Below are 113074 nucleotides of genomic sequence, written 5' to 3'. Positions count from 1 at the left end.
AGAAGGCCAATGGCGTGACCCTCGAACCCGTCAGCGAGGAGGGTTCCGTCAGCGACGTGCTCGGTAAAGTGACCTCCGGTCAGGCGGACGCCGGGATCGTCTACGTGACCGACGCCAAGTCCGCCGGGGACAAGATCCAGACCGTAGACCTGCCCAAGGCTGACCAGGCCGTCAATGAATACCCGATCGTCAGTCTCAAGGATTCGAAGAACGCGGAGTTGGCCGCCGAGTTCGAGAAGTTCGTCACCGGGCCCCAGGGCGAGGAGGCCCTGCAGAAGGCCGGTTTCGGCGCGCCGTGATCGGCCGAGGTTTCCACAGCGCGCCCCGGTGGGCGGTCGTCCCGGCCGCTCTCGGGGCGCTACTGGTGCTTTTGCCGCTGCTGGGCATGCTCCTGCGGGTGGACTGGGCCCGGCTGCCCGAGCTGCTGACCTCCCAGGCATCGGTCACCGCGTTGCTGCTCACCCTGCGCACGGCGTTCGTTTCCACCCTCCTGTGCCTCGCGCTGGGGTGCCCCTTGGCGCTGGTGCTTGCCCGTTGGCAGGGCCGGTGTCTGGGGCTCCTCCGGTCCCTGGTGCTGTTGCCGCTGGTGTTACCGCCGGTGGTGGGCGGTATCGCCCTGCTGTACACGTTCGGCCGCATGGGGCTGCTGGGTCCGTCACTACGGGTGCTCGGCGTCGATATCGCCTTCACGACCACGGCGGTGGTCCTGGCCCAGACCTTCGTGGCGCTGCCCTTCCTGGTGGTGTCCCTCGAAGGGGCGCTGCGTACCGTGGGCACCCGCTATGAGGAGATCGCCGCGGGCCTCGGGTCGTCCCCCACCCGCACGCTGTGGCGCATCACGCTTCCGCTGGCTGCGCCGGCGCTGTTGTCCGGCGCGGCGCTGTCCTTTGCGCGTTGCCTGGGGGAGTTCGGGGCCACGCTCACGTTCGCCGGCAGTCTGGAGGGGGTCACGCGCACCCTCCCGTTGGAAATTTACCTGCAGCGCGAGGTGGACCCGGACACGGCCGTGGCGCTCTCGTTGTTGCTCGTGGTCGTCGCGCTGCTCGTGGTGAGCCTCAGCGCGCCCTCCCGACGACGCCGCGGCGCCGGGTTCCGCGCCGGGCTCTTCCGGTGGGCGCGTGAGGCGGTTCCGGCCCGGGCCGCCACCCGGTCGGAGGTGCCCGCCGAAGTAGCGGGAGAAGCCACCGACCGGGAGGCCCCGCGCCATCCGGATCTCAGCTCAACAGGACGTGCCTCCTCGAGGGCCGCGGGAGAAGCTGGGCTGGATGCCCACGTGGTTGTTGCGGAGCGAGGAACCGCCGCCGAATTGAGCGTGGAATCCGGACGGACCGTTGCCCTGATCGGGCCCAACGGGGTGGGCAAGTCCACGGTGTTCGCTGTGGTCGCTGGCCTGTTGACCCCGAGCGCGGGACGTGTGCGGGTCGGCGGCCGCAGTGTCGTTGTTGTGGCGGCCGACGAGCGGACGCTGTGGGTTCCGGCCCACAAGCGGGGGGTTGCACTCATGGCGCAGGAGGCGCGGCTGTTCCCGCATCTGAGTGTGCTGGACAACGTGGCATTCGGGATGCGGTGCAAGGGGCTGTCCCGAACGGCGGCGCGGAAGGGGGCCATGGCGTGGCTGCGAGAGGTCGGCGCAGAGCGGTTCTCCCAGCGTAGGCCGGACGAACTGTCCGGCGGGCAGGCGCAGCGGGTCGCGATTGCCAGGGTGCTGGCCGCGGAGCCGGACGTGGTGCTGTTGGACGAGCCTCTCAGCGCCCTGGATGTTACCGCCCGCCCGGAAATCAGGAGCGTACTCAAGCGGGTGCTCACCGACCGGACCGCGGTAATCATCACTCATGACGCGGATGACGTGGCGGAGCTGGCTGATCACGTGGTGCGGTTGGAATCAGTACGGAGTGAGCAGGACGAGGGGATGAGTGGGAGCGGCACCGTTTCGCCCGAACCGCACGGGTTGCGGAACCAGCGGCCATGAAAATCGGCTGTACGGGTCAGTCCTCCTCCCATTCGAGGAGATCCCCGGGCTGACAGTCGAGCACGCGGCACATGGCGTCCAGCGTGGTGAAACGTACCGCTTTGGCGCGACCGTTCTTGAGCACGGCCACGTTGGCGGGGGTCAGGCCCACGCGATCCGCGAATTCGCCAACGCTCATTTTCCGCTTGGCCAGTTCCACGTCGATGCGCACGACGATGGGCATCAGATCACCGCTTCCATGTCGGTGCGCAGAGAGGTGGCCTGGCGGAGGAGCGCCCGCATCACCACCATGAGCAACCCCAGCACGGTGACGCTCGTCAGAACGAGGAACAGCAGGAGGGGCAGCCCGGGATCGTCGGCGTTGAATCCCACCACGAGGAACACGCCAAGCAGCACGGCCCACCCCGCGGTAATGGCCCACGTGATGACGTCCACCCATTTCACGGAGGATGGCGTGAAGATGCGGTCACTGCTCACCAGCGTCAGCAACTTCCAAGTGCATACAACCACCACTTGAGCGCACAACACCCAGAACACCGTGATGGCGGTCAGTGGCCACCGCAGGTGCGCCATCTCCGGTGACTCCTGGGCCATGTGGGCGAACTGGCCGGGAAGGGACATGACCTGCAGTAGAAGCAGGACTCCGAAAAGCGCCGCCAAAAAAATTCTGAGGGGCGTGACCGCCCAGCGCTGCGAGAACATGAATTGATTATCATTTGAAAGTTATCGAAAGTTAATAGATCTGGCGGGTTCCCGTTCCTCGTGGGTTCCGTGACGATCGCATCTGTGGGCCTTCTCAACGCCCCGGAACATCGCGGCGTCGGAAGGCCGCGAATGCCAGGGCGACCGCCAGAAGGGCGGCCGTCGTGACCCAGGTGAGGGCAGCGGCGTCGGCGACGGAATCGGTGGCCAGGCGTGCCACGTGATGGAACGGCGAGAGATCGGCAAGCCATGACGGAACGTTCAGGAGCGGCCCCAGGATGGCGATGACCACCACGAAAAGCACCGGCACCCACCCGAGCACGGTGAGGCGGGGTGAGAGCGCGTAGACCAGCGCGGCAATGGACGTGAGCAGGGCCAGGGACGGAAGGTACGTGGCCCAGGTCAGCAGGAGATCCGAGTACACGGAGTCGAGCGTGAGCACAGCGTCCGTGGTGGCGGCCAGGACCAGGGTGCTCAGAAACAAGACCGTGGCGGACACGATAAGAGCCAGTGCCCACCAGCCCAGCAGCCACCGCATCCGGGCGATGGGAAGTGACAACACCAGTTCGGTGCGAGTTTCCGTCTCCTCGCCGTGGAGCCGGGACACCAGGGCCACGGCGAGGGCCGCGGCACCGCATGCCAAGGTGGTCATGGCGAGATCCAGATAGCCCTGAACGGCGCGGTCCGAGCCACCCATGAGCGCCTGGTAGGACGGCGGGAGGTCCCCGAACGAATCGCGCATGGACGGCGCCAAGGTTCCGTAGGTCACGGCCAGGAGCACCAGGGCAATCAACCATGTGAGGCTGGAGGTTCGGGTGAGCCGGAGCCCGAGGCCCAGCGGCCCGCGCAGGTATCCGACGGCGTGGGCTCGCCCGGAGCGTTGCGGCAGCAGCCCGGCATCCAGGTCGCGGCGCGACTGCAGGGTCATTGCGGCCAGGGTGAGCACCAGGGAGAGCCCCACGGCCGGCAGGAGCGGCCACCAGCGTAGCTCCACAAAGGCGCGCGTCTGCATCGCCCAGGCAATGGGCGAGAACCACGAGATCCAACTGCCGTGCATCTCCATGATGTCGCCGACCCCGCGTACGACCACCGCCGCCCCCAGCACCGCGAGTCCGAGCCCCATGGCCCCGCGGGGAGTGGAGGACAACTGCGCGCACAGCAATCCCACCGCGCCGAAGACCAATACCTGCAGGCCGATCCCCGCGCCGTAGGCCACGCTGTCCCGAACGGGCAGCTCCAGGGTGAGCATCGATCCGGCGCACACCACCATGATCAAGGCGGCGGTGATGATCAGCATGAGTGTTGCCGCCGCCGGCGCTGCGTGACGCCCCACCCGGGTGGATCGCAATAACTCGATGCGCCCTGCGGACTCCTCGCCCCGCGTGTGCCGCACGGCCATCTGCAGGGCCATGATCGCGACGGCCACCACAATGAACAACGTGTATTCATTGGCCATCATGGCACCCACGGTGTAGTCGTCCAGGCCGTACCCGGGTCCGCCCAGGAAGATGCCACTCGGTTGGCCCATGAGGGTGGCGCGCACCTGGCGTTCGGCGGGGCTCGAAAAGACTTGCGCGAGCTCTTGCCCGCCCCCGGCCAGCAGCAGCCCCACGGCAATGAGCCACACGGGCAGGCGGATGCGGTCACGTTTCAGGGCCAACCGCAGCAGGGCGGCCGTGCCGTGCAGTTCGCGTGTCATGGCGCGCCCGGTTCCGCACGGTAGTGGCGCATGAACAACTCTTCGAGTGAAGCGGGGGCAACGTTGAGTTGTCGCACGTGCAGAGTGTGCAAGCCCGGGAGGAGATCCTGCAGGGCGGTGGGTTCCACCTGGCCGGTGATGTGGAAGCCCTCCGCCATCTCGTGCACCTGCAGATGGTGCAGGCCGATAGCGTTATCGAGCAGCGCGGGATCGTGGGCCGTGATCACATCAATGGTCACCCGGGTGAGGTGACGCATTTCCTCCAGGCGCCCCTGCTCGACCACGGTGCCCTCGCGGATGATGGCCACGGTGTCGCAGAGCTGTTCCACCTCGGAGAGGATGTGGCTGGACAACAGCACAGACACCCCGTCTGCACGGCGCCGCCGAACAACCTCCTGGAACTCACGTTCCATGAGCGGATCCAACCCGGAGGTGGGCTCGTCCAGGACCAACAACTGCGCATCCGAGGCGAGCGCGGCGATCAGGGCCACCTTCTGCCGGTTGCCCTTGGAATACGCCCGCGACTTCTTGCGGGGGTCCAGTTGAAACCGCTCGGTCAGTTCCGCCACCGCCCCCTGTCGCGTACCACCGCGCATCCGGCACAGCAGGTCGATGCATTCCCCACCGGTCAGCCCGGGCCACAGGTTCACATCACCGGGCACATAGGCCAGGTGTCGATGGGCCTCCACCGCGTCACCCCAGGCCTGTCGACCGAGCACGGTCGCGGTCCCGGAGTCCGCGCGCAGCAACCCCAACAGGATCCGAATGGTCGTCGACTTTCCCGAGCCGTTGGGACCCAGGAACCCCGCGATCACACCGCGTGGAATCTGCAGATCCACGCCGTTGAGCACGTGCGCCTTCCCGAAGGACTTGTGCACGCCCCGCAGGTCAACGGCCAGCTCGGCGGGGTCCGCCGGTTCGACGGTTCGCGACTTTTCGCTGCCGCCGACGCCGCCGACGCCGCGCTCGCCGTGCCCCGCGCGCTCACCCGGCGGGGCGGCGTCGTCAATCGAAGTAGTGGGTGCTCGGTGACGGGGATGGGAAGGCATGATGCACGGCCTCTGCGGAACGGTTCACGAAACGTGATACCTCTATGTTGCACCCGTCACGGGGGTTTGGGAGGGTTGGGGCGATTTTATCTTTCGTCTTCTACAGGAGTGCTCATGACCCGCCGCCAGAGAATCATGCCCGCAGTGCTGCCCTCCCACGTTGCGGACAACAAAGCCTACTCGTACGGCGTGCTGGACGGGGACACGCTGCACGTATCCGGCATGGTCGCGTTCGCCCCGGACGGTTCCTACGTGGGCGAGGGCGACATCACCGCCCAGGCCACGCAGGTCTTCGACAACCTGCGTGCCGTGGTCGTTGAGGCCGGCGGCACCCTGGAGGACGTGGTCTCCACGACCACCTATCTCGCCTCCGCGGACTACGCGGTCGCGGTGGGCGAGGTGCGCAAGACGTACTTCACCGGCGACGTCCCGCCCACTTCCACGGTGGTGGTCGCCCCCATGGCGCGCGAGCAGTTCATGGTCGAGGTCTCCGCGATCGCGCGGATCCCCGAGTAGGGACGACGCCGCCGCCCGGACGCCGCTACTTGCCCCGCAGCGACGGGAAGTCGGTGTCCGCGTATTCCACGTGCTCACCCGCTGGTGCGGCACCGGCCGCCGGATGCAACCGGGACTCACGGTCACGCAGTTCCACGCGACGAATCTTGCCCGAAATGGTCTTGGGTAATTCGAAGAACTCCAGTCGCCGAACGCGTTTGTACGCGGCCAGGTTCACGCGGCAGTGGTGCAGGATGCTCTCGGCGGTTTCCGCATCCGGTGCGTGGCCGTTGCCGAGGACCACGTACGCCTTGGGCACGGCCAGCCGGATGGGGTCCGGTGACGGCACCACGGCCACCTCGACCACGGCCGGGTGTTCAATGACCACGGACTCCAGCTCGAACGGGGAGAGCCGGTAGTCGGAGGCCTTGAACACGTCGTCGGCGCGGCCCACGTAGGTGAAGATCCCGTCCGCATCCTGGGACACCACGTCACCGGTGTGGTAGACGCCGTTGCGGAAGGCCTCGGCGGTCTTCTCCGGATCCCCGTGATACCCCGGGGTCAAGCTGATGGGTCGGGGATCCAGGCGCAAACACAACTCGCCCTCGTCGGTGCGTTCCTCACCCGTGGCGGTGTCGATGAGCACGGTCTCGTAACCGGGTAGCGCGCGACCCATGGCGCCGGGTTTGACCTGCATGCCCGGGGTGTTGGCGATCTGCAGCGAGGATTCGGTCTGGCCGTAGCCGTCGCGGATGTCCGTGCCCCAGGCGCTCTTGACCCGGGAGATGATTTCCGGATTCAGCGGCTCACCGGCGGAAACCGTTTTCTGCGGCGGGTTCTTCAGGTGGCTCAGGTCGGACTGGATGAGCATGCGCCACACGGTGGGCGGCGCGCAGAAGGAAGTCACGCCCTCGCGGTCCATCTGGTCCATCAGGGCAACCGCGCCGAAGCGCGAGTAGTTGTAGAGGAACACCGTGGCACCCGCAATGAATGGGGCGAAGAAGTTCGACCACGCGTGCTTGCCCCACCCCGGGGAAGCCACATTCAGGTGCACGTCCCCGGGTTCCAGGCCGATCCAGTACATGGTGGACAGATGACCCACGGGGTAGGTGACGTTGGTGTGCTCCACGAGTTTCGGCAGGGACGTGGTCCCAGAGGTGAAGTACAACAGCAGCGGGTCATCCGCGGGAGAGGGCTCGGTCACCTCGAACTCCTCGGGACCCGCGAAGGAGTCCCGGTAGTCGATCACGGGGTGCTCCCCGATCTTCCGCGGGCTCGGTTCTTCACCCTCGCCCGACGACGCCGCAGTCCCTGCTTCCGGCGCTCCCGCAGCGTCGTCGCTGGCAGCAGCGGGCGACGGCGTGGCGTCGTCGTGCCCAGCGGAGGACGCGAAGACCGACGGTGCGGAACGGGGACGGTGATCGGGCTGATCGGGAACCTCGATGATCGTGAAGTCCCCGGGGACGTCCTCGAACTTCAGGGCGTTCGTGTGGGACGTGACCACCCAGGCCGCCCGGCCGCGCTCCACGCGGTCCTGCAGATCGGCGGGCCCGAGCATCACGGCCGTGGGGATCATGGGTGCGCCCAGTTTGGTGCACGCAAGCATGGTTTCCCACAACTCCACCTGGTTGCCGAGCATGAGGATGACCCGGTCACCGCGGCGCACGCCCCGCGAGCGCAACCATCTGGCCAGCTGCGACGAGCGCCGGGACAGCTGCGCGTACGTGCGGCGGGTTTCGGTGCCGTCCTCCTCCACGATCACGAGGGCCTCGCGGTCCGCGTCCTCGCCGTTGCCCAGGACGTCGAACCAGTCCAGGGCGAAGTTGAAATACTCGAACCGGGGCCACTCGAACTCGCGGTGTGCGGCGTCCAGGTCGGTGCGTAGGCGCAGCAGCTGGTCCCGTGCGGCGCGGAACCGCTGCGTGACGGAGTGTTCTGAGGCGGTGGTCTCGCTCATGGGATCCTCGCTGCGACGTGTGCGGATCCCCGGCCCGTCCACGGGAGGGCGGCCCGGCGCGCCGGTGGTGCTCGCGCCTCGAACCGGGGGTGGCTAGTTCCTCAAATTTACTGCACCGCACCGGGGCGTCGTCGCTGGTCGCGCGCTGACCGGGGCCTGCCGGCTCATGGGGCCCGTCGACCTGCGCGCACCGGAGCCGTACAATCGGGCGGAGAAAGCGACGAACGGCGTGCAATACGTGTCCGCGGACGTCACCGACGAGGACCAGGTGCGGGCCGCCGTGGCCACCGCCGCGGACGTGGCGCCGTTGCGCACCGTGGTCAATTGCGCGGGCATCGGGACCTCCGCGCGCGTGGTGGGCAAGAACGGCGTACACGACCTCGCGTTGTTCGAGCGCGTGGTGCGGATCAACCTGGTGGGCACGTTCACGGTCCTCGCGCTCGCCGCGGAGGTCATGACCGCGCAGGAGCCCGTGGATGAGGCTGGTCAACGCGGCGTCATCATCAACACCGCCTCCGTGGCTGCCTTCGAGGGACAGATCGGCCAGGCCGCGTACGCCGCGTCCAAGGGCGGTGTGCATTCGATGACGATCGCCGCGGCGCGTGACCTCTCCTCCCGCGGGGTGCGCGTGATGACGATCGCCCCCGGGATCGTGGACACCCCCATGCTCGGTCGGGTGAGCGAGGAGTTCCGCAGCGCCCTAGCGGAGTCCGTCCCCTTCCCGCACCGCCTTGCCCGCCCGGACGAGTACGCCCAGCTCGCGGGGATGATCGTGGAGCACGACTACCTCAACGGGGAGACCATCCGCATGGACGGCGCCCTGCGCATGGCGCCGCGTTGATCCTCGCTGCCGCGCGCCTGTCCTGTCCCGGCCACGCAGCCACGGGCGACGACACCGCACGGCCCCGCACATGACGATGCCTCGTCACGGTCCACCCGTGACGAGGCATCGTCGTGATGGGGTCAGAGCTCCGTGGCCCCGGCCTGCGCGAAAGGCCCCGGGAGTCGCCCCGCTGAGGTCGAGACGTCCCCGGGGCGTTCCGCGGATCAGTCGACCGTGAGCACGATCTTGCCCACGGCGTGGCCCTCCTGGCTGGCGGTGAATGCGTCCGGCAGCTGCGCGAGCGGGAAGGTGCGGTCCACGCGGACGGTGAGCTTGCCGTCGTCGGCCAGGCGAGCGAGCTCGGTGAGCTGCTCTGCGTCCGGAGAGACCCACATGTAGCTCCCGCCGTGCTCCTCCACCTCGGGGTCCGCGATGGAGGCGTGCTGGCCGCCGTCCGCGAGCACGGCGACGGAGTCCTCCACCACGCCGCCCACGAAGTCCACGACGATGTCCACACCGTTCGGGGCAAGCTCCTTGACGCGCTCCACGAGACCGTCCCCGTACTCCACGGGCTCCGCGCCGAGCTCACGCACGTAGTCGTGGTTCTTGGTCGATGCGGTGCCGATCACCCGCGCGCCGAACGCCTTGGCGATCTGCACGCCCATGCTCCCCACACCACCGGAGGCCGCGTGGATCAGCACGGTCTTGCCCTCCGCGAGACCCAGTCGGGTGAGCACCTGGTACGCGGTGAGTCCCGCGAGCGGCAGCCCTCCGGCCTGTTCCCAGGAAAGACTCTTCGGCTTGGGGGCGAGTGCGCGCACGGGGACCGAGACGTACTGGGCAAACGTGCCGCCGTGGATCCAGTCCTTGCGGGCGTAGGCGATCACCTCATCGCCCTCGGAGACGCTGGGGGTGTCGAAGCCCTTGCCCACGACGACGCCCGCGACGTCCCAGCCGGGGGCCGCTGGGAACTGGACGGTCATCATGGGATCCAGCCCGCCGGACATGACCTTCCAGTCCACCGGGTTGATGCCCGCGGCCTTGACCTTCACCAGGACCTCGCCGGGGCCCACCTTGGGCATGGGCTGGTCGGTGAGCTCCAGCACGGAGGTGTCGCCGTACTGCTGATATGTCTGCGCCTTCATTGTGGTCATGTCTGTCTCAACAGCCCCGGGCGGGGACCTTATTCCATGCCGCAGCAAGGTCTGTCATTCCGGACCGGCCCCTGGGTGCCGGCGGCCACCCTCAACCCCCGCCGCAGCACGTGCGCCATGGCGTCCAGTCCTCCACCGAGGAGATCACGGACCGCGGCTACCTGATGCAGGCCGTCTCGCCCCGCCGGGGGTCATGGTGGTCGAGACGATCGTCGTCGCCGCGCTGCACGGCGCCTACGGCGGCCTCACGTAGGTGGCCGGGGCGAACTCGCGCGGCGTGGCCGTCTTCCTGGTCCTGTGGCCGTGGGGCGGCGTCGTCGTGCCTCTACCGGGCGCGTGCAGGAGCGCTGAGGCCAGGGGCCAGGGGTGCGCGGCCTGACCCGCTCCGCAGGGTGAGCCGCAGCACCCCCTGGGCGTGGAATGGTGGACCCTGGGAAGAAACGACTTGTCGCCGAGTGGGAGCCCGCGCTCGGGGCCTTCGTCACCTGGCCCGCGGCGTTGCCGGGTACCCTGTTGCGAGACCTCGCGCTGGACGCACACCTGTGGGTCCTCGTCACGGACGCCGCCTCGGAGACCGACGCCGCCGCGTGGTTCGCGTCCCAGGGCGTCTCCCCGGACCGGGTCACGTTCGTCCGTGCGCCGCAGGGCGACGACGCCGTGTGGGTGCGCGACTGGGGCCCGCACCCCGTGATGGACGAGCATGGTCAGCTGTGGTGCGTGGGCCCGCGGTACGTCTACGCCACTCCGTTCACCGCCCACGAGCCGGGCGCGCCCCTGGAGACTGCAGACCGCGAGCCCCTCGCCGCGCTCGAGTACGAGCCCGTGGACCAGCGTGCCCAGCCCGCGCTCGCCCGGGCGCTGGGGCTGCCGTTCGAGAAGCTCCCGCACGCCTTCACGGGCGACAACGTGCTCTCGGACGGCCACGACCTGCTCAATCAACACCGAGGTGCTCGTGGCGGAGAACAGGTTCGACGGTGCCACGTGGGACGAGGTGCGCCATGACGCCCCCGCGGCCACGGGCATGGGTGAGCACGTGGTGCTGCCCGACTACGAGAACTGGGGCATCCAGCACGCGGACTGCCTGCTCAAGGTCCTGGACGAGGAGCGGCTGCTGGTGCTGCGCCCGCCCGCCGACCACCCGCTGCGGGAGCGGTACGACGCGATCGTCACGGAGCATCTGGAACCGCTGCTCACCCGCTGGGGGCGGCCCTTCGAGATCCTGCGCATGGACACCGGCATCAGCTCTCATGGTGGGCTGGCGCCGTACGTGAACTCGGTGGTGCTCAACAAAGTGGTCTACGTGCCGCGCTACGGCACCCCCGAGGACGAGACCGCCCTGGAGCAGTGGCGCACGGCCATGCCGGGTTACGAGATCCGGGGGTACACGTTCTCCTTCGACAAGGAGTCCCACGCGGTGCGCACCCCCCGCAACACGGGCCCCACCGGCTGGCGGGACGGGGACGTGCTGCACTGTCGCGTGCGCGGGGTGTTCGACCCGAGGATGATGCACGTGTCCGTGCGCCGCCCCGGCCCGGAGAATGCCTCCCTGGTGCGCGTCCGCGCGGAAGGCTGCGGCGGCACCCCGGTGAAGGCGGTGACGCTGCTGAGCCGCCGGGCGGACGACGCGGAGACCACCCGCACGCCCATGCGGGAGACCGCCCTGAACGGCGAGTACACGGCCCACCTGCCGCAGGCCCGGCCTCGGGTGAGATCGAGTACGCGGTCGAGGCGACCTCCGAGGACGGCCGCGTGCAGCGCTGGCCGCGCCCGTCGAAGGCGTGGCTGCGGGCGGCGATAGACTGACCGACCGTGGCCAAGCTCTACTTCCGCTACGGCGCGATGAACTCCGGGAAATCCACGGCGCTGCTCCAGGCCGCCTACAACTACGAGGAGCGCGGGCAGCGCGTGCTGCTCGCCAAACCCCACGTGGACACCAAGGGCGAGGACCAGATCCTCTCCCGGCTGGGTGTCACCCGCACGGTGGACTTCCTGATCCAGCCCGGCGAGAGCGCCATGGGCCTGTTCAAGCGCCACTCCACCGGCGACGACCCGGAGGCCCTGCTCGAGCACGTGGACGCCCAGCCCGTGGCGTGCCTGCTGGTGGACGAGGCGCAGTTCCTGGAGACCGGGCAGGTGGACGACCTGCTACGGATCGCCGTGCTGCTGGACGTGCCCGTGATGGCCTACGGCATCCGCACCGACTTCCGTACCCGTTCCTTCCCCGGCTCCGAGCGGCTCATGGAGCTCGCCCACACCTTGGAGGAGCTCAAGACCATCTGCCGCTGCGGACGCAAGGCCCTGTTCAACACGCGGAAGGTGGGCGACGACTTCGTGTTCGAGGGGGACCAGGTGGCCATCGACGGCGTGGCCGTCACCTACGAGTCCCTGTGCGCGGCGTGCTACCTGCGAGAATCCGGCGGCAGGCTGGGCTGAGGGGTTAGCCCCGACACGTAAACTGCCCGTATGAGCACCGACTTCTCTCCCGTGGACCTGGCCACCGCCCGTGAGCGCCTGCGCGAACTGATCAAGGACCTCGCCGTGGTGCGGGGCAAGGTCACGCTGGCCAGCGGCATCGAAGCGGACTACTACGTGGACCTGCGACGGGTCACGCTGCACCACGAGGCGTCCCGCTACGTGGGCCAGGTGATGCTGGGCCTGCTGGACGAGGCGGGCATCGAGTTCGACGCCGCCGGTGGCCTCACCATGGGCGCGGACCCGGTGGGCCACGCGATCATGCGCACCGCCGGGGACCAGAACCGGGCCGTCGACACGTTCGTGGTGCGCAAGGCCCAGAAGTCCTACGGCATGGGCCGCCAGGTGGAGGGCCCCAGCGTGGTGGGCCGCAACGTGGTGGTCGTGGAGGACACCTCCACCACGGGCGGTTCCGCGCTCACTGCGGTGGAGGCGCTGCAGAAGGCGGGCGCCAACGTGGTGGCCGTGGCCGTGATCGTCGATCGCCGCACCGGCGCCAAGGAACGCATCGAAGATTATGCCGGAGTGCCCTGCCTGTACGCATTCTCGAAGGATGAGCTGGGGCTTGACTGACCCGGCCACCACTTCGGAAAACAATGTTGAACACGTGGTGGGCGTGGGCCCATGGGAAGGTCCGTGGCCGGAAGGCGATCACTGGGACCGTGAGTTGCTCGAGAACGGGGACCGCCGCAATGTCGCGGACGGTTACCGCTACTGGGCCATGGACGCGATCATCGCAGACCTGGACACGCGGCGTCATGAATTCCACGTGGCTGTGGAGAACTGGGAACACGACTTCAACATCGGTTCCGTGGTGCGCACCGCCAACGCGTTCCTAGCGCGCGAGGTCCACATTGTCGGACGACGCCGCTGGAATCGTCGCGGGGCCATGGTCACCGACCGCTATCAGCACGTCCGCCATCACCCCTCCGTGCCGGAGTTCCTGAAATGGGCGCGCTCGGAAGGGCTGCCGGTCCTGGCCATCGACAATGTTCCCGGTTCGGTACTGCTTGAAACCTATGACCTGCCCAAGAAATGCGTCCTGGTGTTCGGGCAGGAGGGCCCGGGGGTGTCCCCGGAGGTCATCGAGGCAGCGGATGCGGTGCTGGCCATTGAACAGTTCGGTTCCACTCGCTCCATTAATGCGGGCGCAGCGGCGGCGGTGGCGATGCACGCGTGGATCCGTCGGCATGTATTCGACCAACGCGTGAACTGAAGGAAAACGGCTCGGGGTGTGAGCACCCCTCTATCCGCATCTGACCGATCGGTCTATGATCAGACCATGCGGTCAAACAGTGTGCAGGCAGGCCAGGTTCCCACCTTCACCGAGTCGGCTCGGCGGACCCAGATCATGAACTGTGCCATTGAAGTGTTGGCGGAGTCCGGGTACTCGGGCGCATCCCTTGCGGAAATCGCGCGGCGGGCGGGGATCAGCAAGAGCGTGGTGCTGTACTACTTCTCCGGCAAGGACGACCTGCTGGCCAGCGTGGTCTCCGACGTGTACGGAAGAGCCGGGCAGGCCATTGCGGAGTCGCTGTCCCGTCACGTGAGTCCCGGCGACAAAATTGCGGCCTACGTGCGCACCAACCTGCACTTCCTGGAAGAGCACGCGGCCGAAATTCACGCCGTGGTGGAGATCGTCTCCAACGCACGCGGTGCGGACGGCACCCACAGTTTTGCTCCGCAGGGCGAAGACCCGGTGCTGGCTCACCTTGAGCAACTCTTGCGGGACGGTCAGGACAGCGGGGACTTCCGGACGTTCGACGCGCACCACCTGGCCATCATCATCAGGAGCGCGATCGACACCGTCTCCGGGCGGTTGGTCGTTGACCCATCCTTCGACCTGGCCGCATATACCCGCGAACTCCTTGCCGTGGTGGAGCTTGCGACAGTTACACACCGAACCGAGGATTCATCATGAAACGCGTTGCGAAACCGCCGCCGGTAGATCCGCTGCCAGCTCCCGATCAGCCTCCGCCCGTTCCGGCCAAGCCGCCCCCGGATCACCGCAAGAGAGCCGTGGCCGGGATGATCGGTATCGATCTGGTTCTACCTTTCGCCATCTACTACGGGTTGCGGTTGGCGGGCGCTGATCCGTGGTTGGCCCTCATGCTCGGTGCCGTGGGGCCGCTGGTGCGCATCGCCGTCACCACCGCCCGCTCCCGCCGAATCGACCGACTGGGTGTCTTCACACTCAGTATCCTGGCCATCGGAACGGCCGTAGGAATGTTCAGCGCCGACCCGCGGCTTCTCCTGGCACGCGAAAGCTGGCTCACCGCGCTCATCGGCTTCTGGATCTTGATCTCACTGGCCGGCCAACGCCCCGTCTTGTTCCAAGCCACCATCGCCGTGATGCCGACCGACGCCACTGCCCAGTGGGAACACGACTGGGACACCAACCCGTTCTTCCGGAAAGTCTTCCGCATCATGACCCTCGCCTGGGGGCTCGCCTTCATCCTGGACGCGGGGGCTCGTGTGATCATGGCCTACACCCTGCCCATCGACGTGGTGCCCCTCGCAAGCATCGGCCTGCTGTTGGCCATGCTCTTCGCGATCGTTTACGGCACCAAGTTCTATGCTGGGCGCAGACTGGCGGCAAACGAGTCGTAACCGCGGAACTTCAGCCCCGCGGTGGATGTGCCGACCCACAGTGCCAGCGGATGATCGTTGTACAAGAACATCGATCAAAGGGGAACCCCGTGAGCCAGTTCGTGGTCATCGTCGAAGCCGATTTCCGGAGCAGCAACTTGAACTACCGGATTCGCCGCTCGAACCCGCTGCCACACCAAGATGCCCAGGCGCTGTTCGACCGTGTGCTGCGCGGGGAAGAGGAAGATCTGTTAAAGCCCAAGAAGGACAGCCTGCTGGTTCGGACAGCGGAGAACCAGGTGTGCCGTTTCTGGACCTCGATGACCGGGAGCCAATCCATGGACCGGATCACGCTGGCAGAAGTGATTTCCCAGTGACTCCCACGACAGTGTGAATCGCCCGTCCACTAGACTTGAGACCAGGCCCACAGGCCACGGTTCAACCGTGCATCGGGAATCCAGTAGAAGGAGCACTTCATGCCCATCGCAACCCCTGACGTTTACGCCGAGATGATTGACCGGGCCAAGGAAAAGGGCTTTGCCTACCCGGCCATCAACGTGACCTCGTCCCAGACCCTCAACGCCGCGATTCGTGGCTTCGCCGAGGCGGGTTCGGACGGCATTATCCAGGCATCCACCGGAGGCGCCGCCTATTGGTCCGGTTCCTCCGTCAAGGACATGGTGACCGGTTCGCTGGCCATGGCGGCGTTCGCCCGCGAGGTCGCCAAGAACTACGACGTCAACATTGCACTGCACACCGACCACTGCCCCCAGGACAAGCTGGAAGGCTTTGTGCTGCCGCTGTTGGCCGAGTCCGAGAAGGCCGTGGCCCGCGGCGAGGACCCCATTTTCCAGTCCCACATGTGGGACGGCTCCGCCATCGAGCTGGATGAGAACCTCAAGATCGCTCAGGAGCTGTTGGAGCGCACCCACAAGGCCAAGATCATTCTCGAGGTCGAGATCGGTGCCGTGGGTGGCGAGGAGGACGGCGTCGAGGCCGAAATCAACGACAAGCTCTACACCACCGTCGAGGACGGCCTGAAGACCATTGAGGCGCTGGGTGCCGGTGAGAAGGGCCGCTACATCACCGCGCTGACCTTCGGCAACGTGCACGGCGTGTACAAGCCGGGCGGGGTCAAGTTGCGCCCCGAGCTGCTCCAGCAGATCCAGCAGGAAGTGGGACAGAAGATCGGTAAGGACCGCCCGTTCGACCTGGTCTTCCACGGCGGTTCCGGTTCCTCGCCCCAGGAGATCGCTGACGCGGTGTCCTACGGTGTGATCAAGATGAACGTGGACACCGACACCCAGTACGCCTTCACCCGCCCCGTGGCCGGCTTCATGCTGCAGAACTACGACGGCGTCCTGAAGATCGACGGCGAGGTCGGTAACAAGAAGAAGTACGACCCCCGCGTGTGGGGTGCCGAGGCCGAGGCCGGCATGGCCGCCCGCGTGGTCGAGGCCTGCCAGGACCTCGGGTCCGCAGGTACCTCCATCAAGTAATTCTCGTTTCACACAACGCGGTGCCCGCGCGTTCGCGCGCGGGCACCGCGTTGTTTAACGGCCGACGACGCCGCCGCGCCGCCTCCTTCCCGCCCGTGATCCGCATCACTTGTTACGCTGCCTAAGCATGGGAACCAGCCACGCAGACCACGAGATTCCTGACCGATCCTTCCGCGATCCGACAGTCAGCCCGGAACCGTCACGCGCGTACTTGGCGCAACTCGAGCGCGACACCGAGCGCCGCAAGAACAAGCTGGAGCATCATCTGGCAGATCATGCGGGTGCGGCGGACGAGCTGCACGGGCGTCTCGAGTTCCTGGTCGATGGCCAGGCCACCGACCTGAATCGCGTGCTGCATGAACTGCACGAGCACCCCGAAACGGCGTTTCAGGAACACTTTGCCGTTCAACGAATCCTCGCTCACCTGAAAGCCCACGACATTCCCGCGGAGAACCCCGCCTTCGGGCTGGCCACCGCCATCCGCGCGGAGATCGCCTCAGAAGACTTCGATCCGCAACGCCACCGCACCATCGCGGTCATGTCCGAGTACGACGCCCTGCCCGGCATCGGTCACGGCTGCGGCCACAACGTGATCGCCGTGACCGGACTGGGCGCATTCGTGGCACTCGCCGGACTCATCCGCGAGAACCCCGCCGCTTTTTCCGGTCGCGTTGTGTACCTGGGCACCCCCGCGGAGGAGGGCGAGGGCGGCAAGGAGATCATGGCCCGGGCCGGTGCCTTGGAAGGGATCGACGCGGCCGCCATGGTGCACTCCTACGTCACCGACCTCGTGGACCGGGTGTGGCTCGGCCGGCGCCAATGCACGGTGCGCTACCGCGGTCGGGCGGCCCATGCGTCCTCGCACCCCTTCATGGGGCGCAATGCTCTCGACGCCGCCGTGCTCGCCTACCAGGGGTTAGGGTTGCTGCGGCAGCAGACACCACCGACCGACCGTGTCCACGCCGTGCTGCCCGAGGGCGGGGAGCGGCCGAACATCATCACCGAAACCGCCACCCTGGACCTGTACGTGCGCTCCCAGCACCCGGAAACGCTCAAGGCGCTCTCGGAACGCGTCACCGACATTCTGCAGGGTGCGGCCCTGATGGCCGGTGTGGGTGTGGAGATCGACTGGGACTCTTCGCCGGCCACGCTGCCCGTATTGGGTAACTCGCCGCTGTCCGATCGCTGGGTCCTGGCCCAGCGGCGTCGTGGGCGCGATCCGTACCCGGCGGGCACGGTCTCCGAGGTGCTGGCCGCATCCACGGACTTCGGCAACGTCAGCTACCGCATCCCGGGCATCCACCCGCTCATCAGCATCACGGACCGGGACACGGGCCTGCACACCCGCGATTTCGCGGCCGCGGCGGCGACCCCGCTCGCCGAGAGCGCCGGGGTGGACGGCGCCTACGGCCTGGCCGCGGTAGCCCTCGACTACCTGGTCGACGACGTTCTCGCTCAGCACGTCACTGAAGACTTTCAGGCCAACGGCGGCGGCGTAGCCGTGGAGCGCTACTTCGACTGAGCCGGATTCGACCGGCCACCCTCTGAGACGACCCACCCACCTCTGACCGTGACCGATCACCATGGAGCACACATGAGCGCCACCGCGACCACGAAATCGAGTCTGGGCGACAGGCTCCTCACGGGCATCGAACGGGTCGGCAACAAACTGCCGGAGCCGTTCGCCCTGTTCGCGATCCTGTTCCTGATCACCGCAATCGTGTCCACGGCCATGGCCTGGGGCAACGTGATCGTCACGGTTCCGGGTACCGATGAGCCGCTGGCCATCAAGGGACTGTTCACCGGTGAGGGCATTGCGTGGTTCACCTCCACCCTGGGTGAGAACTACATCGGCTTCCCCCCGCTGGTCACGGTGGCGACCATCCTGTTGGCCATTGGTATCGCGGAGAAATCCGGGTTCCTGGCCGCCGCCATCCGGTACACGATCGGTAGCGCGCCGCGCTGGTTGCTGCCCTACACCGTGGGTTTCGTGGGCGTGGTCAGCTCCATCATGGCCGACTCCGCGTTCGTGGTGATCCCGCCGCTGGCCGCGCTGGCCTTCAAGGCGGCGGGGCGGCACCCGGTGGCCGGACTGTTGGGTGGTTTTGCCTCGGCGGGTGCGGGGTACTCGACCAATATCTTCCCGACGTCGCTCGACGCCCTGTTCGCGGGCATCACCAACGCCGTGATCCCCACGGTGCCGGCGCTGGCGGAGAACGCGACCGAGGTCAATCCGATCTCCAATTACTACTTCAACATTGCCTCGGCGCTGGTCCTCTCCGCGATTGCCGGCTGGGTGATCGACAAGGTTGTGGAACCCCGGGTGGAACGCGCCAGGGTTTCTCGGGAAGAGGTCAACCCGGAGACGGCACAGCTGATGACCGACACCCGGTCCATGCGCATCGTGGGTGATGAGCAGACCGTCGCGGAGTCCCAGGAGCCCAAGACGGAGGCGGCGCTGTCCCCGCGGGAGAAGAAGGCGCTGGTCTGGGCGTGCGTGGCCTTTGTGCTCATTGCCGTGGTGCTGACCGTGTTTTCGCTGGTGCCCAATTCGCCGTGGCGCAACGAAGAGGGCAACTTTCTCCCGGCGTCCCCGCTGTTGGGCTCCATTGTGTTCATCATCTTTGTGTTCTTCTCCGTGAGCGGCTACGTCTACGGCCGCATCGCGGGTTCCATCCGGGGTTTCAAGGACGTTCCGGTCATGATGGGTGAAGCGCTCAAGGACATGACCTCGTTCCTGGTGTTGGCGTTCATCCTGGGCCAGTTCATAGCCCTGTTCAACTGGTCGGGCATTGGCTCGTGGATCGCCGTGACCGGTGCGACCGGGCTGCAGAACGTGGGCGTGACCGGATTCCCCGTGATCATCGGCTTCATCATCCTGTGTTCACTGCTGAACCTGTTCATCATTTCCGGTTCGTCCATGTGGACCCTGATGGCCGCCGTCTTCGTGCCGATGTTCGGCATCCTGGGGTTCGAGCCCGCCTTCATCCAGGCGGCCTTCCGCGTGGGCGACTCCGCAACCCAGGTGATGACCCCGCTCAACCCGTACATGGTGGTGCTGTTGGCCATGCTGCGTAAGTACGAACCCGAGGCAGGCCTGGGTACGGTCATGGCGCGCATGATCCCGTTCGTGGTGCCCTTCTGGGTCGCCTGGACGATCATTCTCATGGTCTTCTACTTCTTCAACCTGCCGCTGGGTCCGGGCGTGGGGATCATGATCGAGCAGTAAGTCACGCCCGGCGCGAAAGGCCGCGAGCGGCGGGGTCCGCTGTGCGTACAGTGGGCAGCAGACACCGTGACGATCGTGGAAAGGAACCACCGTGGCACTCATTGGCAAGAACCTCCTGGACGGACCCGAGCCCACCTACCTGGAGGAGAACCCACAGCTGACCGCGCGCTTCGACGCCGGGGACGAGGCCGAGGACCTCGCGGCCGCGTTCCCCAAGGAGCAACTGCCGTGGGCCATCCTCGCGGAGGAAGCGCTCGCCGACGGCCGCACGCTGGAGGGCTACGCGTACGCTCGCGTGGGTTACCACCGCGGCCTGGATGCGCTGCGCGGTCACGGCTGGAAGGGCCACGGCCCGGTGCCTTACTCCCACGAACCGAACCGCGGATTCCTGCGTGCACTGGCCGCGCTGGGCAAGGCCGCCGGGCAGATCGGTGAAATGGACGAGGCCGCGCGCATCGAGAAGTTCCTGGGCGACTCCGACCCGGAGGCCGCGGGACAAATCGCCCAGCGCTAGATGCACTAACCGGGGACGTTGCTCACGCGTGAGAAGGGACTGCTGTATGGGCGGGTGACCTCTCGTTGAGTGAGTCCGAACGAGCGGCGTCAGCGCACTCGGCTGATCGTGAAGTCCAGGGAGTTGTCACCGATGGCTCGACACAGCAGCGAACTGTCTCCGATCGAGATCGTTTGTCCCTGCTCGCAGGAGAAGGTGCCGCCCTCGGTGCCGCCGGCGGAAAAGGTGGCCGATCCCTCCGCGCTCGCGGTCTCGAGGCGGAAACGGTCCGGGATGTTGCCGAGCATCGGGCCGGAGACGGGGAAGGGGAGGTCATTGAACTTGTTACCTGACACCGAGATCTCACAGCTGCGTTGCGTGGTGTCGGTTGAGCACCTCTCGGACCACCTGTCCACCTGACAGCCGGCGAGGACTGTGGTGACCAGACCGATGACCAACAGCGATGCGGTGAAGGGGGTGCGCACGGGACCCACCCAACCAGAGATTCCTTCGGGGGTCCAGCGGGACTCCCTGCGTCTTTTTCACAAATGATCAACGTCTGCGAGCAGTGCCGCTAGAGCCGGCCCTGTGTCGCCGATCACTGTCCAGCATGCACAATGGAGGAACACCCCCGGGGTTCGACGCCGAGCCTTGAGCGCACCAGCCTGGCTCGCGCGCCCCGCTGACGGCAGGAGCACAACAGCATGCGAATTTCGGTTCCCCGCGAAGTCAAACTCGAAGAAGCACGTGTCGGACTCACTCCGGCAATGGCCACGGCGCTGACGGGCCTGGGCCACGAAGTACTCGTGGAGCGCGGCGCCGGTGAGGGTTCAGGGTTCAACGACGTCGCCTACGAGGCCGCAGGGGCCCGCATCGTCGGTGTCGATGACGCCTGGAATCACGCGGACATGGTGGTCAAGGTCAAGGAGCCGATTGCGCAGGAATACGGTTATTTGCGCGAGGACCTCACACTGTTCACGTATCTGCACCTGGCCGCCAGCCGGGAACTGACCGAGGCGTTGCTCACTAGCGGCACCACCGGCATTGCGTACGAGACGGTTCGCGTGGGACGCACGTTGCCGTTGCTGCGGCCCATGTCCGAAATCGCCGGGAGGCTGTCAATCGGCGCCGCAACCCGCTACATGTTGCATCACGAGGGCGGGCCCGGAATTCTCATGGGCCGCGTCCCGGGTGTGGTTCCGCCGGTGGTGTTGGTCATCGGCGGTGGCACGGTGGGCGAGCACGCGGCACGTGCCGCCATAGGTCTTGGTGCGGACGTCACCGTGCTGGACGCCAGCGGCGACCGCATCCGAGAGCTCGATCTCATGCTGCCGGGCGCGCGAATCCTCATGAGTGACCCCCATCGGATCGAGGAAGAACTGCCCAGGGCGGACGTGGTGGTGGGTGCCGTGCTGATCCCCGGCGCCGCTGCCCCCAAGCTGGTGCGGCGAGAGCACCTGAAACTCCTCAAACCCCACGCACTTTTGGTGGATGTGGCCGTTGACCAGGGCGGTTGCTTTGAAACAACCCGTCCCACAAGCTACGACGACCCAACGTATTACGTTGACGGCATGCGTCACTATTGCGTGGCGAACATGCCCGGAGCGGTTCCCGTCACCGCAACACAGGCACTGACCAATGCCACCATGCCGTACGTGCTCAGGCTGGCCGGTGGCGTCGACCAGGCGCTGGCAAGTGATCCGGGATTGGCCGAGGGGCTGTCCACGTTCCGGGGCGTGCTGCGCTCACCGGGTGTGGCGGCCACGTTCCCGGACCTCCCCGCGGAGCTCTAGCCGGGCGCCGGGTGGCCGGAGCGTCAGGTGCGGGGAGCGGCGTCGTCCGCGGAGACCGAACCCACCCGCGGCTTGATCAAGACCTTGCAGGCCAGGGCGATCAGGCACACCAGGATGAACGTGGCGATCAGCTGGAACCGGACCGCGGAATCGAGCAGGCCCAGGATGATGATCGCGGCGAGCAGCGCGAGCGCGAAGTAGGACAACCACGGGAAGAGCCACATCTTGAGCGGTGACTCAACACCGGCGCGGTCCGCGCGTTTACGCAGGATGATCTGAGAGATCAGCGCAAGACCCCAGACCACCAGGCACGTGGAGCCGATCACGTTGAGCATGATGTTCAGGATGGTTTCGGGCCACAGGTAGTTCAGCACCACCGCAATGAAGCCGAACAGCACCGAGGTCACCACGGCGGCGCGGGGTACTCCGCGCATGGAGGTGGCGGCCAGGGCATTGGGGGCGGAACCACGCCGGGCCAGCGAGTAAAGCATGCGCGAGCTGCCGTACACGTTGGCGTTGAGCGCGGACAACAGCGCCAGGATGATCACGATATTCATGAGAACGTCCGCACCGGGGATGCCCGCCACATTCAACACCGCCACGAACGGGCTGGACGAGAGTTCGGTGTTGTTCCACGGCAGCACCAGAACCATCACGGTCACGGCGCCCACGTAGAAGACCAGGATGCGGACCAGGATGGTGCGAATGGCGGCGGCCACATTGCGCTGGGGGTCTTCGGTCTCGGCGGCGGCAATGGTGACCAGCTCCGTGCCGCCGAACGCGAAGATCACCACCAGCAGTGCCGCCGCGACGCCCGTGATGCCGTTGGGCATGAACCCGCCGTGCTCGGTGAGGTTACTCAAACCGGGGGATGGTGCGGGGAGCACGCCGATCAGCAGGAGCACGCCCACGGCCAGGAACGCGACCACCGCGGCGACCTTCAGCAGGGCGAACCAGAACTCGGTTTCACCCAGCGTGCCCACGCGCACCAAGTTGATGGCGGTGAAGATCGCCATGAAGATCAGGGCCCACACCCACTGGGGCAGGGATGGCCACATCTCGGTGACCAGTTGGGCGGCAGCCGTGGCTTCCGCGGCGACCACCACCACGATCTGAGCCCACCACAACCAGCCGAGCGCGCGGCCAATGGTGGGGCCCATGGCCTTGCCGGCGTAGGTGGAGAACGCGCCGGAGGAAGGATCCGCCGCGGCCATCTCGCCCAGCGCGCGCATGACCAGCACGAGTAGGAGGCATGCCACCAGGTAGGAGATCAGCACCGCGGGACCCGCAGTTTGGATGGCGGCGCCCGTTCCCACGAACAGGCCGGTGCCGATCGCGGAACCCAGGGCCATCATCACCAGGTGGCGCGGTTTGAGGTAGCTGCCCTGCGCCTTCTGAGCGTGCTGGGTAGTGCTGTGGGGAGTGTGCTCCACGGGTCCCTCGTGCCGAGTGCTGCCGCCCGTCCCCTGTGCTGACACGGAGGGAGCGGAGTTGGGGCGCGGATTCGACGGACTCATAGCCTTCAACGTTACCCCGTTGGGACTCCGTCCCGGCACCGTTTCCCGGCGCGGTGGAAGGTCATGAGGCTGTGGTTGTCGTCGCACCCCGTTAGAATCGGGAGGTACGTGCTCGTGGTGCGTACATCTCAACCGTTGTCGTGCCAAATGGGTTCGCGCCCGGGCAGGAGAATTCTGCAATGCCAGCAATCGTGATCGTCGGGGCCCAATGGGGCGACGAGGGTAAGGGCAAGGCCACGGACCTCCTGGGTGGTCGAGTGGACTACGTGGTCAAGCCCAACGGCGGTAACAACGCCGGGCACACCGTGGTGGTGGGTGGCGAGAAGTTCGAGCTCAAGCTCCTTCCCGCGGGCATTCTCAGCCCCAACGCGACCTCGGTGATCGGCAACGGTGTGGTCATCAACCCGCAGGCCCTGTTCGAGGAGATCGACGGCCTCGAAGCCCGCGGAGCGGACACCTCCCACCTGCGGATATCGGCCAACGCCCACCTGGTGGCCCCGTACCACCAGACCCTCGATCAGGTCACCGAGCGGTTCCTGGGCAAGCGGGCCATCGGCACCACCGGCCGCGGCATCGGGCCCACCTACATGGACAAGGTGGGTCGTCTGGGCATCCGGGTTCAGGACGTGCTGGACGAGTCGATTCTGCGGCAAAAGATTGAGGGCGCCCTGCGTCAGAAGAACGAGCTGCTGGTCAAGCTGTACAACCGCCGCGCGTTCGAGGTGGACGAGATCGTGGAGTACCTCATGGGCTTCGCGGACCGCCTGGCGCCCATGATCGTGGACTCCACCCGCCTGCTCAATGAGGCGCTCGACCGTGACGAAGTGGTGCTCATGGAGGGTGGCCAGGCCACGTTCCTGGACGTGGATCACGGCACCTACCCGTTCGTGACGTCATCCAACCCCACCGCCGGCGGTGCGTCCGTCGGATCGGGCGTGGGTCCCACGCGCATCACTCGCGTGATCGGCATCCAGAAGGCCTACACCACGCGCGTGGGTGCCGGCCCGTTCCCCACCGAGCTCTTCGACGAGATGGGCGAGCAGTTGCGCAGGACCGGCGGCGAATTCGGCGTGAACACCGGCCGCCCGCGCCGCACCGGCTGGTACGACGCCGTCATGGCCCGCCAGGCCGCACGCATCAACGGTTTCACGGACCTGTTCATCACCAAGCTGGACGTTCTCACCGGCCTGGACGAGATCCCGGTGTGCATCGCCTACAACGTGGACGGTCAGCGTTTCGATGAAATGCCCATGACTCAGTCCGACTTCCACCACGCCGAACCCATTTACGAGAACTTCCCGGGCTGGAAGGAAGACATCACCGGTGTTCGCAGCCTGGAGGACCTCCCGGCCAACGCTCGCGCGTACATTGATGCACTCGAGGGCATGTCCGGTTGTCGGATCTCCGCCATCGGCGTGGGCCCCGACCGCGAGGACACCATTGTGGTCCGGGACCTGATCGACTAGTCCTTCCGGACCGTTCCCAACTTTTTTCCGACGGGTGCAACTTTTCCACCGTGAGGCCAGTAGTACCGAGTGTGACCGACAACACGTCGCCACGCTCGGTACGCCCGGTCACCGGGCTTGGGAAAGGAACCCACTATGCGTACATCACTTCCGGCAGCCGTGACGGCGGCCATGAGTCTGGCCTTGGTCGCGGGTGCAACGCCCGCTTTCGCGCAAAGCCAGGCGGAAGAGACGAACACCGCTTCACTATCGGTTCTCCATGCCGTGCCCGACACGCCGGTCGACGTGTATGTCAACGGTGCGCTCACCCTGGACGATTTTGCACCGGGACAGCTGGCGGGACCCCTTGAGCTACCCGCCGGCGATATTCAAGTGGCCATCACCGCCAGCGACGCGCAGGACGCATCGTCACCCGTGATCGGTCCCGTGGACCTCACCCTGGGTGCGGGCACCATGAACACGGCGGTGGCCCACCTGGATGCCGAAGGTGCCCCAACGGCATCCGCATTTGTGGATGACACCTCCGGTCTTGAGGCCGGCCAGGGCCGCGTGACGGTTCGCCACGTGGCGGCCGCCCCGGCGGTCGATGTGTGGGCCAATGGTGAGGTCGCGGTGCAGAGCCTGACCAACCCCAACGAGGAGAGCCTGGAAGTGCCTGCGGGTGCGGTTCAAGCGGCCGTCTCCTTGGCCGGTGAAACCGACCCGGTCCTGGGACCCCAGGACATAGCCGTCATGGAGGGTGCAAACACGATTGTCTACGCGTGGGGTTCGGCCGCGGACGGCAACCTGGCGCTGGCGACCCAGACCGTGCAGGGAATGCACTCGGCCCCGGACGGGGTGCCCACCGGTGGCACCCAGCTGCCCGCCGATTCACAGGGCATGTGGTACGTACTGGGGGCGGGTGTCCTGGCACTGGGGGCGGGGGCGGCAGTGACGCTCCAGCGCCGCCGGGCTCGAACGAATGCCTAACGGTGCCCATCGGGGACCCCGTCCCTTTCGGTTTGGCAGGACCGGGCAACGCCTGTTCCTGGTCCTGCCACTGACCGGTCTTTTCTTCTTCTTGTTCTGCTGGGGAGGGGCCGCTGTCCAAGAGCCGATCAATCATGGGGTTGCGGTGCTCGGCGTGGACGAGAGCCCCCGCACCGGGGCGGCCGCAAGCGCGCAATCCCGGGTGGTCGTTCCCCGTCCGGAGCAGGTGCCGGTCGTGACTGCTACGCCCGGGGCCGTTCCGGAGGTGCCCCCGATCAGACTGGATTACCCGACCCTGGGGATTGACATGCCAGTCATTCCCACGGGGGTGACCGAGGACGGCCAAATGGAGATCCCCGGTGACGCGGCGACCGCGGGGTGGTATCGATACGGAAAAGCTCCCGCGGATGCGGTTGGTCATACTGTCATTGCGGCGCACAACAGTTCACCGGACACTCCGGTGGGGCCCTTGAACGCGATAGCAGGTTCGCGCACAGGCGATGAGATCAGGGTGGAGGACAGTGCCGGTCACGACTACACCTACCGAGTCCTGTCGGTGGAACATGTGAACAAGAACGAGTTGAACCTGGAGCCCTATTTTTCCCGGGACGCCACGCCCCGTCTGGTCTTGGTGACCTGCGGTGGCGAGTGGGTACCTGAGCGGAACACGTATTCCGATAATGTGATTGTCATTGCCGAACCTTTGACGTGAGGGAGAGAGCACTGGATCACCAGCATGTAGCGCGTCTCTTCGTCGCAGGCGCACCCGAGTCCTTGCGGTTCGTTTACGATGCCCACTCGAAGCTGATCTTCTCCCTGTGCCTCAAGGCCCTGGGTAACTATCACGACGCGGAAGATTGCACGCAGCAGGTGTTCACCAGGGCGTGGAAGTCCCGGGCCACGTATGACCCGGAACATGCAATGGGAGCGTGGCTCACGGGAATCACACGCAGGGTCGTTGCCGACTTCTACGCGGCAAAGGACAAGCAGAATAAAGTGGTGGAGGCGACGGGGACGAATACACCGGCGCCCAGGAGCGGGTTGTCGGATGAGGTCGTTCAACGTGTCATGGTGCATCACTCGCTCACCCAGTTAGGACCGCCCCAGGACCAAATACTGGCCATGGTGTATATCCAGGACATGTCCCAGCGGGACGTTTCCGAGAAGCTCGGGATTCCCGTGGGAACGGTCAAATCACACATTTATCGGGGCCTGGCCGCGTTGCGACGTCTGTGGGAGGTGCATGATGGCTGACAGCTCACAGCACCTCACGGACCAGCAACTGGCAGAAATTGCCGTGGAAGGTTCCACCACCGACACCCCGGGCACGGAGCACCTGGCGGGATGCGCGTCATGCCGGGCCGGCGTGGCGGATCTGAGGCGATTGACGGGACTGTTGTCCGAGCCCGTGCAGATTCTCGCACCGCCCGCTTCGCTGTGGGGCAGGGTCGAAGATTCGGTTCGGGAATCAACCACCGACCAGGCATCGGTGCCCCGGGAAGGCGCCAGGCACGTGGCGCGTCACCGCAAAGCTACTTGGGGAGCGGCCCTGGCCGGCTTGGCGGTTGGAACGTTGTTGGGTGGCGCTGCCGTGACGGCGACCAGCAACCTCCGTGACGCCCCGGATCAGGGTCCCACGTCGAGCCTGGTGGCCGTGGGGAGTGCCCACTTGGAACCCGTGGGCCAAACCGCGATCCAGGGGGACGCCGTGATGGAACGGGATCAGGACGGGAGCCTGAAACTTCACGTGGACGTCTCCGAGCTGGCCGACGACGGGTACTTGGAAGTGTGGCTGCGGGATGAGGGGGCAACACGGTTGGTGTCCCTGGGTGCCGTGACCTCGCGGTCCACCACGGTGGACGTGCCGGAAGGCCTCGACCTCGATGAGTTCCCCGTGGTCGATGTCTCTCACGAGCATTTTGACGGCGACCCCACCCACGGCGGCGAGACACTCCTGGCCGGCACCATGGACTCCAAAGACGCCTAGGTCTACCGGGGGCTGGACACGACGTAACGACGTCGCTCCAAGCCCCGGGGCGGCGTCGTTGCGTCGAGGTCGGGGTCACCTATAAATGGATCGGGTCCGGTAAGATCGCCAATTGTCATTCTCGTTCAGCTCCCGCCCCCCTGTGGAGCCACCCCCGGAACGTGTAGCGCCAATAGAGAGGCACGTCCGTGTACAAGGAAAACGCTCCGGCTGAGAGCGCTGGCACCGAGGGCCAGGGGTTGCGCCGCAGCTTGGAAACCCGACATATGACCATGATCGCCATGGGAGGCGCGATCGGTACGGGTCTGTTCGTGGCCTCCGGTAACTCGATCGCCACCGCTGGGCCCGGTGGCGCTTTGGTCGCTTACGTCGCGATCGGCTTAATGGTGTACCTGTTGATGCAGTCCCTGGGAGAGATGTCTGCGTGGCGGCCCACGTCCGGTTCGTTCGGTGATCACGCCGCGAATTACGTCTCGCCGTCCTTCGGTTTTGCCATCGGATGGAACTACTGGTTCAACTGGGCGATCACCCTGGCTGCGGAACTCGTGGCCGCAGCCCTGGTGATGCGCTACTGGTTCCCGGACGTTCCGTCCTGGATCTGGTCCGCGTTGTTCCTGCTCACTGTTTTCGGACTGAATGCGTTGTCCACGCGCGCCTACGGTGAGGGTGAGTTCTGGTTGGCCGCCATCAAGGTGGCCGCGGTGGTCGTGTTCCTGGGACTGGGCGTTTTGATGATTTCGGGGATCATGGGCGGCGAACCGTCCGGTTTCGACAACTGGACCACGGGTGAGGCGCCGTTCGTCGGCGGGCCCATCACCATTCTGGCCATCTTCATGGTGGCGGGTTTCTCGTTCCAGGGCACCGAACTGGTCGGCGTGGCCGCCGGTGAGGCCAAGGACCCGGAGCGCACGGTTCCCAAGGCTATCCGCACCGTGTTCCTCCGTATTCTGCTGTTCTACGTGGGTGCCATCACCGTGATCGGATTCCTGCTGCCCTACACGCACCCGAACCTGCTCGCCGCGGACATCGAGGACATCGCGATCTCACCCTTCACTCTGGTGCTGGAGAACGCCGGTGTGGCCTTTGCTTCCTCGATCATGAACGCGGTGATCCTCACGGCGATCCTGTCCGCCGGTAACTCCGGTTTGTATGCCTCCACGCGTATGTTGTGGTCGCTGGCCATGGACGGTAAGGCTCCCAAGTTCCTGCGCAAGCTCAACAGGCGGGGCATCCCCATGCGGGCGCTGCTGACCACCTCCGGTTTCGGGTTGTTGGCCTTCGGCACCACCTGGTTCGGCGACGGCGCCGTGTACAGCTGGCTGATCAACGCCTCCGCGCTGGCGGGGTTCATTGTGTGGGCCGGCATCGCCTGGACCCACTACAAGTTCCGCAAGGCCTTCAAGGCGCAGGGCCGCTCGGTCAAGGAGTTGCCGTTCCGCGCCAAGTTCTTCCCCGCGGGGCCGATCATTGCGCTGGCCATGTGCTTGTTGGTGATTGTGGGCCAGAGCTACGAGGCGTTCATCAACAACACCGTGACGCCGCTGTCCTTGCTCACGTCGTACATCGGACTGCCGTTGTTCTTGGCGTTCTGGTTCGGGCACAAGTTCGCGACCAAGTCCCACGCGATTGCTCCGGCCCAGGCCGACCTCTCCCGGAATCCGCAGATCGTGGATCGCAGTGGTGACCTGGTCTAGAACACCACCACGGTGATCAGTCCCAGGACACCCAGGGCCAGCACCGCGGTGGACGTCACCACCACGGCCACCGCGTCCGGGGTCACGTGTTCGTTGCTGATTCCCGCGGAGCCGCGACGGTATCGCGAGCGCTGAGTACTGTAAATGCCAATGGCGGTACAAGTGGCCACGCCGAACAGAGTCAGCACGAATGGGCCGTGCGTGGGCAGCCACCTCAGGAAAATAGCAGCCGCGGTACACAGGGCCAGCATGGTGCGTCCCCAGGACAACACCGTGCGTTCGGGCTGTAACCCCGGGTCCTCGTGGAAGCGTTCTGCAGTACGTGTCATGGCTTAGCGGGTCAGGATGACAACCACGAGCACGCCGGAGGCGATGGCCCCGCCCACGGCGACCAGCGGCGCAATGATCGGCAACGGTAGGGGCGCTCTGTGCCGCATGGAGCGCTCCACCCTGAGCCAGCGGATGGTCGCGCCAGCGCTCAGCAGCATGCCGAGGAGCAACAGCACCGTGGCCAGGAATTTCCGAATGGGCAGGTCGAAGAGGTCACCGGTGAACGCCTCGATGGCAATGCCGCCGGCCAGGAATGCCAGGGAGGTGCGGATCCACGCGAGGAACGTGCGTTCGTTGGCCAGGGTGAAACGGGGGTCCGGCTCGCTGCCGCCCTTCAGGACGCGTTTGCTGAGCGAATCACGACGGCGCTCGCCGGGGTCTTCTGCGGAACTCACCGGGTCTCCTTTCACGGGGTGCGCTGGGATCAGTCACCGGGGTACTAAGGCGGCTTCTCGGGTGACACACACTGTCGCGGTGCGGTAGATCGTTCGGAATCCGCGGGTGTCCGCGGTCTATGCGAAAGAATGAGATCAACTGCACGTTACGACCTCGCGGAGGCGCACCTTGAGCTCCACACATTCTTCGAGCAATGATCCCACGCAGTACCGTGACTCCTCACAAGAGTACGTGCCGCACGGCGGAGCCCCGGGGCGGAACCCCACCGTGCCCGCCAACCAGGTCTCCCCGTACGGCCAACCTCCCGGCCGCTGGGAGTACGTGCCTGCCAGTCCCCAGGACGCGCAGCAACAGGTCCAGGCGGCCAAGAGCGCGGAGACGTCTCTGGTGCTGGGCATCATTGGTGTGGTGATGCTTCCCGTCCTCGCCCCGTTCGCCCTGTGGCAGGCCTACAAGTCCGAGAAGCTGGGCGGTCGCGCCACGGCCGGCAAGGTTCTCGGCTGGGTGGGTGTCGCCCTGCTGATCCTCGGCGTCCTGTGGCTGATTGCAGTCTTCGCGTTCTTCGGCCTGATGATGAACGAACTCGATTCAGTGACCCGTTCCAGCCTTTGACGGGACCACCCCCTCACCGGGGTGATCCCGTCCGCGTGTCAGCTCGTCACCAGATCGCCACGCGCTCCTCCTGCGGAAGCCACATCCGGTCGGACTCCCGCACGTCGAAAGCCTCGTAGAAGGCAGCCACATTGCGCGGGGTCTGGGCCGCGCGGAATTCCGCGGGGGAGTGCGGGTCCGTGGCGATGCGCGTCTTCAGGGCTTCATCGCGGGATTTCTCCTGCCACACGTAGGCCCAGGACACGAACAGCCGCTGTGCGGGGGTGAACCCGTCAACGGGCTCGGTGTCCGGGTCGTCCTTCTTGGCCTGAGCGGCACGCCAGGCCTTGTACGCAATGGACAGTCCGCCCAGGTCTCCGATGTTCTCACCCAGGGTCAGTTCGCCGTTGAGCTTAGGCGCGTTCTCGGAGCCCTCGAACTGCGCCGGGGACAGCGCCGCGTACTGGTCCACGAGGCGCGCGGTGCGGGACTCGAAGGCCTCACGATCGGCGTCGGTCCACCAATTGCGCAGCTTGCCCTCACCGTCGCAGGTGGAGCCCTTGTCATCGAAACCGTGGCCGATCTCGTGACCGATCACTGCACCGATTCCCCCGTAATTGACGGCATCGTCAGCGTCCTGGCTGAAGAACGGGGGCTGCAGAATTGCTGCCGGGAACACGATCTCGTTGCGCAGCGGGTGGTAGTACGCGTTGACGGTCTGCGGGGTCATCAGCCACTCGTGCTTCTCCACGGGCTGGCCGGCCTTGCGCGCGATCTCATCCACCGCGAACTGCGAGGTGCGCACTACGTTGCCCACCAGGTCCTGCCCGTCCATGGACAGCGCCGAGTAGTCCTTCCACTTCTCCGGGTAGCCGATCTTGGGCGTGAACCCGGAGAGCTTCTTGAGCGCCTCCGCACGGGTGTCCTCGGTCATCCAGTCGAGGGTCTCAATGGAATCGCGGTACGCGCCCAGCAGGTTGGCCACCAGCTCGTCCATGCGCGCCTTGGCCACGGGCGGGAAGTGCTCCTGCACGTACAGCTCGCCCACGGCCTCGCCCAGCGCGCCGTTGACCAGGGCCACGCCGCGCTTCCAACGGTCCTTGAGCTGCGGGGTTCCGGAGAGCACGGTCCCGTAAAACGCGAAGTTCTCGTTCACGAACGCTTCCGGCAGGTATGACGCCCGCGCGGAGACCACGTGCCACCGGGCCCAGGACTTCCAGGCGGGCAGCAGCTCGTCCGTGATCAGCCCGTCCAGGCCGGTGAAGAAGCTGGGCTGGGCGTTGACCACGGTGGCCAACTGATCCTCGGTGAGTCCCACACCCAGCAGCACGGAGTACCAGTCCAGGCGTGAGACCTGCCCGGCCAGCTCCGTGAAGGTCATGGGGTTGTACATCTTGGTCAGGTCACGCACGGTGACCTTGTCCCAGTGGTGGGAGGCGATGCGCGTCTCGAGGTCCAGCACGGCCTGAGCCTGCTCGGCGGCGTCCTCGAAGCCCGCGAGCGAGAGCATCTTCTCCACGTGAGCCACGTACTTCTCGCGGATCTCCCGGTACTGGTCCTCGCGGTAGTACTCCTCGTCCGGCAGGCCCAGTCCGGACTGCCCCACGAACACCAGGTTGCGTTGCGGATCGCCGGGATCGGAGTCGAGATCGATGTCCAGGGCCCCGCCGATGCCACGGCGCAAGGATGTCCCGAACCAGCGCGAGAGGGACTCCGCGGTATCCACGGCCTCGACCGCGTCCAGGTCCTCGCGCAGCGGCTGCGTTCCGAGTGCTTCGATGCGTTCGGTGTCCATGAAGGAGGCGTAGAGCAAGGCGATCTTCTGCTCGGAACTTTGCCCCGCGGCGTCGTCCTCCGTGTCCGGCTTGGCCTGCGTGATGATGGTCCGCACGGCCTCCTCGGCCTGATCGCGCAGCTCAATGAAGGCGCCCGTGGTGGCCTTGTCATCGGGGATGGTGGTGTTGGCCAGCCAGGTCCCGTTCACAAAGCGGAACAAGTCGTCCTGGGGGCGCACGGAGCGGTCGAATGCTTGCAGATCAAACACGGAAGAGGTCATGGAGCCACGCTACTGAACCGCGGTGATGCGCACTACAGAGCCCTCGACCTGTTCCCGGAGGGCAGAAAGGGTCGGCCCGTGAATAGCCGCCGCTCACCGCCTCACATGGCGCCGCTCGTTAGTTGTCCTGCTCCTCTTCTTCATCCGCAACGGTGGCCTCGGAGATGCGTTCCCCACGGCGCTCGGCCATGAGCAGCTCCCACGTGCGGATCAATCGGGGCAGGGTGATGATCACCAGCCCGCCCACCATGTTCAACGGGATCACCCACGCGAACCACACGAGCCAGTCCGTGTAGGAGTAGTCCCAGCCGGCGTGCATGGCACCGAACATGACAATGGAGTTCAACGCCCCGTGAAGCATGCCCATACCCACCACCAGGAGGCCGCCGATGAGCGAGATGATCGCCGTCATGACGTCGTCACCCGAGCCCTGCTGCATGCGCGTCATGAGCGTGATGGTGGAACCGGCCAGCAAGGCCAGACACACGGTCTCGAACGTCAGGCCGTTTTCCACGTAGCCCGTGGACACCTTGAGCAGGGAATCTGTCATGTCCGGGAACGCGGCCACCACGACCCACATGAATGCCCAGCCACCGGCCAGATTGGTCAGCAGAGTCACGACCCACAGCCGCACCAGCAACAACCATGAGCCGTGACCCGCCACCACGGCATTGATGGGCAGCAGGAAATCTTCGGTGAACAACTCCGAGTGGGCAAGTCTCAGGGCCAGCAACCCGATGCCGAACGCAATGCCCGCCAGGAGCTTGGAGCCGGTGGCCTCCATGACGGCCATCATGGCCAGAATGCCCAGGCCCACGTCTATGCCGCCGAACAAACCCGTGACGATCAACGCCCGCCACGTGCGGTGCAATCGGTCGGTGCCCTCTTGCACCGTGTTCTGGAATTCCTGCACCAACTCGTCCTCAAGAGGCTGATCGGTGCGCCCGGAGGCCCGGCGTTTGGTTTCACTGCTCGACTGGTCGGACATGAACAAAGCATAAGTGACCATATCCCTCCCACGAACCACCAGGGGCGGACGCCGCCTCAGCCCTTGCCGGTGAACTCCGGCTTGCGCTTCTCCTGGAATGCGGCGAATCCTTCCGCGTAGTCCTCGGTGGAGCACAGTGCGGCCTGCGCCTTGTTCTCCGCGGCCATGGAATCCCACAGGCCCACCTTGGCATCGCGCACCTGCGCCACGAGCTTCTTGGACGCCACGTACGCCTGGGTTGCGCCCGCGGCCGCCTGGGACACGCGCTGCATGGTGAAGGCCAGCAGGTCCTCGGCAGGGACGGCCCGTGAGAACAGGCCCGCTGCGACCGCTTCCGCGCCCTTCATCATTTCGGCCGTGTAAATCAGATCCAGGGTGCGGTGGGCCCCGAGGCGTTCGGTGAACAGCGCGTGCCCGCCCGAATCGAGTGTGGCTCCGAGGTTGGCGAACGGCGATCCGATGGTCGCGTCCTCGGCCACGTAGACCACGTCCGTGGCAATGGCCAGACCCAGCCCCACACCCAGGCATGCACCCTGCACGGCGGCGAACGTGGGTGCCGGGAAGGTGGACATCTGCTGCAGCAGCGGCTGCACCTTGCCGCTCAGGTACGCGTCCGTGTCATCGGTGGCCGGGTCCACCCGGGAGATGTCGCGTCCCGCGCAGAACGCACGGCCCTCACCGCGCAGCACCAGCGCACGCACCCCGGCCCGCTCGGCTTCCGTGTACGCCTGCGCCAGCTCGTCCAGCGCGGCCTCGTCCAGCGAGTTCAGCTTCTTGGGGGCGTTGAGCACCACGTGGGCAACGTTGTCTTCGATGGTCAGGTCAATCATGGGGTTCTCCATGCGGTTCGGTTCCTAGACCCGATCTCGACCGTGGCGAGCGGGCACATACGACGACGACGCCGCGCGGGTTGCACTGGTCCCGGCGCGGCGTCGTCGTCAAGCGAATGAACTCAGGCGTCGAAGTCGACGCTCAGTTCCTTGGAGGTGGGGCGGGTCTGGCAGGTCAGCACGTAACCGGCGTCCACCTCGTCCTTCTCGAGCGCGAAGTTCTCCTCCATCTCGAACTCGCCGCCGGTCACCCTGGCGCGGCACGTGCCACACACACCACCGGCGCACGCGAAGGGAACGTCCGGGCGCACGCGCAGCGCGGCGTTGAGGACGGTCTCTCGGGCGGACATCGGGGAGTCCACCTCGCCGCTGGCGCCGTCCAGGTTGAAAGTGATCTTGTAGTTCTCGCCCTTGGGGTCGACCTTGACCACGCGGCCCTGCTGGCCCTGCGGCGCGGCAGGCTTGCCCGTGGTGAACAGCTCGAAGCGCACCTTGGACTCGTCCACACCGCGTTCACTGAGGGTGTCGCGGCACATCTGGACCAGCTCGAACGGGCCGCACAGGAACCACTCGTCCGCGGAGTTCACCTGGATCACGTGATCCAACAGCTCCTCCAGCTTGTCCTGGTCGATACGACCGGACATCAGCGGGGAAATTCGCTGCTCACGCGAAAGCACGTGGTGAATGGCCACGCGGGAGGGGTACTTGTCCTTGAGGTCACCCAGCTCCTCGGCGAACATCACGTCCATCGAGGAACGGTTGGCGTAAACCAGGTCCATGGACGCCGTGTCCGAGGCGCGCAGGATCGCGCGGGCAATCGACATGATGGGGGTGATGCCGGAACCGGCGGCAAAGGCCACCAGGTGAACGTTCTTGTTCTTGGCCACCTCCTGGCGCGCCACTTCCTCCGGGTTGTTCATGGAGGTGATGTTCACCCTGGAGGTGAAGGCACCCTGCGGGTTCATCACGTCCAGGACGTCGCCGGCCTTGAGCTGCTCATTGGCCCACGTGGAGAACACGCCGCCCATGTCCTTCTTGATGGCCACACGGATCTCACCCGGCTTGGGGTCCGCGCAGATCGAGTAGGAACGGCGCACCTCGTAACCGTTGATCTGGGCGCGCACGGCCACGTACTGACCCGGGAGGTAGTTGTAGTCGGCCACGAGGTCCTCGGGCACCGCGAACGTGACCTCCACGGAATCGGAGGTGAGCTTACGCACCTCGGAGACCTCAAGGGTGTTGAACTTGCCCCGGCGCTTGGCGACGGGCTGGGCCTCGCCGGTTTCGGTGCCGGTGGCCTCGATGGTTTCGCTCATGTCAGTGCACCTTGAAGTAGTCGAAGGGTTCCTTGCAGTCGTTGCAGACCCAGAGGGACTTGCACGAAGTGGACCCGAAACGGGTCAGCTCCCGCGTGCTCAGCGAACTGCAGCGAGGACATTTGACGGACAGGGCCAAGCGGACCGGTCCCGAATTGTGCCCGGCGCTCGTGCGACCGGTGGGCGGGGCAATGCCGTATTCCGTGAGCTTGGCCTGGCCGTCCTCGCTCATCCAGTCCGTGGTCCACGCCGGGCGCAGCACCTGCACAACGCGCACGTTGCGGTAGCCGGCGGCCTGGACCACGGTCTCCAGATCAGCGGCCATGGTGTCCATGGCGGGGCAGCCGGAGTAGGTGGGGGTGATCACCACAACGGTCTCGTCCTGGCCCGCGTACGCATCACGCAGCACACCCAGATCCTCGAGCGTGAGCACGGGGATCTCGGGATCGCACACGGTCGCCGCAATATCCCACAGCTTGGCGTCCTCCTCATTGGAGGGGCGCTGGGACGGGCCCAGCGGCAACTCGCGGGGCGCGGCGTCGTGACGAAGTACGGAATCGGAAGAAACGCGAGAGATCATCTACATCACCACTTGGCCCCGGGATGCTTGCGCGCAAGCGACTGCATCTCGGCCAGGATGTAACCGCGGTACTCCGAGTACTTGCCGTCGCGCGGGGAGTCGGACAACCGAGCCTGCGTGAGCTTGGGAACCTCGAGCTCGGCTTCGGCCAGCAGCGCCTCGATGCGCTTCATGGTGTTCTCACGCAGCGTGGACGGGCGGACCGCAATGCCCTCGAGCTCGTCATGCAGCGGCTCGTCCGCGAACAGCTCATCCAGGTACGGCCACATGTAGTAGAGACCCTCCTGGATGCGGCGCTTGGACTCCTCGGTGCCCATGCCCAGGCGCAGAATCCACTGTGCCGCGTGGTCCTGGTGGTACTCGACCTCCTTGACGGCCTTGTCCGCAATGGCGGCCAGGGTCTGGTCCTGGGAGGATTGCAGCGCCGAGTAGAGCTCGTACTGGTAGAAGGAGAACAACAGCTGACGGGCGATGGTCTGCCCGAAATCACCGTTTTCCTGCTCGACCAGGCGCACTGAGCGGAAATCTTCCTCGTCACGGAAGTACGCGAGGTCGTCCTCGGACTTGCCCCACGCGGAACCCGCATAGGTCAGCAGGAAGCGGGCGTGGCCCACCATGTCCAGGGCAATGTTGCCCAGGGCAATGTCTTCCTCGAGCTCGGGAGCGCGGGAGATCCACCAGCCCAGACGCTGAGCCAGCATCAGGGAATCGTCACCGAGACGCAGCGCGTACTGGGCGACCGGCTCGGACGCCCGGCCGCCGGAGCCCGCGATGTCCTCGGCGGTGATCGCGTTACCGGCGGACTGCTTGGTCGCGGAATCCTGAGATGCGAAGGCGCTCACAGGTGCTTCACTCCCTCACTCTTGGTGTAGTAGGTGGCGTGGCGGTAGCTCTTGCCCTGAGCGGACTCGAAATAGCCGCCCTTGGAGTCCGGATCGGAGGACGTAATGGCGTCCGCCGGGACGACCCACACGCTGGTGCCCTCATTGCGGCGGGTGTACAGGTCGCGTGCATTGCGCACGGCCATGGTGGCATCCGGGGCGTGCAAGGAACCTGCGTGCACGTGGGACAGACCGCGCGAGGACCGCACGAAGACCTCCCACAGGGGCCAGTTACCGGTGGTGTTTTCGCTCATGTTCAGGCTCCGATGAGTTCGGCGGACGCGCGGCCCGCAACAATGCTGACTTCTGGGCTGTCGGTGGCGGACTCTGCTGCTTGGGCAGCGGCCTGCATCTGACGCTTGGCATAGGCCTCGGCGGCCTCACGTACCCAGGCGCCGTCATGGTGGGCCTTACGACGGCGCTGCATGCGCTGCACGTTGCACGGACCGGAACCCTTGATCACGGACATGAACTCGTCCCAGTCCAACTGGCCGTAGTCGTAATGACCGCGCTCCTCGTTCCACTTCAGATCCGCATCCGGCAGGGTCAGGCCCAGGGCCTCGGCCTGCGGAACGATCATGTCCACGAAACGCTGGCGCAGCTCGTCGTTGGAGAAACGCTTGATGTTCCACTCCATGGACTGCTGGGAGTTGGGGGAATCGGCATCCGGCGGGCCGAACATCTGTAGGGCGGGGCCGTAGGTGCGGTTCACCGCGTCCTGGGCCATCTGCTTTTGTTCCTCGGAGCCGTGGGAGAGTTCGTACAGGATCTCCCAGCCCTGGCGCTGGTGGAAGGACTCTTCCTTGCAGATGCGGACCATGGCGCGGCCGTAGGGTCCGTAGGATGCACGGCACAGGGGAACCTGGTTGCAGATGGCTGCGCCGTCGACCAGCCAGCCGATCGCGCCCATGTCGGCCCAGGTGCGCGCCGGGTAGTTGAAGATCGAGGAGTACTTGGCCTTGCCGGACAGCAACTGCTGGTTGAGGACCTCGCGGGGAGTGCCCAGGGTCTCGGCGGCGGAGTACAGGTACAGGCCGTGGCCGGCCTCGTCCTGGACCTTGGCCATCAGGATGGCCTTGCGCTTGAGGCTGGGCGCGCGGGTGATCCAGTTGGCCTCAGGCTGCATGCCAATGATTTCCGAGTGCGCGTGCTGAGAAACCTGACGGGTCAGGGTCTTGCGGTAGGCCTCGGGCATCCAGTCGCGGGGCTCGATGCGGGAATCGTCCGCAATGAGCGTGTCGAAGTGCTGCTGGTCCACGGAGTTCTCGGTGGAAGTGGTTTGTTCAGTCATGGTGTCCCTCAGTTCACGGATGAGTTGGGGCGGAGCGAGCTGCCGCGGACTCCGCTTCGATAATAACTGACCGCTCGTTCAGGATATAACCGTACGGTGTGGGCGTCAACACACAATGCGAAAATTTATGATGCACTTGACAGAACATCGCATTCTGCGATTCCCTACTGACCATTCGGTCATATAATGTGAGGGAGACAACATGCCGGACCATCCGATTCTGCGTGGAGACAAGACGTCGGAGTGGCTGGGGATCACGGTTCACCGTGCAGATCCCGGTCACGCTGTGATCAGCATGACCGTGCGGGAAGAGATGCTCAATGGTTTTGGCATCGTCCACGGAGGCATGATCTTCAGCCTGGCTGATTCGTGCTTCGCCATGGCCTGCAACGATCCCACCGGGGATGGCAGCACCATCACGGTGGCGCAGGGTGTGGACATCAACTTCATCAGTTCAGCTCGAGTCGGTCAGACCCTGACCGCCGAGGGTCGTGAGATCGCCACCACCGGTCGCAGCGGCCTCTACGACCTGTGCGTCACAGCCGAAGGCGGCTCCGTGGTCGCCCAATTCCGCGGCCGCAGCCGCACCGTGCCCAACCGTCAGAAAGCTTGAAGGTCATGACCACCTGCTCCGTTCCCAATCCGTACAAGCCCACCAAGTCTGCGGATCCCTCGCAGCCGGATCCCGAAGAGACCATGAGCCGGGACCAGATCGAGGCGCTGCAGACCGAGCGTCTCAACTGGACCCTGCACTACGCCTACGAGAACGTTCCCGCGTACAAGGAACTCTTCGACGAGCACGGCGTGCACCCCGATGAGTTCAAGGAACTGGAAGACCTGGCCAAGTTCCCGTACACGGACAAGGAGTTCTTGCGAAAGTCCTACCCGTTCAAGTCCTTCGCCACGCCCATGTCCGAGATCCGCCGCATCCATGCGTCCTCCGGAACCACCGGCCAGCCCACCGTGGTGGCCTACACCGAGGACGATCTGGAGACCTGGGGAACCCTGGTGGCCCGTTGTTTCCGCATGTCCGGCGTGAAGCCCGGCGACAAGGTCCACAACGTGTACGGCTACGGCCTGTTCACCGGTGGCCTGGGTGCCCACTACGGTGCCGAGCGCCTCGGGTGCGCCGTGATCCCGATGTCCGGCGGTCAGACCGACAAGCAGGTGCAGCTGATTCAGGATTTCCAGCCGGAAATCATCCTGTCCACCCCCACCTACCTGCTGACCATTGCCGACGGCTTCCGTAAGCACGGGATCGATCCGCGCGAGACCTCCCTCAAGCACGCCGTGCTCGGTGCCGAGCCGTGGACCGAGGAAATGCGCCACGAGATCGAGAGGACCTTCGACATCACCGCGTGCGACATCTACGGCCTGTCCGAGGTCATGGGCCCCGGTGTGGCCGGAGAGTCCGTGGAAACCAAGGACGGTTCCCACATCTGGGAGGACCACTTCCGCCCGGAGATCATCGACCCGTTCGATGATCGCGTGCTGGACACCGGTGAGCCCGGTGAGCTGATCTTCACGTCACTGACCAAGCAGGCGCTGCCGATCATCCGTTACCGCACCCACGACCTGACACGCTTGCTGCCGGGTTCGGTGCGCCCGGGTCACCGCCGCATGGGCCGCATCACGGGCCGTTCGGACGACATGATCATCTTGCGCGGCGTGAACCTGTTCCCGTCCCAGATCGAGGAACTCGCGCTGCAGGTCCCGACCCTCTCCCCGCACTTCACGTTGGAGATCACCCGGCCCAAGCGGATGGACCAGATGACCATCCACATCGAGCGCCGCGAGGAGGCCACGCTCGAAGAGGCTCAGGAGGGCGGCAAGAAGCTCGTCCACGAGATCAAGACCAAGATCGGTTCCTCGGCTTCGATCAACGTGGTGGAGCCCGGCTCGTTGGAGCGGTCCTCCGGCAAGCTGCGCCGCATCTACGATCACCGCGACAAGTAGGGGCTGATCGGCCACGACGCCGAGCGCCGGGGGATTTCCTCCGGTGCTCGGCGCGTTCGGCTCGCGGTAGCCTGTTGTGATTGCTCAGCAACTGAAAGTAGAGTCCGGGTTCATGCCAGCACAGCCACGCTCACTTGCACACGACGACGCCGCCCCGGCACCTCGTCGCGGTCGTCCAGGCTACGACCGGGAGACTTTGCTGGCCGTGTGCGTGGAGGTGTTCAACCGCCATGGTTATGACGCCACGTCCATGGGCACGCTGTCCACCCACCTGGGTATTTCCAAGTCCGCGATCTACCACCACGTGGCGTCCAAGGAAGAAATCCTGGAGCAGGCGCTCAATCGCGCGCTCGACTCCCTGGAAGCGGTGTTCGACAGTGTTCAGGCCACTGATTCCCGCGCCGTGAACAAGCTCGAGCTGATTATCCAGGGCTCCGTGCGGGTGCTCGTGGAGCAAATGCCCTACGTGACGTTGTTGTTGCGACTGCGCGGGAACTCACCGGTCGAACTGAAGGCGCTCGAGCGGCGTCGGCAATTGACGCGCACGGTGGAGAACCTGGTGCGCGTGGCCCAGGACGAGGGCGATCTGCGCACCGACATCTCCAATAAATCCGCGCCCCGTTTGATGCTGGGCATGGTGAACTCCATCGTGGACTGGTACCAGCCCGAGCGCTCCGGAACCGTCAATCAGCTCTCGGACACTGCGGTCAAGATGGTCTTCGCCGGCCTTCGGGCCATGTGAGCCGACAGTTGGAGATGGGCCCGAAGACCTGCCAGAGGTAGCGTAGAAATGCTGCTAGAAGTAGTCCAAACCTGCTGAAACAACTGGGGATCCTGATCGCGTTCCCGGTATGAACCCATAACCGCAACCTTCTGACCCGTGTTCAGCAAGCTCCGAAACATCAGTTGGCCGATCCCGGGTTGTCTGCACGACTGTTGGGGCTGTCCGCGGACTTCTTAGGGTCGGACAAGGGTTCGGATATGGCTGGCCCACGTCTACGAGTCCCGCCACCGCGGTACTCATGGCGCCCGAGAGCGCGGCCTACTCAGCATCCTCCGCCATCGGCCAGGTCTTGGAGACCAGGGTCAGCACGTCGTAGGTGGCCACGATCTCGTCATTCTGGTTGGTCAGTCGGGCATCCCAGGCGACCTCGCCGTACTCATCGGTCACGCGCGGGGTGATCTTCTTGGCGGTCAGGGTCACGCGGATCGCGTCGTCGTAGGTGACCGGGGTGATGAAGCGCAGGTTCTCCAGGCCGTAGTTGGCCAGCACGGGTCCCGGGGCGGGCTCAACGAACAGCCCGGCGGCCCAGGAGACCAGCAGGTAGCCGTGAGCTACGCGGCGGGGGAAGAACGGGTTGGCCATGGCGGCCTCCTCGTCCGTGTGCGCGTAGAAGGTGTCGCCGGTCTTGTGCGCGAACTCCAGAATGTCGTCCAGCTTGATGGTGCGCAGCTCGGACACGAACTGATCGCCGATGCGCAGGGTCTCCAGCGACTTCCGGAAGGGGTGCTCACCCGTGCCGTTTTCCACGCTCTCGCGGGTCACGGTGTTGGCGCTCGCGCCCCAGTGCCACTGGCCGGTGATGCCGGTGAGTAGATTCGGGGAGCCCTGGATGGCGGTGCGCTGCATGTAGTGCTTCACCGCGCGGATACCACCCAGTTCTTCACCACCGCCGGCGCGGCCGGGCCCGCCATGCACCAGGTGCGGTACGGGCGAGCCGTGACCGGTGGAGGTCTTGGCGTCGTCGCGGTCCAGGAACAACACGCGGCCGTGATGGGAACCGATACCCGCGGCAAACTCGCCGGCCAGCTCGGGGGAGTGGGTGCACACCGTGGCCACCAGGGAGCCACCGCCCAGGGCGGCGATCTCCACGGCGTCGGACACTGTGCCGTTGTAGCTGATCACGGAGGTGACGGGCCCGAACGCCTCGACCTCGTGCACTGCGGGGATGCGGGGGTTGTCGAAGGACAACAGGGTCACCGGGAAGAACGCGCCCTCGGAGGGAACCGAGGACAGTGCCTCCGGGCCGCCGAATTCCACGACCGCACCGGAGTCGATCAGGGTGCGCACGGAGCGGGCAACCTCGGACTGCTGCTCGGCGGAGGCCAGCGCACCCACGGTGGTTTCGGGGGAGCGCGGATCGCCCACCGTCGCGCGTGCGGCTACGCGAGCCTCAATGGCCGAGATGACTTCCGAACGGATGTCCTGCGGGACGATCACGCGGCGCACGGCGGTGCACTTCTGGCCGGCCTTGGCGGTGATCTCCAGGACCACGGACTTCACGAACGCCTCGAACTCGGGCGAATCCGCGGTCACGTCCGGGGCCATGATGGCGGCGTTGAGGGAGTCGGTTTCCGCCGTGAAACGCACACCCTTGTCCTGCACGTTGGTGTGCGAGCGCAGGGACTTGGCGGTCGCGGCGGAACCGGTGAAGGCCACGTGATCGCGGGCGTCCAAGTGGTCGAGCAGGTCACGGGCGGAACCGGAAATCAGTTGCAGCGATCCTTCGGGCAGTAGACCGGAATCCAGCATCAGGCGCACGCACGCCTCGGTCACGTACCCGGTGGGCGTTGCCGGCTTCACAATGGTCGGCACGCCGGCAATGAACGCCGGGGCGAACTTCTCGAGCATGCCCCACACGGGAAAGTTGAACGCGTTGATCTGCACGGCCACACCGGGGATGCGGGTGTAGATGTGCTCGCCCAGGAACGAACCGTCGCGCGAAAGCTGCTCCACGGCGCCGTCCACGATCACGTTGGAGTTCGGCAGTTCACGGCGTCCCTTGGACGAGAACGTGAACACGGTGCCGATGCCCCCGTCGATGTCGATCAAGTGATCCTTGGCGGTGGAGCCCGTGGCGTAGGAGATCTCGTAGAGCTCGTCCTTGTGCTCGGTGAGGTATTGCGCGAGCTGCTTGAGGATCAACGCGCGGTCGTGGATGCGCAGCGTGCCCAGGTTCTCTTGGCCCACGGTACGGCCGTATTCAATGGCGGCCGCGGTGTCCAGGCCGTCGGTGCTCACCCGTGCCACGGGCTCGCCGGTGGCCGCGTTGTTCACGTCCGCAATGCGCTCCGGGTTCTCCGGTCGCCACCACTGGCCGCTCACGTAGCTGGGGAGAATTTCGATGTCCTGGGTCATGGTTTGGGTGCTCACGCGCCGGTCCCTTCTCAACACTTCAAGCCGAACGATCGGTCAGTATTTAGTCCAGGATAACCTAGGTCACAACAGCGCACCACCGTATTTTCTGGCAACGACGCCGCTCGGGCACCTGGCGGACGCAACGTACCGCGGCGGCGTCGGACGCCACGCTAAGGAGGAACCATGCACGAGGACCCCACCCCGGCGGACATCCGCGCGGACCAGAACCGGAAGAACCGCGAAAAGCTCCCCTTCGAGGACGCGGACGGCCAGCCCTACGAGCCGTGGACAATTCAACTGGGCGAGCTGGACCGGAAAATGGGCGTGGTGATCGAGGAACAGTCCGCCGAGCGAGTGGTGGCCACCATGCCCGTGGAGGGTAACCGGCAGTCACTGGGGTTGTTGCACGGTGGCGCATCCGTGGCCCTGGGTGAGGCACTGGGTTCGTGGGCCGCGGTGATTCACGCGTCCACGTTCGGCAAGGTGGCCGTGGGTGTGGACATCAATGCGACCCACCACGCCTCCGCACGCTCCGGAATGATCCGCGGCGTGGCCACAGCCATCCACCTGGGCCGTTCGGCCACCACCCACGAGGTGGTCATCAGCCACATCGACACCGGCAAGCGACTGTGCACCATCCGCATCACCAACTTCCTCAAGGACACCGAGAAGAAGTCCTGACGGGCTCTGCAACTTCGACGCCGCGGCACCTTTCGACCGGAAGGTGCGGCGGCGGCGTTGTTGCTGGGGATTTCTATGTGAGGCAAATGCAGCCGCGCAGTCTCAGGTGAGGTAAATGCAGTTCCGGGGCCCTGAATCAACGTTTTCTCCACACCAGATTTCACTGCTGCAGTTTCCTCACATCACACTGCGCATGCAGGTTGCCCGGTGGGTCATGATCCACCGGGCAACCTGACCGTCGTCGAGATGACTTTGCAGGAACCGCTTAGAACTGCGCGGTCTCCGTGGAACCCGCCAATGCCGTGGTCGAGGAGTTGGGGTTCACGGCCTGGGACACCAGGTCGAAGTACCCCGTGCCCACCTCGCGCTGATGCTTGGTGGCGGTGTAACCGCGCTCCTCGGCGGCGAACTCGCGCTCCTGCAACTCCACGTAGGAGGTCATCTGGTTGCGGGCGTAACCGTGGGCCAGATCGAACATTGAGTAGTTGAGGGCGTGGAAGCCGGCCAGGGTGATGAACTGGAAGCGGTAGCCCATGGCGGACAGCTCGCGCTGGAACTTGGCGATGGTCTCATCGTCCAGGTGCTTCTTCCAGTTGAAGGACGGTGAGCAGTTGTACGCAAGCATCTGGTCCGGGAAGTCCTCGTGGACGGCGTCGGCGAACGTGCGGGCAAGCTCGAGGTCCGGGGTGCCGGTCTCCATCCAGATCAAATCCGAATACGGTGCGTACGCCTTGGCGCGGGCCACGCAGGGCTCCAGGCCGTTGCGGACCTTGTAGAAGCCCTCGGAGGTGCGCTCGCCGGTGATGAACTCGGCGTCCTGCTCGTCCACGTCGGAGGTGATGAGGGTGGCTGCCTCGGCATCGGTGCGGGCGATGATCAGGGAGGGAACGTCCTCGACATCCGCGGCCAGGCGGGCGGCATTCAGGGTGCGCACGTGCTGCTGCGTGGGAACCAGGACCTTGCCACCCAGGTGGCCGCACTTCTTCTCGGAGGCCAGCTGATCCTCCCAGTGCACTCCCGCCGCGCCGGAATTGATCATGGACTTCATCAACTCAAATGCGTTGAGCGGACCGCCGAAACCGGCCTCCGCGTCCGCCACGATCGGGGCCATCCAGTCATCGACCGTCTTGATGCCCTCGGAATGCTCGATTTGATCCGCGCGGCGCAATGCGTTGTTGATGCGCTGCACCACCTGCGGCACCGAATTGGCGGGGTAGAGCGACTGGTCCGGGTAGGTCTGCCCGGCCAGGTTCGCGTCACCGGCAACCTGCCAGCCGGAAAGATAAATGGCCTTGAGGCCGGCCTTGACCTGCTGAACCGCCTGGTTGCCGGTCAGAGCGCCCAGAGCATTGATGTAATCCTCCGTGTTGAGCAACTGCCAGAGCCGGTCTGCACCGCGACGGGCGAGGGTGTGCTCCTCTCGAAAGGAACCCTGCAGACGCAGGACCTCCTCGGGCGTGTAATCACGGGTGATGCCCAGCCAGCGGGGATTCTCGTCCCAGTCCTGCTGAATTTCCTGGGCAGTGCGCTGATTGGTGTTCATGGGGTTCATAACGGTCTCCTTCGTCCGTGCGATACGACGGCTGTTCGCTGAACTTCCGCCGCTCTGTGCCTTGTGATTACTACTTTGGTGGATTTTCAGCGGACTGCACCCAGAAGTTTGGGTGAAGAAATGCTGTTCTTCCCGTTCTGCCATCTTTTTCGTAAGCTCGTGCCATGGCACCTCGTTCGACGACGCCGCGGGGCCACCGCGCCCGCGCCAGCGCACCGTCCGTTCCGCCCGCCGGTTCCGCCGTCGACGGCGATCCCGCCGACCCCATCGCCGTGGGCAGGCGGATCCGCTATCGCCGCAAAAGGCTCCGTGTGACCCTCGGGCAGCTGGCCGATCAGGTGGGCATGGCGGCGTCGGCGTTGTCCTTGATCGAGAACGGCAAACGGGAACCCAAACTCTCCACGCTCGCGGCGATCGCCAAGGCGCTGGACACCACGGTCGAGCAGCTCATCGGCGCCAAAGCGCCGTCCAAGCGCATGGAGCTGGAGATCGAAGTGGAGCGCGTGCAGCGCGGACCCATGTACTCGTCGCTGGGGCTGCCGTCCGTGCGGGTGGGGCCGGGCCTGAGCACCGAGGCGCTCGAGGCGATCGTGGCCCTGCAACGGCAACTCGCCCACCGATTGGATGAGCAGGCGGCCACCCCTGAGGAGGCCCGGCGTGCCAACACGGATCTGCGGGCCAGGATGCAGAAACTCGACAACTATTTCGAACGCATCGAGACGATGGCCGGGGAGCTGCTGGGGGCCATCGGCCACGGCGGTGGGCCACTGTCCGAGCACCACATCTCATCGCTGGTCTCCCACGTGGGGTTCGAGATCCACCAGGTTCCGGATCTGCCCCACTCCACGCGCTCCGTCACGGACCTGCAGAACAAACGCTTCTACCTCCCGGCCCGCTCCGGTATTGGTTCCACGTGGTCGGTGTTGCTGCAAGCCGTGGGGCATTTGCTGCTCGAGCATTCGCGGCCGTCCAGCTACGGTGAGTTCCTGGAACAGCGGGTGGAAACCAATTATTTCGCGGCGGCGCTGATGATCCCTGAGACCTCGGCCGTGAGCATGCTTGCGGAGTCCAAGGCCCGCCGGGAGCTGTCCGTGGATGACCTGCGCGACGCCTTCGCCGTGTCCCACGAGACCGCAGCACACCGCATGACCAACTTGATGACCCATCATTTCGGGATCCCCACGCACTTCGAGAAGGTGCATTCGTCCGGGATCATCCACAAGGCCTGGTCCAATGACGGCATCCTGTTTCCCACCGACCACACCGGGGCCGTGGAGGGCCAGCGGGCGTGCCGGTATTTCTCCGCGCGTCAGGCGTTCTCCGCGACCAACCGGCTGTTGACGCACTTCCAGTACACGGACACCCCCGCCGGAACCTTCTGGTGTTCGGCGCGGGTGGAGCGGTCCACGGACGGCGAGTTCTCCATTGCTTTCGGGGTGCCCTACGAGCACGTCAAGTGGTTCCGCAACAGGGACACCACCGTGCGCAAGCAGTCCACCTGCCCCGACCCCACGTGCTGCCAAGATCCGCCCGGCGCGCTCGCGGACACGTGGGACGGCCAGTCCTGGCCATCCGCCCGGCCCGCGACTCACATGCTCGCGGCCATGCCCGCCGGTGCCTTCCCGGGCGTGGACGAGACCGAGGTCTACCGCTTCCTGCAGCGTCACCAGCCCGCGCCCACCATTGATCCGGACGGCGAGCTCACGTAGCCTCCAGAACAATCCCGCCGACGACGCCGCTCACGCGCCTCGAAGCCGTAGCTCACGTTTTCGTGACCTTGGCACCCGCGAGTAGAGCGCCGTCGGCGACCCGTGTTTCACGTAATTTCTGCCGACGAAAGGCGACCCATGAGCTTTGCGACCGCTGACCTGTACGACCAGCACGGCGAGGACCTGCAGTCCGTGACCACCCAGATGATCTCGGTGGGTGGTGTACACCGGTTCACCGGCCCCATCCGGACCGTGCGCTGCTTCGAGTCGAACGTGGAGGTCAAGAAGCTCGTGGCCACCCCGGGCGAGGGCGCTGTGCTGGTGATCGACGGCCAGGGATCCATGAACCGCGCGCTGCTGGGCGACAACGTGGCCCGCACCGCCATGGAGAACGGCTGGGCCGGCGTGATCGTCAACGCCCCCGTGCGCGACCGCGTGGAACTGGGCACGCTGCAGATCGGCGTCAAGGCGCTGGGGACCAATCCGCGGAAATCAGAGCCCAATGACTCCGGTGAGACGGATGTGATCGTGAACTTCGGTGGGGTGACCTTCCGCCCCGGCAAGACGGTGTGGGCCGATGAGGACGGGATCCTCGTGGAGCGGTGAGTCTGGGCTCAGGGTACTGTCGTGGAACTAGCGATCGAGAAGGGTAATCGTAGTTTCACACAAAGACTTGACCGTTGGAAGTAGTCGATCAGGCAGTTGACTGCCGGTAACCGCATGACGTTCTTCGGAGATGACTTCTTCTAGAGCATCAGGAATCATCATTGCGAGCACCCGCACAGTTGCCAGGAGCCATTGCCCATCAACTTTGGCTTCTGCGGCGAATTTGGCCCAGTGTCTGTGTGCAACTCGTCCGAACCGCCGCTCACCGCCTATGGCCATGGCAGCGTTTCGTAGCCCGTCCTTTTTATCGGGGAATCCGTTTTCATTCTTGTACTCGTAAGGTAAGCCAGAGGCTACGTCGTATAGCGGGGCAAGGGCCACTACATCCGGTGCAAGAATTATCGAATAGTTCTTTGCGTGCGCATCTGGCGCACCGATTAGATAGTTCCCTATCAACCCTTCGATGAACCGCAGGACCTCGCTTTCCTCTGCACCCGCCCGGCGTAGGGTTCGGACAATTGACAGTGCGCTTGGACCCTGTTGAGCTTCGTATTTCTTGGTCGGTAGGGTCGATGTTGCCTGACAGAAGTCTTCTTGATGGATGCGAAGCACTCTGCCATCGATTGTCATCCGGTCGTAGCGTTCCACAACAATGGCATTTGTGCCGTCGAATTGCATATACCTTGAGTTGGCAACCGTGAGCCCAACTTTCGAGAGTGTTCGGAGCGAAAGATGCTCATTGAGCGCTTGGTCTCGAAAATCATGAATGCCAGGTTTAAAAATGTGAGTGGTTGGCTCCGCCCCCGTTGCTTCGAACCACCCGTCGTCCCAGCGCAAGGCAAACTTCGATTGTGCTCCTGCTAACGACCAGCGTTCTCTGTCAACAAGCCAGGACCCCTTGGGCTGAGAGATTAGTGCGCGTAGGCGCTCACCAACCTCGCGTTCTGTGCACGGAATCAAGTTACCTTTACTTTGCCGAGCTGAATCCAGTTCATCTGGGCGTGCAAACTGGATAGCACCTGCGCACTCCAATCCAATGTGTTCCAGGAGCGCGAACGGATTTCCAGAAGAGATACCGAAATTGTGGGCTAGAGCCTCCCTTACGCCTTCTCCTTCTGGCAGAAGACCCTCAATGAACGCGTCAGTCGCCCGTCTCGGGTATGGGGCCAGGCGGTACGGCAATGCCACGGAGACCTCTAAGGCGGGGTCCGAGTCTTTGAGGTATTGGAACGTTCGGTTCCCTTGCGGGCTTTGAATCAGAACACCGACTACTTCTCCATGGAGCAGCACAAGCAATTCTTTCATCCTGCATCATCCTGCTTCGGATGATCGTCAGGGAGTGTGTTGCCGGTGATCTTGGTCGCTTGGCGGATGGTTTCGAGGAGCTCGGGTGGGAGCTGGGCGGCTTGGCGCATGGTTTCGAGGAGCTCAGGCCGAACCTGGGCAGCTTGCCGCACGACGTCGAGTGTGGTGCGTGACGGCGCCGAATATTGACGCATGATGTTCAATGCTTTTCGAGCTTCAGATGTGGTTGAGTCTCTGATCTTTTGCGCAGATACGGTGCCCGGGGTGGAGGCCTTAGCTTGTGGTGGTCCTGCCTCGTCTTGCTCTGGCTGCTCGATTAGCTGGATGGAGAGATCTAGGGCTCGCAAGACCGCGAGCACTTTGCTTAGCTCGGCTCCCGTCCGTGCCCCTTGTTCGAGGCCGATCAGCCACTTGCGGGAGACTCCGGCGCTTGTTGCCAGCGAGGCCTGAGTCAGTCCGGCACGGGTGCGAGCGTCGTGGATTGCTGCGCCTAGTTGGCGTCCTGTTGTGATAGCTCGGTTCCCCATGATGTGAACGTACCACCACATGATTATTTGTGCACGTATCGTCACATTCTGTAGTGTGAAGGTGCTGTCACATTATCCAATGTCCATGCAGTTGATTTTTGACGGCTGCTCCCCAGCCAAAATCAGGACTGCGGCCCCGCTTCGTGTGAAGTGGGGCCGCAGTCTTATTCGGGGGAGCGAGCTGCCGCTCAGCACATTTACTGTTCGGGAACCAGAGCCTGGCCGTCCCAGACGTAGTTCACGGTTTCCCCGGTCTCCCGGCCTTCGCCCTCCAGGGTCTTCTGAATCACAGTGGGTTCTCCGTCCTCACTGATTTTCAGATCAGCATTGGAGAACGGGGTCTTTACTGCACCCTCACCCGGGGGCATGGTGCCGTTGGAGTCGTAGCCCTGATCGGTGGGCGTCAACACGGTCACACCCTTGTCATAGGAGAGGTACACATTGCCGTACTTGTCCACGTTGGAGCCGTTGTTGAGCTCCCACTTCTGGCCACCCAGGGAGGGGGAAGTGCCGAAGGACACCACGGGGCTGCTGTCTTCCGATCCCACGTAACCCACGGGCTGACCGTTCTGGTACAGAGCGTATGAAGCCAGACCGGTGCTGGGCGCAGCGCCCTCGGGGCTCGTGACCTCGTGATAGGTCACGACCTCCATGGCACCGAACTTGGGGTGCTCCACGGGGATGCGTCCGGTTTCAGTGCACTGGCCAGCGCACGGATCGGCTACTGCAGGCAGCTGTTCTGCGCCGTCGGATTGCTCACCGGTTGCGGTTGAAGCCGGGTCTGCGCCGGGTGTCGCAGATTCGGTGCCCTGTGCGGGCTCCTCAGTGCCAGAACCGTGAGCGGTCTGAGCCGCGGGGCTGGTGGTTCCTTCCGCGCTGTCCGCTGCGGGGCTCGCGGTGGCCTCGGTATCGGCCTGGCCGCAGCCCACCAGTAGCGGGATGGAGAGAGCAGTTGCGGTGATGGCAGTAGCTTTCTTGTTCATGATCCTGACCTCCTTGGAGGTGGTTGCCGTTCAGGTCACAACCCACACTTCCCGGGGTGATTTGCGAATGCAATACGTCGTGACGGAATCGTGATCCGCTGCTCAGCCCCTCGGGCTGCCGTGTCGAGCGGGGGAATCCGCTTCCCCGCGCGGCTGACAGCAGCAGCTAACTATTAACCAATGCAAACGAAAAGCCCCGGTGGATAGTTCATGTATGAACTATCCACCGGGGATGGTGCGATGTGCCCGTGGGGCGGGCCGAGCGGCGTCGTCGGGCGGGAATCCAGCTATGCCGGAGAACCCGAGACGAGGCTACGAGTAGTCGTAGAAACCCTTGCCGGATTTCTTGCCCAGCTCGCCGCGCTCAACCATGTCGCGCATGAGCTGCGGCGGTGCGAAGCGGGGGCCGAGCTTGGATTCGAGGTACTCCGCGATGCCCAAGCGCACGTCCAGACCCACGATGTCCGTGAGCGCGAGTGGGCCCATGGGGTGCTTGTAGCCGAGCACCATGGCGTTGTCGATGTCCTCGGCGGAGGCCACACCCTCTTCGACCATGCGAATAGCCTCGAGGCCCAGCGCTACGCCCAGGCGGGAGGAAGCGAAACCGGGGGCGTCATTCACGGTGACCGGGGTCTTGCCGATGCCGGCGACCCACTCGAGGGTCAGCTTCTGCAGCTCATCGCTGGTCTGCTGTCCGATCACGATCTCCACGAGCTTGGAGGCCGGAACCGGGTTGAAGAAGTGCAGGCCGCAGAAGCGCTCGGGGTGCTTGAGTTCGGCGGCCAGCCCGTCCACGGACAGCGAGGACGTGTTGGTGGCCAGCCAAGCGCTCTCGGAGAGGTTCGCCTCGACCTGCTGCAGCGAGGAAACCTTGAGGTCCCAGATCTCGGGAACGGCCTCAATGACCAGCTCGCACTCGGAGAAATCGGAGTGGTTCAGGCTCACGGAGAGGTTCTCGGCCCACTTGTCCAGGTTGCCGTCGATCTTGCCGCGCTCAAGCGACTTGGCAAGGTCGGATTCGATGCGCTCCTTGGCAGACGCGGCCGCCTGGGGATTCGCCTCGACCACGGTGACGTTGGAGCCGGAGATCAGGAACGCGTGCGCGATACCCGCACCCATGCGGCCACCGCCCAGCACGCCCACCTTGGCGGGAACAGTGCCCTTGGTCTCTTCGCTCATTTCTTGTTCTCCTTCTTCCGGTCCAGGAACGCCTGCATCCGGTCAAACTTGGCTTGGGATTCGAACAGGATCGCCTGCGCGAGTTCGTCCACGTGCGGGTGGGACTCGCGCGGCATGTGGAACACGCGCTTGGACACGCGCACGGCCAGCGGGTCCTGCTTGCCGATGCGGTCGGCCAGCGCGTGCGCGGCATTCACCAGTTCAGCCGGTTCGTGAATTTCGGTGATCAGGTGCGCGGCCAAGGCTTCTTCCGCGTTGAGAATCCGCCCGGCCAAAACGATCTCCTTGGCCACCGGTTCACCCGCGAGTTCCTTGATGCGCCACAGGGCACCCGCAGCGGCGATGATGCCCAGGCCGGTTTCCGGCTGGCCGATCTTCACGTACGGGGTTCCCAAGCGGAAATCCGCGGCCCACGCGAGTTCCGCACCGCCACCCAGCGCGTAGCCGTCCAGCGCAGCGATCACGGGCATGGGCAGTTTGGCGATCCGGTCGAAAATCTGCGAATTCACCCCGCGCAGCGCATCCTCACGACGCCGCTCGCGCAGCTGCGCTATATCCGCACCCGAGGCGAAAATCCCCTTGCCGTTCACTTCCGTGCCGGACAGGATCATGATCTTCGGGTTGCGTTCCAGGTAGCCGCACACGGTGTGCAGCTCGTCAACCATGGTCTGGTCGATCGCGTTGCGCACGTCCGGGCGGTCCAGGATCACGTGCAGGCGGTCCGGGGTTTCTTCCAGACGGATGGCGCTGAAGTCACCCTGCAGGATCTGCTGATTCGCTTCGGCTTGATTCTTACCGTTCGACGACGTCGCGTGCTCGCTCATGCGGGCATCACACCTTCTCCACGAGCATGGCAGCACCCTGGCCCACGCCGATACACATGGTGGCCAGACCCTTGTCCGCGTTCTCGCGTTCCATGCGGCCCAGCAGGGTGATCACGATGCGCGAGCCGGAGGAGCCCAGCGGGTGGCCCAGGGCGATGGCACCGCCGTCGCGGTTGACGATGTCCGGGTTCAAACCAAGACGGCGGATCGAGGCCAGGGACTGGCTGGCAAAGGCTTCGTTGATCTCGGCGGCCCCGAGGTCATCCACGGTCCAGCCCGCACGCTTGAGGACCTTCTCTGTGGCGGGGACCGGGCCCAGGCCCATAATCTCGGGAGCCAGCCCGGCGGAAGCACCGTCGATCACGCGGGCACGGGCCTTCAAACCGTATTTCTCGATGGCGCTCTCGGAGGCCACGATGATGGCGGAGGCGCCGTCGTTGAGGGATGAGGCGTTACCGGCCGTGACTACGGAACCGCCCTTGACTACGGGGCGCAACTTAGCCAGGACGTCCGGGGTAGAGCCGGCTCGAGGACCCTCGTCGGTGTCAACGGTGGTGACGGCACCCTTGCGGCCCTTGACCTCGACCGGCACGATTTCGTCCTTGAAGCGGCCGGCCTCAATGGCCTTGATGGCCTTTGCGTGGGACTCGGCGGCGAATTCGTCGCAGTCCTCACGGGAGATGTTGTCCACGCGGGCCACTTCCTCTGCAGTTTCCGGCATGGAGTAGGTGGCCTTGCCGTCGCGGGAGAGCGGGCCGTCCTCGAACTTCTCGTTCACGAAGCGCCAGCCGATGGAGGTGTCGAAGGCTTCGCCGGGCTTGGCGAACGCGGTCTTGGGCTTCTCGACAACCCACGGGGCACGGGACATGGACTCCACGCCACCGGCAATCACGATGTCAGCCGCGCCGGACTTGATCATTTGGGAGGCGATGGTGATCGCGGACATGCCGGACGCGCACAAACGGTTCACGGTGATGCCGGGCACGGTGTCCGGGTAGCCGGCCAACAGCCACGCCATGCGGGCCACATTGCGGTTTTCTTCACCGGCGCCGTTGGCGTTACCGAGGATGACCTCGTCAACGGCTGCGGGATCGATGCCGGCGGCTTCGACCACGGACTTGATGCAGAGGGCGGCCATGTCGTCAGGGCGAACGGAGGACAGTGCCCCGCCGTACCGACCTACAGGGGTGCGGGCCCCTCCGACTAGAAAAGCTTGCGGCATCGTGGACATGCTGTCTCCTTCACAGGGGCAATAACTGACCGATCGTTCATCTAAGATTCCACGATTTTGTGAGCCACGTCAATACGCTCGACCAGGTTTGTGTCCCTTACGCGCTGTGATGTCATGGGCGTTTTGGTCTCTGACGTCTGGTCCGGAGTGGGGCCACGGGCGAATGCGACGTGGCCGGAGTCCCGAGGGGTCCGGCCACGTCAGCTATTCAGTTATGTGCAGGGTGTGGAACCTTAGGCGCGGTGCTGCGCGTTGGTGGGCTCCATGTCCTCGGGCAGCACCGGGGGAACATCTTCTCCCGGGTGCTTGGCAATGAATTCCTCGTGTACCTCTTCAATGTGCAGGTCGCGGCCCTGGTCCGACTTGCGGACAAAGCACACGGCTGTGAAGGACACAATGGAGAGTAGGGCGATGTAGAGGCCGATTGTCCAGGACTGGCCGGTCTCGTTCAACAGCAACTGGGCGACCAGGGGGGCGAAGGCGCCACCGATGATGGAACCCAACGCATAGCCGATCGAAATCCCCGAGTAGCGGACACGCGCCGGGAACATCTCTGCGTACATTGCGGACTGCGGACCGTAGGACGGGCCCAGGCCGATGGTGAGGATGAAGATCGCCGCGGCGAACAGTGGCAATGAACCGGTGTCCATCATGAACCACATGGGGATCGCCCACAGGATGATGAACCCATAACCGAGCTGGAAGGTCAGCTTTCGACCGATCCTGTCGGACATCCAACCGCCGAGCATCGTGAAGATCAACCAGCCCACACCGCCGACGAGTGAAGCAATCAGCGTTTCGGACCGCTCCATACCTAGTGACTTGGCACCGTAAGAGGCGAAGAACGCGATGACCAGGTAACCAGCCGCGTTGTTGGCTGCGAAGATCAGGGCGGCCAGGGTCACTTCGCGCTTGTTGGTGCGGAACAACTGACCCAGGGGCGCAGAGGATTCCTTGGCGCGCTGTTGCATGGCAACGAACACGGGGGATTCGTCCACTGCGCGACGAATCGCGTAGCCGACGCCGATCAGAACAACGGAGAACAGGAACGGAACACGCCAGCCCCAGGACTCGAACTGCTCGGGGGTCAGCATGGATGTCAGGCCGAACATGAACAGGGTGGCCAGCAGCATGCCCAGGGGCACACCGATCTGCGGGTAGGCGCCGAACAGGCCGCGCTTGTGGTTGGGTGCGTGCTCAACAGCCATCAGCGCAGCGCCGCCCCATTCACCACCGGCGGAAAAGCCTTGCAGGACGCGCAGGAGCAGCAGAATGATGGGTGCGGCAATGCCGATCTGCTGATACGTGGGAAGCAGGCCGATCAACGTGGTGGCCGCGCCCATGCCGAACAAGGTCAAAACGAGCGTGATCTTGCGGCCGTACTTGTCACCGATGTGACCGGCAACAATGGCACCCAGCGGGCGGAAGAGGAAGCTGATGCCCAAGGAGGCCCAGGCAACGATTTGCCCCACGGCTGGGTTCTCTGCGCCCGCCGGGTTGAAATAGTGCGTGGCCAGGATGAAGGCGGCCGCCTGAGCGTAAATGAAGAAGTCGTACCACTCGATGGTGGTGCCCACCAGGGTTCCGGCGAGAACCTTGCGTTCTTCGCGGGACATGGTGTGCGCCTGCTGCTGTGCGGGCGGGGAAGCTGCGTTTGTAGCCATGGAAGCTCCAGGATCATGAGTTGCGCGGTCCGGGCCCGGCAAGGTCTGTGATTACTGACCGAATGGTCGTTGGATTAGATACTACTGGTGATCGTGACTGGCGTCACCAGTTGTGTAGAAAAAAGTATCAACCGTGACCAAAAAGTTGTCAAAGATTTGACAAAAGTATGTCGGTGCCGGGTCTCGAGGAGCTGCTGACCAGGCCGTTCCCCCGCGCCCGGGGTCCGGGCTATCCGCAGGTGCCAGGCGAGGTCCAGAAAGCGTTCCCTGCCGTCCAGCATCACCAGCGGATTCATGCTGGGCGGAGGACCAGGTTCGTTCTACAGCCTGGCTCAGAAGCCTGGCGATCCGTTCTGCAGACCGAGAGCGCGGAGGAAGCAGGGAAAGAGCCCGAACGATTTCTTCACGGTCGAAGGGCTTCAACCAGATCCTCTCGGCGACTTGGATCCGGTGCGCCAAGAGATAGTCCAGGCAGGCAATGATTCGCCACGACGACAAATACGACGCCGTCACGGTGAGCGCCTCGACCGGATGCGTGAGTGCGCTGCCTGACGGCCCCAGGAACGGGTTCAGTCCGTAGGGCTGGGTGAGCCTGGCGCCGCCCAGCTCCGAGGTGGGCCGGTGATACTTCCAGGCCAGGTGGGGCGTAATCATGGCGCTATTCAACTGTGGGCAACACATCCGGCAGCGGATCGAGACTCAGGGCGCGAGCGGCTTTCATGACCGCGACTGTAAGCGGTCACGCAATCCGGCGGCTCGGGTTATTCACAGGCTGCCGGGCCGGCCGTCTTTGAGGCCCAGTGGGCGCGGTGCAGGCGGCGCGAGCGGCGTCGTCGGCGAACCGACGACGTCGCTCGCGAACCCCGCTAGAACAAGCGCTCGGTCGCGAGGCGCGCGCCTTCGACCAGGGACTCGAGCTTGGCCAGCGCGATCGAGGGGTGGAGGCGACCGCCCAGGCCGCAGTCGGTGGAGGCGACGACATTTTCGCGACCCACCACGGACGCGTACTGCTCGATGCGGTCGGCCACGAGTTCAGGGTGCTCGACCACGTTGGTCGAGTGGGAGACGAAGCCGGGGTAAACCACCTTGCCCTCGGGGAGCGAGTGGTCCTTCCAGACCTTCCACTCGTGACCGTGGCGGGGGCTGGACGCCTCGAAACTGTAGCCGCCGGCGTTGATCGTGAGCATGAGGTCCACCAGGTACTTGAACTCGAGGTCCGTGGTGTGCGGGCCGTGCCACGAACCCCAGCACAGGTGGAAGCGGATCTGGTCCTCGGGCAGGTCGCGCAGGGCGTAGTTGAGGGCGTCCACGCGGACCTTGGTGAAGGCCAGGTAGTCCTCCACGGTGGGTTCGGGGTTGATCTGGTCCCAGGACTCGGCGATGGAGGGATCGTCGATCTGGACGGTCAGTCCGGCGTCGACAATGGCCTTGTACTCCTCGCGCATCGCGTCCGCGCAGGCGTACACGAGCTCTTCATCGGTCGAGTAGTACTCGTTGCGCACGCGCGCGCACGAACCCGGGGACAGGGCGGCCACGAAACCCTGCTGGGCTCCGGTCTCGGCCATCGCGTCCTTAAGGCGGCGGATGTCACCGACCACGGCGTCCTGCCCGGTGTAAGTCAGCGGGCCCGTGATCTTGGGCTGGGCCACGGAGGCGCGGTGAGCCAGAACGCCCGCGGTGGGGTCTTCGTACGCGTCGCGGAAGCGAGCGCGGTCGCGGCGGTCCGGGAAGCTCGTCAGCACGATGTTGCCGGGGGAGGAGCGCTTGACCTCGGCATCCTTCCAGCGGTCCTCGTTGGTGGGGGTCAGCCCGCCCAAGCGTGAGAACGAGTAATTCCACCACGCGCCGTAATCCACGGAGGAGGACATGGTGTGGCCGTATTCGCCGTCGTTGACAATGTCCAGGCCGATTTCACGCTGCTTGCGGACGATGTCGATCACGCCCGTGTCCAGCGCAGCGTCCAACTCCTGCGCGGTGGCCTCCCCTTCCTGGAAGCGCCCATTGGCCTCCAGCAGATCGGGGGTGCGGGGCAGCGATCCCACGTGGGTGGTCTGAATGTGGTCGGTGTTCTGAGGCATGAACTAGCAGTCCTTTCCATCGGTCCTGGCGGTAGCACCGTGGGCTGAATCCCGGGTTGCTGCGACGTCGACGAGCCAGATCTCTCGGCCGCTCTGGATGGTTACCCACTCATCAAACATCATGGGTGGGTGGTCGGGCCAATTGTGGCGCGCGTAATGTGCGGGACGTAGGTCACCCACTACTGAGGAGCCGGGGCATGTCGGAGAGCACTCTCACGGGCAAAAAGGCCCTGGTCGCCGGCGGCGCGAGTGGCATTGGCGCCGCAGCGGTCCGCGCTCTCGCCCAGCGCGGTGCCCATGTGATCGTGGCTGACATCGATCCCGCCGACTTCCACCGGATCCTCACGCTCATGCTCGAGTCCCCGTTCCTGCTGATCCGCGCCGTGCTGCCCCACATGTACGAGCGGGAATGGGGCCGAATCATCAACGTATCCTCGGTCCACGGTCTGCCCGCCTCGGCGTTCAAATCCGCGTATGTCGCCGCGAAGCACGGCGTGGAGGGGCTGTCCAAGGCCGTGGCCTTGGAGGGTGACCAGCAACTGCGTGAACCCCAGTTACGTGCGGACTCCGCTGGTCGACAAACGAATCAAGGACCAGGTCGCAACGCACGGGATCCCCGAAGAGGAAGTGGTCAAGAAGATCATGCTCACCGGCGCCGCCTACACGATGGACGGCGGTTGGACGGCGTCCTGATCGGAGTGATGAGGTCGGCAGTCAATGATCTGCCCGTTCCGGGGTAGGCCACCGGGGAATGACAGAGGTAGGCCAACGGCACGCTCGAACTCCAGGGAGTCAACCGCTTGCACGTGCACGTGGGGCTCGGTGCTGTTGCCAGAATTTCCGAACTCAGCCACCTGGGCCCCGATCTGAATGTCTTGACCGAGACGCACCCTGACGCTCCCCCATCGTAGATGGCACAGGGCAACGTAACGGCCGCTTCGTGATTCCTGAATCACCACGTAGTTGCCTGCCAAGGTGCCCCACCCGGCGGCAGCGCGGCGAGCCTGGGTGAGCGCGTAACCCATGGAGGACAAGCCGCGGTAGGCCGCGTGATCCTCGGCGTGGTCGTCCGACAGCACCACCGTGCCAGTCACAGGGGAGATGACCGGTTGCCCGAAGCCGATGAAGTTCTCTGGTGCCTCCGGGCGCCACAATGATCCGGCCGAGAAGCGGGCCGAGCGATTCTCTCGATCCACCGGTACGAAATCGATGGCAAATGCCGTGCCGAACAGGTCGGTTCCATGACTCGGTACTCGGTTCGCGGGGCTGTTCTGGACCAGGCAGCGCCCGTGGAACGGATAGTCGAGTTCCATGGCATTTATTCTTCCGCGCTCGACTTCTCATGGGAATAGGCGACGACGCCGCTCGCGCACCCCGGCATGTGCGGCGGCTCGGGGCGTGCAGCGCCGGCACACCATTTCGTCAGGGGTTACGGCAAAGTAGCTGGCCCTACTGTGCAGTAAGTTCCCCCCCCAAATGGTCTGAGCCCGTAAGCTTCCACGACGATGCCGCTCCTCCCGGGGCCCGTGAGGGCGATCGTCACGGTGGGCGAAGCAGGTTGTGATTTCCGGATTGTGGGGAGCTGAGCTCCGATTGGCCTGTTCTCGTTGACCAGTGTGTAGGCGTTTTCTAGTCTGAGGTGGAGATCACGCACGACGATTGGTGCTGCCCATCCTGGCCCCGGCGTGACCGAAACAGAAATAGCAGTGAAGACCGAAGCGAAGTACCGGGTTGAGCTGTTGAACGTCGCCCCGAATTCCGTTTCCGTACAGGAGGACACATGACCGAGAACGCCAATGATGTTGTGATCGTCAATGGGGCGCGTACCCCGCAGGGAAAGTTGCTGGGTTCCCTTGCCGCACTCAGCGCTGTGGAGCTCGGTGCGCACGCCATCAAGCACGCGCTTGAGCGCTCGGGTGTCTCACCCGAGACCGTTGACTACGTGTACATGGGCAACGTGGTGCAGGCCGGCAACGGTCAGAACCCCGCCAAGCAGGCCGCCGTTGCCGCGGGTCTGCCGATGACCGTGCCCGCCATGACCTTGAACAAGGTGTGCCTGTCCGGGCTGGTCGCGGTGACCGAGGCGGCTCGCATGATTCGCGCGGGCGAGGCGTCCGTGGTGGTTGCCGGCGGCATGGAATCCATGACCAACGCGCCGCACCTGGCCCTGGGTGCTCGCAAGGGCAAGGCCTACGGTGACATGAGCCTCGCTGATTCGCTGGCCAATGACGGCCTGGTCGACGCCGCTCTGGGCGTCGCAATGGGCGAGCTCACCGAGACCGGAAATTCCGAGCGTTCCATCGGTCGCGAGCAGCAGGACCAGGTCGCCGCGCGCAGCCACCAGCTGGCGGGCGAGGCGCAAACCTCGGGCGTGTTTGCGGAGGAGATCGCGCCGCTGGAGATCCCGCAGCGCAAGGGTGATCCCGTCACGGTCTCCAAGGACGAGGGCGTACGCCCCGAGTCCACGGCGGAGGGACTCGGAAAGTTGCGCGCCGCCTTCACCAAGGACGGCACCATCACGGCCGGCAACTCGTCCCCGATTTCCGACGGCGCCGCGGCCGTGGTCCTGACGACTCGCGCCTATGCCGAGGAGAACGGCCTGTCCTGGCTGGCCGTGGTGGGCAAGCCCGGTCAGGTCGCGGGCCCGGATACGTCCCTGCACTCGCAGCCCTCGCGCGCCATCGAACACGCGCTGGAACGCGCGGGGTGGTCCGTGGACGATCTGGATTTCGTGGAGATCAACGAGGCCTTCGCCGCGGTGTCGGTGCAATCGGTCGAGGATCTGGGGATTGCGTTGGATAAGGTCAACATCCATGGTGGCGCGATTGCCCTGGGGCACCCGATCGGCGCCTCCGGTGCTCGCTTGGCACTGCACGCCGCCCTGGAGCTGACCCGCAGGGGGTCCGGCAAGGCAGCCGTGTCCCTGTGCGGTGGTGGTGGTCAGGGTGAGGCATTGCTGCTGAGCCGCTGAGTCCGGCGCGAGCGGCGTCGTGGCTGCACACAGGGACTGACCAGGGGTTACTTGCGGGTTTTGGCGCCGATGACCGTGCGGTGATCCATGATCTTGTCCAGCAGGCTGATGAGCAGCTCGCGCTCCTGCTCGCTCAGGGCTTGACTCCATTGGTTCTCGCGGGAGTTCTGCAGCGCGAAGACCTCCTGGATCTTGGTCTGACCCGTGTCGGTCAGGTGGAGGATGAGGGATCGGCCGTCCGCTTCGGATGCCTGTTTGATCAGCAAGCCCTTGGCTTCCAGATTGCCCGCGAGATTCGAGACCGCCGCCCGACTCATGCCCATGAGCTCGGCCGCACGATGGGGAGTGAGCGGGCCGGCAACCCACAGCGCGAACAGCATGCGATAGCTGGCCCATGTGCCACCGGCGGGGCGGTGGATGGAGGACTCGAAGTCGTAGATCACCGACGACGACGCCCGGAACAACGTGACGAACAGGCGGTTGGCCGTGATGTCCGATTCCGGGAACTCCCGCGCGATGCGTGAGGCGGCGGCGTTGGCGAACTGCCAGTAATCCGGGTTCGCCACGTGCGGGGCATCGTCAGGTGTGGACATGGTCCAAATTTAGTGCGGACCCAGGCCGTTCGGGGACTTTCTCCCGGGCGAAAAAGTTGTTAGACGTTTTATTACTTGGTGGAGTCTCCGCAGGGCACACCTGAAACGTGTCACATCTTGAACAGCTTGCTTAGGGAATGAACAATGAAGGCAGCAACCCCGTTGTCGCGCCAAGGAGTGTCGGACATGTCCACCGCTGAACCGAACGCACGCAATGAGGCACGAACGGGACGCAGGGGCGCCGTCGAAACCCGAAACGAGCGGCGGCCCGGCAAACGCACCGTGCTGTCAGGGTTGTTGTTCGGCGGCGGCATCGCGGCGTCGATGATCGACCTGTTCATCTTTCACCTGGGTCTGCAATGGCATCACTTCTACGACCTGTCCACCCCTGAAGTGGCCCTGGTGGCCGACGGGTTTTTCCACGCTTTCGGCTGGTTCATCACCGTGTGGGGCCTGTTCCTGCTGGCCGATATCAGGCGCCGCGGCGGGGTGAACTGGAAGCGCTGGACCGGCGCGGTGGTGCTAGGGATTGGCTCATTCCAGCTCTTCGACGGAGTGGTCGATCACAAGATCTTGGGCATCCACCAGATCCGCTACGGCGTTGACCTCCTGCTGTACGACACGGTGTGGATCGGATCCGCGATCCTGTTGATGGTGATCGGTTTGCTGGTATTGCGCCTGACCGGTTCCGGCCGACGCGCTCGCTGATACCGCGATGCACTCCCACGACTCGCCGCAGACAACTGTCCTTGACGGCTGGCTCGCCTTCGAGGTGCTCGTGGCTGTTTTACTGGTTGCCGCGGCGGCCGGTTATGCCTGGGCTCTGTGGGCGGGGAGGCATCGGAGCGGGCGGCCGCTGCTGCGGGCCCTCATGTTATACGCCGGGCTGGTCTGTGCGGGCGTGAGCCTGGTCGGTCCGTTGCCACAGGCCGCTCACGGGAGCTTCACCGCACACATGGTCGGGCACCTGCTGCTCGGGATGATTGCCCCGCTTCTGTTGGTGCTTTCGACCCCGGTGAGTGTGCTGCTGCGCGGGCTTCCGGTGCGGCGAGCGCGTGCCGTGTCTCGCATCCTGCGTTCGCCCTACGTCCGGGTGATCACGCACCCGGTGGTGGCCGCGCTCCTGAACGCCGGAGGATTGTGGGTGCTGTACACGACCCCGCTGTTTCATGCGATGCACGATTCCGTGTGGCTGCACGCCCTGGTTCACACGCACATCTTCTTGGCGGGTTATGTGTTCACGGCGTCCGTGGTGGGCTTGGACCCGGATCCGCACCGGGCGACGTTCAGACTACGGGCGGGCGTGCTGATTGCGTTCATCGCTGCGCATTCCATCCTGGCCAAGTGGCTGTACGCGCACCCACCCATGGGGGTGGAGGCCGCTGACGCGCAGGTGGGCGCACAGCTTATGTATTACGGCGGCGACGCCGTGGACGTGCTGCTCATTGTGCTGCTGTTTGCCGGATGGTATCGGGCGACAAAGCCGCGGACGACCACGTCGGTAGGCATGGGAGCGGCGCGGCCGTAGAGTTTTAGCGGGTGCGTGCGGGAGCTATCGCACCATGCGAATGGTCTGCAGACCATTGGAGGAGCTGTCGATTCGTTCGGCACCGTCCGGCTCGAATCCGTTCTTCTCATAGAAGCGGCGTGCCCGTGGATTGTCCTTGGCCATCCATAACTGCGAGGGCTGATTGCCGAGAGAGGCGTCCAGGAGTTCCTGGCCCGCTCCCGTGCCATGAAATTTCTTGAGGACATAAAGCATGAAGAGCTGGACGTCCCGCACATCATCCTCATCCTGCGGGTGAGCGGCCATGGAGAACCCAATGATGTGGTCGTCGGCCTCCGCTACCCATGGGAACATGTCGTGCCGCTGGTTTGCCATGATGGCTTGCCAGGTGCGGCGTCGGGATTCCCAGGCGGTGTCGCCGAGGAATGCATCGGGTAGTTGGCCCGTGTACGTCTCTTGCCAGCACCGGAGGTGAACGTCGGCCAGCGGCTCGACATCAGAGGGTTCAGGGCGTCGAACGGTGATCGGTGGGGCACTCATGGTTTAACGCTAAGAGAAGGCCCCCGGGGTGGATCAACCGGGTAATACCGCGTAGCCACCCCGAGGTCGTGTTCGGCGCAGTGGGTCAAACCTACTGCCCGCTGAGGACTTCCTCAATGGCCAGCGGCTCTTCGAACCGCGCCACAGTGTGAGGGGAGGGAGGTGCAGAAATCGAGCTCGATTTCTGCACCTCCCTCCCCTCAGATTTGACCGGTGCATTTGCCTCACATCACGCTGCGCAGGCGGATGAACGTGGCGCTGTCCAGCCGGGGGATGATCAGGCCAAGCGGGGCTGAGGCGGGTGGGTTTCAGCGCAGCAGAAGTTCGAGGCCGGCGGTGAATTCCGCTTCGGCGGATGCGGTGTGCAACCCCATGGCTTTCCGTGTCTGTTGCGTGGTCACCGAGCCAAGCGTGAAACGGACCAGTGTGAGCGCCGTATCCACCGCGTCCCCCTGAGTCGACCCGAATTCGGTGAAGAGCACCACCAGCTCCGGTACCGGGCTCAGGTCTTCCGGGGTAATGGCATGCGCCACGCTGACCACTTCCGCGCCGTCGCGCACGGCGAGGATCAGTGAACGGAACTCCCGCGTGAGGTGTGCGGCGCGCTCTAGCGGGGGAGCGGCGTCGTCGAGCGCAGTGGTTGACAGTGGGGCGACCATGCGCTGGGCGAGGATGCCGAGCAGTTCCTGCTTGTTGGCCACGTGCCAGTAGAGCGCGCCCGGTTGGACTCCGAGGTCTTTGGCGAGGCGGCGCATCGAGAGGTCACCCAGGCCGTAGCTGTGGAGAATGCCCCACGCGGCATCCACGATCTGCTGGCGGGACAGGGCCATGCTGCTCCTAGGGATGGGTACGGGGACGAGTCGAACTTTACTCGGGCAGCCCGCGGGGATTGACAAACTTGAACACCGTTCAATAATTGAACGGTGTTCAAAACCTTTTCTGATCTCGCAGATCGCACGCTCAACGGTGACCCGGTGACCCCCGAAGAGGCGCTTCAATTACTTGCCACCGGCGACGAGGACATGCTTGACCTGGTGGCTGCGGCGGCCCGGTTACGGCGCGAATACTTCGGGATGACCGTCAAGGTGAACTACCTGGTCAACCTGAAATCCGGCCTGTGCGCGGAGGACTGCGGCTACTGTTCGCAGCGCTTGAATTCCGGCGCGGGCATCCTCAAGTACTCGTGGCTCACACCCGAGCAGGCCGTGGAGCAGGCTGAGCACGGTATCAAGGGTGGGGCAAGCCGCGTGTGCCTGGTGGCCAGCGGCCGCGGGCCGTCCAATCGTGAGGTCGAGACCGTGACCCGAACCGTGGGAGCGCTCAAGGGGCAGTACCCCGGTGTGGAAGTCTGCGCGTGCCTGGGCCTGCTCAAGGGCGGCCAGGCCGAGACGCTCAGCGACGCCGGCGTGGACGCCTATAACCACAACCTCAACACGGCGGAGTCCAATTATCAGAGCATTTGCTCCACACACACGTATCAAGACCGGGTGGAGACTGTGGAGCGCGCCAAGGGCGCAGGACTCTCGCCGTGTTCAGGGCTGATCGTGGGAATGCGGGAGACGGACGAGCAACTGGTGGAAGCGCTCTTTGCCCTGCGTGAGCTCGATTCGGATTCGGTGCCGGTCAACTTCCTGATGCCCTTCGAGGGCACGCCGCTGGCGGGAACATGGCAGCTGAGCCCCCAGAAATGCCTCAAGATCCTGGCGGTGGTGCGCTTCGTGTGCCCGGACAAGGAGATTCGGATGGCCGGTGGCCGCGAGATGCACTTGCGCTCCCTCCAGCCGCTCGCGTTGCACGTGGTCAACTCGCTGTTCCTGGGCGACTATCTGACCTCCGAGGGCCAGGCAGCCAAGGCCGACATGGACATGATCGCCGACGCCGGATTCACGGTTCTCGGCAGCCCGTCCGGCGACGTTCCGACTCCCGAGGCGGCGGACGAACCGGCGACCGAACCGTACGAGAAGGTGGATCTGGGGCTGGAGCCCACACTGCGGCGTCGTGGGGCGGGAACGGCAGTGGCGCCCAATGCTTGACACCGCCGGCCGCGCCACCGCCGGCCGCGCCGGCCGTTCCCTGGCCGACCGGGACCGGGGTTTGCTCTGGCACCCGTACGAAGCCCTGGATGGGGAACCGCCCTACGCGGTGGAGGAAGCCGACGGCGTCACCCTGACCCTGCGCACTCCCGACGGCGATCTGATACATGCCATTGACGGCATGTCATCGTGGTGGTGCGCTGTGCACGGCTATCGCAACGCTCGCCTGGATCGCGCCGTGGTGGAGCAAGTTGGTCGCTTCTCCCACGTGATGTTCGGTGGCCTGACCCACGAGCCCGCGGTGGAGCTGGCCGAGCGGCTCGTCGCGGTGACGCCGGACAGCCTGGACCACGTGTTCCTCGCAGACTCCGGCTCCGTCAGCGTGGAGATCGCCCTCAAGCTCGCGGTTCAGTACCAGGCCGCTCGCAATCGCCCCGAACGGCGCCGCATCCTCACGGTCCGTGGCGGCTACCACGGGGACACGACCGGCGCCATGGGCGTGTGCGATCCCGTGGGCGGGATGCACGCGCAGTTCAGCGGGCTCGTGGCAGAGCAATTGTTCGTGGCGCCCCCGCCCGCTGCGCGATTCGTTCCGGCCGATGATCGCGCCGGTGCTTCCACCACCGCCGACGACGCCGCCCCCGGCCCGTCCAATGTCCGCCCACGTGGTTCGTGGTCCAGTAATACGGATGATGTGGACCGCTGGATCTGGGAATTGCGGGACACCGCGCGGCATCACCGGCACGAGCTGGCCGGTGTGATTGTCGAGCCGATCCTGCAAGGCGCGGGAGGGATGCGCACCTACGAGCCGCGCTGTCTCAAAGCCCTGCGTGAGCTCGCCGACGAACTGGACCTGGTATTCATCGCGGACGAGATCGCCACCGGCTTCGGCCGGACCGGGGCGTGGTTCGCATGCGAATGGGCGGACGTGATCCCGGACGTGATGTGCGTGGGCAAGGCCCTGACCGGGGGTTACATGACCCTGGCGGCGGTCCTCGTCTCCCGGCGAGTTGCAGCCGCCATCACCGAGTCGCCTCAGCGTGCGTTAATGCACGGACCCACGTTCATGGCCAACCCACTTGCGTGTGCGGTGGCCAACGAATCGCTGGCCATGCTCGGGGAGAGCTGGCGCGCCACCGTGGCCCGCCAAAACCTGAAATTACAAGAAATCCTGCCTGCGGCCCTGGAGCTTCCCACCGTGGCTGATGTTCGAGTGATCGGGGCGGTGGGAGTCATTGAATTCCGGGAGGCGCCGGAGCGAAGCGCACTCACCACAATGGCGCTCGATCGGGGTGTCTGGCTGCGGCCCTTTGGAAAACTGCTGTATTCCATGCCGCCGTACATTTGCACCGAGTGTGAAACCGAACGGATCGCCCGGGCCATGGTTGCCGGGGCGGAGCTCGCCCCATGACCGGCCCGCTCGACTCCTGGCTGCGCGACAAGGCGCGCGTGCGCGCGGACTCGGGGCTGCGGCGTCGTACGGTGGCGATCCGCGAGAACTCGGTGGACCTCGCGTCCAATGACTATTTGGGCCTGTCGCGGGACCCGCGAGTCGTGAGGGCCGCTTCGCTTGCCCTGCACCGGTACGGCGCGGGATCGCGGGCCTCCCGGCTGGTCACGGGAACGCTGGGCGTCCACACCGAACTGGAAGACGCACTGTGCGGCCTCACGGGTCAGTGCGCCGCGCTTGTATTCTCCAGTGGTTATGCAGCGAACACCGGACTGCTCACGGCCGTGGGTGACGCCGATACCCTGATCGTTTCGGACCGCCACGCGCATGCGTCGCTCGTGGACGGCGCACGATTGTCCCGCTCGCCGGTCGTGATAGCGGAGCACAACAACGTGGAGCACGTTGCCCGGTTGCTCGGGGAACGCGCCCAGAAACGCGCCGTGGTGGTCGTCGAGTCCATTTACTCGGTGCTCGGGGATTACGCCCCGCTCAAGGAACTCGCCGCGGTGTGTGAACTCCACGGAGCGCTTCTGGTGGTGGACGAGGCACACGGGATCGGTGTCGCGGGACAGGGCAGAGGGCTCTCGCATCAGCAAGGCTTGGCGGGCCACCCGAACGTGGTCCTGACCGTCACGCTCTCCAAATCCCTGGGCGCCCAGGGTGGCGCGGTGCTGGGCTCCGAGGTGTTGCGCGAGCACCTGGTCAATGTCGCGCGGCCATTCATTTTCGACACGGCACTGGCTCCCGCCAGCGCGGCCGCGGCTGCCGAGGCGTGCCGCATCGTTCGGCGTGCACCGGAACTCACGGATCGCTTGCACGCCAACGGACGCGTGATTGCGCAAGCGCTGGGGATCGAGCACGCCCCGGCGGCCGTGCAATCCGTGCCGATCGACTCGCCTGAGTTGGCGCTCCGGGCGGCCGAGACCCTGCGCCATCGCGGGATTCTTGTCGGTTGCTTCCGCCCGCCGTCGGTCCCGGGCGGCATCAGCCGGCTCCGGCTCACTGCCCGTGCGGATGTGGAGTTCCACGATTTGACGGTGGCACTGAGCGCAGTCCGTGGCGTCATGGCCGAGTTGGGCGCCCGGCCGGTCGAGGTGGTCGCGTGATGGGCAACCCCTTGGCGCGGGCCGCCGGCATGGTGCGAGGGGTCGTTGTCGTCACGGGCACCGATACGGACGTGGGCAAGACCTACGCGACCGCCGCCCTCGCCCTGGCGGGATACTCGGCCGGCCGGCGTCGGGTTGCGGTGTACAAACCCGTCCAGACCGGCGTGGTGGGTGACGATTCCGGGGACGTCGACGACGTCGCTCGGTTATGCGCCGCAGCTGGCCTACCCGGGGGCGCACTCACCACGCACGAGGGTCAGCGACTCTCCGAACCGATGGCACCGCCGCCTGCCGCGGACCTGGACGGGGTGGCGCTGCTGAGCCTGGACGATCACGCAGAACGTATCGCCGCATTGCTGCACGAGCATGATCTGGTCCTGGTCGAGGGCAGCGGCGGGGTGTTGGTGGAATTGGATGGGGAGGGGCACAACATCGCGGATCTCACGCAGATCATTCGCCGTGCTGTGGATCCGCACGTGCACGTGGTGCTTGTGGTGCGGTCCGGTCTGGGAACGTTGAATCACACACTTCTGAGTCTTGAGGCGTTGTGCCGCAGGGGAGTGCGCGTTCTCGGCACGGTGCTGGGTAGCTGGCCGGCCGACCCGCAGCCGTTGCACGAGACCAACCGCAACTACATTCGCACGATCCAGGCGCAGGACGGCACGAACATCCCGCTCCTCGGCGCTGTTCCGCAGGGATGGGGTGCTGCGGACGGAATGTGAGGGGAGGGAAGTGCAAAAATCGAGCTCGAATTCTGCACTTCCCTCCCCAGAGGTTTGACCGGTGCATTTACCTCACATCACGCTGCACAGCCGCGGGTCACCCATCCTCAGGTGCCCGCCACCAATGCGTCGTACACGCGCTCGAACCGCTCGTGCACACCGCGGTAGTACTCGCGGTTGGCTTCCTCGGGGGAGTAGGTGCCCGCGGGTTCGTGAACGGCTCGCTCCACGCCCGGAGCCAGCGATTCCAGCATCAGCAGGGCGGTGCCACGGGCCGTGGAGCGCTTCATGACCTGGTGAATCACGGGTTTGCCCAGGTAATCGCCCAGGATCTGCAGCCAGGACGGCAGATCCTGCGTCACGCTACCGGCGGCCACGATCTTCTCGACATCCCGGGTGGCTTCTTCCATTTCATCGGCAACGCGCCGGTAGGACGCCGCAATGCCCTCCAGCATGCCGCGGGCCATCGCGGAGGCGTCGGTGGACGCGGAGACATCCACGAACGCAGTCCGCGCGCTGCCGGCCCAACCGGTCGATCGCTCGCCGGTCAGGAAGGGCAGCACTCCCGGTGTCGTGGCAGACACGGTTGCCGCGGCAATGTCATCCAGAACGGCGCCGTCCAGACGGAGGGTGTCCTCGAGCCAGCTGACGGCACGGCCCACGTCATTGAGGGCACCACCCAGCAGGCATCGCGAAGAGTCGATCCGGTAGCACCACAGTCCCGGCGGAATGTTGTTCGGCCGGTGATGCAGGAGCACGCGCATGGCCCCGGAGGTGGCAGCGGAGACGACCATGGTCTGTTCATCGTCTCCGCCCACGCCGATGTTGGCGCACAGCCCGTCGGCCACCGGGGCGTACCACTGAGCATCGGACAGGCCTTCCCAGCGGGAGGTTCGTTCCGGGTCCACATCGGGTAGCGGCTGATCGGGGTCGAGGATGGGGGACAGTACGTCCTCACTGATCCCCGCGGCCCGGAGCATGCGCTGATCCCAGTTGCCGGAGCGCCGGTTGAGCAGCCCGGTCCATGCGGCGGTGGCGGTCCCCGCTGCCGTGGTCCCCAGCAACTTCAACCAGACATATTCTCCGAGGGACATCCAGCGAGTGGCTTCCGCCATGACCTCGGGATGGGTCTCGGCCAGCCAGCGGAACCTCGGTGCCAGGTAGCTCGTGTGCAGCCGCGCGCCCACGATGTCCTGCACCTCACGCTCGTCCAGTTCCTTGCGGAGCTGGGCGAGCTGCGGCGCACAGCGCGAATCCGCGTACGTGAAGCACGGGGTGATCGCAGCTCCTTGATCGGCCACGCCCACAAGAGACGAGGCAAAGGTGTCCAGGCCGACGCCGCGCACTCGCCCGGCGAGCTCGGGCCGGTCACACACCAGGTCCAGGATTCCGGTCAGTTCCTCGACCACTTGATCCGGGTCGATCACGGAGGTGCCGTCCGCGGAGGTGGTGAAGGAATGCGGAACCTTGTGCCGGTAGCCACGCACGGGGGTTCCGGTGGCATCGTGGAGGGAACCACGGCTTGCGGTGGAGCCCACGTCCAGGGCCATGACCAGCGGATCCACCGCGTTCTTGAGTTCGACAGCGAACTCCACCGTGTCATCCGGGCGCGGTGTGTCCTTTTGTTTGGCCATGATTCCTCCTGCTCCGTTGCAATGGGCGGTGCCTCCAGTCTATGGATCAGGTCCGCAGCAACGGTGGGACCAACTCACGGGGCGGACGCGCGGAACCGAACGCAGCGGCGTCGTTGTATCACAATTTGAGACGCTTGCCCGGCATGTGGATAGCGTCGGGGGCCGCGCGTATCCTTGACTGAACGACTCTTTCGGGTCGTGGCATCAATCGAGCCGCGCGAGAACCCGAATCACATCTTGGGAAGGAGTCACTGTGCCGCAGCTGCGATCAGCAACATCAACCACCGGCCGAAACATGGCGGGAGCGCGCGCCCTCTGGCGGGCCACCGGTATGGGAAGTGAGGACTTCGGTAAGCCGATCATCGCGATCGCCAACTCCTTCACCCAGTTCGTCCCGGGTCACGTGCACCTCAAGAACATGGGCGAGCTCGTGGCCTCTGCCGTGTATGAGGCCGGCGGTGTGGCCAAGGAATTCAACACGATCGCCGTGGACGACGGTATTGCCATGGGTCACGATGGCATGCTCTACTCCCTTCCCTCCCGCGACATCATCGCGGACTCCGTGGAATACATGGTCAATGCGCACTGCGCGGACGCCTTGGTGTGCATCTCCAACTGTGACAAGATCACCCCCGGCATGCTGATGGCCGCCCTGCGCCTGAACATCCCGGTGGTGTTCGTCTCCGGCGGCCCCATGGAATCCGGTGAGGGCGTCGAGGGTGTGGTGGAGCACCGCGTGGACCTGGTGGACGCCATGGCCCTGGCCGTGGACGAGTCCATCACGGACGCCCAGTTGGCCCAGATCGAGGAGAACGCGTGTCCCACGTGTGGCTCGTGTTCCGGTATGTTCACCGCCAACTCCATGAACTGCTTGACCGAGGCACTGGGGTTGTCTCTGCCCGGTAACGGCACCACGCTGGCCACCCACATCAACCGCAAGCGACTGTTCCTCGAGGCCGGCCGCCGCGTGGTCGAATCCGCTAAGCGCTACTACGAGCAGGACGACGAGTCCGTGCTGCCCCGCAACATCGCGACCAAGGCGGCGTTCAGCAACGCTATGGCACTGGACGTGGCCATGGGGGGCTCCACCAACACCGTGCTGCACATCCTGGCCGCGGCCCAGGAGGCCGAGGTGGACTTCAACCTCTCGGACATCGACGCCTTGTCCCGCAAGGTTCCGTGCCTGGCCAAGGTGGCACCGAACTCCACCGAATTCCACATCGAGCATGTACACCGCGCCGGCGGTATCCCCGCCATCCTGGGTGAGTTGCGTCGCGGTGGTCTGCTGGACGAGGACGTCCACACCGTGCACGCCCAGACCATGGGCGAATGGTTGGACGAGTGGGACATCCGCTCCGGCAAGGCCTCGAACGAGGCCAAGGAGTTCTTCCTGGCCGCACCCGGTGGCGTGCGCACCACCCAGGCGTTCTCGCAGGCCAACGAGTACGAGGATCACGATCTGGACGCAGCCGGGGGCTGCATCCGGGATATCGACAACGCGTACACCATCGAGGGTGGTCTGTGCGTGCTGTTCGGCAACATCGCCGAGGACGGCGCCGTGATCAAGACCGCCGGCATCGACCCCGAACTGTTTCATTTCAGGGGCAACGCCTACGTGGTGGAATCCCAGGACGAGGCCGTGCACGAGATCCTCTCCAAGAACGTGAAGGAAGGGGACATCGTGGTGATTGCGTACGAGGGCCCCAAGGGCGGACCGGGCATGCAGGAAATGCTGTACCCGACCAGCTACCTCAAGGGTCTGGGCCTGGGCAAGAAGTGCGCGCTCATCACGGACGGCCGCTTCTCCGGCGGTACGTCCGGGTTGTCGATCGGTCACATCTCACCCGAGGCCGCAGCCGGCGGGGCCGTGGGTCTGATCGAGCACGGTGATGAGATCGAGATCGACGTGGAGCACCGCGTGCTGCGGGTCAACGTGGACGATGCCGAACTCGCGCGCCGCCGTGAGGTCAAGGGCTCCGCGCCCTGGAAGCCCACCAAGCCCCGTGAGCGCAAAGTGTCCAAGGCGCTGCGGGCCTACGCCTCCATGGTGAGTTCTGCGGACAAGGGCGCCGTGCGCGTGGTGGAGGACTAGGTGAAGCGTTCCAGTAGCTGAACCCCTCATCAGACGAAGAAGATGACCCCGTTACGCAACGGGGTCATCTTCTTGTCATACGCACCTTTTCACGCGGCGGGTGCGCTTCAGACAAGGACACTGGTCATAAGCTCAGCTGTCAGGAACGCAAAGAGGTACGGGCCTCCCGCGAAAGGACACTTGGATGGCAGAGCAGGGCCCGCACATTGGTGCGGCCGAAGAACGCCAGATCCTCAAAGAGCGGTTCAATGATGAAACCGCCGGCTTCCATCAAGGACTGGGTGCGCGCCAGCTGCAAATGATCGCGATCGGCAGCGCCATTGGAACCGGCCTGTTCCTGGGTGCCGGTGGCCGATTGGAACAGGCCGGGCCATCGTTGTTCATTTTGTACGCGATCTGTGGTTTCTTCGGCTATCTGATCCTCCGCTCGCTCGGCGAGCTCGTGGTGCACCGCCCCTCATCCGGTTCGTTCGTCTCGTATTCGCGTGAGTTCTACGGCGAGAAGGCCGCGTACGTGTCCGGGTGGTTGTACTGGTTGAACTGGGCCATGACCGCGGTGGCGGATGCCACGGCTATCGCCATTTACATCAAGTGGTTCGGGCAGTACAGCCAATTCCTGGCGGATTTCCCACAGTGGATCCTGGCATTGATCGTGGTGATCCTTGTGGTCTCACTCAACATGGTGTCGGTCAAGGTGTTCGGTGAGCTGGAGTTCTGGTTCTCACTCATCAAGGTATTGGCCCTCGTGATCTTCCTGATCGTCGGAGTCTTCTTCGTCATCTTCGGTACACCCACCGGTTCCGAGGTGGGTTTCTCCCTGATCCAGGACAACGGCGGTCTGCTGCCGGCCGGTATTCTCCCCGCGTTGATCGTGGTGCAGGGCGTGGTCTTCGCGTACGCCGGCATCGAGTTGGTGGGCACCACCTCCGGAGAGACCCGCAACGCGGAAAAGGTCATCCCGCGGGCCATCAACACCGTGATCCTGCGCATTGCCGTGTTCTACGTGGGCTCGGTGCTGCTGCTGTGTTTGCTGCTTCCCTATACCGCCTACAGTGCTACCGAGAGCCCGTTCGTCACGTTCTTCTCGTCCATCGGGGTGGGTGCGGCCGGACCCATCATGCAGCTCGTGGTGATCACCGCGGCGCTGTCCTCGCTGAACGCCGGCCTGTACTCCACCGGTCGCATCATGCACTCCATGGCACAGGCGGGTTCCGCACCCAAGTTCGCCGGCAAGCTCACGAATTCCGGTGTCCCGTTCGGGGGCATTCTGATGACCGCCGGTGTGGCCGTGCTGGGCGTGGGTCTGAACTTCGTGGTTCCCGAGCAGGCGTTCGAGATCGTGTTGAACCTTGCCGCTCTGGGAACCATGGCGGGCTGGGCCGCCATCACCTTGTCCCACAAGAAGTACGTCTCCATGGCACGACAGGGGTTCTACAACCGGCCCACCTACCGGGCTCCGCTGGCGCCCTTCACCAATTGGCTGACCCTTGCGTTCCTGGCGGGTGTGATGGTGCTCATGGCCGTGGACTACCCCGTGGGTACTTTGACCCTGGGATCCTCCCTGCTGCTCATCCCCATCCTGATGATCGGTTGGATCATGGTTCGGGGCAGGGTTCGCGCGATCGCCGCGGAGCGAGAGGGGTTCACCGGGGCGTTCCCCGTGCTCGCGAAGCGCCCCGTGGTCAGCGTCTTCCGGGTTGGTCGGGAGAACTCGACCGGTGCCGGTTCCACCACCTCAACGGCTTCACTTCACCAGGTTCCGAATCCACACTCCGAGCGGGACAACAACAACTAGACCCATAAGCCAAAAGGCTGAGCCGTACTCACATCCCGGCTGCAGTTTCGGCTACTGTGACCTAGATCAGTGCAACAGCACACGCTAGGTACCCGGTCCCGTCCGATCCAGGCAGGGGTGAGCGGGGCCGTCTTGAGGGAGAGGCCCGGGTAGTCGCATGGATGCATTAACAGAACTTGTCGCAACGGCGGGAGAGTACGTCTGGTATGTCGTGTTCGCCATTCTCATTGGTGTGGGTCTCTATCTGACCATTCGCACCGGGGTGATCCAGCTACGCGGCCTTCCCGAGATGTTCCGAGTCCTCACCGACCCGCCCGGTGACGCCGAGGACGGTAAGAAGGGCATCTCGTCCTTCCGCGCGTTCACCGTCTCCGCGGCCGCCCGCGTGGGAACCGGAAACATTGCCGGCGTCGCCATTGCCATCAGCCTGGGCGGCCCGGGCGCCGTCTTCTGGATGTGGACCATTGCGGCCATCGGCGCGGCCAGCGCATTTACGGAGTCCCTGCTGGGCCAGCTCTACAAGATCAAGGCGCGGGACGGCTATGTGGGCGGTCCGGCCTTTTACATGGAGCGCGGCCTCAAGAAGCGCTGGATGGGCTTGATTTTCGCGGTCACGATCACCATCACCTACGGCTTTGTTTTCAACTCGGTGCAGTCCAACTCGATCGTGGACGCCGTCAGCGGTTCCCTGAACCTGGACATGGCCGACAGCCAGAACATGTGGATCCGCATCGTGATCGGCCTGGCGCTGGTGGTCATCACCGCCGCCGTGATCTTCGGCGGTATTCGGTCGATCTCCAGCGTGACCCAGATCGTGGTGCCCGTGATGGCCATCCTGTATTTGATCCTGGGTCTGATGGTCGTGGCGCTGAACATCACCGAGGTCCCCGCCATGTTCCTCATGATCGTGGAGGGCGCCTTCGGTATTCGTGAGTTCGTGACCGGCAGCCTGATCGGTGTGATCATTCAGGGGATGAAGCGCGGCCTGTTCTCCAACGAGGCGGGTATGGGTTCCGCTCCCAACGCCGGTGCCACCTCGTCCGTGTCCCACCCGGCCAAGCAGGGCTTCGTGCAGTCCCTGGGCGTTTATTTCGACACCATGATCGTGTGCTCGGTGACGGCCTTCATCATCCTGCTCTCCAACCCGACCTTCGGCGACGAACGCCAGGGTGCTTCGCTCACCCAGACCGCCCTGGGCGCGCAACTGGGCGACTGGGCCATTCACTTCTTGACCGTCGCGATCTTCCTCTTAGCGTGGTCCTCCGTGATCGGCAACTACTACTACGGCGAGTCCAACATCCGTTTCATGACCGGTTCTCGCGCGGTCATGACCGGTTACCGCTTCCTGGTGCTGGTTTGCGTGTTCTTGGGTGCCATCGCGGCGCTGGACCTCGTGTGGTCGCTCGCGGATCTGTTCATGGCATTCATGGCCACCATCAACCTGATTGCACTGGTCGGTTTGGCGGGTGTCGCAGCCAAGGTCCTTCGTAACTACACGGACCAGCGCAAGGCCGGAGTGGAGCCCGTGTTCCACTCCGGTGACATTCCGGGCCTGTCCGGTTTGGGTGCGTGGGACGGCACGGACTTCGTGACCACTCGCGAGCACTGGATCGTGCAGGCGGAGGAAAAGGCGGCCAAGCGCGGCTAGCCCCGCAGCGGCGTCGTCGTGGATCGCCCGCGGCCAGGACGACGACGCCGCTCGCTCACCCTGTAAAAGCTCCCCGCCACTGTGTGGCGGGGAGCTTTTCGGTACGAGCCGTCGCGCGGGTCAGCGGGAGTCCCTCGGATCGGAAACCGGAGCCTGGGTCGCGTGGGTGCCACTGTGCTTGCCGGTTTTCTTGCTGAGGCTGCGGATGACCTCGGCGTCGATGGCTCCGGTGATGGCCTCGCCATCCGCCATCGATTTCTCGGCGGCGTCCTGAAGTCGCTTTTCGTGACCTTCGGGGAAGTCCTTGTCGTCGGATTCCTTCATGGTCAAAAGTGCGCGCATGCGGTCGCGGCGGCTTTCCTCGCTCGCGATATCCGGTCGGCTGCGGAACCACCAGACCAGCATGACGACCACCATGACCGTGCCCACGTAACCGATCGCGGGGTACACGTAGCTCATGAGCGTGCCGAAGCCGATGAGGCTCACCAGATATCCGGCCACGCAGATTCCCAGGAACACCGGGACGTAGCGCTTGCGATGGTTCACGGTGATGCGGCGGCCGAGCGCGTAGAACATGCTGATGCAGGTGTTGTAAATCATCACGAACGTCACGAACACCATGCCGAGCGCGGCCATGGGGTGCATGGTCTCGAACAACATGAGCATGGGGATGTCCGAGCCTTCGACCGACTCGTAGTTGACCAGCAGAGCCACGGCGTTCATGACCAGAAGGATCGTGTAGACCACGCCGCCTAGGACACCGCCCCAACCGGCCACGCGGGGGTCGGGGGTGTTACCGCCGATCACCAGGCTCATGGAGACGCCCAACATCAGGGCCATGCACGTGTAGTTGATGGCGGACAGCCACCATGGCGACACCGGGGAGTCCGCCTGGACTGCGAGATCACTCATGGCGCCCAGGTCCACGGGCAGCTGCAGCATGGTGTAGATGAAGGCCACGATCACGGCCACGAAGATCAGCGGGGTAACCGCGGAAATGATGTTGGTGACCTTGTTGACGTTCAACAGACCCGTCAACATCACAATGCCCATCATGATGGCCGAACCGATCCAGGAGGGCAGGCCGAATTGCTGCTCCAGCGTGGAACCGGCACCGGCGAGCATCACAAAACCCATGGCGAACAGTGTGAGGGTCACGCTGATGTCCAAGAACTTGGAGACCACCGGGTGGGAGACCGAGTGGAAGACGGCGCGGTGCTCCTCGGCCAGGAAGTAACTGCCGATCTGGATGATCACCGCTCCGGCGGCAATCATGAGAATCCCAGAGACCACGGCCCCGGCAATTCCCCACGTGCCGAAGGAAATGAAGTACTGCACAACTTCTTGACCGGTCGCGAAACCCGCCCCGACCAGGAGTCCGACAAAAGCCAGAGTGACTTGTAATGTTTTTCTGGCATTCACGCGAAATAGCTCCTCAAAGGTAGGGGACACATGGTGTGAACCACAGAACCTCCCCAGGATAGAAGGACCGCTCGTCGGAAGCGATCCGCTATGCCGGTCCAGAGTGAGATACTCGGTGCGAAACTTTTTGACGAAGGGAGAGCCACATGGCACAGCAGTGGGAAGCCGACCTGAAGGACTGGGCGGCCGGTTGGGATGCGGTGCGCGGCGCGGAGGTAGCCCCGCAGAACGTGGTCGCGTGGGACGGCACGGTCCCCTCCGAGGACGGACTGGTGTTGGTCTGCGCGGAGGATCAGGCCGTGATGGCCCGCGGTGCCGTGAATACCCAGGGGAAGGATGTTCTTTCCCAGGACGTCTTGCTGACCGGTGCGGTGCAGGAGCTGGACCGTGGGCTGGGTTTCCCCGGTGAAGCCGGAATGTTCGACGCGCCCATGGGTGATGTCACGCGGTTCGAGGTGGACGAATGGGGCAAACCGGTTGCGCACTCCACCCTGTCCGTGCAGGACGAGGTCGCGTACATGGGACCGCTGTTCGCGGATGCGTCCACCGAGCGCGATCCCGCCGAGGTGCTGGACCCGCTGGTCTCGGCCATAGCCAACGAGGCTTTCCTGGCCGACACCGAACGCCTGTACACCGTGGTCCCCGAGGACGAGGTCCCGGCCCGCGAGTCCCAGGGCTGGAAACGCGCGGCCGTGGTGCTGCGGCTGGGCTGAGAGCGGTCCCCAGCCCTAAAACCATTTGATCCCGCCTTACTGCACAGTAACCATGGCTACTCTGCAGTAAAACGGGATCAAAGGGTCGCTCAGCCGGTACCTGTCAGGCAACCACCTGACGTTTGGAGGAAATCACCCCGGTGTTGAAACCGGCCAGGTGCAGGCCGCCGTGGAAACGCGCGTGTTCGATCTTCACGCAGCGGTCCATCACGGCGTTGAGTCCGGCGTTCTCGGCAATCGCCGCGGCTTCCTCACTCCACGAGCCCAGCTGCATCCACACGGTCTTGGCGCCGAGGTCCACCGCCTCCTGTGCCACACCGGGCAGGTCCGCATCTTTACGGAACGCGTCCACCATGTCCGGAACCTCGGGCAGATCCGCCAATGACGGGTAGACCTTCTGGCCCAGCACCTCGTCCAGCACCGGGTTCACGAAGTACACGCGATACGGGGACGACGACATCAGGTACGTGGCCACGAAATAGCTCGCCCGCGCGGGCTTGTTGGACATGCCCACGATCGCGATCGACTCGGTGTTGCGCAGGATGTTCAACCGCTCGGGGGCGCTGGGGCCCACCCAGGTGCGTTCGGTGCTCATACCTGTTCTCCTTCGGTGCCGGGCAGCGCGCAGGCCGCCGCGCTGTTGTCCTGCTCAAGTGTGTTCTTCGCTGCCTCGTCCCGGACAGCGGCGGGTGCGGTGACGACGTCGCCCTCGCGGCTGATCCCGGTCGCGGCGGTCAACGCCTGGTCCAGATCCCACAGGATGTCCGCGGGGTCCTCGAGACCCACGGAAATCCGGATTAGGTCTTCCTTCACGCCGCCGGATTCCAGCTGCTCGGAACTGAGCTGCTGGTGGGTGGTGGAGGCCGGGTGCAGCACCAGGGTGCGGGCGTCACCGATGTTGGCCAGGTGCGAGGCCAGCTGCAGGTTCTCGATGAAGCGGCCTCCCACGTCGCGTCCGCTGAGCTGCTCGGTCGATGCGACACCGAAGGCGAACACGGAACCGATGCCCTGGGGCAGGTACTTCTGGGCGCGCTCGTGGTGCGGGTGGTCTTCAAGGCCCGCGTGGTTCACGTACGCGATGCGGGGATCGGTGGCCAACCACTGCACGACTTCTTGCGCGTTCGCCACGTGTGCGTCCATGCGCTGGGGGAGGGTTTCCACGCCCTGCAGGAGGTTCCACGCGGCCTGCGGAGTCAGGGACGGGCCGATGTCACGCAGCTGCTCGGAGCGCAGCTTGGTCAGGAACCCGTACTCGCCAAAGTTTCCCCACCACGTCACGTTGTTGTACGAGGGGACCGGTTCGGTCATGGCGGGGAACCTGCCGTTGCCCCAGTTGAAACGGCCGGACTCGACCACCACACCGCCCAGGGTGTTGCCGTGGCCGCCCAGGAACTTGGTGATCGAGTGGATCACGATGTCCGCGCCGTGCTCGAACGGTCGGCACAGGTACGGGGTGTTGAGCGTGGCATCCACGATCAGTGGCAAGCCCGCCTCGTGGGCGACCTCCGCCAGTCCTTCCAGATCGGCGATCTCACCGGACGGGTTGGCCACGAGCTCGGTGTAGACGGCCTTGGTGTTCTCGGTGATCGCCGCCTTGTAATCGGCCGGATCGGTGCCGGGAACAAAAGTGGTTTCCACCCCGAAGCGCCGCAGGGTCACGTCCAACTGCGTGACCGTGCCGCCGTAGAGCTGGGAGGAGGCGACCACGTGATCGCCCTGTCCGCACAGCGCGGCAAAGGTGATGAATTCCGCGGCCATCCCGGAGGACGTCGCCACCGCACCAATACCACCCTCGAGGGACGCAATGCGCTCCTCCAACGCCGCCACGGTGGGGTTGCCGATGCGCGAGTAAATGTTGCCGTACTTCTGCAGCGCGAAGAGGTTGGCGGCGTCGTCGGCGTCCTTGAAGACGAACGAACTGGTCTGGTAGATCGGGACGGAACGGGCGCCGTGTTCGGCGTCCGGGGTGCCGCCCGCGTGCAGCGCACGGGTGCGGAAACCGAACTGGTGCTCGGCCATAGGGGTCCTCCTTGTCGGCCGCGTACAGCTCCCGTCCGAACACTGCCCGGGCCCGCGCAGCACTCCATCGGTCCTGGCGGTAGCACCGTGCAGTAGGCCGATCACTGCGGGTTGCTGCGGCGTCGTCGATCCAGGTCTCTCGGCCGCTCGGGATGGTGAGTCCATTGTGTCGCGTGGGCGGCGGCGTTCACAAACCGGGGCCGCCGCCGACGACGCCGCACGGCGCGTTGCTGCTGGGCAACCAGGTACGAGTGGAGGAGGGTATAGGTAACCAGCCCGTGAGGGGGCGCTATGGAGTCCGTGATCAAGGTCGGTTTGATCGTGACTGCCGTAGGGGTGGTCGCGCTCGTGGCCACGGAATGGTTGAGCCGTGCGACCTTCGTCGAAGGGACGGGCCCGAATATCGGCGCGGCATTCATCATGCTGTTTGCGCTGTCCACACTCGTGGTGGGCGTCGTGCTCACGGTCGTCGGAGTGCTCACTGACCGCCGACGACGCCGCACGGCACCTCCCGCGCGGCAGCGCTGATTAGGAGTACTTCTCCGGGTTCATCCGGCGCAGGTTCTCCCGCGCCACGGCGGTGAGGTTCTCGAGCGGGAGGCCTGCGGGGCAGACCTCCGTGCAGTCGCCCAGCAGGGAGCAGGGGCCGAACTCGTGCTCGGCGGCGTCGAGGACCTTGCTCGAGCGTTCGTTGCGTTCCTCCGGCGTCTTGGCCAGCGGCGGAAGTTCCTTGAGCAGCGTGCCCACGTACAACTGGCCGGAACCGTTGGGGCACGCGGCCACGCACGCGCCGCAGCTGATGCAGCCGGCGTTGCCCAGGGCCTTGAGCGCGACCGGGAACTTGGCCTCTTTGGCCACCCGCCGCAGGGCCTTCTTGTCCACGGACAAATCCTTCTTGACCGGGAACGAGCCCGCGCGCATGGGTTCGATGAAGATCTCGTCCCCATCGCGGTAGGCCCGCAGCGACTGGGTGCACGAGGCCTGGTTCTTGTCCGGGCCGTGGGGCACGCCGTCCACGGTCACTCCGCATTTGCCGCAGATGCCTTCGCGGCAGCCGTCGTCGAAGCTGACGGGGTCATCTCCTTGGCGGATGAGGGTTTCATTGACGGCGTCGAGCAGGTCCAGAATGCTCATGTCCTCGCGCGCCTCGACCGGGCTCACGGCCACGAACTCGCCGTCATCCTCTGCGGTGGCCTGCCGCCACACATGAATGGTCAACAGCATCAGCGCACCACCTTCGCTTGCACGGCCACGGGGATCGTGACATTACCCAGGGCGACGACGGCGCCCACGACCTTGGCTGCCACTTCCACGGTTTGCGCGCGCTGCGCGGTGGTCGTGAAACCCGCATCCATGGCGGCCGTGCGCATGCCGTGGATCATGTGGCCCGCCAACGCTGCCATGGACGCGGCGTAGAAGAAGGCAACGCCCGGTCGGGACAAACTGGCCACCAGGTTGCCGTAGGCATCCCCGTGGCGATGCTTCGACGACGCCGCCGGGCGGGCTCCCACCGTCAGATCCGCCACGTGGTAGACGGTGAACAGGCCGAGCACCACGCCCGTGGACCGCATGGAGCGGGCAATGATCTGGGGGACCGAGCGACGTCGGCCGCGAGGGCGCCTACGCTGCTTGCCCGTGAGCTGGCGCTTGAGGTCCCGAATCGTGCCCTGGACCGTGTGACGCTCGGCGCGCATGGCACGCAGTGTGAGCTCGGTGCCGGCCATGATGTGACTCGTGGCGCTCGCGAGCAGTCCCACGCGGACCACCCACAACACGCCATTGCGCGGCAGTACGGGCGCACCGACCGTGCGAATGAACTCCGCGTACTCGTTGTAGTACTTCCGGCCCCGGTAAACCTGCATGTTCCCGGCCATGTGCCCCGCGGTGAACAGGCTCAGGACGGTTCCGGACGCGGCCATCGCGAGTTTGAGCTCGGAATTGGTGGCGTCCTTGAACATCACTTCCCACGCGCTGGGCTTGGGAGCGGGGTCGGCAGTGTCCGTCGGGGGTTGAGCGGCGGGATTCATCACTGGATCATCCTAGGAGGTCTGCTCGGAAGTATCAGTTTCAGTGCCCCGGGAAGTAACGAACGTCCCACGCCGTAACGCATGGCGCGGATTTCTGGTTCCTGCAGCGCACCGCAGGACGGGACTCGCGTTCGGGCCCGGGATTCTCACGGGGACGAACCCATCACGACTTCACCGGCGACGTGACTCGTGAAGGGTCGCTCCGAGAAGCTGCCATCATCCTCGTGCTGTTGAGTCTGCTGACGATCGGATGCGCAGTGCTGACGCGTTATCCGCGGATCTTCAACTTTCCCGTAACACTGACCCGAGAAACTTGAGGTGGCACCGGAACCAACGAATACATCTCAGGAGCCGGGAGAACCCTCATCCGAACTGGCAATGGCTCTAGCGGCCCCTGAGATGCCGAACAAGGTTCTGATGACCCCTCATATGCGGCGGTCAACCGCGCGCGGCCAGGACCTCCGCGATCGCGTCCAGTGCTTCCTCGTTCTGCAACGAGGAGCGGTCGCCCAGGCTCTGACCCTCGTACAGCTGGGTCAACAGGCGACGGGTGATCTTCCCCGAACGGGTCTTCGGGAGGTCCGGGACGGCGATGACCTCGCGGGGTTTCGCGATGGGGCCGATCTCCTGCGCCACATGAGCGCGCAGCTCTTCCCGGACCTCATCCGCGGACAGTGACTGCGCCTGTGCCGTGAGCACCACGTAGGCCAGCACGGCGTGCCCCGTCACCGCGTCGCGAATGGGGGTCGCGCCAGCCTCCACCACGTGCGGGTGGGTCACCAGGGCGGACTCGATCTCAATGGTCGACAGTCTGTGCCCGGACACGTTGATCACATCGTCCACGCGGCCCAGGATGTACAGGTCACCCTCGTCATCGGTGCGAGCGCCGTCCCCGGCCAGGAACCAGCCGCGCTCACCGTAGGCCGCCCAGTACGAGGACAGGTAGCGCTGCGGATCGCCCCACACCGTGCGGGCCATGGACGGACCGGTCTTGTCGATCACGGCATAGCCCTGCAGGTTGGGGCCCACTTCCTCACCGGACTCGTCGAGCACACGCACCGAGATTCCCGGGACGGCGCGCGTAGCACTTCCGGGCTTCAGGGAGGTGTGCGCAGCGGCGTCGTCGAACGTGCCGGGAGGGGCGAATTGCGGATCATGCGGGCGCGGGGAGGCCACGCACGAGCCGGTTTCGGACTGCCACCACGTGTCCACGAACGGGACCTCGTCGCGGCCCACCTGCGCTCGCAGCCAGCGCCACGCCTCGGGGTTGATGGACTCGCCCACCGATCCGAGCAGACGAATGGACGAGAGGTTGTAGACCTGCGGCAGACCCTTGGGAAAGGCACCCATGAGCGAGCGGATCAGCGTGGGCGCGGTGTAGTAATTGGTCACCCCGTAGCGTTCGATGACCTCGAAGTGACGACCGTAATCCGGAGTGTTGGGCGTGCCCTCGTAAATCACCTCGGACACGCCGTTGACCAGCGGGCCGTAGATCTCGTAGGTGTGCGCGGTGACCCACGCGAGGTCCGCGGTGCACCAGTGAACGGTTGAATCGACTTTGGCGGGATCGTTGACGGCGGAGAGTTCGTCCGGGCGCAGCACACCGTGGGCATCGGGCACGTCCGGGAGCAGATCGAACATCAGGGCGTGCGTGTACGCGGTCTGCACCAGGTACCCGCCCGTCGTGTGGACCAGGCCCTTGGGCTTCCCCGTGGTGCCGGAGGTGTAAATGATGAACAGGGGCGTCTCGGCGTCGAAGGCCTCGGGCACATGCACGTCCGGAACATCCGCGGTCAGCTCGTGCCACCACACGTCGCGCCCGCGCGTCCACGGCACGGTGTCCTCTTCCTTGGAGCGCAGCCCGCGGGTGCCGCGCGGCAGATCCATGCGACCGGGCCGGGAGGTGCGGCGCACCACGATCACGTGCTCGATATCGTTCGTGCCGCTGCAGGCCTGGTCCGCGTTGGTCTTCACGGGGACCACGACGCCGCGCCGGTTCTGCCCGTCCGTGGTCACCAACACCTTGGCGCCGGTGTCCTCCACACGGAACCTGAGGGCCTCGGCGGAGAAGCCTCCGAACACGAGCGAGTGAATTGCGCCGATCCGAGCGCACGCGAGCGTGATGATGACGGTCTCGGGAATCACCGGGAGGTAGATGACCACGCGGTCACCCTTTTCCACACCGAGTTTCAGCAGGGCGTTGGCGGCCTTGGAGACCTCGCGCTGCAGGTCCGCGTAGGTGTAGACCAGGCGGTCACCGGGTTCACCCTCGAAGTACAGGGCCACGTGATGGCCGCGGCCTGCCTCAACATGGCGATCCACGCAGTTGTAGGAGACGTTGAGTTTGCCGCCCTCGAACCAGGCAATCTCGGGGACGGAGAGGATGTCGTTGCCGTCCTCGTCCGCGCCGATCTTCTGCGGCTTGGCGAAGCGGTGGGTCGTGTGCCACGGTTCGGCCCAGTCCAGCCGGGTCGCCTGCTCGGCCCAGAACTCCTCGCGGGCATCATCCGAGATCAGCGCGGGATTGGGCGTGGGGGAATGAGGGTCTGAGTAGGAAGTAATCTCGATCAACTCCATCGTCTCCTGGCATTAGCACCTTGTATCGCACGGGTACCGGTTGCTGCGACGTCAACGAGCCAGGTCTCTCGGCCGCTCCGGATGGGAACCGTTCCATTCAACGTCCCGGGAGGCCGCCGCCGCAAATCGAGTCGGGACTACAGAACCCGCGGGGCCTCGATCAGCGGGCAGGTGTTCATGACCACCTTCACCCCGGCGGCCTTGGCCCGCGCCGCGGCGGTCTGATCGGACACGCCCAGCTGCAACCACACCGCACCGGCGCCGATCTCGATGGCCTGATCCACCACGTCTCCCACGCGCCGGGAGTTCACGAAACAGTCGACCACGTCCACGTGGCCCGGAATCTCCTTGAGTGAGCGATAACCGGTCTCGCCGTGCACGGATTCCCCGGCAAGGTTCACGGGGATGATTTCCTGCCCGAACTCCTCACGGATCCGCCGGGACACCGCATAGGCCGGCCGGGTGCGGTTACTGGACAACCCCACAACGGCCCACCGCCCCGGGGTGGTGAGTAGCTCGCGAATCAGGTCCGGATCGTTGACGTGGCGATCACTCATACAACCATCGTCTCACCGCGCATCCGCTCGATCCTTATGTTTCACGGGTCGGTGCGGAAACGGTACAGTGGAGCCCAGAACGATCATGAGTTCCGACGCACAGCCCTGGCTTGTCGGACGGCAACCCTCTCCCGTAGCGGGGTGCCCCAGGTGAGGATCGGGCCGCATGACACACCGCATGCGGCAAGTACGGCGCCACACAAACGCGCTGGACCCGCAGAGTAGGCCGCCGTAGGTGGCGCACGGGGCGCGGGTCGCGTTCAACCCGAAGGGGCACCCATGACCAAGAAGCGGATCTCCGTCAACGCCTTTGACATGACCTGCGTGGACCACCAGAGCTTCGGCCTGTGGCGTCACCCGCGGTCCAAGGCCACCGAGTACAACACCATTGAGTACTGGACCAACCTGGCCAAGACGCTGGAGAAGGGCAAGTTCGACGCGCTCTTCCTGGCCGATGTGGTGGGCATCTACGACATCTACAAGAACTCCGCCGCGCCCTCCGTGACGGACGGCGCGCAGGTTCCCGTGAACGACCCGTTCATGCAGATCTCCGCGATGGCGGCCGTGACCGAGCACCTGGGCTTCGGCGTGACGAGTGCGGTGACCTACGAGCAGCCCTACACACTGGCCCGCAAGTACGCGACCCTGGACCACCTGACCAAGGGTCGCGTGGGCTTCAACGTGGTGACCTCCTACCTGCCCTCCGCGGCGGAGAATCAGGGTCTGCCGCGCCAGATCGAGCACGATACCCGCTACGAGATCGCCGAAGAGTTCCTCGACGTCTGCTACAAACTCTGGGAAGGTTCCTGGGAGGACGGCGCCGTGGTCGAGGACCGCGAGGCCGGTATCTATGCCGATCCCCAAAAGGTGCACCCGATCCAGCACCAGGGCAAGTACTTCACCGTCCCGGGTGCCGCGCTCACCGAGCCGTCCGCGCAGCGCACCCCGCTGATCTTCCAGGCCGGTGCGTCATCGCGCGGTCAGGCGTTCGCGGGTCGTCACGCGGAGGCCGTGTTCGTGGGCGGTCTGCGTCCGGACCTCACTCGGTTCGTCACGGACAAGATCCGGGAGCAGGCCGAGGCCCAGGGCCGCCACCGCGACGACATCAAGATCTACGCGATGCTCTCGGTGGTCGTGGCCGAGACCGAGGAGGAGGCCCAGGAGAAGTACCGGGAGTACCTCTCCTACGTGGACCTGGAGGCATCTCAGGCGATCATCGGCGGCTGGTCCGGCGTGGACCTCAGCCAGTTCGACGAGGACGAGGCCCTCAACTACGTCAAGACCGACTCCATCCAGTCCTTCCTGACCCCGTTCACGTTGCAGTCCAAGGACAAGAAGTGGACCCGCGAGGAGATCGCCAAGCACTGCGCCCTGGGTGGCATGGGTGACGTGATCGTCGGTTCGCCGGAATCCGTGGCCGATCAGCTCGAGGAATGGGTTGACGAGGGTGGCCTGGACGGCATCAACCTGGCCTACCACGTGAGCCCCGGCTCCTTCGAGGACTTCGTGGAGTACGTGGTTCCCGAGTTGCAGAAGCGCGGTCGCTACCGCACCGAGTACGAGGGCTCCACCCTGCGCGAGTCCCTCTACGGCGCCGGCCAGCCCCGGGTCATGGACAGCCACCCCGCGGCCCAGTACCGCGGCGCGTTCGCGGACAAGCCCTCCGTGGCGGACACCGCCGCTCGCGAGCTGGTGGGCTAACAACCCGTTTGACCGCGCCGCCCGGTCGCCTTTCCCGCAAAGGCGACCGGGCGGCGTCGTGTCTTCCGGGCTGCGCAAAGCCCACCCGAGCCATCGCCGCCTACAGTGGGGGCTAAGTCCGCGGGACGCGGGCCGGACCCGTCGCTACGAAGGAGTGGCCATGAAGGTTTTTGCGCACAAAGAACCGGGAGCACCCGCCGAGGAACTGGAGGTGGAGCGTCCCGAGCTGGACGGCTCCGCGGTGATCGTTCGGGTGACCCATTCGGGAGTCTGCCACTCGGACGTCCATTGCCAGGACGGGTACTTCGACCTGGGGGACGCCGGCCGGTACGAACTCACCGCGGCGGGCGCGCGGTACCCGGTGGTGTTGGGGCACGAGATCGTGGGGGAAGTGGTGGCCGCGGGACCGGACGCCACGCTCACGCCCGGGGACACCAAGTTCATCGTGTTCCCGTGGATCGGCTGCGGTGACTGCCATGCATGCTCTGAGGACCGCGAGAATTACTGCAGCCGCCGCAAGCGCAACCTGTCCGTGCAGTTACGGGGCGGGTACGCGGAAGAGGTCTACCTTCCGGATGAGCGCTACCTGGTGCCCCTCGGTGACATTGATCCTTCCTTCGGGGCCACGCTCGCGTGTTCGGGACTGACGTCCTACTCCGCCGCGAAGAAGATCATGCCGGTCCCCGCGGACGAGCCCGTGGCGGTCATCGGTGCCGGCGGCGTGGGTCTCATGACCATCGCGGTGCTCAGGGCCCTGGGGCATCAGAACATCGTGGCCGTGGACATGAGTGAGGCCGCACTGGCCAATGCCACCAAGATCGGGGCCTCGGCCACCGTGACTGTGGGCGGGCAAAACCTGGTGACGGAGATCGTCACGGCGGGTGGTGGCAAGATCGCCGCGGCCATCGACCTGGTCAACAACGGGGACACGTCCAACGCTGCCCTGTTCGCCATGGCCAACGGGGGGACCCTGGTCAGCGTGGGCCTGTTCGGTGGGCAGTACAAATTCCCCACGGCCCTGGCCGCGTTCAACCTCCTCAACATCCGCGGTAACTTTGTGGGCAGCCTTCCCGAGCTCAAAGAACTCGTCCAGCTCGCCCAGGACGCGAACCTCCCCGTTCCGCCCATCAAGGAGGCCCCGCTGAACGCCCAGGAGGTCAACGCCGCTCTGGACGGGTTGCGTCAGCGCACCCTGAACGGTCGCGCGGTCCTGGTGGCACCCTGATCCGACCGTGCGTTGCGGTCCTGCCCCGCGCACTGACGACGCCGCTGCCGTGACCTTTTCGAGCGCAAGGTCGCGGCAGCGGCGTCGTCGGCGTTAAAGCAAAGCCGAGGTGAGGCGACAGACATTCTCCACGTACTTGTGTCGCAGGGGGCGGTTGTTCCAGGCGTCGAGGTCCAGCAGGGTCGAGGACGCTTTGAATTGGCCCACGACCTCCTCCATGCGGTCGTGGAAGTCCTGGCCCACAATCATCACGGACACCTCAAGGTCCAGGGCAAAGGATCGCTCGTCCATGTTGGAGGAGCCGATCACGCTGATCAGGTCGTCCACGAGCACGAACTTGGCGTGCAGCACCGTGGGCGAGCTGTAACGGTAGATCTTCACGCCGGCTTCCGCGAGTTCGGAGTAGTAGGAATTCTGGGCGTTCCGTGCCAGGAACTGGTCCGAGGACTCACCCACGAAAATCTCCACGTCCACCCCGGACTGCGCCTCGGTGGTGAGCGCGTGCAGCAGGGACTCGTCCGGCACGAAGTACGGACTGGAGATCACCACGCGCCGGTTGGCGTTGTAAATGAGGTGGTTGAACAGCCGCAGGTTGTTCTCGGTCGTGAACCCGGGACCGGAGGGGACCACCTGGGCGTACACGGGGGCCTCCACGTTCGGTAGGACCTCGGTGGCCTCGTCCAGGAGCAGATCGTCGGTCTCCGAGTACCAGTCGGAGACGAACACCGCGTTGAGCTCGGCAACCACGGGCCCGGAGCAGCGGATCATCAGATCCTTCCATTCCAGGCCGCGGCGGATGTTCTTCTTCTTGTTGTAGGAGCGGTGAATGATGTTCTGCGAACCGGTGTAGGCAATGGACCCGTCCACCACCAGGATCTTGCGGTGATTACGCAGGTCCGGGCGCTGCCACTCACCGCGCCACGGGCGGATCGGTAGCATGCGCCGCCAGGGGATGCCGGAGGCATTGAAACGGCGTACGAGTTCCGCGTACCCGGGGTAACCCAGCGAACCCACGTGGTCGATCAGGATGCGCACCCGGACACCACGGTCATGCGCCCGCACCAGGGAATCCAGCAGCACCCGGGACACCCGATCCGTGGCCACGATGTAGAACTCGAAGTGCACGTAATCGGTGGCCCGATCCACATCACGGGCCATGCGCTCCATGGACTCGTGGTTGTCCGTGACAATGTCGAAGCCATTACCGCCCACCATGGGCAACGCGCCCAGCTGATAGTTCAGCTTGGCGGTTGTGGTGACCCATTCGGGTAGGTCGTCGAATTCCTTGCCCAGGGAGAAATCCTCGGGGGTGTTCTCCCGGATGATGTCGTTCATCTTGGCCTGCTTCTCCATCCGCTTTCGCGGCAGGCGAGAAGAACCAATGACCAGGAACAACAACAACCCCGCGTAGGGCAGGAGAAAAATGGCCAGCAACCACGCCAGAGCGACCGACGGTCTGCGCTGATGGGGAATCCAGCCAAGCGCACCGATTCGGAGCAACAGGTCGATGACGACCAGGATCACCAGGATCCACTCAGGGACGGTGTCCGGGGAGAACAGGTCGTACGGGGCCCAGGGGAACATAGCCGACTAACTCAGTTGCTGGAACGCATCTCCGGGCGGGGATGCACATATGTGGCTTCAAACCCGTCACTCGGACATTCGCTGAAGCCGTTCTTGAGCAGCAGCTTCCGTGCGGGCTCATTGCCCCACGGAACCGACGCGTTCACGGCCTTGACCTGGGGATTCTGGAAGGCCAACTCCACCAGATAGGGGAGCACCTCGTCCGCGTACCCCTCATTCTGGCGGCCCGGTATCACGGAGCCCACGACCTCGAGTTCGTGGTCAATGGGCGGGCCCACGAAACCCGCCATGCCGATGACCTGGCCCGAGGCGGCATCCACCACGGCGAACATCGAGTACATGGTCTCGGTGAAGAAATAGCTGCCGGCGTCCAATGCCGTATGAGCCCAGTCCTGATCCTCGGGAGTCGGGAACCCCTGAGCGAACTGCGCCAAATCCGCTCGATCCGCAATCGCCTCGAGCTCGTCCTGGGTGAATGGACGCAACACGAGACGCTCGGTACGAATCGATCGTCCCGGGCTGAGCTCTTCGGAAACGTCAGTCATGGTGCCTATCCTTGTGATCAACCGAAATACCTGGGCAGGGTGGAGCTGTGGGCTTCTCGCAAGGCCCCCAGGTCCACGGAGAACTCGCCCTGAACATCCAGGGCCCCGGACTCCGCGTCCACCACGCCGATACGTGCGAACGGGTAGTTGCGCACGGTGCACATGTCCTTGAAGCGCACCTCTTCCGAGCGGGGGACCGCCACCACGGTCCGGCCCTGGGACTCGGAGAACAGCAGCGTGAAGGTGTCCACGCCATCACGGTCGGCCACTTCTCCCAGGCCGATCCGCGCACCCACGCCAAAGCGCAGGGCCATTTCCGACAGGGTCGCGGCCAAGCCACCCTCGGAAACATCGTGTGCCGCGTCGATCATGCCGTCCCGTGACATGTTGACGAGCATATCCCCCAGGGTGCGCTCCCGCTTCAGATCCACCTTGGGGGGCCGACCACCCAGGTGACCGCGTACGCGGGCCCATTCGGAGCCGTCCAATTCGTCCGCGGTCTCACCGAGCAGGTAAATGGCCTGACCGTCCTCGCGCCACCCGGAGGGCGTGCGGCGAGCGACGTCGTCGAGCACGCCCATCAGGGCGACCACCGGGGTCGGGTTGATGGCGACGCCGCCGGTCTGGTTGTACAGCGAAACGTTGCCGCCCGTGACGGGCACGCCCAGTTCCTGGCAACCGTCGGACAGACCGCGCACGGCCTCGGCGAATTGCCACATGATGTCCGGGTCCTCGGGGGAGCCGAAGTTCAGGCAGTCAGACACGGCCGCAGGACGGGCACCGGCGGTCGTGACGTTTCGGTAGGCCTGGGCGAGCGCGAGCTGCGCGCCCGCGTAGGGGTCCAGGCGGGTGTAGCGACCGTTGCAATCGGTGGACAGGGCCACGCCCAGACCGGTTTCCTGGTCCACGCGGATCACGCCGGCGTCATCCGGCATGGCCATGGCGGTGTTGCCCTGCACGTAGTGGTCGTACTGGCTGGTGACCCAGTCCTTGGAGCACAGGTTGGGCGAGGCCATCAGTTCGAGCACTGCCTGACGCAGCTGCGCACCGGAGGGGCGGGAGGCGTCTTCGGGCGAGCCGGTGAAATGGTTGGATTGCAGCTGATCCTGGGACTCGGGGCGAGCGAAGGGTCGTTCGTAGACCGGGCCGTCATGGGCCACGGTGCGCGGATCCACGTCCACGATCACTTCGCCCTGGTAGTCGATGATCAAACGACCGGTGTCCGTGACCTCACCGATCCACGAGTACTCCACGTCCCACTTGGTCATGACCGCCTCGAACGCCTGGACCTTTTCCGGGGTCACCACGGCCATCATGCGTTCCTGGGACTCGGACATCAGGATCTCGCCGGGGGTCAGGGTGGGATCGCGCAGCAGCACCTTGGTCAGGTCCACACGCATTCCGCCGTCACCGTTGGAGGCGAGCTCGGAGGTCGCGCAGGAAATACCCGCGGCACCGAGATCCTGAATGCCCTCCACCAGGGAGCCCTTGAACAGCTCCAGGCAGCACTCGATGAGCACCTTTTCCGCGAACGGGTCTCCCACCTGGACGGCGGGTCGCTTGGACGGCTTGGAATCGTCAAAGGATTCGGAGGCCAGCACGGAGGCGCCACCAATGCCGTCGCCGCCCGTGCGGGCACCGAACAGCACCACCTTGTTGCCGGTACCGGAAGCGTTGGCCAGGCGGATGTCCTCGTGGCGCATGACGCCCACGGCCAGGGCATTGACCAGGGGGTTGCCCTGGTAGCAGGGATCGAACTCCACTTCACCGCCGATGTTGGGCAGACCCAGCGAGTTGCCGTAGCCACCCACACCGGCCACCACACCGTGCACCACGCGCTGGGTGTCCGGGTGGTCGATGGCGCCAAAACGCAGCGGGTCCATCACGGCCACCGGGCGGGCGCCCATGGAGATGATGTCACGGACAATGCCACCCACCCCGGTCGCGGCACCCTGGTAGGGCTCCACGAAGGACGGGTGGTTGTGGGACTCGATCTTGAAGGTCACGGCCCAGCCGTCACCGATGTCCGTGACACCGGCGTTCTCCCCGATGCCCACCATGAGGTCCTTGCGCATCTCGTCGGTGACCTTGTCACCGAACTGGCGCAGATGCACCTTGGTGGACTTGTAGGAGCAGTGCTCGGACCACATGACCGAGTACATGGCCAGTTCCGCGGCGGTGGGGCGGCGGCCCAGGATCTCCTTGACCCGATCGAACTCGGATTCGGTCAAGCCCAGCTCCGCCCAGGGCAGCTCGGTGTCCGGGGTGGAGGCGGCGTGCTCAACGGTGTCCAGGTTGAAGTGCGTTTCGCTCATGTCGTTTACGAGAATCCCTTGCCGTGGTGGTGGGCGCGTACGGTGCGTTTGCGGCGCTCACGCAAGAATGTCTGATGAAGGTGCGGGCCCGAGTACTCATGGGCCGGCGGGGCGTTAGCGGGTCAGTCGCTCCAGGACGGACACGAAGATGTCCAGGCCGTCAGTGCCGTGGCGCATGTCCACCGCACCGGTACCGGAGAAATCCGCGCCGAAACCGGGTTCCACCGCGTGCTCCGGGTGGGGCATGAGTCCCACCACGTTGCCGCGGGCATTGGCGATTCCCGCAATGTAGTTGCGCGAGCCATTGGGGTTGCCGTCCACGTAGCGGAAGACCACGCGATTCTCGGCTTCCAACTCGTCCAGGGTGCGCTGATCGGCCACGTACTGGCCGTCCTGGTTCTTGAGCGGCACCACAATGGTCTGACCCCGCTCGTAACGAGCGGTCCAGGCGGTGTCCGCGTTCTCGATGCGCAGCGCCTGATCACGGCAGAGGAACTTCAACTGCTCGTTCTTGATCATGGAACCGGGCAACAGGTGCGATTCGGTGAGCATCTGGAATCCGTTGCAAATGCCCAGAACGGGTAGGGCGGCGTCGGAAGTCGCGGCGTCCAGGATCTTGTCCATGAGCGGGGCGAAACGCGCGATCGCGCCGGCGCGCAGGTAGTCACCGTAGGAGAAGCCACCCGGGAGGATCACGGCGTCCACGTTCTGCAGATCCTCGTCCGCGTACCAGAGCGCAACGGCGGTGCCACCGGCGAGCTGCACGGCGCGCATGGCATCGCGGTCGTCCAGGGTGCCGGGGAAGGTGACCACGCCCACGCGCACGTCCTGCAATGCGGCATCGGGGCCGGGGCGGGAGAGATCCGCGATCAAAGGGGTTTGTTCGGCGGTCAAATTCTGGGCCACGATCAGTTCTCCTGGTCCAGCACCGAAACGTTCACGACGTCCTCGATGACCGGGTTGGAGAGCAGCTTCTCGGCGGCCTCACGAGCCTGGGCGAGCACCTCGTCCGTTGCCTCACCGTCCACGGTGAGTTCGAAACGGCGGCCCTGACGGACCTCGCTGAAACCATCCAGCCCGATACGGGGCAGTTCATTGGCGATCGCCTTGCCCTGCGGGTCAAGGATTTCCGGCTTGGGCATAACATCAACCACGATACGGGCCATTACAACTCCTGAGATTCGAGCTAATCCTCGCCCATCCTATCGGTCAAAAAGTTCGTCCGCGGCAGTGTGTGAAGCGACGGGTCCCCTGATGGTGGCCCTCCGGTGCGCGGCCGGCTGGTCTCCGTTTCCGTTCCGCGCGGATGGGGGGGTCGCGGGAGTGGCTCAGGGGCCAGGGCTCTCCTACGATGGGCAGCACACTTAGTTGTTGAGCACATGCAATGTGAGGAGCGGGCGGATGAATGCAACGCGGCCCCAAGCAGTACCACTCAGTGCGCTACCGCCCCGGCGCAACGGGTACGTGGATCTGCGCTCCTACGCAGCGATCGGCGATGGTCGCACGGTTGCCCTGATCTCCCATGACGGGTCCGTGGACTGGTATCCGATTCCTGATCTGGATTCGGCGCCCGCATTCGCGCGCTTGCTCGATGCCGAGCACGGTGGATGTATTGAACTGTGTCCGGACGAGCGGTTCGAGGTCGAACGCAAGTATCTGCCGGGCACCAATATTCTGCAGACCACGTACACCACTGCCTCGGGGAGGGTGCAGGTGACCGACTCGTTGAACCTCGGTTCGACCGGGCGACTGCCCTGGAACGAACTCGCGCGGGCGGTGGAGGGCCTGGAAGGAACTGTTGCCATGCGATGGCGTGTGGCCCCCGGGACCATGTTCAACACGGTCTCCCCCTGGGTTGATGTCACGGCCCACAAGCCCGTGCTGCGCGCCAGCGAGGTCTCGGTGGGGGTGTGCGGTGAACACGTGGGTGAGAGCAAGGTCGAAGAACAGCAGATCTCGGGATCCTTCCGCACCACACCTGGTTCGCAGCACCTGCTGGCGGTGGTTGCCACGCACAGCGAACCCCTCCGGCTACCGACTCCGCGTGAGATCCGCAAGAACCTCGAGATGACCCGAGAAACATGGCTGCGGTGGGGAGATCTGCTCGAATCCGACGGACCCTACGGTGAAGAAGTCCAACGCAGTGCGCTGGTGCTCAAGTTGTTGAGCCACAGCCCATCGGGGTCAGTGGCAGCTGCCGCAACCACGTCCCTGCCCGAGAACATGGCGGGCACCAAGAATTACGATTATCGCTTTGCGTGGATTCGTGACGCCACCTACGCCCTGCAAGCTCTGTTGAAGCTGGGGGAGCAGGAGGACGTGCACGCCCAAGTGTCCTGGCTGCTTCGCCTGGTCCGGGCCCAGGTGCCTAACTTGCACGTGCTCAACCGGTTGGACGGGGAGGTCCCCGAGACGCGCATGACGGAATACGACGTTCCGGGCTGGCGTGGAACCGGTCCGGTCGTGGCGGGCAACGCGGCGGCCGACCAATTACAACTGGGTGTCTACGGGGACGTGTTCGATGTGGCGCACCGCTACGTGGCGGGCGGTAACGTGCTGGACACGGCCACCGCGCGTATGTTGGCCGACCTCGCGGACGCGATCTGCGACGTGTGGCGGCGCCCCGATTCGGGAATGTGGGAACTGCCCGAACACCGCCACTACACAAGCTCCAAAATGGGGTGCTGGCACGGGTTGGATTGTGCCGTGCGTTTGGCGGAGGACGGCTACATCCCCGGCTGCGTGGATCGTTGGCGGGCAGAACGAGAACGCATCAGGGCGTGGATCGACACCGAATGCTGGAGTGAGCAACGGGGCGCATACGTCTGGTACCCGGGAACCCAAGAGCTCGATGCGTCAGTATTGTTGCACGCAATGACCGGCTTCGACCGGGGCCCGAGGATGAAAACAACCATTGCCGCCCTCCGGCAAGAACTCGGCCGCGGGCCGTTGATGTACCGCTACAGCGGGGTGGACGCAGAGGAAGGCGCCTTCGTTGCGTGTTCGTTCTGGACGGTTGCCGCGCTGACCACCGTCGGCCAGCGCGAGCAGGCCGTGGAACTCATGGACCGCATGGTGGCGTTGGCCAACGATCTTGGCCTGTTCACGGAAATGATCGATCCCGAAGACTACTCGTTCCTGGGCAACTTTCCGCAGGCACTGAGTCATCTGGCGGTGCTCAACGCGGCACTTGCCCTGCGGGACCATGACACCGAGTCCTGAGCCTTGGGCCGGTCCGTAGTTCCTGGCCGGGGCGGCGCCGGAAGATGATTCTCGATTCAGCGGAAACGGGCCATGACCCAACCGTCCGTCACGGTGACGTCGGCCCGGGCCAAGTTCTTGCTCGGATCGTCGGTTGCGGCCCGTCCTGAGGCCACGCTCAGTCGCGAGCCCAAAAACCGGCCATCCGGGGCGAACAGCCAGTAGTGATTGGGGCACTCAAAGCGTTCCGCGCGCCCCGCGGGTTCGCGGCAGACGGTGGCCCGTTGGTGAGGACACGTGTTGGACAGGACATGAAGAGCGCCTGCGGCGTCGCGGGTCACCAGAACGGGCCCTATGCTGCAGCGGGTCGTGACGAAATCAAAGGATTGCGGAAGCTCCGACACCTCAACAATGTGTTCCCAGTGCCCGGATGATGCCGAATCGATCACGGCGAGACTCCCTCGACGGCCTCGGGATGGTCCGTAGGGTGGGGAGGGGGCTGACTCTCGGCGGATTCGGCGGAGCTGGCTTCCGGGAGGAGTCGTTCGGTGACTGCGAGTAACCGATGGCGCAGGCCGTCGGACCGGGTGGCAAAGTCTCGCTGGCGGCGGACGTACTCAGCCTTCCCCGCGGGAGTCTCGACGCGCACCGGTTCGTAGCCCCAGCCGCTCAGTTCGTACGGCGAGGCTTCCATGTCCGTGCGGCGCACATCCCACGCCAGCTCAAAGCAATCGGCCAGCAGATCCGAATCCACGGCGGGCAGCAGCTTGTACGCCCACTTGTAGAGGTCCATGTTCGCGTGCAGGCAGCCCGGTTGTTCCATGCCTCGCTGGGATTCGCGTGAGGGCTTCAGTTCATTGCGCTCCACGGCCTGCGGCTGGAAGAAACGGAACGCATCGAAATGTGAGCAGCGGATCCGGTGCGATTCCACCACCTGGTTGGTGCCTTCAGCGCCCAACCTCAGCCCCACATAGTCGTGACGTACGCCGTTCTCCTGCGCCTTGTACGCCATGGCCCACTCGTGCAGGCCGAAGCAATCGAACGTGCCGGTTTTGGCCACGGTGTTGGACAGGAGTTCTCGGGTGAAACGGATGGCGGTCTCGCGTTTCGCGACGAATGTCTCGCGATCCAGTACGACGCCGCTCACACCCTCGGGCGCGCCCGTTACCCGAAGCTCGGCCGGGGTGGCGGGGCGGTAGAACTTCCAATCCGCCCTCTCCGGGGCGTCCAACAAGATGGTTCCGAATCCGGGGTGCCATCGTGTGAACTGGGCGGGGGACAGCGTGTAGTACGTGAACAGGAAATCTTCCACGGGGTGCTGGCGACCCTCATGCCTGCGGTTCAGGAACGGGGTGGTGAATCCGGAGATGCGCTGTTCGTGTGCCCGGGACGCTGCCAGCCATTGCCCACGGGGCAGGGCTTTAAGCATGCGATGCTTCTTCTGCCTGCGTGATCATGCGGTGCATGGCGGTGTTGAGCTCCTTGACCTGTTCCGCAGTGACGCCCAGGCGTTCCATCATGATGACAGGCACTTCAGAGGCTTTCTCTTTGAGCTCGCGACCCTCGTCCGTGAGAGTGACGGCCAAAGCACGCTCGTTCTCGGGGTCGCGGTCGCGGCAGATCAGGCCGCGGGACTCCAAACGCTTCAACAGCGGAGACAGTGTCGCCGAATCCTGCATGAGTTCGGAGCTCAAGTCCTTCACGGTGCGGGGGCTGGAACCCCACAGCGAGAGCATCACCAGATACTGCGGGTGAGTCAGTCCCAGCGGTTCCAGAATGGGGCGGTAGCTCTGGACCACCATTCTTGACGCCACGGACAAGGAGAAACACAGTTGGTTCGTCAGGGCCAGTGGATCGTTCGGAGCGTTCTCGGAAAGGATTTCACCAGCTTGGCTGTTCATGTGTGCCTCTCCAACGTCTAGGACGCGTCTGTCAATTTGTGCATTAAAGTTTAGGTCACGGGCCACTCGGATGGCAGCCCGTGACCGTTATATCTAAGAAACCGAGATTCTCAGCGGCCCGTCCCCCCGTGCACGGTGGCCTCACTGTCCGCGTCCAAACCGAAAGCGGTGTGCAGGGCGCGTACCGCGGTGTCCAACTTGCGGACATCGGTGATGACGGAAAGCCGCACCTCAGAGGTCGAAATCATGTCCACGTTGATGTCCGCTTGGGCCAAGGCCTGGAAGAACTTGAACGACACCCCCGTGTTCGTTTTCATGCCCGCGCCGACCAGCGAGATCTTACCCACCTGATCGTCATAATCGAGACTTGTGTAACCGATCTTTTCCTCCGCGGCGCGCAACAAGTTCATTGCAAGATCGCCCTGTGACTCGTCCAGGGTGAAGGACAGGTCGGTCAGGGGGCGATCACCGGTGGAGACGTTCTGGACAATCATGTCCACGTTGACTTTGGAGTCCGCAAGCAGTCGGAAGATGCGGGAGGCGATTCCGGGGCGGTCGGGAACCCCCACCACGGTGATTTTGGCCTGCGTGCGATCATGTGCGATGCCAGAAATCAGCGGTTGTTCCAAGGGAATCTCCTTCTGCGGCGTGAAGTTTTCGTGGGGCGTGGGCATGACCCATGTGCCTTCGTTGTGGCTGAACGACGAGCGAACGTGCAAGGGCACGTTGAAGCGGCGCGCGTATTCCACGCAACGCAGGTGCAGAATCTTGGCCCCGTTGGCCGCCAGCTCCAACATTTCTTCGGAGGACACGCGATCCAGTTTCTGCGCGGAGGGCACTATGCGGGGGTCCGCGGTGTACACGCCGTCCACATCCGAGTAGATCTCGCACACGTCCGCGTTGAGTGCGGCGGCAAGTGCCACTGCGGTGGTGTCGGAACCTCCGCGGCCCAGGGTGGTGATGTCCTTGGTGGACCGGTGCACACCCTGAAAGCCGGCGATGATGGCAATGTTGCCGGCGTCCAGCGCCTCGCGGACACGGAGAGGATTGACCTCCACGAGTTTGGCCGCGCCGTGATCGCCGTCCGTGATCATCCCGGCCTGTGAGCCGGTGAAGGACTGGGCGGGAACACCGACCTCGGAAGTCGCCATGGCCAGCAGGGCCATGGAAATACGTTCCCCGGCGGTCAGGAGCATGTCCAGCTCGCGGGCCGGTGGCTTACGAGTGACCTCGTTGGCCAGATCCAGCAGGTCATCGGTGGTGTCCCCCATGGCGGAAACCACCACCACAACGTCGTTGCCTGCGTTGCGGGTTTCTGCCACCCGGCGGGCAACTCGGCGAATTCCATCGGCATCAGAAACCGAGGAGCCACCGAACTTTTGAACAATGAGGCTCATATATTCCTCTCGGACAGCGTACGTACCACGGGATCAAGTGGTGTGGCGTCCATGCTAACTGTTCATGCGCCCATGATCGGTTCGGAGTCCAATGATCATCTCGGAGCCCAATGAGGCGACGCTGAGGACTTAGTTCGCTTCAGCGACAACGGTGCGCCCTTCGAAGGCCCGGCCGAGGGTGACCTCATCCGCGTACTCCAGGTCACCGCCCACGGGGAGACCCGAGGCCAGGCGTGTGACACGGATGCCCAGGGTTTTGAGCATGCGGGAGAGGTAGGTGGCGGTGGCTTCACCCTCCAAATTGGGGTCGGTGGCCAGGACGATCTCCTGGATCGTCTCATCCGACAACCGGGTCATGAGCTCGCGGATCCGCAACTGATCGGGGCCCACACCCTGGAGAGGCGAGATAGCGCCGCCCAGCACATGGTACAAACCGCGGTAGCTGCGGGTCCGTTCAATGGCCATGACGTCCTTGGACTCCTCGACCACGCAAATCACGGTGCGGTCGCGGCGGGTATCGCGGCAGATGGCGCATTCTTCCTGTTCGCTCACGTTGCCGCAGACCTGGCAGAAGGACACGGATGTCTTGACCGTGGTGATGGCGTCCACGAGCTGTTGGACCTCATCCTTGTCCGCGTCCAGCAAATGGAATGCAATGCGCTGTGCGGATTTGGGTCCTACACCCGGGAGCCGTCCCAGCTCGTCAATGAGGTCTTGGACCGCGCCTTCGTACACAGTTCTCCTTGGGGGTTCGGTTAGTTCGCTTGGTGGGGACGCTCTTCAATGAGCAAGCCCCCCAGAATTCTTTCGATGGCCGCACGACCGTACAACGAGGAATCCTCGATGGACTCGTCATCAGCGCTCGGCGAGAAGTTCTCATCCTCGGTGCTGTCCGACGGGTCATCCGCCTGCGGCACTGTCGGGCGTTGCCGCGCCGCCGCAATTTCTGCGGCATGCCGTTCCCTGAAGCTCGGTCGCTGAGTGCGAGGACTGGTGGCCTGGGCTGGTGCTTGTCCACTCGGCCCGGTCGGGCGACGCTCCGGCATCTCGTAAAGATCGGCGGGGGGTTCGTCTTCCGGAGGGGGCGGAGGTTCGTGGGGCGTCCAATACTCGTTGCTGGGTTCCGGCGAGTGCGCGGAATCCGAAGGTAACTGCCGGGGTGCTGGGTCCGCCGTGGCAACGGGGCTCGTTTCCACGGGGCCGGACGGCCGGTCCTGCGGCTGTCCAGGGTCCTCGGCAGGTTCGGACTCCGTGGCCGTATCTTGATCGGAGCCGCCGGAGCCGCCGGAGCCGCCGGAGCCGACCTCGGGCGCGATGTCAGGCGTGCCTTCGTCGACGTGAGCCGTGGCATCCTCGGAACCCGGATCAATGCTGAAATCGGCGGGGGAGAGAGTCGCCGGTTCCGATGATTTGGCAGAGGAGGCAGAATCGTTTGAATCCGCAGCAGCCTCCGCCGCGTCCGCCGGAATCGCAGTGGTCGCAGCGGGTGATTCGGCGGGCTCACCCTGCGGGATCTTCGCCACGGACCATGAGGTCACGGGCTCATCGGAATCGGGTTCCGGATCGGGCTCCGGAGCCTCCTCACGGGATTGCCGGGTCTGGCTGGAGAGCCGTTGCCGATCGTGGGCATCATGGCCCGCCTGAGAGGAGTCCTGTTCCCCGCGCGGCTGCCCAACCTCAGGCGCGGGGCGCCGACGCTGCGCACCGAAGCCTTCCTGCTCGCGGAAGTACACGGGCGGTTCGTCGGTGGACTGCTGCCCGCTCTTGCCTTGGTCGGTTCCGCGCGTGGGTCCTCCGGGACCGCCGCTTCCAGTGCCTTGCTGTCCGCCTCGAGCCGGCCCGCCGGAACCGTTACCATCCGGGCTCTTGCCGCGGGTGGGGCCGCCCGGATTTCCGCCGGTCTGACCGCCACCGTGGGAGTCACCGGGGCGTACCGCTTCGATGCGACAGTCGATTCCGAGCACGGAGTGGATGGCCGCACGCACATCGTTCTCGAAGCGGGGGAAGTTCAGCAGATCACCCTCGGCGTCAAAAGCGATGCGCAGCGTCTGGCCGTCGAAGGTCACGGGGGTGCCGCGCATCGTGACCGTCCAGGCGACGCGGCGAATCTCGGCCAGGGCGGACACTATTTCGGGCCAGGAAGCACGCAACAGCTCGATTTCCCCGCCCTGGTCAGATTCTTCCGAAATGGGGCGCGCCGGCTGGGTGTCTCGATGCTCGGGCCCGTGATCGGCAGGCTCATTGTCCTGGGCGGCGTCCGGTTCACCTCGGCCGGTACGGCCGTCCGCGGGCGGCCGGCCATGGCTGACCTCACGGTCTTGCTCGGGAACCGGCTCCGCAGCTGCCGGGTGCGAGGTGCCTCCCGGTTCTTCGGTGCCGTCTTGGGGATCCGTGGGTTCTTCCATGGTCGGCGCGGTCATCCCGGCCGACGGCGGAGCCACAGTGGGTGGGGCTGCGGGCGGATCCACGCGCTCGGGTGCGGTGTGGCGTTGTGGTGCGGCAGCGGCGTCGTCGGGGGAGGAATGCTGCTCGGTCTCAGAGGTGCCCGGGCGAATTCCGGCGCCGCGGGGAATGCTGAGACGGCGCTCGAGGCGGTCCACACGGGCCGTGATGCCGCGTGTGGTGTGGTCCGCGGAGGGCAGGAGGATGCGCGCGCACAGCAGCTCCAGGTGGAGCTGCGGCGAGGTGGCCCCGGTCATCTCGTTGAGTGCGGTGTTGGTGATGTCGGCGGCGCGTGAGAGTTCCGCGGCCCCGAGCAGGGTGGCCTGATTGCGCAACCTGTTGATTTGATCGGTGGGCATGCCGTGCAAGATGTTGGCGGCGGAATCCGGGACCGCGTTGACCACCACCAGATCGCGGAAGCGTTCCAGCAGATCCTCCACGAACCTGCGCGGATCCTGACCCGTTTGGACAACGCGGTCAATGGCGCTGAAAACCGTGGCGGCGTCACCGGCGGCGAAGGCATCCACGACGTCGTCGAGCAGGGCCGCGTGAGTGTAGCCGAGCAGGGCCACGGCGAGGTCGTACGTCATACCGCGATCGTCCGAACCGGCCATGAGCTGGTCCAACACGGACAACGAATCGCGGACCGAACCGCCGCCGGCGCGAACCACCAGGGACAGGACGCCGGGCTCCGTGGCCACGTGCTCCTGCTCGCTCAGCTGCTCCAGGTACTGCATGAGGGGCTCCGGCGGAACCAGGCGGAACGGGTAGTGGTGGGTGCGCGAGCGAATGGTGGTGAGCACCTTGGACGGCTCGGTGGTTGCAAAGATGAACTTCACGTGCTCCGGCGGCTCCTCCACGATCTTGAGGAGGGCGTTGAAGCCCTCACGTGTGACCATGTGCGCCTCATCGATGATGAAGATCTTGTAGCGATCCCGCACCGGGGCGAAAGTCGCACGTTCACGCAGGTCACGCGCATGGTCAACGCCACCATGGGACGCGGCGTCCATCTCGATGACGTCCAGTGAACCCGCACCGTCACGGGAAAGATCGCGGCAGGAATCGCAGTGACCGCATGGGGTGGCTGCGGGGCCCTCGGCGCAGTTGAGGCAACGTGCAAGGATGCGGGCGGACGTGGTCTTACCGCAACCGCGCGGACCGGAGAACAAGTAGGCGTGATTGACGCTGTTCTTGCGCAGGGCAGTCATGAGGGGCTCGGTCACGTGTTCCTGACCGATGACGTCCTCGAACGTCTCCGGGCGATAACGGCGGTACAGGGCGGTAGTCACGTATGAAACCTTAGCCGCGGTCACCGACAGGCACAGCGCAACCGCACGGTTGGGGAGTTAGAGACGAAAAGACCCCTCGCGCACCCGCCAGAGCCCATTTACCCTTGCTACCTTCCGGTCCTGGGGGAGTTCAACAGGATGACGCCACGCGAGGGGCTGCCCACTACTTTAGCTCAACTGGGAGCAGAGTTCTAAACCGGTGGGGCGGTCGAGGAGCGCACCAAGAAATTGGTGGGATGCAACTCGTGTGAGGCCGTCACCGGGTCCCCGGATAGTTGTTGCAGCAATAGCTGCGCCGCCCGGGTGCCCTGTTGCCGTGCGTGTTGGTTGACCGTGGTCAGCCCGAACGCCTCTCCTATCGGGTGGGCGTCGATGCCGATCACCGATAGGTCTCCGGGGACCTGAAGGCCCAGGTTTGCGGCCGCCAGGATGGCCCCGGTCGCCATTTCATCGGCCGCGGCAAAGATGGCGGTGGGGCGATCCGCCGGCGCGGCGAGCAGGCTCTTCACTCGCTGGTAGGCACCCGAGAACGTGAAATCGGCCACGAGCAACCACCGGGGGTCGATCTCCAATCCGGCAGCCGTCATTGCCCGCTCGAACCCGCGGCGCCGATCGCTGGCCATAGGAAAGGAACGGCCGGCTTCGGGAGGCCCGCCGACGAAAGCGATCCGCCGGTGGCCCAGCTCGATCAAATGGTTGGTGGCGCGAAGACCGGCGTCCAGGTCGTCCACGCTGACCGTGGGGGCGCCCTCGAGTGAACCGCCGATCCCCGCCAGGGGGATGCCTGCCGAGAACAACTGCTCTGTCTCCGACGGGTCCAATCGCAGTGACACCACGGCGGCCGCATCCAGATGCCTGCGGAGCAAGAAATCGGTGAGCACGCTCTCGAGGAAGTTCTCGCCCTGCAGGTTGTACAGAGCGGCGTCGTAACCGGCACCCGTGAGTGTACCGGCGATACCGTCGAGAACGGTCGCGAAGAACCATCGATCGACGTAGGGCAGGACCACACCGATGTTGCGACTGCGTCCACTGGCCAGACTCGACGCGTGGTGGGAGGGGACGAACCCGAGTTCCTTGGCGGCCTCCTCGACCCGTTGTCTGGTTTTCGATGAGACGGGGCCACTACCGGTGAGCGCGCGCGAGACCGTTGCCGTGGACACTCCTACTTTCGCCGCGACGTCCTTCAGGCGAGGCGGGGCCTGAAGCGGACGATGCGCCGGTAGTTCAGGGACGACCATGGACGCGCCTCCGGAATCAATAAACATGGGTGATTGCGGCCCGCATGAGCGCGCCGCAGTCAATTGGGTGTGACCCGGCCGCGAACAGGTATCAGGTGACGTTCCCTCATTATTGCCCGAGTGGCAGCCCGATGCACGGCATGGATCATTCGAGGACGGGTAAGTGTTCGATCGCCTCCGGCGATGGCCCCGGGTGACTTGGATCGATGGAAGTGTCTTCCTTTAATCCCGACTCGGGGGCGCAGCTTGTATTGATTGCCACATGGCAGTGGAATCGCTTACATTAGTGATAAGCGTCACAACCCATTCGGTTGAGCCGCTGAGCGGCAGCCTGGCCACGGGGTGCCGGAACTCCCCGCGACGGGGTCTCTGAAAGGAATCTCTGCCCATGGCTGCCGTGACCTTCGACCGCATCACTTGTCAGTACCCGGGGGCCGAGCGCCCATCCGTGACGGATCTGGACCTCGACATCGCGGACGGAGAATTCTTGGTCCTGGTGGGTCCGTCCGGCTGTGGCAAGTCGACCACCCTTCGCATGCTGGCGGGACTCGAAGACATCACGGACGGCAAGATTCTGATCGGGGATCGCGATGTCACCGACGTCCCTTCCCGGGACCGCGACATCGCCATGGTCTTCCAGAACTACGCCTTGTACCCGCACATGACCGTGGCGGACAATATGGGGTTCGCGCTTAAGATCGCCAACGTGAACGCGGAGGAGCGCCGTAGGCGGGTCGAAGATGCTGCCAAGATCCTAGACCTGACCCAGTTCCTGGACCGCAAGCCCAAGGCCCTCTCCGGCGGTCAGCGCCAACGCGTGGCCATGGGGCGAGCCATCGTCCGTTCGCCGCAGGTATTCCTGATGGATGAGCCGCTGTCCAACCTGGATGCCAAGCTGCGCGTCCAGACCCGAACCCAGATCGCTGCACTGACCCGCCGCCTGGGTGTCACCACCGTCTATGTGACCCACGACCAGGTGGAGGCCATGACCATGGGTGACAGGGTGGCCGTACTCAAGGACGGCGTGCTCATGCAGGTTGACACCCCCAGGAATCTCTACGACCACCCCAATAGCGAGTTCGTTGCCGGGTTCATCGGTTCACCGGCCATGAACCTGTTTCGTGCGACCGTGCACCACCGGCAGGTGAAGTTGGGGTCCCTGACCCTAGATCTCTCCCCCGCCCAGCAAGAGGTACTGACCACCGACGAAGTCACCGTGGGTATCCGCCCCGAGGACATGGCTACAGCTCAGGAAGGTACGGGGCTGCCCATTGTCGCCGAGGTGGTTGAGGAACTCGGCGCGGACGCCTATGTGTACGGCTACCTCGCGCCGGTCACTGCTGCTAACACCGTGGTGCGGGTGGATCCCTCCGCGCAGGTTGCGGAAGCCGATCCCGACGCGAAGGACGATGGCGCCAGCCCCGTGGTTGTGCGCACGGACGGTCGCACGCCGTTGCGGGTCGGTAGCACCGTGTGGGTGGCCCCGAACACGGAACACATCCACTTTTTCGACGCGGCAACCGGTCATCGGTTGCCCCAATGAGACCGGTCCCCGCCCTCGCGTGGATCGGCCACTTCATGAGCACACGGACAACTGAAGAGGACAATCTCATGACTCCCTCACGCCGGTTAGCCGCGGCAACCGCTGGCTGCGCTCTTCTCCTCGCGGGGTGTTCCTCCGCGCCCACCACGGGGGTGGCAGCGCTGGGTGTGAGCCCGGGAGAAGTCACGATCCAGGCCGGTGACGACGAAATCCCCGCGTTGCGCCAAATCGCCGAGAAATACACGGCGGACACCGGTGTGGACGTGCGCTTCATCGAGCGGGAGATCAACGCCCAGGCCATCTCCAACTTTATCTCCCAGTCGCCCACCGGGCAGGCTCCAGACATCATCGTGTCCCCCCACGACAACCTGGGTCAGTTGGCCGCCAACGGCGTGGTCGCGCCGGTCGAACTGGGCGACCGGGGTGAAGAGTTCACCCAGAACGCGCGGGACGCCGTGGTCTACAACGGGGTCAGCTACGGGGTGCCCTACGCGGTGGAAAGCGTGGCGCTGGTGCGCAACAACGACCTGACCACCGATGATCCCGAGACGTTCAATGCATTGCGCGCGGAAGGTCACCGCCTCATGAACGAACGGGGTGTTGACTACCCGTTCACGGTGAGCCAGTCACCCGATGCCGGGGACCCTTACCACCTGTACCCACTGCAAACCTCCTTCGGGGCAGAAGTTTTTGAACGCGACGAGGACGGGGAGTACTCGAGCGCTCTGGCCATGGGTGGCCAGAGCGGACATGAATTCGCCCAATACCTGGCAGAACTGGGCCGAAGCGGAGACCTTCGGACATCCATGACGCCGGACATTGCCAAGGAATCATTCATGTCCGGCGAGTCCGCGTTCCACATCGCCGGTCCCTGGGATCTCGTGGACATCGAAGCCGCGGACATGAACGTGAGCGTTCTGCCCGTACCCCCCGCCGGTGGTGAAGAGGCGCGTCCGTTCGCCGGCGTTCAGGCCTTCTTCGTCAACGCCAACGCATCGAATCCGGTGGCGGCGCAGGACTTCGCCGCCAATTACCTGACTCGCCCGGAATCCCAGACGGCGATGTACGAAAGCACCGACCGGCCCCCGGCCAGCGAAGTGGCGATCGAGAACATGAAGGATGACCCGCTGCGTTCGGCATATGCGGAAATCGCCACCACGGCGTTACCCATGCCAGCCATCCCCGCCATGGGCGCGGTCTGGGCGTTCTGGGGGACCACCGAAAATGGGATCGTCAATGGCAACGGCGACCCGGTTGAGCTTTGGGATCGCATGGTCGCCAATATCGAAGGACAAATCCAATGAGTATGAGCACCGATCGTCCTGACACTTCTGCTGCGACTAACGGCTCGGACCACGGTGACAGTTTGAGCACTCCCCTGCACATCCGGCATTCCCACTCACGCGGCTTCAGCGCGGGGTTCGTGGTCAAGCTGGTCCTGATGGCATTGGTCAACGCCTTCGGCTTGTTCGGTATTCTCTCCGCGTGGGCGGCTGGGAGCTGGGGAATCCTGGCGTTCCTGTTGATTGCATTGATCGTTGCCGACCTGGTCTATTTCCTCCCGACCCGCAGGGTGTTGCCGGCCAAGTACCTCTACCCCGGGTTGATCTTCCTGCTGGTGTTCCAGATCTTCGTGGTCCTCTACACCGCGGCCACCGCTTTCACCAATTACGGCGATGGTCACAACTCCACCAAGGAAGCGGCCATCAATCAGCTCACCCGCACGTACGAACAGCGTGTGGAAGGTGGCAGGGAGTACTCCGTGAGAGTGCTCAGCAACAACGGTGAGCTCGCGTTGGCTACAGCGCAGGACGCGCAAGTGCTGGTGGGAACGCAGGATCAGCCGCTTTCGGTAGCCGGGGATGCTCAGGTCACCGACGGTGTCATTACGGAAGTTCCCGGCTATGACCTGCTGGACTACGGCCAGGTCACGGCTGCGTACGAGGAGGTCATGGACCTCCGGGTACCCGTTTCCGAGGAAGCCGCCGACGGCGTATTGCGCACCGATGACGGCCGCACGGCGTATGCCTACATGCCGTCCCTGGTGTACGACGAGCAAACGGACGCCATGGTGGCCAATGACGGGACCGTGTACCCGAACAACGGAGAAGGCTCATTCGTCAGCCCCACGGGTGAGGAACTGCGCCCCGGTTGGCGGGTTTTCGTGGGACTCCAGAATTTTGCGGCCATTTTCAATCCGGAGATCCTGGGCGGCCCGTTCGTGTCCGTCACTCTGTGGACCTTCGTGTTCGCCATCCTCTCCGTGGCTCTCACGTTTTTCCTGGGTCTCCTCTTAGCCATTCTGTTCAACGACAAGAACCTGAAGTTCCGCACCGTCTACCGGGCGATCATCTTCCTGCCCTATGCATTTCCCGCGTTCCTGTCGATCCTGATCTGGGCGGGCCTGCTCAACGCGGACTTCGGGTACATCAACCAGGTGCTCCTGGGCGGCGCAAACATCCCCTGGTTGGACAACCCCTGGCTGGCCAGGGCCTCGTTGCTGATGGTGAACCTGTGGCTGGGCTTCCCCTACATGTTCCTGGTGACCACGGGTGCCCTGCAGTCCATCCCGTCCGAGCTGTACGAATCGGCGGAAATGGACGGCGCGGGTGCTGCGCAGAGGTTCCGTTCGATCACCCTGCCGATGCTCATGGTGGCCGTTGGTCCTTTGCTGATCGCCTCGTTCGCCATGAACTTCAACAACTTCAACGTGATTTACCTATTGACCGGTGGCGGGCCGCAGAATCTGGAATCCACCACTGGTGTGGGTGCCACGGACATCTTGATTTCTTTCGTGTACAAGATCGCCTTTGCGGGCGGTACCAACGATTACGGCGTGGCTTCCGCGCTGTCCATCCTCATCTTCATCATGGTCGCGTTGGTCTCGGCACTGACGTTCCGCCGCAGCATAGCTTTCGAGGAGATCAACTAACATGTCTACGTCAACCACCTCGACCGCCAAGAACAACCGGTCCGGTTCCCGCTCGCGGCTCAGCGCCGGACAGCGTTTCGCCCGCGGGGGATGGAAACACATTGCCGCGATCGTGGCCTGCATCTTCGCCCTGTTCCCGCTGGTCTACGCGTTTTCGGCGTCATTGTCGCCTACCGGTTCACTGCTGGGCTCCAACGATCTCTTCGCTGAGGTGACCGGCGCCAATTACCAGAACCTGCTCACCGATCCGCAGAATCCGTTCATGACGTGGTTCGGGAACTCCATGCTCATTTCCATCATCACCGCGGCCGGGGCGGTACTGATGGGGGCAGCCGCTGCCTACGCATTCTCACGGTTCCGCTTCAAGTTCCGTGGGGGCGGGCTGATGTCCCTGCTGATCATCCAGATGTTCCCGCAGTTGCTGGCGTTCGTGGCGATCTTCTTGCTGCTCTTCAGCATTTCCGAGGTATACCCGTTCCTAGGCCTGAACTCACGGATGGGTCTGGTCGCGGTCTACCTGGGGGGTGCATTGGGCGCCAATACGTTCCTGATGTACGGGTTCTTCAACACAATTCCCCGGGATCTGGACGAGGCCGCCACCCTGGACGGTGCTTCGCACTCGCAGATCTACTGGACGATCATCCTTCCCCTGGTCACACCCATCTTGGTGGTCGTAGGGATGCTCTCTTTCATCGCGTCCTTCTCGGACTTCCTGCTGGCGCAGATCGTGCTGCAGGACCCCGAGAAGTACACCCTGGCCGTGGGGCTGTATCAGTTCGTGTCCGTACAGTTCGGCGAGAATTGGGGCGTGTTCACCGCCGGTGCAATCCTGTCGGCAATCCCCGTGGTGCTTCTGTTCTTATTACTGCAGCGCTACATCGTCTCGGGTCTCACTGGCGGAGCGGTGAAGGGCTAGCGGTCGGCACAACGACGCCGCTCGGCCCAGATTTAGCCGCCGGTTCACCCTCGATTCGCATCCGGGGTTGGAGTTCCGCTATGCTGAGTGCCGCACGTTGCCCACGCGTTGGGGAATGTGCACGCCTGGAGGATTCGCCTAGCGGCCTATGGCGCACGCCTGGAACGCGTGTTGGGTTAACGCCCTCGGGGGTTCAAATCCCCCATCCTCCGCTCACATGAAAGGGCCTCTGACTAGGATAAACATCTAGTCGGAGGCCCTTTCGTCATCCCCACTGACTCCATTTTGACTCCATAGCTGCCCGTCGAGTCCCCGGGAACGAGAGGGCTCTATTCCTCGGCGCGCAAAATGCCAGAGGGGGCCCAGACCAGCAGCTCCCACTGGGTGCCGGCTGCTCCTGGCACGTCCACCTTGCCCTCCTGGTTCATTACCATGAGCCGGAAGGTAAGCGTGCGCTCTTCCTCGTTCACGTCGGCTTTGACTGTAACCGCAGCCGCGGCGGCTGCGTGATATTCCAGTGCGGCAAAAGACCAGTTACTGATGGGATACGGGTCGAATATCTCCCGGGCATCTCGTGCAACGGCCCCCGGGCTCTTGGCGCCTCTAAAAGTGCGAGGGATATGGCGTGCCACTTCGGCCCAGCGACCGGACTGCCATGCGGTCAGGAGAGAACCGACGATTTCAACTGGCTCGTGGCCGAAAAATTCCGGCTCGTCAGGAGCGACTGTCTGAGGAACGAAGTGTTGCCGGTACTGCCGCCAGCGACCATAGTCGCGAATCGCGCCAACTGTTTCCCTTCATGTCGGTGTGGCAGGCTTCGGGGCTTTCTCCTGTTGACGTGCGTCAGCCCAGTCCACCACCGCGAATAGCATGTTCCACGCCTTTGTGGCCACGACGGGGTTGTCGAACTTGGTGATGCTCCCGTGCATGATGCCGTGCCGGTGGAGTTCAAAGACCTCTTCATCTTGCCGCTTCTTGGTGGAAGCGGTAAAAGTCTGCATTACATGCGTCAAGCCGTGGTGGTGACCCACCACGCTGTCCCACGCGAACATCTCGTCCGCGTCCCGAGCGGCGAGCCCACGTCGCTTATCCGCTTCGAAGTCATTCACGAACCCGTCCATGACCGCAATCAGATGGAAGGCACAACTGCTGAACTGGCCCGCGTCGTAATGTTCACGCGCTCGGTCAATCTGCCCCATCCGAGCGCGTAGAGCTTCATGCCGGGAAAGCTGGAGCAACCACCAACCAGTGGTCTCGGTGTCCTGGTACATCTCAATTAGCGCTGCTTCGGCCCCCTCTGCCGTTTCAGTCTCCCGGAGGATCGATTCAATGCGCCCGACGTTCATCAGCTCATGGAAAATCCAGTTTCTCGGTCCCAGACGTTCGTAAAAGTCATCCACCGTTTGCGCGAGCTGCTGGAACTCTTTGTAGCGTTGCTGAAGCTCCGCCCATTGGTCCCGGGCTATGAAGCGAGTCAACAGGTCTACACCTTTGAAGCCCCGCGAGAGTTCACGAAATGACGGTAGGTCCATCACTGACCCGTAAGGCTTCCGTGGGTTATCAGTAGTTTTGCGGGGGGTACTCATATCGGAACGGTACATGCTCAACGGCGGGCCTGGGAGAAGTATGGGGGATAGCAGGTCACCGTTCGGCTGTTCCACGGGTTCCAGCACCTTCTGTTCCTCTCGCGAAACGAAAATCCTAGGGGGGAACGGAACCACGTGGAACACCTGGAACATCTCCGTCTCAGGCGGCCGTGTCCCACCCAGTGCGGGTGAGGACCCGGCGCATCTCCCGACGCATCCGCGCCCACTAATTGAGCGTCATGGATCTGGTCGAAAACACAGGCCCAAGGTGGAGGTGGGAATTCGCTACTTAGCTTCGTGCGTTAGCTCGCTCTGCTGCTGCCTTCATCTTGTGGAAAATCCTCGGATCAGCGGAGTTTGCAAACAACTGCCCCTGAGGAATTGGATGGAGGACCCGCTCACGGCGGAAAATCTCTGAATGGTGGAGGTCGTCGGCTGCTCGCTGCCACAGGTGGAGCTTCGACTCATGGGTGAACGCTCCGAACGGAGATTTCAGCTTGTGTCTGTCCGTGACCCACTCGTAGGGCGAGTCCTCTACGAGCTGGTACTCGATCGCTCTTGACACGCAGGCAGCGATCCAATCGGCGAACTGGATGTTGGCACTGAGTTGACTGTCGACGTGCATCGGTGGCTCAATGATGCGGCGCATCTCCTGATGATCAGCGGCGCGACCGAGGATGTGGCTGTACATGGTCGGCAGCCGCTCGGCCCGCGTTTTTTCGTTGATCTGGTCGATCATCACCATCACGTTCGTCCCATGTGACTCGGCATGCCGAGCGATCCTGTTCAAGGTCTCCTGCATCGCTGCGGTCTCGCGCTTCGCAGGCTCCACATTGGTCTGCTTGGGGGTCCCGATGGGCTTCTCGTCGGCGTAGTAGAAAAGCTGGCCTTGCAGCTTGCGGGCCTTGTTCACCAAGGCGTCGAACACCCTGAGGTGCTGCGGGAACAACTCGGGCGTCTGCTTGCGGAAGATGTCGGCGCCCTTGCGCTCCCATCGGCCAGGGTGCTTTGCCTGCTCGATCTCCTTGCGGAACAAGGCGCGCTTCTGATCGACGAAGCAGGCCCCGAAGTGCCGAGCCTCATTGGCGGGGATGATGAACCCGGCGTATCCGAAGGCGGGACTGGTGTTGAACTTCCGATCATCGCGCGCAACGAAGGCTCCGGTCTCGCCGATCTCGTCGATGTAAGCCAGCAGCATGTGATTAATCATCGCATCTCGCATGGAATCCCGCTGCTGACACGACCTACTTAACGCAGAAGCCCACGCCAATGGCGCGGGCTTCTCGAATTGGCGCTCGGGGAGCTGTTTCATCCCTAGCTACCGGTACTTAGCCTAGGCGGTGACTTACATATAGGCAAGCATCCGACGAGACTCAGCTAAAAGGTCCGGGAACGGGAGCGGGTGCCTCACGTAAGAATGTCCGCGTAGTTCCCTGGGGTGATGAGCAGGGAGTTGTCGATGGCATCGCGCCGTGAGATCACGAAGAAGTTCGCCCGCGAGTACGCGAAGGCGGGCAAGGCCGAGAAAAGCCGACTGCTGGATGAGTTGGTGCATGCCACGGGCTGGACTCGTGATCATGCCCGTCGCGCGATCCGCGCCGCGA

104 protein-coding genes, 1 tRNA gene, 1 other RNA gene, 1 pseudogene and 4 riboswitches (1 of these 111 cut by a window edge) are annotated in these 113074 nt (G+C 64.7%); of the genes and pseudogenes, 51 read left to right on the top strand and 56 right to left on the bottom strand.

Translation table 11 applies throughout. The features are described 5' to 3' along the window. Positions 1 to 299: the end of a molybdate ABC transporter substrate-binding protein gene (gene modA, locus ABEA06_RS13135; protein ID WP_425559537.1), read on the top strand. It extends 505 nt beyond the left edge of the window; only the last 299 of its 804 coding nucleotides appear in the window; the start codon falls outside the window, past its left edge; the stop codon is at positions 297 to 299. Positions 300 to 364: 65 nt separating this feature from the next. Continuing rightward, positions 365 to 1969, top strand: a complete 1605-nt coding sequence (locus ABEA06_RS13130; protein ID WP_345311773.1) for an ABC transporter permease — start codon at positions 365 to 367, stop codon at positions 1967 to 1969. Positions 1970 to 1985: 16 nt separating this feature from the next. On the opposite strand, the gene ABEA06_RS13125 is transcribed toward ABEA06_RS13130, so the two are convergent. The 4 genes from ABEA06_RS13125 to ABEA06_RS13110 all read right to left on the bottom strand — a co-directional run bounded on the left by ABEA06_RS13125 (position 1986) and on the right by ABEA06_RS13110 (position 5419). Continuing rightward, complete coding sequence (locus ABEA06_RS13125; protein WP_312397477.1) at positions 1986 to 2192, bottom strand: helix-turn-helix domain-containing protein; 207 nt, start codon at positions 2190 to 2192, stop codon at positions 1986 to 1988. Next, entirely contained in the window at positions 2192 to 2671 is a 480-nt protein-coding gene (locus tag ABEA06_RS13120) for a DUF2975 domain-containing protein (RefSeq protein WP_345311772.1), read from the bottom strand. The genes ABEA06_RS13125 and ABEA06_RS13120 overlap by 1 nt, the downstream gene beginning before the upstream one ends. Before the next feature lie 94 nt (positions 2672 to 2765). Further along, entirely contained in the window at positions 2766 to 4370 is a 1605-nt protein-coding gene (locus ABEA06_RS13115; protein WP_345311771.1) for an ABC transporter permease, read from the bottom strand. Beyond that, the gene (locus ABEA06_RS13110; RefSeq protein WP_345311770.1) at positions 4367 to 5419 is read right to left on the bottom strand and encodes an ABC transporter ATP-binding protein; all 1053 of its coding nucleotides are present in this window, start codon (positions 5417 to 5419) and stop codon (positions 4367 to 4369) included. The genes ABEA06_RS13115 and ABEA06_RS13110 overlap by 4 nt, the downstream gene beginning before the upstream one ends. 114 nt (positions 5420 to 5533) lie before the next feature. Here ABEA06_RS13110 and ABEA06_RS13105 point away from each other — a divergent pair, with 114 nt between their 5' ends. Further along, positions 5534 to 5935: a RidA family protein gene (locus ABEA06_RS13105; protein WP_345311769.1), complete on the top strand. Its 402-nt coding sequence runs from the start codon at positions 5534 to 5536 to the stop codon at positions 5933 to 5935. A gap of 25 nt (positions 5936 to 5960) precedes the next feature. Here ABEA06_RS13105 and ABEA06_RS13100 read toward each other — a convergent pair whose 3' ends face one another. After that, positions 5961 to 7871, bottom strand: coding sequence for an AMP-binding protein (locus tag ABEA06_RS13100; protein ID WP_345311768.1), 1911 nt, complete (start codon positions 7869 to 7871; stop codon positions 5961 to 5963). Positions 7872 to 8037: 166 nt separating this feature from the next. On the opposite strand from ABEA06_RS13100, the gene ABEA06_RS13095 reads away from it, so the two are divergent. Further along, positions 8038 to 8712, top strand: coding sequence for an SDR family NAD(P)-dependent oxidoreductase (locus ABEA06_RS13095; protein WP_345311767.1), 675 nt, complete (start codon positions 8038 to 8040; stop codon positions 8710 to 8712). Positions 8713 to 8918: 206 nt separating this feature from the next. Here ABEA06_RS13095 and ABEA06_RS13090 read toward each other — a convergent pair whose 3' ends face one another. Next, positions 8919 to 9839, bottom strand: a complete 921-nt coding sequence (locus ABEA06_RS13090; protein WP_186368786.1) for an NADP-dependent oxidoreductase — start codon at positions 9837 to 9839, stop codon at positions 8919 to 8921. Between the two features lie 432 nt (positions 9840 to 10271). Here ABEA06_RS13090 and ABEA06_RS13085 point away from each other — a divergent pair, with 432 nt between their 5' ends. The 12 genes from ABEA06_RS13085 to ABEA06_RS13030 all read left to right on the top strand — a co-directional run bounded on the left by ABEA06_RS13085 (position 10272) and on the right by ABEA06_RS13030 (position 20151). Beyond that, on the top strand, positions 10272 to 10850 hold the full coding sequence (locus tag ABEA06_RS13085) for a hypothetical protein (protein WP_345311766.1): 579 nt from the start codon (positions 10272 to 10274) through the stop codon (positions 10848 to 10850). Beyond that, positions 10801 to 11646 carry an agmatine deiminase family protein gene (locus tag ABEA06_RS13080; RefSeq protein WP_345311765.1) on the top strand — a complete coding sequence of 282 codons (846 nt, stop codon included), beginning with the start codon at positions 10801 to 10803 and terminating at the stop codon, positions 11644 to 11646. Before ABEA06_RS13085 ends, ABEA06_RS13080 begins: the two co-directional genes overlap by 50 nt. Positions 11647 to 11657: 11 nt before the next feature. Continuing rightward, positions 11658 to 12281 (top strand): thymidine kinase, encoded by a 624-nt coding sequence (locus ABEA06_RS13075; RefSeq protein WP_035960877.1) that lies wholly within the window; start codon positions 11658 to 11660, stop codon positions 12279 to 12281. 30 nt (positions 12282 to 12311) lie between these two features. Continuing rightward, positions 12312 to 12893: an orotate phosphoribosyltransferase gene (gene pyrE / locus ABEA06_RS13070; RefSeq protein ID WP_345311764.1), complete on the top strand. Its 582-nt coding sequence runs from the start codon at positions 12312 to 12314 to the stop codon at positions 12891 to 12893. Continuing rightward, positions 12886 to 13536 (top strand): TrmH family RNA methyltransferase, encoded by a 651-nt coding sequence (locus ABEA06_RS13065; protein WP_345311763.1) that lies wholly within the window; start codon positions 12886 to 12888, stop codon positions 13534 to 13536. Before pyrE ends, ABEA06_RS13065 begins: the two co-directional genes overlap by 8 nt. Positions 13537 to 13602: 66 nt before the next feature. Beyond that, entirely contained in the window at positions 13603 to 14241 is a 639-nt protein-coding gene (locus tag ABEA06_RS13060; RefSeq protein WP_345311762.1) for a TetR/AcrR family transcriptional regulator, read from the top strand. Then, positions 14238 to 14930, top strand: coding sequence for a VC0807 family protein (locus tag ABEA06_RS13055; protein WP_345311761.1), 693 nt, complete (start codon positions 14238 to 14240; stop codon positions 14928 to 14930). Before ABEA06_RS13060 ends, ABEA06_RS13055 begins: the two co-directional genes overlap by 4 nt. Before the next feature lie 89 nt (positions 14931 to 15019). Further along, on the top strand, positions 15020 to 15286 hold the full coding sequence (locus ABEA06_RS13050) for a hypothetical protein (RefSeq protein ID WP_345311760.1): 267 nt from the start codon (positions 15020 to 15022) through the stop codon (positions 15284 to 15286). Positions 15287 to 15385: 99 nt separating this feature from the next. Then, positions 15386 to 16408 (top strand): class II fructose-bisphosphate aldolase, encoded by a 1023-nt coding sequence (gene fbaA / locus ABEA06_RS13045; RefSeq protein ID WP_345311759.1) that lies wholly within the window; start codon positions 15386 to 15388, stop codon positions 16406 to 16408. Between the two features lie 127 nt (positions 16409 to 16535). After that, positions 16536 to 17930, top strand: a complete 1395-nt coding sequence (locus ABEA06_RS13040; RefSeq protein ID WP_345311758.1) for an amidohydrolase — start codon at positions 16536 to 16538, stop codon at positions 17928 to 17930. A 72-nt stretch (positions 17931 to 18002) separates the two neighbouring features. After that, positions 18003 to 19637, top strand: a complete 1635-nt coding sequence (locus ABEA06_RS13035; RefSeq protein ID WP_345311757.1) for an AbgT family transporter — start codon at positions 18003 to 18005, stop codon at positions 19635 to 19637. Between the two features lie 91 nt (positions 19638 to 19728). Continuing rightward, entirely contained in the window at positions 19729 to 20151 is a 423-nt protein-coding gene (locus ABEA06_RS13030) for a DUF3151 domain-containing protein (RefSeq protein WP_345311756.1), read from the top strand. Between the two features lie 89 nt (positions 20152 to 20240). On the opposite strand, the gene ABEA06_RS13025 is transcribed toward ABEA06_RS13030, so the two are convergent. Continuing rightward, positions 20241 to 20615, bottom strand: a complete 375-nt coding sequence (locus tag ABEA06_RS13025) for a hypothetical protein (RefSeq protein ID WP_345311755.1) — start codon at positions 20613 to 20615, stop codon at positions 20241 to 20243. 219 nt (positions 20616 to 20834) lie between these two features. Between ABEA06_RS13025 and ald the strand changes: the two genes are divergently transcribed. Next, positions 20835 to 21923, top strand: coding sequence for an alanine dehydrogenase (gene ald / locus ABEA06_RS13020; protein WP_345311754.1), 1089 nt, complete (start codon positions 20835 to 20837; stop codon positions 21921 to 21923). 23 nt (positions 21924 to 21946) lie between these two features. Here the strand turns inward: ald and ABEA06_RS13015 are convergent, their stop codons facing one another. Beyond that, positions 21947 to 23356, bottom strand: a complete 1410-nt coding sequence (locus ABEA06_RS13015; RefSeq protein WP_345311753.1) for an amino acid permease — start codon at positions 23354 to 23356, stop codon at positions 21947 to 21949. A 263-nt stretch (positions 23357 to 23619) separates the two neighbouring features. Here ABEA06_RS13015 and ABEA06_RS13010 point away from each other — a divergent pair, with 263 nt between their 5' ends. The 6 genes from ABEA06_RS13010 to ABEA06_RS12985 all read left to right on the top strand — a co-directional run bounded on the left by ABEA06_RS13010 (position 23620) and on the right by ABEA06_RS12985 (position 29556). Then, positions 23620 to 24906 carry an adenylosuccinate synthase gene (locus ABEA06_RS13010; RefSeq protein WP_345311752.1) on the top strand — a complete coding sequence of 429 codons (1287 nt, stop codon included), beginning with the start codon at positions 23620 to 23622 and terminating at the stop codon, positions 24904 to 24906. A gap of 135 nt (positions 24907 to 25041) precedes the next feature. Further along, the gene (locus ABEA06_RS13005) at positions 25042 to 25875 is read left to right on the top strand and encodes a DUF4397 domain-containing protein (RefSeq protein ID WP_345311751.1); all 834 of its coding nucleotides are present in this window, start codon (positions 25042 to 25044) and stop codon (positions 25873 to 25875) included. A 235-nt stretch (positions 25876 to 26110) separates the two neighbouring features. Beyond that, positions 26111 to 26587 carry a class F sortase gene (locus ABEA06_RS13000; RefSeq protein ID WP_345311750.1) on the top strand — a complete coding sequence of 159 codons (477 nt, stop codon included), beginning with the start codon at positions 26111 to 26113 and terminating at the stop codon, positions 26585 to 26587. Beyond that, the gene (locus tag ABEA06_RS12995) at positions 26584 to 27129 is read left to right on the top strand and encodes an RNA polymerase sigma factor (RefSeq protein WP_312396297.1); all 546 of its coding nucleotides are present in this window, start codon (positions 26584 to 26586) and stop codon (positions 27127 to 27129) included. The genes ABEA06_RS13000 and ABEA06_RS12995 overlap by 4 nt, the downstream gene beginning before the upstream one ends. Beyond that, positions 27122 to 27862 carry an anti-sigma factor gene (locus ABEA06_RS12990; protein ID WP_303383587.1) on the top strand — a complete coding sequence of 247 codons (741 nt, stop codon included), beginning with the start codon at positions 27122 to 27124 and terminating at the stop codon, positions 27860 to 27862. The genes ABEA06_RS12995 and ABEA06_RS12990 overlap by 8 nt, the downstream gene beginning before the upstream one ends. A gap of 266 nt (positions 27863 to 28128) precedes the next feature. Then, complete coding sequence (locus ABEA06_RS12985; RefSeq protein WP_345311821.1) at positions 28129 to 29556, top strand: amino acid permease; 1428 nt, start codon at positions 28129 to 28131, stop codon at positions 29554 to 29556. On the opposite strand, the gene ABEA06_RS12980 is transcribed toward ABEA06_RS12985, so the two are convergent. Both ABEA06_RS12980 and ABEA06_RS12975 read right to left on the bottom strand, forming a co-directional pair. After that, a complete protein-coding gene (locus tag ABEA06_RS12980) occupies positions 29553 to 29885 on the bottom strand; it encodes a DUF202 domain-containing protein (protein WP_312396300.1) in 333 nt (110 codons plus the stop codon). The genes ABEA06_RS12985 and ABEA06_RS12980 overlap by 4 nt on opposite strands. Before the next feature lie 3 nt (positions 29886 to 29888). Continuing rightward, positions 29889 to 30281, bottom strand: a complete 393-nt coding sequence (locus ABEA06_RS12975) for a YidH family protein (protein WP_303383461.1) — start codon at positions 30279 to 30281, stop codon at positions 29889 to 29891. A 169-nt stretch (positions 30282 to 30450) separates the two neighbouring features. Between ABEA06_RS12975 and ABEA06_RS12970 the strand changes: the two genes are divergently transcribed. Then, positions 30451 to 30894 (top strand): DUF4190 domain-containing protein, encoded by a 444-nt coding sequence (locus tag ABEA06_RS12970; RefSeq protein ID WP_303383460.1) that lies wholly within the window; start codon positions 30451 to 30453, stop codon positions 30892 to 30894. Between the two features lie 46 nt (positions 30895 to 30940). Here ABEA06_RS12970 and ABEA06_RS12965 read toward each other — a convergent pair whose 3' ends face one another. The 8 genes from ABEA06_RS12965 to paaA form a co-directional block, all read right to left on the bottom strand. Then, positions 30941 to 32929, bottom strand: coding sequence for a M13 family metallopeptidase (locus tag ABEA06_RS12965; protein ID WP_345311749.1), 1989 nt, complete (start codon positions 32927 to 32929; stop codon positions 30941 to 30943). 118 nt (positions 32930 to 33047) lie between these two features. Beyond that, positions 33048 to 33917, bottom strand: a complete 870-nt coding sequence (locus tag ABEA06_RS12960) for a formate/nitrite transporter family protein (RefSeq protein ID WP_345311748.1) — start codon at positions 33915 to 33917, stop codon at positions 33048 to 33050. A gap of 56 nt (positions 33918 to 33973) precedes the next feature. Then, complete coding sequence (locus ABEA06_RS12955) at positions 33974 to 34747, bottom strand: enoyl-CoA hydratase/isomerase family protein (RefSeq protein ID WP_345311747.1); 774 nt, start codon at positions 34745 to 34747, stop codon at positions 33974 to 33976. Between the two features lie 122 nt (positions 34748 to 34869). After that, entirely contained in the window at positions 34870 to 36063 is a 1194-nt protein-coding gene (gene paaE / locus ABEA06_RS12950; RefSeq protein ID WP_345311746.1) for a 1,2-phenylacetyl-CoA epoxidase subunit PaaE, read from the bottom strand. A gap of 1 nt (position 36064) precedes the next feature. Beyond that, a complete protein-coding gene (paaD, locus tag ABEA06_RS12945; protein ID WP_345311745.1) occupies positions 36065 to 36643 on the bottom strand; it encodes a 1,2-phenylacetyl-CoA epoxidase subunit PaaD in 579 nt (192 codons plus the stop codon). A 5-nt stretch (positions 36644 to 36648) separates the two neighbouring features. Then, positions 36649 to 37485 (bottom strand): 1,2-phenylacetyl-CoA epoxidase subunit PaaC, encoded by an 837-nt coding sequence (gene paaC / locus ABEA06_RS12940; RefSeq protein WP_345311744.1) that lies wholly within the window; start codon positions 37483 to 37485, stop codon positions 36649 to 36651. Next, positions 37482 to 37778 (bottom strand): 1,2-phenylacetyl-CoA epoxidase subunit PaaB, encoded by a 297-nt coding sequence (gene paaB / locus ABEA06_RS12935; RefSeq protein ID WP_016995969.1) that lies wholly within the window; start codon positions 37776 to 37778, stop codon positions 37482 to 37484. The genes paaC and paaB overlap by 4 nt, the downstream gene beginning before the upstream one ends. A gap of 2 nt (positions 37779 to 37780) precedes the next feature. After that, positions 37781 to 38815: a 1,2-phenylacetyl-CoA epoxidase subunit PaaA gene (gene paaA, locus ABEA06_RS12930; RefSeq protein WP_345311743.1), complete on the bottom strand. Its 1035-nt coding sequence runs from the start codon at positions 38813 to 38815 to the stop codon at positions 37781 to 37783. A 202-nt stretch (positions 38816 to 39017) separates the two neighbouring features. Here paaA and paaI point away from each other — a divergent pair, with 202 nt between their 5' ends. The 3 genes from paaI to ABEA06_RS12915 all read left to right on the top strand — a co-directional run bounded on the left by paaI (position 39018) and on the right by ABEA06_RS12915 (position 41513). After that, the gene (paaI, locus tag ABEA06_RS12925; protein ID WP_345311742.1) at positions 39018 to 39428 is read left to right on the top strand and encodes a hydroxyphenylacetyl-CoA thioesterase PaaI; all 411 of its coding nucleotides are present in this window, start codon (positions 39018 to 39020) and stop codon (positions 39426 to 39428) included. 5 nt (positions 39429 to 39433) lie between these two features. After that, positions 39434 to 40771: a phenylacetate--CoA ligase family protein gene (locus ABEA06_RS12920; RefSeq protein ID WP_345311741.1), complete on the top strand. Its 1338-nt coding sequence runs from the start codon at positions 39434 to 39436 to the stop codon at positions 40769 to 40771. Positions 40772 to 40883: 112 nt separating this feature from the next. Next, positions 40884 to 41513 carry a TetR/AcrR family transcriptional regulator gene (locus ABEA06_RS12915; RefSeq protein WP_345311740.1) on the top strand — a complete coding sequence of 210 codons (630 nt, stop codon included), beginning with the start codon at positions 40884 to 40886 and terminating at the stop codon, positions 41511 to 41513. A 300-nt stretch (positions 41514 to 41813) separates the two neighbouring features. On the opposite strand, the gene paaZ is transcribed toward ABEA06_RS12915, so the two are convergent. After that, on the bottom strand, positions 41814 to 43910 hold the full coding sequence (gene paaZ / locus ABEA06_RS12910) for a phenylacetic acid degradation bifunctional protein PaaZ (protein ID WP_345311820.1): 2097 nt from the start codon (positions 43908 to 43910) through the stop codon (positions 41814 to 41816). A 183-nt stretch (positions 43911 to 44093) separates the two neighbouring features. Between paaZ and ABEA06_RS12905 the strand changes: the two genes are divergently transcribed. Then, positions 44094 to 44591 carry a hotdog fold thioesterase gene (locus ABEA06_RS12905; RefSeq protein WP_345311739.1) on the top strand — a complete coding sequence of 166 codons (498 nt, stop codon included), beginning with the start codon at positions 44094 to 44096 and terminating at the stop codon, positions 44589 to 44591. Between the two features lie 265 nt (positions 44592 to 44856). On the opposite strand, the gene aceA is transcribed toward ABEA06_RS12905, so the two are convergent. Beyond that, positions 44857 to 46143 (bottom strand): isocitrate lyase, encoded by a 1287-nt coding sequence (gene aceA / locus ABEA06_RS12900; protein WP_345311738.1) that lies wholly within the window; start codon positions 46141 to 46143, stop codon positions 44857 to 44859. A gap of 164 nt (positions 46144 to 46307) precedes the next feature. On the opposite strand from aceA, the gene ABEA06_RS12895 reads away from it, so the two are divergent. Both ABEA06_RS12895 and rraA read left to right on the top strand, forming a co-directional pair. Then, on the top strand, positions 46308 to 47852 hold the full coding sequence (locus ABEA06_RS12895; RefSeq protein ID WP_345311737.1) for a helix-turn-helix domain-containing protein: 1545 nt from the start codon (positions 46308 to 46310) through the stop codon (positions 47850 to 47852). Positions 47853 to 47990: 138 nt separating this feature from the next. Continuing rightward, a complete protein-coding gene (gene rraA, locus ABEA06_RS12890) occupies positions 47991 to 48458 on the top strand; it encodes a ribonuclease E activity regulator RraA (RefSeq protein WP_345311736.1) in 468 nt (155 codons plus the stop codon). Positions 48459 to 48485: 27 nt separating this feature from the next. On the opposite strand, the gene ABEA06_RS12885 is transcribed toward rraA, so the two are convergent. The 9 genes from ABEA06_RS12885 to ABEA06_RS12845 form a co-directional block, all read right to left on the bottom strand. Continuing rightward, on the bottom strand, positions 48486 to 49763 hold the full coding sequence (locus ABEA06_RS12885) for a type II toxin-antitoxin system HipA family toxin (protein ID WP_345311735.1): 1278 nt from the start codon (positions 49761 to 49763) through the stop codon (positions 48486 to 48488). Then, positions 49760 to 50335, bottom strand: a complete 576-nt coding sequence (locus ABEA06_RS12880; RefSeq protein ID WP_345311734.1) for a helix-turn-helix domain-containing protein — start codon at positions 50333 to 50335, stop codon at positions 49760 to 49762. Before ABEA06_RS12880 ends, ABEA06_RS12885 begins: the two co-directional genes overlap by 4 nt. A gap of 152 nt (positions 50336 to 50487) precedes the next feature. Beyond that, on the bottom strand, positions 50488 to 51273 hold the full coding sequence (locus ABEA06_RS12875) for a hypothetical protein (protein WP_095796188.1): 786 nt from the start codon (positions 51271 to 51273) through the stop codon (positions 50488 to 50490). Between the two features lie 312 nt (positions 51274 to 51585). After that, on the bottom strand, positions 51586 to 52452 hold the full coding sequence (locus tag ABEA06_RS12870; protein WP_129700877.1) for a 3-hydroxyacyl-CoA dehydrogenase family protein: 867 nt from the start codon (positions 52450 to 52452) through the stop codon (positions 51586 to 51588). After that, a complete protein-coding gene (locus ABEA06_RS12865) occupies positions 52449 to 53276 on the bottom strand; it encodes an enoyl-CoA hydratase/isomerase family protein (RefSeq protein ID WP_095796190.1) in 828 nt (275 codons plus the stop codon). The genes ABEA06_RS12870 and ABEA06_RS12865 overlap by 4 nt, the downstream gene beginning before the upstream one ends. 7 nt (positions 53277 to 53283) lie before the next feature. After that, positions 53284 to 54507 (bottom strand): thiolase family protein, encoded by a 1224-nt coding sequence (locus ABEA06_RS12860; protein WP_129700879.1) that lies wholly within the window; start codon positions 54505 to 54507, stop codon positions 53284 to 53286. A 233-nt stretch (positions 54508 to 54740) separates the two neighbouring features. Next, positions 54741 to 56171 carry an MFS transporter gene (locus ABEA06_RS12855; protein ID WP_345311733.1) on the bottom strand — a complete coding sequence of 477 codons (1431 nt, stop codon included), beginning with the start codon at positions 56169 to 56171 and terminating at the stop codon, positions 54741 to 54743. Between the two features lie 81 nt (positions 56172 to 56252). Beyond that, a complete protein-coding gene (locus tag ABEA06_RS12850; protein ID WP_345311732.1) occupies positions 56253 to 56825 on the bottom strand; it encodes a hypothetical protein in 573 nt (190 codons plus the stop codon). 212 nt (positions 56826 to 57037) lie between these two features. Continuing rightward, positions 57038 to 58249 carry a cobalamin-independent methionine synthase II family protein gene (locus ABEA06_RS12845; protein WP_345311731.1) on the bottom strand — a complete coding sequence of 404 codons (1212 nt, stop codon included), beginning with the start codon at positions 58247 to 58249 and terminating at the stop codon, positions 57038 to 57040. 13 nt (positions 58250 to 58262) lie between these two features. Further along, positions 58263 to 58353, bottom strand: a riboswitch (SAM riboswitch). 93 nt (positions 58354 to 58446) lie between these two features. Between ABEA06_RS12845 and ABEA06_RS12840 the strand changes: the two are divergent. After that, positions 58447 to 58942 (top strand): annotated as a pseudogene (locus tag ABEA06_RS12840) (SDR family NAD(P)-dependent oxidoreductase). On the opposite strand, the gene ABEA06_RS12835 reads toward ABEA06_RS12840, so the two are convergent. After that, positions 58909 to 59562 (bottom strand): M23 family metallopeptidase, encoded by a 654-nt coding sequence (locus ABEA06_RS12835; RefSeq protein WP_345311730.1) that lies wholly within the window; start codon positions 59560 to 59562, stop codon positions 58909 to 58911. The pseudogene ABEA06_RS12840 and the gene ABEA06_RS12835 sit on opposite strands and share 34 nt — an antisense overlap. Positions 59563 to 60029: 467 nt before the next feature. Here ABEA06_RS12835 and ABEA06_RS12830 point away from each other — a divergent pair, with 467 nt between their 5' ends. Continuing rightward, on the top strand, positions 60030 to 61220 hold the full coding sequence (locus tag ABEA06_RS12830; RefSeq protein WP_345311729.1) for an acetyl-CoA C-acetyltransferase: 1191 nt from the start codon (positions 60030 to 60032) through the stop codon (positions 61218 to 61220). A 47-nt stretch (positions 61221 to 61267) separates the two neighbouring features. Here the strand turns inward: ABEA06_RS12830 and ABEA06_RS12825 are convergent, their stop codons facing one another. Further along, positions 61268 to 61813 (bottom strand): MarR family winged helix-turn-helix transcriptional regulator, encoded by a 546-nt coding sequence (locus tag ABEA06_RS12825; protein ID WP_345311728.1) that lies wholly within the window; start codon positions 61811 to 61813, stop codon positions 61268 to 61270. A gap of 186 nt (positions 61814 to 61999) precedes the next feature. Between ABEA06_RS12825 and ABEA06_RS12820 the strand changes: the two genes are divergently transcribed. Both ABEA06_RS12820 and ABEA06_RS12815 read left to right on the top strand, forming a co-directional pair. Next, positions 62000 to 62521 (top strand): DUF2243 domain-containing protein, encoded by a 522-nt coding sequence (locus ABEA06_RS12820; protein ID WP_345311727.1) that lies wholly within the window; start codon positions 62000 to 62002, stop codon positions 62519 to 62521. A gap of 7 nt (positions 62522 to 62528) precedes the next feature. Next, entirely contained in the window at positions 62529 to 63341 is an 813-nt protein-coding gene (locus ABEA06_RS12815) for a cytochrome c oxidase assembly protein (RefSeq protein WP_345311726.1), read from the top strand. Between the two features lie 24 nt (positions 63342 to 63365). Here ABEA06_RS12815 and ABEA06_RS12810 read toward each other — a convergent pair whose 3' ends face one another. Beyond that, the gene (locus ABEA06_RS12810; protein WP_345311725.1) at positions 63366 to 63860 is read right to left on the bottom strand and encodes a GNAT family N-acetyltransferase; all 495 of its coding nucleotides are present in this window, start codon (positions 63858 to 63860) and stop codon (positions 63366 to 63368) included. A gap of 308 nt (positions 63861 to 64168) precedes the next feature. Next, positions 64169 to 64690, bottom strand: coding sequence for a TetR/AcrR family transcriptional regulator C-terminal domain-containing protein (locus ABEA06_RS12805; protein ID WP_303382710.1), 522 nt, complete (start codon positions 64688 to 64690; stop codon positions 64169 to 64171). A 93-nt stretch (positions 64691 to 64783) separates the two neighbouring features. Here ABEA06_RS12805 and bioB point away from each other — a divergent pair, with 93 nt between their 5' ends. Genes bioB through bioD form a run of 4 tightly spaced genes read left to right on the top strand, consistent with a single transcriptional unit; the run spans position 64784 to position 69171 of the window. Continuing rightward, positions 64784 to 65893, top strand: coding sequence for a biotin synthase BioB (gene bioB / locus ABEA06_RS12800; RefSeq protein ID WP_345311724.1), 1110 nt, complete (start codon positions 64784 to 64786; stop codon positions 65891 to 65893). Further along, positions 65886 to 67304, top strand: a complete 1419-nt coding sequence (gene bioA / locus ABEA06_RS12795; protein ID WP_345311723.1) for an adenosylmethionine--8-amino-7-oxononanoate transaminase — start codon at positions 65886 to 65888, stop codon at positions 67302 to 67304. Before bioB ends, bioA begins: the two co-directional genes overlap by 8 nt. Beyond that, a complete protein-coding gene (locus tag ABEA06_RS12790) occupies positions 67301 to 68449 on the top strand; it encodes an 8-amino-7-oxononanoate synthase (protein WP_345311722.1) in 1149 nt (382 codons plus the stop codon). Before bioA ends, ABEA06_RS12790 begins: the two co-directional genes overlap by 4 nt. Next, entirely contained in the window at positions 68449 to 69171 is a 723-nt protein-coding gene (gene bioD / locus ABEA06_RS12785) for a dethiobiotin synthase (RefSeq protein WP_312397051.1), read from the top strand. Before ABEA06_RS12790 ends, bioD begins: the two co-directional genes overlap by 1 nt. A 107-nt stretch (positions 69172 to 69278) precedes the next feature. Here bioD and ABEA06_RS12780 read toward each other — a convergent pair whose 3' ends face one another. Further along, positions 69279 to 70805 (bottom strand): gluconokinase, encoded by a 1527-nt coding sequence (locus ABEA06_RS12780; protein ID WP_345311721.1) that lies wholly within the window; start codon positions 70803 to 70805, stop codon positions 69279 to 69281. A 253-nt stretch (positions 70806 to 71058) separates the two neighbouring features. Between ABEA06_RS12780 and ilvD the strand changes: the two genes are divergently transcribed. From ilvD to ABEA06_RS12765, 3 genes are all read left to right on the top strand, one after another. Continuing rightward, positions 71059 to 72897 carry a dihydroxy-acid dehydratase gene (gene ilvD / locus ABEA06_RS12775; RefSeq protein WP_345311720.1) on the top strand — a complete coding sequence of 613 codons (1839 nt, stop codon included), beginning with the start codon at positions 71059 to 71061 and terminating at the stop codon, positions 72895 to 72897. A gap of 184 nt (positions 72898 to 73081) precedes the next feature. Beyond that, complete coding sequence (locus tag ABEA06_RS12770; RefSeq protein ID WP_345311719.1) at positions 73082 to 74692, top strand: amino acid permease; 1611 nt, start codon at positions 73082 to 73084, stop codon at positions 74690 to 74692. Between the two features lie 157 nt (positions 74693 to 74849). Next, positions 74850 to 76340, top strand: coding sequence for an alanine/glycine:cation symporter family protein (locus ABEA06_RS12765; protein WP_345311718.1), 1491 nt, complete (start codon positions 74850 to 74852; stop codon positions 76338 to 76340). A gap of 120 nt (positions 76341 to 76460) precedes the next feature. Here the strand turns inward: ABEA06_RS12765 and ABEA06_RS12760 are convergent, their stop codons facing one another. Further along, positions 76461 to 77762 (bottom strand): YkvI family membrane protein, encoded by a 1302-nt coding sequence (locus ABEA06_RS12760; protein ID WP_345311717.1) that lies wholly within the window; start codon positions 77760 to 77762, stop codon positions 76461 to 76463. A gap of 146 nt (positions 77763 to 77908) precedes the next feature. Between ABEA06_RS12760 and ABEA06_RS12755 the strand changes: the two genes are divergently transcribed. After that, entirely contained in the window at positions 77909 to 78475 is a 567-nt protein-coding gene (locus ABEA06_RS12755; protein ID WP_345311716.1) for a hypothetical protein, read from the top strand. Positions 78476 to 78578: 103 nt separating this feature from the next. On the opposite strand, the gene ABEA06_RS12750 is transcribed toward ABEA06_RS12755, so the two are convergent. Next, a complete protein-coding gene (locus tag ABEA06_RS12750; RefSeq protein WP_345311715.1) occupies positions 78579 to 79070 on the bottom strand; it encodes a CoA-binding protein in 492 nt (163 codons plus the stop codon). Next, positions 79067 to 80494 (bottom strand): O-acetylhomoserine aminocarboxypropyltransferase/cysteine synthase family protein, encoded by a 1428-nt coding sequence (locus ABEA06_RS12745; RefSeq protein ID WP_345311714.1) that lies wholly within the window; start codon positions 80492 to 80494, stop codon positions 79067 to 79069. The genes ABEA06_RS12750 and ABEA06_RS12745 overlap by 4 nt, the downstream gene beginning before the upstream one ends. A 61-nt stretch (positions 80495 to 80555) precedes the next feature. Then, a riboswitch (SAM riboswitch) is annotated at positions 80556 to 80653 on the bottom strand. 132 nt (positions 80654 to 80785) lie between these two features. Between ABEA06_RS12745 and ABEA06_RS12740 the strand changes: the two genes are divergently transcribed. After that, complete coding sequence (locus ABEA06_RS12740; protein WP_345311713.1) at positions 80786 to 81022, top strand: hypothetical protein; 237 nt, start codon at positions 80786 to 80788, stop codon at positions 81020 to 81022. On the opposite strand, the gene ABEA06_RS12735 is transcribed toward ABEA06_RS12740, so the two are convergent. The 4 genes from ABEA06_RS12735 to ABEA06_RS12720 form a co-directional block, all read right to left on the bottom strand. Beyond that, the gene (locus ABEA06_RS12735) at positions 81023 to 81718 is read right to left on the bottom strand and encodes a 2Fe-2S iron-sulfur cluster-binding protein (RefSeq protein ID WP_312396233.1); all 696 of its coding nucleotides are present in this window, start codon (positions 81716 to 81718) and stop codon (positions 81023 to 81025) included. It lies immediately after the preceding gene. Next, the gene (locus ABEA06_RS12730; RefSeq protein WP_345311819.1) at positions 81718 to 82521 is read right to left on the bottom strand and encodes a succinate dehydrogenase cytochrome b subunit; all 804 of its coding nucleotides are present in this window, start codon (positions 82519 to 82521) and stop codon (positions 81718 to 81720) included. Before ABEA06_RS12730 ends, ABEA06_RS12735 begins: the two co-directional genes overlap by 1 nt. Before the next feature lie 438 nt (positions 82522 to 82959). Beyond that, a complete protein-coding gene (locus ABEA06_RS12725; RefSeq protein WP_425559535.1) occupies positions 82960 to 85098 on the bottom strand; it encodes an AMP-binding protein in 2139 nt (712 codons plus the stop codon). Then, a riboswitch (SAM riboswitch) is annotated at positions 85092 to 85186 on the bottom strand. (Overlaps the previous gene by 7 nt.) A gap of 49 nt (positions 85187 to 85235) precedes the next feature. After that, on the bottom strand, positions 85236 to 85655 hold the full coding sequence (locus ABEA06_RS12720) for a CoA-binding protein (RefSeq protein WP_303383592.1): 420 nt from the start codon (positions 85653 to 85655) through the stop codon (positions 85236 to 85238). A gap of 81 nt (positions 85656 to 85736) precedes the next feature. After that, positions 85737 to 85851: riboswitch (SAM riboswitch) on the top strand. A gap of 83 nt (positions 85852 to 85934) precedes the next feature. Between ABEA06_RS12720 and ABEA06_RS12715 the strand changes: the two genes are divergently transcribed. Further along, positions 85935 to 87356, top strand: coding sequence for an LLM class flavin-dependent oxidoreductase (locus ABEA06_RS12715; protein WP_312396238.1), 1422 nt, complete (start codon positions 85935 to 85937; stop codon positions 87354 to 87356). Between the two features lie 160 nt (positions 87357 to 87516). Then, complete coding sequence (locus ABEA06_RS12710) at positions 87517 to 88581, top strand: alcohol dehydrogenase (protein ID WP_345311711.1); 1065 nt, start codon at positions 87517 to 87519, stop codon at positions 88579 to 88581. Positions 88582 to 88674: 93 nt separating this feature from the next. Here the strand turns inward: ABEA06_RS12710 and cls are convergent, their stop codons facing one another. The 5 genes from cls to purS all read right to left on the bottom strand — a co-directional run bounded on the left by cls (position 88675) and on the right by purS (position 94191). Then, positions 88675 to 90165, bottom strand: a complete 1491-nt coding sequence (gene cls / locus ABEA06_RS12705; protein WP_312396242.1) for a cardiolipin synthase — start codon at positions 90163 to 90165, stop codon at positions 88675 to 88677. A gap of 11 nt (positions 90166 to 90176) precedes the next feature. Further along, complete coding sequence (locus tag ABEA06_RS12700; RefSeq protein ID WP_303382569.1) at positions 90177 to 90710, bottom strand: GNAT family N-acetyltransferase; 534 nt, start codon at positions 90708 to 90710, stop codon at positions 90177 to 90179. A gap of 17 nt (positions 90711 to 90727) precedes the next feature. Beyond that, the gene (purL, locus tag ABEA06_RS12695) at positions 90728 to 93025 is read right to left on the bottom strand and encodes a phosphoribosylformylglycinamidine synthase subunit PurL (RefSeq protein WP_345311710.1); all 2298 of its coding nucleotides are present in this window, start codon (positions 93023 to 93025) and stop codon (positions 90728 to 90730) included. A gap of 114 nt (positions 93026 to 93139) precedes the next feature. Beyond that, the gene (gene purQ, locus ABEA06_RS12690; RefSeq protein WP_345311709.1) at positions 93140 to 93931 is read right to left on the bottom strand and encodes a phosphoribosylformylglycinamidine synthase subunit PurQ; all 792 of its coding nucleotides are present in this window, start codon (positions 93929 to 93931) and stop codon (positions 93140 to 93142) included. 2 nt (positions 93932 to 93933) lie between these two features. Then, the gene (gene purS, locus ABEA06_RS12685; protein WP_016997403.1) at positions 93934 to 94191 is read right to left on the bottom strand and encodes a phosphoribosylformylglycinamidine synthase subunit PurS; all 258 of its coding nucleotides are present in this window, start codon (positions 94189 to 94191) and stop codon (positions 93934 to 93936) included. 235 nt (positions 94192 to 94426) lie between these two features. On the opposite strand from purS, the gene ABEA06_RS12680 reads away from it, so the two are divergent. Continuing rightward, positions 94427 to 96247: a glycoside hydrolase family 15 protein gene (locus tag ABEA06_RS12680; RefSeq protein ID WP_345311708.1), complete on the top strand. Its 1821-nt coding sequence runs from the start codon at positions 94427 to 94429 to the stop codon at positions 96245 to 96247. Positions 96248 to 96303: 56 nt separating this feature from the next. Here ABEA06_RS12680 and ABEA06_RS12675 read toward each other — a convergent pair whose 3' ends face one another. The 8 genes from ABEA06_RS12675 to ABEA06_RS12640 form a co-directional block, all read right to left on the bottom strand. After that, positions 96304 to 96675, bottom strand: coding sequence for a Rieske 2Fe-2S domain-containing protein (locus ABEA06_RS12675; RefSeq protein ID WP_345311707.1), 372 nt, complete (start codon positions 96673 to 96675; stop codon positions 96304 to 96306). Beyond that, positions 96672 to 97655: a 3-methyladenine DNA glycosylase gene (locus ABEA06_RS12670; RefSeq protein WP_345311706.1), complete on the bottom strand. Its 984-nt coding sequence runs from the start codon at positions 97653 to 97655 to the stop codon at positions 96672 to 96674. Before ABEA06_RS12670 ends, ABEA06_RS12675 begins: the two co-directional genes overlap by 4 nt. Further along, positions 97648 to 98127: a MarR family winged helix-turn-helix transcriptional regulator gene (locus ABEA06_RS12665; protein WP_303382575.1), complete on the bottom strand. Its 480-nt coding sequence runs from the start codon at positions 98125 to 98127 to the stop codon at positions 97648 to 97650. Before ABEA06_RS12665 ends, ABEA06_RS12670 begins: the two co-directional genes overlap by 8 nt. Positions 98128 to 98237: 110 nt before the next feature. After that, entirely contained in the window at positions 98238 to 99524 is a 1287-nt protein-coding gene (locus ABEA06_RS12660) for an aspartate kinase (protein WP_303382576.1), read from the bottom strand. Positions 99525 to 99653: 129 nt separating this feature from the next. Further along, positions 99654 to 100259 (bottom strand): recombination mediator RecR, encoded by a 606-nt coding sequence (gene recR / locus ABEA06_RS12655; protein ID WP_303382577.1) that lies wholly within the window; start codon positions 100257 to 100259, stop codon positions 99654 to 99656. 20 nt (positions 100260 to 100279) lie between these two features. Next, positions 100280 to 103255, bottom strand: coding sequence for a DNA polymerase III subunit gamma and tau (locus ABEA06_RS12650; protein WP_345311705.1), 2976 nt, complete (start codon positions 103253 to 103255; stop codon positions 100280 to 100282). 64 nt (positions 103256 to 103319) lie between these two features. Continuing rightward, an RNA gene (ffs, locus tag ABEA06_RS12645) (signal recognition particle sRNA small type) lies at positions 103320 to 103416 on the bottom strand. Between the two features lie 30 nt (positions 103417 to 103446). Further along, positions 103447 to 104520, bottom strand: a complete 1074-nt coding sequence (locus ABEA06_RS12640; protein WP_345311704.1) for a LacI family DNA-binding transcriptional regulator — start codon at positions 104518 to 104520, stop codon at positions 103447 to 103449. Positions 104521 to 104881: 361 nt separating this feature from the next. Between ABEA06_RS12640 and ABEA06_RS12635 the strand changes: the two genes are divergently transcribed. The 5 genes from ABEA06_RS12635 to ABEA06_RS12615 all read left to right on the top strand — a co-directional run bounded on the left by ABEA06_RS12635 (position 104882) and on the right by ABEA06_RS12615 (position 110096). Next, complete coding sequence (locus ABEA06_RS12635; RefSeq protein WP_345311703.1) at positions 104882 to 106036, top strand: ABC transporter ATP-binding protein; 1155 nt, start codon at positions 104882 to 104884, stop codon at positions 106034 to 106036. A 68-nt stretch (positions 106037 to 106104) separates the two neighbouring features. Continuing rightward, on the top strand, positions 106105 to 107340 hold the full coding sequence (locus ABEA06_RS12630) for a sugar ABC transporter substrate-binding protein (RefSeq protein ID WP_345311702.1): 1236 nt from the start codon (positions 106105 to 106107) through the stop codon (positions 107338 to 107340). Further along, entirely contained in the window at positions 107337 to 108968 is a 1632-nt protein-coding gene (locus ABEA06_RS12625; protein ID WP_345311701.1) for an ABC transporter permease subunit, read from the top strand. Before ABEA06_RS12630 ends, ABEA06_RS12625 begins: the two co-directional genes overlap by 4 nt. A 1-nt stretch (position 108969) precedes the next feature. After that, entirely contained in the window at positions 108970 to 109884 is a 915-nt protein-coding gene (locus ABEA06_RS12620) for a sugar ABC transporter permease (protein WP_345311700.1), read from the top strand. 127 nt (positions 109885 to 110011) lie between these two features. After that, a tRNA-Ser gene (locus ABEA06_RS12615) sits at positions 110012 to 110096 on the top strand. 585 nt (positions 110097 to 110681) lie between these two features. Here ABEA06_RS12615 and ABEA06_RS12610 read toward each other — a convergent pair. Together ABEA06_RS12610 and ABEA06_RS12605 are read right to left on the bottom strand one after the other, a co-directional pair. Then, positions 110682 to 111470, bottom strand: a complete 789-nt coding sequence (locus tag ABEA06_RS12610) for a hypothetical protein (protein ID WP_345311699.1) — start codon at positions 111468 to 111470, stop codon at positions 110682 to 110684. A 289-nt stretch (positions 111471 to 111759) separates the two neighbouring features. Further along, entirely contained in the window at positions 111760 to 112668 is a 909-nt protein-coding gene (locus tag ABEA06_RS12605; RefSeq protein ID WP_345311698.1) for a DUF3800 domain-containing protein, read from the bottom strand. Positions 112669 to 113074: the final 406 nt, after the last annotated feature.

Source organism: Kocuria gwangalliensis, assembly GCF_039544365.1.
In the GTDB taxonomy this organism is placed as follows: Bacteria; Actinomycetota; Actinomycetes; order Actinomycetales; family Micrococcaceae; genus Kocuria; species Kocuria gwangalliensis.
Note: the sequence above shows the minus strand (reverse complement) of the source record. Positions and strands in the feature narration are given on the sequence as shown.

Bases quoted from the DNA above. Each gene is read 5' to 3' on its own strand.
- ABEA06_RS13125 (WP_312397477.1), bottom strand. From the start codon at position 2,192: ATGCCCATCGTCGTGCGCATCGACGTGGAACTGGCCAAGCGGAAAATG.
- ABEA06_RS13120 (WP_345311772.1), bottom strand. From the start codon at position 2,671: ATGTTCTCGCAGCGCTGGGCGGTCACGCCCCTCAGAATTTTTTTGGCG.
- ABEA06_RS13115 (WP_345311771.1), bottom strand. From the start codon at position 4,370: ATGACACGCGAACTGCACGGCACGGCCGCCCTGCTGCGGTTGGCCCTG.
- ABEA06_RS13110 (WP_345311770.1), bottom strand. From the start codon at position 5,419: ATGCCTTCCCATCCCCGTCACCGAGCACCCACTACTTCGATTGACGAC.
- ABEA06_RS13105 (WP_345311769.1), top strand. From the start codon at position 5,534: ATGACCCGCCGCCAGAGAATCATGCCCGCAGTGCTGCCCTCCCACGTT.
- ABEA06_RS13100 (WP_345311768.1), bottom strand. From the start codon at position 7,871: ATGAGCGAGACCACCGCCTCAGAACACTCCGTCACGCAGCGGTTCCGC.
- ABEA06_RS13095 (WP_345311767.1), top strand. From the start codon at position 8,038: ATGGGGCCCGTCGACCTGCGCGCACCGGAGCCGTACAATCGGGCGGAG.
- ABEA06_RS13090 (WP_186368786.1), bottom strand. From the start codon at position 9,839: ATGAAGGCGCAGACATATCAGCAGTACGGCGACACCTCCGTGCTGGAG.
- pyrE (WP_345311764.1), top strand. From the start codon at position 12,312: ATGAGCACCGACTTCTCTCCCGTGGACCTGGCCACCGCCCGTGAGCGC.
- ABEA06_RS13060 (WP_345311762.1), top strand. From the start codon at position 13,603: ATGCGGTCAAACAGTGTGCAGGCAGGCCAGGTTCCCACCTTCACCGAG.
- ABEA06_RS13055 (WP_345311761.1), top strand. From the start codon at position 14,238: ATGAAACGCGTTGCGAAACCGCCGCCGGTAGATCCGCTGCCAGCTCCC.
- fbaA (WP_345311759.1), top strand. From the start codon at position 15,386: ATGCCCATCGCAACCCCTGACGTTTACGCCGAGATGATTGACCGGGCC.
- ABEA06_RS13040 (WP_345311758.1), top strand. From the start codon at position 16,536: ATGGGAACCAGCCACGCAGACCACGAGATTCCTGACCGATCCTTCCGC.
- ABEA06_RS13035 (WP_345311757.1), top strand. From the start codon at position 18,003: ATGAGCGCCACCGCGACCACGAAATCGAGTCTGGGCGACAGGCTCCTC.
- ald (WP_345311754.1), top strand. From the start codon at position 20,835: ATGCGAATTTCGGTTCCCCGCGAAGTCAAACTCGAAGAAGCACGTGTC.
- ABEA06_RS13010 (WP_345311752.1), top strand. From the start codon at position 23,620: ATGCCAGCAATCGTGATCGTCGGGGCCCAATGGGGCGACGAGGGTAAG.
- ABEA06_RS13005 (WP_345311751.1), top strand. From the start codon at position 25,042: ATGCGTACATCACTTCCGGCAGCCGTGACGGCGGCCATGAGTCTGGCC.
- ABEA06_RS12990 (WP_303383587.1), top strand. From the start codon at position 27,122: ATGGCTGACAGCTCACAGCACCTCACGGACCAGCAACTGGCAGAAATT.
- ABEA06_RS12985 (WP_345311821.1), top strand. From the start codon at position 28,129: ATGACCATGATCGCCATGGGAGGCGCGATCGGTACGGGTCTGTTCGTG.
- ABEA06_RS12980 (WP_312396300.1), bottom strand. From the start codon at position 29,885: ATGACACGTACTGCAGAACGCTTCCACGAGGACCCGGGGTTACAGCCC.
- ABEA06_RS12965 (WP_345311749.1), bottom strand. From the start codon at position 32,929: ATGACCTCTTCCGTGTTTGATCTGCAAGCATTCGACCGCTCCGTGCGC.
- ABEA06_RS12960 (WP_345311748.1), bottom strand. From the start codon at position 33,917: ATGTCCGACCAGTCGAGCAGTGAAACCAAACGCCGGGCCTCCGGGCGC.
- ABEA06_RS12955 (WP_345311747.1), bottom strand. From the start codon at position 34,747: ATGATTGACCTGACCATCGAAGACAACGTTGCCCACGTGGTGCTCAAC.
- paaE (WP_345311746.1), bottom strand. From the start codon at position 36,063: ATGAGCGAAACCATCGAGGCCACCGGCACCGAAACCGGCGAGGCCCAG.
- paaD (WP_345311745.1), bottom strand. From the start codon at position 36,643: ATGATCTCTCGCGTTTCTTCCGATTCCGTACTTCGTCACGACGCCGCG.
- paaB (WP_016995969.1), bottom strand. From the start codon at position 37,778: ATGAGCGAAAACACCACCGGTAACTGGCCCCTGTGGGAGGTCTTCGTG.
- paaA (WP_345311743.1), bottom strand. From the start codon at position 38,815: ATGACTGAACAAACCACTTCCACCGAGAACTCCGTGGACCAGCAGCAC.
- paaI (WP_345311742.1), top strand. From the start codon at position 39,018: ATGCCGGACCATCCGATTCTGCGTGGAGACAAGACGTCGGAGTGGCTG.
- ABEA06_RS12920 (WP_345311741.1), top strand. From the start codon at position 39,434: ATGACCACCTGCTCCGTTCCCAATCCGTACAAGCCCACCAAGTCTGCG.
- ABEA06_RS12915 (WP_345311740.1), top strand. From the start codon at position 40,884: ATGCCAGCACAGCCACGCTCACTTGCACACGACGACGCCGCCCCGGCA.
- paaZ (WP_345311820.1), bottom strand. From the start codon at position 43,910: ATGACCCAGGACATCGAAATTCTCCCCAGCTACGTGAGCGGCCAGTGG.
- ABEA06_RS12905 (WP_345311739.1), top strand. From the start codon at position 44,094: ATGCACGAGGACCCCACCCCGGCGGACATCCGCGCGGACCAGAACCGG.
- aceA (WP_345311738.1), bottom strand. From the start codon at position 46,143: ATGAACCCCATGAACACCAATCAGCGCACTGCCCAGGAAATTCAGCAG.
- ABEA06_RS12895 (WP_345311737.1), top strand. From the start codon at position 46,308: ATGGCACCTCGTTCGACGACGCCGCGGGGCCACCGCGCCCGCGCCAGC.
- rraA (WP_345311736.1), top strand. From the start codon at position 47,991: ATGAGCTTTGCGACCGCTGACCTGTACGACCAGCACGGCGAGGACCTG.
- ABEA06_RS12885 (WP_345311735.1), bottom strand. From the start codon at position 49,763: ATGAAAGAATTGCTTGTGCTGCTCCATGGAGAAGTAGTCGGTGTTCTG.
- ABEA06_RS12875 (WP_095796188.1), bottom strand. From the start codon at position 51,273: ATGAACAAGAAAGCTACTGCCATCACCGCAACTGCTCTCTCCATCCCG.
- ABEA06_RS12870 (WP_129700877.1), bottom strand. From the start codon at position 52,452: ATGAGCGAAGAGACCAAGGGCACTGTTCCCGCCAAGGTGGGCGTGCTG.
- ABEA06_RS12865 (WP_095796190.1), bottom strand. From the start codon at position 53,276: ATGAGCGAGCACGCGACGTCGTCGAACGGTAAGAATCAAGCCGAAGCG.
- ABEA06_RS12860 (WP_129700879.1), bottom strand. From the start codon at position 54,507: ATGTCCACGATGCCGCAAGCTTTTCTAGTCGGAGGGGCCCGCACCCCT.
- ABEA06_RS12855 (WP_345311733.1), bottom strand. From the start codon at position 56,171: ATGGCTACAAACGCAGCTTCCCCGCCCGCACAGCAGCAGGCGCACACC.
- ABEA06_RS12850 (WP_345311732.1), bottom strand. From the start codon at position 56,825: ATGATTACGCCCCACCTGGCCTGGAAGTATCACCGGCCCACCTCGGAG.
- ABEA06_RS12845 (WP_345311731.1), bottom strand. From the start codon at position 58,249: ATGCCTCAGAACACCGACCACATTCAGACCACCCACGTGGGATCGCTG.
- ABEA06_RS12835 (WP_345311730.1), bottom strand. From the start codon at position 59,562: ATGGAACTCGACTATCCGTTCCACGGGCGCTGCCTGGTCCAGAACAGC.
- ABEA06_RS12830 (WP_345311729.1), top strand. From the start codon at position 60,030: ATGACCGAGAACGCCAATGATGTTGTGATCGTCAATGGGGCGCGTACC.
- ABEA06_RS12825 (WP_345311728.1), bottom strand. From the start codon at position 61,813: ATGTCCACACCTGACGATGCCCCGCACGTGGCGAACCCGGATTACTGG.
- ABEA06_RS12820 (WP_345311727.1), top strand. From the start codon at position 62,000: ATGTCCACCGCTGAACCGAACGCACGCAATGAGGCACGAACGGGACGC.
- ABEA06_RS12815 (WP_345311726.1), top strand. From the start codon at position 62,529: ATGCACTCCCACGACTCGCCGCAGACAACTGTCCTTGACGGCTGGCTC.
- ABEA06_RS12810 (WP_345311725.1), bottom strand. From the start codon at position 63,860: ATGAGTGCCCCACCGATCACCGTTCGACGCCCTGAACCCTCTGATGTC.
- ABEA06_RS12805 (WP_303382710.1), bottom strand. From the start codon at position 64,690: ATGGCCCTGTCCCGCCAGCAGATCGTGGATGCCGCGTGGGGCATTCTC.
- bioA (WP_345311723.1), top strand. From the start codon at position 65,886: ATGCTTGACACCGCCGGCCGCGCCACCGCCGGCCGCGCCGGCCGTTCC.
- ABEA06_RS12790 (WP_345311722.1), top strand. From the start codon at position 67,301: ATGACCGGCCCGCTCGACTCCTGGCTGCGCGACAAGGCGCGCGTGCGC.
- bioD (WP_312397051.1), top strand. From the start codon at position 68,449: ATGGGCAACCCCTTGGCGCGGGCCGCCGGCATGGTGCGAGGGGTCGTT.
- ABEA06_RS12780 (WP_345311721.1), bottom strand. From the start codon at position 70,805: ATGGCCAAACAAAAGGACACACCGCGCCCGGATGACACGGTGGAGTTC.
- ABEA06_RS12770 (WP_345311719.1), top strand. From the start codon at position 73,082: ATGGCAGAGCAGGGCCCGCACATTGGTGCGGCCGAAGAACGCCAGATC.
- ABEA06_RS12765 (WP_345311718.1), top strand. From the start codon at position 74,850: ATGGATGCATTAACAGAACTTGTCGCAACGGCGGGAGAGTACGTCTGG.
- ABEA06_RS12755 (WP_345311716.1), top strand. From the start codon at position 77,909: ATGGCACAGCAGTGGGAAGCCGACCTGAAGGACTGGGCGGCCGGTTGG.
- ABEA06_RS12750 (WP_345311715.1), bottom strand. From the start codon at position 79,070: ATGAGCACCGAACGCACCTGGGTGGGCCCCAGCGCCCCCGAGCGGTTG.
- ABEA06_RS12745 (WP_345311714.1), bottom strand. From the start codon at position 80,494: ATGGCCGAGCACCAGTTCGGTTTCCGCACCCGTGCGCTGCACGCGGGC.
- ABEA06_RS12740 (WP_345311713.1), top strand. From the start codon at position 80,786: ATGGAGTCCGTGATCAAGGTCGGTTTGATCGTGACTGCCGTAGGGGTG.
- ABEA06_RS12735 (WP_312396233.1), bottom strand. From the start codon at position 81,718: ATGCTGTTGACCATTCATGTGTGGCGGCAGGCCACCGCAGAGGATGAC.
- ABEA06_RS12730 (WP_345311819.1), bottom strand. From the start codon at position 82,521: ATGAATCCCGCCGCTCAACCCCCGACGGACACTGCCGACCCCGCTCCC.
- ABEA06_RS12725 (WP_425559535.1), bottom strand. From the start codon at position 85,098: ATGGAGTTGATCGAGATTACTTCCTACTCAGACCCTCATTCCCCCACG.
- ABEA06_RS12720 (WP_303383592.1), bottom strand. From the start codon at position 85,655: ATGAGTGATCGCCACGTCAACGATCCGGACCTGATTCGCGAGCTACTC.
- ABEA06_RS12715 (WP_312396238.1), top strand. From the start codon at position 85,935: ATGACCAAGAAGCGGATCTCCGTCAACGCCTTTGACATGACCTGCGTG.
- ABEA06_RS12710 (WP_345311711.1), top strand. From the start codon at position 87,517: ATGAAGGTTTTTGCGCACAAAGAACCGGGAGCACCCGCCGAGGAACTG.
- cls (WP_312396242.1), bottom strand. From the start codon at position 90,165: ATGTTCCCCTGGGCCCCGTACGACCTGTTCTCCCCGGACACCGTCCCT.
- ABEA06_RS12700 (WP_303382569.1), bottom strand. From the start codon at position 90,710: ATGACTGACGTTTCCGAAGAGCTCAGCCCGGGACGATCGATTCGTACC.
- purL (WP_345311710.1), bottom strand. From the start codon at position 93,025: ATGAGCGAAACGCACTTCAACCTGGACACCGTTGAGCACGCCGCCTCC.
- purS (WP_016997403.1), bottom strand. From the start codon at position 94,191: ATGGCCCGTATCGTGGTTGATGTTATGCCCAAGCCGGAAATCCTTGAC.
- ABEA06_RS12680 (WP_345311708.1), top strand. From the start codon at position 94,427: ATGAATGCAACGCGGCCCCAAGCAGTACCACTCAGTGCGCTACCGCCC.
- ABEA06_RS12670 (WP_345311706.1), bottom strand. From the start codon at position 97,655: ATGCTTAAAGCCCTGCCCCGTGGGCAATGGCTGGCAGCGTCCCGGGCA.
- ABEA06_RS12665 (WP_303382575.1), bottom strand. From the start codon at position 98,127: ATGAACAGCCAAGCTGGTGAAATCCTTTCCGAGAACGCTCCGAACGAT.
- ABEA06_RS12660 (WP_303382576.1), bottom strand. From the start codon at position 99,524: ATGAGCCTCATTGTTCAAAAGTTCGGTGGCTCCTCGGTTTCTGATGCC.
- ABEA06_RS12640 (WP_345311704.1), bottom strand. From the start codon at position 104,520: ATGTTTATTGATTCCGGAGGCGCGTCCATGGTCGTCCCTGAACTACCG.
- ABEA06_RS12635 (WP_345311703.1), top strand. From the start codon at position 104,882: ATGGCTGCCGTGACCTTCGACCGCATCACTTGTCAGTACCCGGGGGCC.
- ABEA06_RS12630 (WP_345311702.1), top strand. From the start codon at position 106,105: ATGACTCCCTCACGCCGGTTAGCCGCGGCAACCGCTGGCTGCGCTCTT.
- ABEA06_RS12625 (WP_345311701.1), top strand. From the start codon at position 107,337: ATGAGTATGAGCACCGATCGTCCTGACACTTCTGCTGCGACTAACGGC.
- ABEA06_RS12620 (WP_345311700.1), top strand. From the start codon at position 108,970: ATGTCTACGTCAACCACCTCGACCGCCAAGAACAACCGGTCCGGTTCC.
- ABEA06_RS12610 (WP_345311699.1), bottom strand. From the start codon at position 111,470: ATGAGTACCCCCCGCAAAACTACTGATAACCCACGGAAGCCTTACGGG.
- ABEA06_RS12605 (WP_345311698.1), bottom strand. From the start codon at position 112,668: ATGCTGCTGGCTTACATCGACGAGATCGGCGAGACCGGAGCCTTCGTT.